This window comes from Streptomyces sp. NPDC096152 (genome assembly GCF_044763235.1).
GTDB lineage: Bacteria > Actinomycetota > Actinomycetes > Streptomycetales > Streptomycetaceae > Streptomyces.
Genome location: NZ_JBIWFW010000001.1, coordinates 1,086,463 through 1,200,864 on the forward strand (window position 1 = coordinate 1,086,463; position 114,402 = coordinate 1,200,864).

Here is a 114,402-nt window from a genome sequence, read left to right on the forward strand (position 1 = left end):
AAACCCCTGACGAACTCGCGTGACACGCCGGCCGTGCCGTCCTCGACGCCGTAGCGGAAGAGGAAGGTGTCGCCGGCCCGCAGCCGGGTGTCGAAGAGCAGCTCGGCCACGAGCACGCCGGTGTCGTGGTGCCACCGCACCCGCCCGGTCCGGCAGTTCTCAAGGGCCTGCACGGCCATCCGTTCCGGCACGCACCCCGGGTCGCCGTGATGGACGGCCACGAAACGGTCCGCGCCGTCCCGGTGGGCGCGCACGACGTGCTGGGACTCGCGCCCCGCGAGTTCGCGCCGGGCACCGATCCGGACGCGCTCGTGGTGCCCGAGGATGTGCAGGCCGCCGTCGGGCGGGCAGTCCAGCTCGGCCAGCAGCCGGTCCAGCACTCCCGACGCCTCGACCAGTGAGCGGTAGGAGCGGGCCGCCGGCTGCCGGGCGGGCGGCTCCTCACTCTCGGCGAGCAGGCGGATCAGCGACTCCTCCGGCAGCTGGAGGATCTCCTCCAGGGCCCTTACGGCGCGCAGGGACTCGGGGCGCTGCGGGCGCCGGGCGCCCTGCTGCCAGTAGCTGAGGCTGGTGACCCCGACCCGCACCCCGTAGCGCGAGAGGTGGTGCTGCACCCGCTGCAACGGCAGTCCCCGGGCGGCGATCGCGGCGCGCAGCGCGACGTGGAAGGGGCCGCCCCGCAGGGCCGTGTCCAGTTCCGCGGGGGCGGGGTCCGCGTGTTGTGGAGCGTGCGGCATGCAGGGGCCTTTCTGTGAAATGTTCACAACGGCTGGTCAGACCGTTCACGCCCTCGGGGCCGCCCGCCGGCGCGGCGGAAGGCTTCTTCACATCCGTACGCCGTCGTTCCCGGCCCCGAGTTCCCCCGCATTGAAGCGTGTTGACCTAGTCCCGACAACACCTGAAGCCGACAGCGGCGCGCTCCTGGCCGAGTCCGCACCCCGCATCCCCGGCGGGGAGGCCCGTACCGGGAGGTGCGCCGCCGGAGCGGAGACGGCCGGTCACGGTGTGTGGCCGTGCCGGGGTGCGGACCAGGCGCGATGTCGTCCACAGGCCCGCCGCCGCGTTGTCCACAGGCCCGCCGCGGTGTCACCCCTCGCCAGTAGGGTGTGAGACATGGCCGACCCCTCCAGCTACCGCCCCAAGCCGGGAGACATCCCGGACACTCCCGGGGTCTACAGGTTCCGTGACGAGCACCGCCGGGTGATCTACGTCGGAAAGGCGAAGAGCCTGCGCCAGCGCCTGGCGAACTACTTCCAGGACCTGGCGAACCTGCACCCGCGCACCCGCAGCATGGTCACCACGGCCGCGTCCGTGGAGTGGACGGTGGTGTCCACGGAGGTCGAGGCGCTGCAGCTGGAGTACTCCTGGATCAAGGAGTTCGACCCCCGGTTCAACGTCAAGTACCGCGACGACAAGAGCTACCCGTACCTCGCGGTGACGATGAACGAGGAGTTCCCGCGCGTGCAGGTGATGCGCGGCCACAAGAAGAAGGGCGTGCGCTACTTCGGGCCGTACGCGCACGCGTGGGCCATCCGGGACACCGTCGACCTGCTGCTGCGCGTCTTCCCCGTGCGCACCTGCTCGGCCGGCGTCTTCAAGAACGCCGCCCGCACCGGCCGCCCCTGCCTGCTCGGCTACATCGACAAGTGCTCGGCGCCCTGCGTCGGCCGCGTCACCGCCGAGGAGCACCGCGAACTGGCCGAGGAGTTCTGCGACTTCATGGCCGGCCGCACGGGCACCTACCTGCGCCGCCTGGAGAAGCGGATGGTGGAGGCGGCCGAGGAGATGGAGTACGAGCGGGCCGCGCGCCTGCGTGACGACATCGAGGCCCTGAAGAAGGCCATGGAGAAGAACGCGGTCGTGCTCGCGGACGCGACCGACGCCGACCTCATCGCGGTCGCCGAGGACGAACTGGAGGCCGCCGTCCAGATCTTCCACGTGCGCGGCGGGCGCGTGCGCGGTCAGCGCGGCTGGGTGACGGACAAGGTGGAGGACGTCACCACGGGCGCGCTCGTGGAGCACGCGCTGCAGCAGCTGTACGGCGAGGAGAGGGGCGACGCGGTCCCCAAGGAGGTCCTCGTCCCGGCGCTCCCCGATCCGGTCGAGCCGGTCCAGCAGTGGCTCACCGACCGGCGCGGCTCCAACGTCTCGCTGCGCATCCCGCAGCGCGGCGACAAGAAGGCCCTCATGGAGACGGTCCAGCGCAACGCCCAGCAGTCGCTCGTCCTGCACAAGACCAGGCGCGCCTCCGACCTGACCACGCGCTCGCGCGCCCTGGAGGAGATCGCCGAGGCCCTCGACCTGGACAGCGCCCCCCTGCGGATCGAGTGCTACGACATCTCCCACCTCCAGGGCGACGACGTGGTCGCCTCCATGGTGGTCTTCGAGGACGGCCTGCAGCGCAAGAGCGAGTACCGGCGCTTCCAGATCAAGGGTTTCGAGGGCCAGGACGACGTCCGGTCCATGCACGAGGTGATCACCCGCCGCTTCCGGCGCTATCTGGCCGAGAAGGAGAGGACCGGCGAGTGGGCCGACGGTGAGGAAACCACCACCGGAGTCCCGGACGCCACCGCCGCCCCGGTGTCCCCCGCCATCGGCACCCCGGCCGACGGCGGCCCCGGCGCCCCGGCCGCCGCCCCCGACGGAGGTCCGGGCGGCGACGCTTCGGTGAACGGCTCCCCGGGCGGCCTCATCGAGGAGGACGGGCGGCCCAAGCGGTTCGCGTACCCGCCGCAGCTCGTCGTCGTCGACGGCGGGCAGCCGCAGGTGGCGGCCGCCCGGCGGGCCCTGGACGAGCTGGGTATCGACGACATCGCCGTGTGCGGCCTGGCCAAGCGCCTGGAGGAGGTCTGGGTGCCGGGCGACGACGACCCGGTCGTCCTGCCCCGATCCAGCGAGGGCCTCTACCTGCTGCAGCGCGTCCGCGACGAGGCCCACCGCTTCGCGATCACCTACCAGCGCACCAAACGGGCCAAGCGGTTCCGGGCCGGACCGCTGGACGACGTGCCGGGCCTCGGCGAGACACGCAAACAGGCGTTGATCAAGCATTTCGGCTCGGTGAAGAAGCTGCGATCCGCAACAATCGACCAGATCTGTGAGGTTCCCGGCATAGGCCGCAAAACGGCCGAGACGATCGCCGTGGCCCTCGCCCAGGCGGCCCCGGCCGCCCCTGCCGTCAACATGGCGACGGGAGAGATCATGGAAGACGTGGAAGACGTGGTACCCGGGAAGACGACGGGTTCCGCAGGGGAGCCCGTGCCCACGGGCAGCCCGGACGAGCGACGGGGGCAGGAGACATGACAGAGCACGAGAAGCAGCCCACGGCTCAGCCGGATCAGGCGCACACGAAAGAGCGCGAGGACCACCCGCAGCAGACGGTCCAGAACGACGGAGCACAGGTGAGTACGGGCATCGACACGGCCGGGGTCCCCGAGGCGGCCATCCCCGAGCTGGTGATCATCTCCGGGATGTCCGGGGCCGGCCGGTCCACGGCGGCCAAGTGTCTGGAGGACCTCGGCTGGTTCGTCGTCGACAACCTGCCGCCCGCGCTGATCCCCACCATGGTGGAGCTCGGCGCCCGCTCGCAGGGCAACGTGGCACGCATCGCGGTCGTCGTCGACGTCCGCGGCCGCCGCTTCTTCGACAACCTCCGGGAGTCCCTGGCGGACCTGGAGGCGAAGCACGTCACCCGGCGCATCGTCTTCCTGGAGTCCTCCGACGAGGCGCTGGTGCGCCGCTTCGAGTCGGTGCGCCGGCCCCACCCCCTCCAGGGCGACGGCCGGATCGTCGACGGCATCGCCGCCGAGCGGGAGCTGCTGCGCGAGCTGCGCGGCGACGCCGACCTGGTGATCGACACCTCCAGCCTCAACGTCCACGAGCTGCGCGCCAAGATGGACGCCCAGTTCGCCGGCGAGGAGGAGCCGGAGCTGCGGGCCACCGTCATGTCCTTCGGCTTCAAGTACGGCCTCCCGGTCGACGCCGACCTGGTCGCGGACATGCGGTTCCTGCCCAACCCGCACTGGGTCCCCGAGCTGCGCCCGTACACCGGCGTCAACGAGGAGGTCGCCGCGTACGTGTTCAACCAGCCCGGCGCCAAGGAGTTCCTCGACCGCTACGCCGAACTGCTGCGGCTGATCGCGGCCGGCTACCGCCGCGAGGGCAAGCGCTACGTCACCATCGCCATCGGCTGCACCGGCGGCAAGCACCGCTCGGTGGCCATGTCGGAGAAGCTCGCCGCGCGGCTCGCGGCCGAGGGCGTGGAGACCGTCGTCGTGCACCGGGACATGGGGCGCGAGTGACCGGACGTACTCCGCGGCTGGGCAGGCTGCGCCGGGTGGTGCCCGAGGCGCGTGCTGACCGCCGGCCGGCCGAGTCGCGCGCCGGCCGCCCGGCCGAGGCCCGCGGGGCCCGGCCGCGCCGCCGTGGTGCCCAGCCCAAGGTGGTCGCCCTCGGCGGCGGCATGGGCCTGTCCGCCTCGCTCGCCGCGCTCCGCCGCATCACCGGCGATCTGACCGCGGTCGTCACCGTGGCCGACGACGGCGGCTCCAGCGGGCGCCTGCGCGACGAGCTGGGGGTGCTGCCGCCCGGTGACCTGCGCAAGGCGCTGGCCGCGCTGTGCGGGGACGACGACTGGGGCCAGACCTGGGCCCGCGTCATCCAGCACCGCTTCACCTCCCAGGGCGACCTGCACGACCATGCTGTGGGCAACCTGCTGATCGTGGCCCTGTGGGAGCAGCTCGGCGACCACGTCCAGGCCCTGGACCTGGTCGGCAAGCTGCTCGGCGCGCACGGCCGGGTGCTGCCCATGTCCGCCGTGCCCCTGGAGCTGCAGGCCCTGGTCAAGGGGCACGACCCGGAGCGGCCCGACGACGTCGACACCGTCCGCGGCCAGGCGACCGTCGCGCTCACCCCGGGCGAGGTGCAGTCCGTGCACCTGGTGCCGCACGACCCGCCCGCCGTCCCGGAGGCCGTCGCGGCGGTCCTGGACGCGGACTGGGTGGTGCTCGGCCCCGGCTCCTGGTTCTCCTCGGTCATCCCGCACCTGCTGGTGCCCGACCTCCTGGACGCGCTGACGCAGACCAGGGCGCGCCGGGTACTCTCACTGAACCTCGCTCCGCAGCCAGGAGAAACCGACGGCTTCTCCCCGCAGCGTCATTTGGAGGTTTTGGGACGACACGCCCCTAAACTCGCCCTGGACGTGGTGCTGGCCGACGAGGCCGCCGTACCCGACCGCGAGGTCCTCACCGAGGCCGCCAAGCGGTTCGGTGCCGCGGTCGAGCTGGCGCCGGTGGCCCGGAGAGACGGAACCCCTCGGCACGACCCGGAGCTGCTGGCCGCCGCGTACGACCGTATTTTTCGGATGCATGGAAGGATCGGCCCATGGCGATGACGGCAGCGGTGAAGGACGAGATCTCCCGGCTCCCCGTCACCCGGACCTGCTGCAGGAAGGCGGAGGTCTCCGCCATCCTGCGGTTCGCCGGCGGCCTCCATCTGGTCAGCGGGCGCATCGTGATCGAGGCGGAGCTGGACACCGCGATGGCGGCCCGGCGCCTCAAGCGGGACATCCTGGAGATCTTCGGCCACAGCTCCGAGCTGATCGTGATGGCACCCGGCGGGCTGCGCCGGGGATCGCGCTACGTCGTGCGCGTCGTCGCGGGCGGCGACCAGCTGGCCCGCCAGACCGGCCTCGTCGACGGCCGGGGGCGCCCGATCCGCGGCCTGCCCCCGCAGGTGGTCTCGGGGGCCACCTGCGACGCCGAGGCGGCCTGGCGCGGTGCCTTCCTGGCCCACGGCTCGCTCACCGAACCCGGCCGTTCCTCCTCGCTCGAGGTGACCTGCCCGGGCCCGGAGGCCGCGCTGGCGCTGGTCGGTGCCGCCCGCCGGCTGTCGATCGCGGCCAAGGCGCGCGAGGTGCGCGGGGTGGACCGGGTCGTCGTCCGCGACGGTGACGCCATCGGCGCCCTGCTGACCCGGCTCGGGGCGCACGAGTCCGTGCTGGCCTGGGAGGAGCGGCGGATGCGCCGGGAGGTCCGCGCCACGGCGAACCGGCTGGCCAACTTCGACGACGCCAACCTGCGCCGCTCGGCCCGCGCCGCGGTGGCGGCCGGAGCCCGGGTGCAGCGCGCCCTGGAGATCCTCGCCGACGACGTGCCCGAGCACCTCGCGGCGGCCGGCCGGCTGCGCATGGAGCACAAGCAGGCCTCCCTGGAGGAGCTGGGCGCGCTCGCCGACCCGCCGCTGACCAAGGACGCCGTCGCCGGCCGTATCCGCCGTCTGCTGGCGATGGCCGACAAGCGCGCCTCCGACCTCGGCATCCCGGGCACGGAGGCCAACCTCAGCGAGGAGCTGGCGGACAACCTCGTGGGCTGACCCGGAGGACGGCGAAGGCTCCGCGCGCCACCGTACGGCCCGCGCGAGCCCGCGTCGTCACCGGTAGCTGGTAGCTGGTAGCCGCTCGCCGCCCGCCCATACCCGTGCCCTTGGGTTCCTCGTCGGCGAGTGACCGCCCCCGCCGACCGCCCACCCACCGCCCCCATCGACCCCGTCCGTCATCCTGCGGACGGCACTCGCCTTCACCCCCGTCCGTCCCCGCCGTCAGCCCCGACACCCCGGCCCCGGTCCGTCCCGCGGCCGGCCCCCACACCCCGACCCCCGCCTGTCCCACGGTCGGCCCCCACATCCCGACCCCCGCCTGTCCTACGGCCGGCCCCCACACCCCGACCCCCGCCTGTCCCACGGTCGGCCCCAAAACCCGGGCGTTCGTGTTGAATTGAAGCCCCGGTACCTGCATTGCCCTGTCTTTGACGCACCCTTGACTCGATCTAGGAGTGACATGAGCCTGGCAACTGTCCGCCGCCGTGGCGGACCACCGCTAGGGGGGTTCATGAGACACAGAGCGAGATCGATCCTCGCTGTCGGCGCGCTCCTGCTCGGCGGAGCGAGCCTCGCGCCCGTCGCCCAGGCGCAGAGCGGAAGTTCACCCCGGCCCGACCCGGACGAGGTGAAGGTCTTCCGCGCCGACGTCACCGCGCGGCAGTTACCCCTGCTGCTGAAGGCCGGTCAGGACGCCCAGGAACTCGGCGAGCGGATGGGCGGCAGGGACCGGGCCGCCGTCGAGCTCTACCTGACCGACCGACAGGCCGAGCGGCTCCGGACGCAGGGCGTCCGCCTCACCGAGCACACGCTCTCGGCCACCGCCGGCAGACGCGTCGCCGCCGCCGGCCAGGGCGTGTTCCGCCCGTACAGCGGCAGGGGAGGCCTGAAGGAGGAGATCGTCCATACAGGTCGGGCCCATCCCGGCCTCACCAAGGTCGTCTCCATCGGCCGGACCGTGGGCGGCCAGGACATCCTCGCGGTCAAGCTCACCAAGGACGCCAGGAAGACCAGGGACGGCTCCCGGCCGGCCGTGCTGTACATGTCCAACCAGCACGCGCGCGAGTGGATCACGCCGGAGATGACCCGCCGGCTGATGCACTACTACCTGGACCACTACCGGACCGACAGGCGCGTGAGGAAGCTCGTCGACACGACCGAGCTGTGGTTCGTCGTCTCCGCCAACCCCGACGGGTACGACTACACCTTCAAGGACCCCGGCACCCGCCTGTGGCGCAAGAACCTGCGCGACGTCAACGGCGACGGCACCATCTCCACCGGTGACGGCGTGGACCTCAACCGCAACTTCCCCTACAAGTGGGGCTACGACGACGAGGGTTCCTCGCCCAACCCCACCAGCGAGACCTACCGGGGCGCGGCCCCCGCCTCCGAGCCCGAGACGCAGGCGCTGGACCGGTTCGAGAAGCGCGTCCACTTCGCCTTCGGCATCAACTACCACTCCGCCGCCCAGCTCCTGCTGTACGGCGTCGGCTGGCAGGTGGCCACCCCGACGCCGGACGACGTCCTCTACAAGGCGCTGGCCGGCACACCGGACAACCCGGCGATCCCCGGCTACCGTTCCCAGGTCTCCTCGGAGCTGTACACCACCAACGGCGAGGCGGACGGCCACGCGGCGAACGTCAACGGCATGGGGATGTTCACCCCCGAGATGTCGACCTGTCAGACCGCGTCGAACATCGACCCGAACGACGCCTGGAACGCGGCCGACTGCCGGTCGGTCTTCACCTTCCCCGACGACGAGAAGCTGATCGAGCAGGAATTCGAGAAGAACGTCCCGTTCGCGCTCTCCGTCGCCGAGACGGCCGCCCACCCCGACCGGCCGGCCTCCTCGGTCGGCCTGAGCGCCGCCGACTTCACCCCGGCGGCCTTCCCGGCGTCGTACGCGCGCGGCGCCGACCAGGAGGTCTCCGCCGTCGTACGCAAGTCCGTGCGGGACAAGAAGCTCAGGTATCGCGTCAACGGCGGCCGGACCCAGGAGCGGGCCCTGCGGCCCTGGAAGGGCGGCCGGACCTACGGCGGCGACGACAACCTCCACTTCGACGAGTACCGGGCCGCGGTCCGGGGCGCCCGGCCGGGCGACCGGGTCGAGGTGTGGTTCACGGGCCGCGGCGGCAGCGGCAAGCGGGTCTCCGGCGGCCGCTTCACCTACACCGTGGCCGAGCGGCCCCGGGCCGACACGCTCGTGGTCGCCGAGGAGGGCGCGGCCGCGACGCAGGCGCGGACGTACGTGGACGCGCTGAAGGCGAACGGCCGCGCGGCGATCGTCTGGGACGTGGCGCGGCAGGGCGTGCCCGACGCGCTCGGCGTTCTGCGGCACTTCCGCACGGTCGTCCACTACTCGGGCGCCAAGGGCCCGGGCAACCCGACCCAGTTGCAGTTGCGCGCCTACCTCAACGAGGGCGGCCGGCTGATCGAGGCGGGGGAGCGGGCCGGCGGCAGCGTCGACCTCGGCGACGGCACGCCCTCGGACGACTTCAGCCAGTACTACCTGGGCGCCTACTCGCGCACGTCCACTTCCGGGGCCACCGGCTTCACCGGGTCCGGCCGGCTCGCCGGGTTCACCGGAGCGCTCGGCGACGCGCCTGGCAACCCGCTGGACCAGGCAGGCACCTACGGGGTGACCTCCGAGGAGCTGCCGGCCGGCAAGTACCCCCAGTTCACCAGTGCGGGTGCCGGGCGGTTCGCCGGGACCGTGAACCCGTACGGGCCGTACACGGGCGCGTACATGGCAGCCGCGGTGCACAGCGACGACGGTTACAAGCGCCTCACCCGCACCATCGACCTCACCCAGGTCGCCGCCGCCGAACGGCCCGCGCTGCGCACCCGGCTGCTGTGGGACACCGAGCCGGGCTACGACCACGCGCTCCTGGAGGTCCGCACCAGCGGGGCGGACGACTGGACGACCCTGCCCGAGGCGGGCGGGCGGACGAGCACCGCCGTGCCCGCGGAGTGCGAGGCCGGGTTCCTGATCAACGAGCACCCCTGGCTCAGGCACTACCTGACCCTGTCCGCCGGCGGCTGCGCCCCCACCGGCACCAGCGGCGCGTGGAACAGCCTCACCGGTTCCTCCGGCGGCTGGCAGCAGGTGAGCTTCGACCTGAGCGCGTACGCCGGCAGGTCGGTCGAGGTCTCCCTCGCCTACGTCACCGACCCGGGCACCGGCGGCCACGGCGTGCTCGCCGACGACGCCTCGCTCGTGGTCGGCGGCACCGCCCGGGAGACCGAGGGCTTCGAGACGTCGCTCGGGCCCTGGAGCGTGCCCGGACCGCCCGCGGGCAGCCCGGCCGCGCTGAAGGACTGGGCCCGCACCGGCACCCTTTTCCAGACGTACGGAGCGGTCACCACGAACCGGACCGTGCTGCTCGGATTCGGGCTCGAACAGGTGCCCGCGGCGGCCGACCGGACGGCCCTGCTGAGGAGGGCGCTGGCGGCACTCGACAAGTGAGCCGACCCCCTCTCGAAGGGGCACCCGACAACTGAGCCGACCCCCTCACGAACGAGTACCGAAGAGGGCCGAAAGGCGCCGACTTTCCCTGACGAAACGGAGCGATCCGGGCGCCTGCTCGGGGTGGTCCGTACCCCTACTGGCGGGTACGGACCACGGTGCCGTGTATGGGGCATGTGGATGCCACCAGACAGGCCGCAGAGAGGTAGGGTCGGGGGTGGTCGGGGACATCCCATACAGCTCGCCGGCGTCGAGCCGGCGTACCAACGAGGAGATCGGTTCGTGACGATCCGCGTAGGCATCAACGGCTTTGGCCGCATCGGTCGTAACTACTTCCGCGCGCTGCTGGAGCAGGGTGCGGACATCGAGATCGTGGCTGTCAACGACCTGGGTGACACCGCGACCACCGCCCACCTGCTCAAGTACGACACGATTCTCGGTCGTCTGAAGGAGGAGGTGTCCCACACCGCGGACACCATCACCGTCGGCGGCAGGACGATCAAGGTCCTCTCCGAGCGCAACCCCGCCGACATTCCGTGGGGCGAGCTGGGCGTGGACATCGTCATCGAGTCCACCGGCATCTTCACCAAGAAGGAAGACGCCGAGAAGCACATCGCGGGCGGCGCCAAGAAGGTCATCATCTCGGCTCCGGCCAAGAACGAAGACGTCACCATCGTGATGGGCGTCAACCACGACCAGTACGACCCGGCGAACCACCACGTCATCTCCAACGCCTCCTGCACCACCAACTGCGTGGCGCCGATGGCGAAGGTCCTCGACGAGAACTTCGGCATCGTCAAGGGCCTGATGACGACGGTGCACGCCTACACGAACGACCAGCGCATCCTGGACTTCCCGCACAAGGACCTGCGCCGCGCCCGTGCCGCCGCCGAGAACATCATCCCGACCACCACCGGTGCCGCCAAGGCCACCGCCCTGGTGCTGCCGCAGCTCAGGGGCAAGCTGGACGGCATGGCCATGCGCGTCCCGGTCCCGACCGGCTCGGTCACCGACCTCGTCATCGAGCTCGGCCGCGAGGTCACCAAGGAAGAGGTCAACGCCGCCTTCCAGAAGGCCGCCGAGGGCGAGCTGAAGGGCATCCTCGAGTACACCGAGGACGCGATCGTCTCCTCCGACATCGTCAACGCACCGGCGTCCTGCACCTTCGACTCCTCCCTGACCATGGTCCAGGAGGGCAAGAACGTGAAGGTCATCGGTTGGTACGACAACGAGTGGGGCTACTCCAACCGCCTCGTCGACCTGACGGTCTTCGTCGGCAACCAGCTCTGATCGCCGCACCAGGCACCGCGAGGTGAGAGCAGGGCTCGGGCAGCGCAGGTCGCGCCGTCCGAGCCCTGACTCACGTACGGCGGGCCGGTCCCCCGGACCGGCCCGCCGGCAGCTCGATCACCCCTCGTACGATCAAGAGCCCTTCCTCAGGAGTACCTATGAAGACGATCGACGAACTGCTCTCCGAAGACGTGTCCGGCAAGCGGGTCTTCGTCCGCGCCGACCTCAACGTCCCGCTCGCCGACGGAGTCATCACCGACGACGGCCGCATCCGCGCCGTACTGCCCACCGTCAAGGCCCTCGCCGAGGCGGGCGCCAAGGTGGTCGTCGCCTCCCACCTGGGCCGCCCCAAGGGCGTCCCGGACCCCGCCTTCTCGCTGCTGCCCGCCGCCGAGCGGCTCGGTGAACTCCTCGGCGCGCCCGTGGCGTTCGCCGAGGACACCGTCGGCCCGGCCGCGCACGACGCCGTGGACGGCCTCCAGCCCGGCCAGGTCGCGGTCATCGAGAACCTGCGCTTCAACCCCGGCGAGACCTCCAAGGACGACACCGAGCGCGGCGAGTTCGCCGACCGGCTGGCCGCCCTCGCGGACGTCTACGTCGGCGACGGCTTCGGTGCCGTGCACCGCAAGCACGCCTCCGTCTACGACCTCCCGGCCCGGCTGCCGCACTACGCCGGCTCCCTCATCGCCACCGAGGTCGGCGTCCTGAGGAAGCTCACCCAGGACGTCAAGCGTCCCTACGTCGTCGCGCTCGGCGGCGCGAAGGTCTCCGACAAGCTCGCCGTCATCGACCAGCTCCTCGGCAAGGCGGACCGGCTGCTCATCGGCGGCGGCATGGCCTACACCTTCCTCAAGGCCAAGGGCTACGAGGTCGGCATCTCCCTCCTGCAGGAGGACCAGGTGCCCGCCGTCGCCGAGTACATGGAGCGCGCCGAGAAGAACGGCGTCGAGCTGGTGCTCCCGGTCGACGTGGTGGCCTCCACCGAGTTCCCGGACCTGAAGACCAAGGCGCCCACGCAGCACGTCGTCGTGGACGCGGACAAGATCCCCGCCGACCACGAGGGCCTGGACATCGGCCCGAAGACCCGCGAGCTGTACGCCACGAAGCTCGCCGACGCCGCCACCGTCTTCTGGAACGGCCCGATGGGCGTCTTCGAGCACCCCGACTACGCCGAGGGCACCAAGGCCGTCGCACAGGCCCTCGTCGACTCGAACGGCTTCACCGTAGTGGGTGGCGGCGACTCCGCCGCCGCGGTCCGTACGCTGGGCTTCGACGAGTCGGCATTCGGCCACATCTCGACCGGCGGCGGCGCCTCCCTCGAGTACCTCGAGGGCAAGACGCTCCCCGGCCTCGCCGCACTGGAGGACTGACCAAGCATGAGTACGCGCACGCCGCTGATGGCGGGCAACTGGAAGATGAACCTCAACCACCTCGAGGCCATCGCCCACGTCCAGAAGCTCGCCTTCGCCCTGGCCGACAAGGACTACGAGGCCGTCGAGGTCGCCGTCCTGCCGCCCTTCACCGACCTGCGCTCCGTGCAGACCCTGGTCGACGGCGACAAGCTGCAGATCAAGTACGGCGCCCAGGACATCTCGCAGCACGACTCCGGGGCCTACACCGGCGAGATCTCGGGCCCGATGCTGGCCAAGCTCAAGTGCACCTACGTGGTGATCGGCCACTCCGAGCGACGCCAGTACCACGCCGAGACCGACGAGCTGGTCAACGCCAAGACGAAGGCCGCCTTCCGGCACGGCCTGACCCCGATCCTGTGCGTCGGCGAGGAGCTGGCGGTCCGCGAGGCGGGCAACCAGGTCTCCCACACGCTCGCCCAGGTCGAGGGCGGTCTGAAGGACCTCCCGGCCGAGCAGGCCGAGTCGATCGTGATCGCCTACGAGCCGGTCTGGGCGATCGGCACCGGCAAGGTCTGCGGGGCCGAGGACGCCCAGGAGGTCTGCGCCGCCGTCCGCGGCAAGATCGCCGAGCTGTACTCGCAGGACGTGGCCGACAAGGTGCGCATCCAGTACGGCGGCTCGGTGAAGGCGGGCAACGTCGCCGAGATCATGGCGCAGGCCGACATCGACGGCGCCCTGGTCGGCGGTGCCTCGCTGGACGCGGACGAGTTCGTCAAGATCGTGCGCTTCCGCGAGCAGTGAGTATGCCGTAGGGACGATCCGTCGTACCCTTGCGGGGGTGTGGTGGGGCTACCACCGCACCCCCGTCGTCCATCCGAATCCGAGGAAGTTGGTCCAGCCGTGGTTCTGGGGTTCTCGATCGCCCTGATCGTCTTCAGCCTGTTGCTGATGCTGCTGGTGCTGATGCACAAGGGGAAGGGCGGCGGCCTCTCCGACATGTTCGGTGGCGGAATGCAGTCCTCCGTCGGCGGCTCCTCGGTCGCCGAGCGCAACCTGGACCGGATCACCCTGGTGATCGGTCTGCTGTGGTTCGCGTGCATCGTGGTGCTCGGCCTTCTCATGAAGACGAACAGCTGACGCTTTCCACCCGCACAATCCGTACGTATGGCCCCATGTACGGTACGCGCTCCTGAGCGCGGCCTATCATGGGGCTTGCGTCTTTGTAGGGGGCTGTAACTCCTATCACTGGACGCGCGTTGGGCCTTACGTAGACTGAGGCGCTCGCAGCGAAGCGAAACGCCGACTCGCTTTGCGGCACCATCACGCAGGGAGTTACGACCGTGGCAAGTGGCAACGCGATCCGAGGAAGCCGGGTCGGGGCTGGGCCGATGGGCGAGGCCGAGCGCGGCGAGTCCGCGCCGCGTCTGCGCATCTCCTTCTGGTGCTCCAACGGGCACGAGACGCAGCCCAGCTTCGCCAGCGACGCGCAGGTGCCCGAAACCTGGGACTGCCCGCGCTGCGGCTTCCCGGCCGGTCAGGACCGGGACAACCCGCCGGACCCGCCGCGCACCGAGCCGTACAAGACGCACCTGGCGTACGTGCGGGAGCGGCGCAGCGACGCGGACGGCGAGGCGATCCTCGCCGAGGCGCTCGCCAAACTGCGCGGCGAGATCTAGACGTTCAGGTCCGGCCGGGCGCCCGAGCGCGCGGGCCGGACCTGTCGCATCGGGCCGCAGGGGCCGCCCGCTCACGGCCCGTTGTCAGTGCCTCCCCCTACGGTGTGTGCATCGGGACTTCGGTGCTTCGTACGGGGGATGTCGTGGCGGCGGTCGAGGCGGTGGACAGTGCCGCGCCCACCTGGCGCGGGGGATTCGGGCGGCTGTGGACGGCCGCCGTGACCTCACGGTTCGGGGACGCCCTGCGGACCGCCGCGCTCCCTCTGCTCGCCGTGCGCCTGACCGACGAGCCCCTCGTCATCGCCTCCGTGACCGCCTGCGGCTATGTGCCCTGGCTGCTGTTCGGGCTGCTCGGCGGCGCCCTGGCGGACCGCGTCGACCAGCGGCGGGCGATGTGGGCGGTGGACACCGTACGCGGGCTGCTCGTCGCCGGTTTCGCGCTCGCCGTCGGCCTCGGGCACGCGTCGATCCCGCTGCTGCTCCTGCTCGCCTTCTCGCTGACCACCCTGCAGACCCTGTTCGACAACGCCTCCACGGCCCTGCTGCCGTCCCTGGTGGACCGCGGCGCCCTGAGCAGCGCGAACGCCCGGCTGATGACCGGCCAGCAGCTCGCCGGCGGGCTGCTGGCCGGCCCGTTCGTGCCGCTGCTGCTGACCGCCGGGGTGTGCGTGCCCTTCGTGGCCGACGCGGGCACCTATCTGGTGGCCGCCGCCCTCGTGGCGTCCCTGCGCGTCCGGCTCCCGCAGCCCGGTCCACGCCCGGCCGGCGGCACCCTGCGCGGGGAGATCGGCGCGGGTCTGCGCGCGCTGTGGGGCGACCGGGCGCTGCGGGCCGTCTGCGTGTCCACGCTGCTGTGCAACATCGGCATGGGTGCGCTGATCGCCACGCTGGTCCTGCAGGTGACGCGGTGGCTGCACGCGGGCGACGCGGGGTACGCGGCCGCGGTGACGGCGTACTCAGCCGGCAGCCTCGCCGGCGGGTTCGCCGCCCGGCGGATCGCGCGCCGCCTCGGGCGGGTGCGCGCCCTGCTGCTCGCCGGAACCGTCCAGACGTCGTCACTCGTCCTCGTCGGGACCGTCCGCCACCTCGGCGCCCTGCTCGCCGGCATGGCGCTGCTCGGTGTGATGGGCATGGTGTGGAACGTCAACCAGGTCACGCTGATGCAGCAGCGCAGCCCCGCGTCGATGGTGGGGCGTGTCGCCTCGGCCTTCCGCACCGCCTCCACCTCCGGCGCCCCGCTGGGCGCCCTCCTCGGCGGGGCCGTGGCCCGGTGGTACGGACTGAACGGGCCCGCGCTGTTCGCGGCCGCCCTCTTCGCGTTCGCCGTCACCTCGTTGATACCTGCGCGCAAGCCGGACGTACCTGTTGTTGCGCCGGACGACGGCGCCGGGGCGGGCCGGGCCGGGTGCTGATCAATTAGGTTGGGACCGGCAGCGGGGCAAGGTACGCAGCAGGACAGGTAGGAAAGAAGGCTGAAGTCCGAAATGAACGCAGACGGCCGTACCAGGCTCAACCACATGCCCGAGTGGACCGCGCTGTCCGAGCACCGCGAGCGGCTCGCCGGCGTCCACCTGCGGGAGCTGTTCGCGGCCGACCCGGGGCGCGCCGAGGGATACACGGTCCGGGTCGGGGACCTGTACATCGACTACTCCAAGCATCTGGTCACCGACGAGACCCTCGCCCTGCTGCGGGAACTCGCGGTCGCCACGGATGTGTTCGGGTTGCGGGATGCGATGTTCCGTGGTGAGCGGATCAACGTCACGGAGGACCGGTCGGTGCTGCACACGGCGCTGCGTGCGCCGCGTGGGGCGGTGGTCGAGGCCGGCGGGGAGAATGTGGTGCCCGCCGTGCACGCGGTCCTGGACAAGATGGCCGGTTTCGCGGAGCGGGTTCGCTCCGGCGAGTGGACCGGGCACACCGGGCGGCGGATCAGGAACGTCGTCAACATCGGCATCGGCGGCTCCGACCTGGGCCCGGCGATGGCCTATGAGGCGCTGCGGGCCTTCACGGCACGTGAGTTGACGGTCCGGTTCGTGTCGAACGTGGACGGCTCGGACCTGCACGAGGCGACCCGTGACCTGGACCCGGCGGAGACGCTGTTCATCGTCGCGTCGAAGACGTTCACCACCATCGAGACCATCAGCAACGCCACGTCGGCGCGTTCCTGGCTGCTGGCCGGTCTGGGAGGTGACGAGAAGGCGGTGGCGCGGCACTTCGTGGCGCTGTCGACGAACGCGGAGAAGGTGGCCGGGTTCGGGATCGACCCGGACAACATGTTCGAGTTCTGGGACTGGGTCGGCGGACGCTACTCCTACGACTCCGCGATCGGCCTGTCGCTGATGATCGCCATCGGCCCGGACCGCTTCCGGGAGATGCTGGACGGCTTCCATCTCGTCGACGAGCATTTCCGCTCCGCCCCCGCCGAGGCCAACGCGCCTTTGCTGATGGGCCTGCTGGGCATCTGGTACGGCAACTTCCACGACGCCCAGTCGCACGCGGTCCTGCCGTACTCGCACTACCTGTCCAAGTTCACCGCCTACCTCCAGCAGCTGGACATGGAGTCCAACGGCAAGTCGGTGCAGCGCGACGGGGAGCCCGTGGAGTGGCAGACCGGCCCGGTCGTGTGGGGCACGCCCGGCACCAACGGGCAGCACGCCTACTACCAGCTCATCCACCAGGGCACCAAGCTCATCCCGGCCGACTTCATCGGCTTCGCCAACCCCGTCGACGAGCTCGGCGGTGAACTCGAGGCGCAGCACGACCTGCTGATGGCCAACTTCTTCGCCCAGACGCAGGCACTCGCCTTCGGCAAGACACCGGAGCAGGTACGCGCGGAGGGGGTGCCGCAGGAGCTGGTCCCGCACAAGACCTTCAAGGGCAACCACCCGACGACCACGATCCTGGCGCGCGAGCTGACCCCGTCCGTGCTCGGCCAGTTGGTCGCGCTGTACGAGCACAAGGTGTTCGTCCAGGGGGCGGTGTGGAACATCGACTCCTTCGACCAGTGGGGCGTCGAGCTCGGCAAGGTCCTCGCCAAGCGGGTCGAGCCCGCCCTGACCGAGGGCGCGGAGGTGGAGGGGCTGGACGAGTCGACGCGGGCCCTGGTCGCGAAGTACCGGGAGCTGCGCGGGCGGCGGTGAGCCCGGTCGGCCGCCCCGGTGGGTCGGCCCCCTGGACCCCCACCCGGACCCCATGCGGGACCGCCGTCCCTCAGGCCACCGCGCTCAGCGTGTCCGCCAGGCGGCGGCGGGCCGCGCGGGCGGCGGGCAGCGCGGCGAGGGCGGCGGCGCCCAGGACGGCGGCCGTGCCGAACAGCAGCAGGAGCAGGGGGGAGGGGGCCTGGGCGATCCCGGCGCCGATGCCGCTGGAGCGGCCCTGGGCGTCGATCAGCCAGTGGGCCAGCGGGAGGCCCAGCGCCGTGGCGACGGCGACCGCGGCCAGCGTGGTGCAGCTGGTGGCCGTGACGGTGATCGCGGTGATCTGGCGCGGTGACAGCCCGATCGCCTTCAGCGCCAGCAGGTCGCGCTCGCCCTCGCGGACGGTGCCGCCGATCGCGGTGAGCAGCTCGATCAGCCCGATGAGGGCGAGCACGCAGACCAGCCCGGCGACGACCGCGCGCAGCGGGGACAGCCCGTCGGCCGGGTTGGTCACGGCGTGCACGTCGAGGTGGCCGCGGCCGGCGGCGGTCAGCCCGTTCGCGACGTCGTGCGGATCGGCTCCGGGGCGCAGCCGCAACTGGTAGAGGGTCGGGGCCAGGTGCGGGTCGTTCGCCCGGAGGGTGTCCAGCGAGGTGGAGATGACCCGGCCGGCGTTCTCCGGTTCGATGCTGCGGCCCACGATGTGCAGGATCTGCGGCTGGTCGCCGACCGTCATCCGCACCCAGTCGCCGACCCGCACGTCCAGCAGGTCGAGCAGGCCCTGCCCGGCGACCGCCTCGTCCGGGCCGGTCGCGGCGCGGCCCTGGGCGAGGGTGTACGGGTAGGGGTCCTGGCGGGTGCCGAGACCGCGCAGGGCGATCGTCGCGGTCTGCCCGGGAACCAGGGCGGCCATCTCCACGCCCGGATAGACGGCGGCGACCCGGCGCTCGTGGTCCAGCAGGGCGCGGACGTCCGTGTCGCCGAGGCCGCGGTCCGCGCGGACGGTGAGTGCCGCGGGCATTCCCATCCGCTCCGGGCTGCTGTGGAAGCGGTCGATGGTGGTCCACGCGCTCATCGCCACCACGATCAGCAGCAGCGGCAGCGCGAGCCGCCCGACGGTGCCGAGGGTGCGCGGACGGCGGGTGAACGCCTTGTGCCAGCCGAGCACCAGCGCGGGAGGCAGCCGCAGGCCGAGGGCGCGCCGCGCCGGTCCCGTCAGCCGGCCGCCCGCCGAGGCCGCCGGGCGGGGCACCGGCACCGGGGGCACCCGTCCCGCCCGCCAGGCCGCGAGCCCGGTGACCGCGCCGATGAACAGCACGGCCCCCACCGGCACGGCGAACAGCGCCACGGTGTGGCCCGGCAGCCCCTGCCACACCCCGACCGCGTCGCCGAACCGCCCCGGCAGCAGGCTGCCCAGCCCCTGCGTGAGCGCGGCCGCCGCGACGGCACCGAGCAGGGCGTAGGCGACGTGCTGGAGCAGGAAGACGCGGACGACCTGGCCGGGCGTGAAGCCGATCGCCTTCAGCACCGAGATGTCCCGCAGATGACCGCGGATGCGGGTGCCGATCGCGCCGTGCACCGCCAGTCCCGCGGCGACCAGCGCACCGAGCCCGAACAGGCCCAGCACCTGGCCGAGCAGCCGGTTGTCGCCCTGGGCCTCGGCCTGCGCCTGCTGCCAGGTGGACACCTCGCCGACCGCGCCGGCGCCGAGCACGGTGACGGCGCGCTGGACGGCGTAGTCCGTGTCGCCGGGGTCGGTCAGGCGCAGTCCGATCACCCGGCCGCCGGGATCGCGCACCGCGGACGGCAGCGCCCACACCAGGCCGGGCTGTTCCCCCGGCCGGAAGCGGGGTTCGGCGCTGTCGGCGACGCCCACGACGGTCAGCGTGCGGGCGGTGCCCGGCAGGCGGAGGACGTCCCCGGGCTCGGCCAGCAGCGCCCGGGCGAGTCGGCTGTCCAGGACGACGCCGCCGGGGTCCCGCGGGTCGAGCCAGTGGCCGGAGGTCAGCAGCGGCCGGCCCACGTCGGGCCGCCGGGGCGTGCCGCGCAGCTCGACCAGGGCCCGGGTGCCGCGGGAGGAGACGGTGGCGGTCTCGGTGGGATAGGGCCCGGCGACGGACTCGACGCCGTCCAGCGCGGCCAGCCGGCCGGTGTCGGCGGACCGGACGGTGTGGATCCACACATGGGCGCCCCGGGACTGGGCGAACACCCGCTGCCAGGGGTTGGTCGCGTAGCCGAACAGCGCGGTGGCCAGCAGCAGCGAGGCGACGATGCCGGCCGTGGCCAGCACGATGAACAGCGCCTCGCCGCGGTGCGTGCGCAGATCGGAGTGCGCCCAGCGCAACGTGGCCCGCACGCGGCTCAGCCCCTCGGCCGGGGCGGGTGCGCCGGCGCGCGCGTCAGGTGGTCGTACACCGCAGTCAGTCCTTCAGCTCCAGCACACCGGAGATCCCCGTGCCCCGCGACGGTGTCGTCCCGTCGAGTTCCGCGTCGTCGGCGATCCGCCCGTCGAAGAAGCTGATCACCCGGTCCGCGGCGCTCGCCAGCCGGGCGTCATGGGTGACCAGCACGATCGTCTGGCCGCGCTGGTGGAAACGGGACAGCAGCCGCATCACCTCGCGGGTGCCCCGGCTGTCCAGGCTGCCCGCGGGCTCGTCGGCCAGCAGCAGCGGCGGGTGGTTCACCAGCGCGCGGGCGAGCGCGACCCGCTGCTGCTCGCCGCCGGAAAGCTCGCCCGGCATACTGCGCTCCTTGCCCTTCAGCCCCAGCTCCGCCAGGAGCTCCTCGCGCTCGGCGCGCGCCTGGCGCGGCGAGCGGCCGGCGAGCAGCGCGGGCAGCTCGACGTTGTCGGCGACGGACAGGTTGGAGACCAGGTTGAAGAACTGGAAGACGATGCCGATGCGCTTCCTGCGCTCCTCGGCCCAGCGCGCCTCGGTGTAGGCGTCGGTGCACCGCCCGTCCAGCCAGATGCTGCCCTCGTCGGGCCGCTGCAGGCCGCCGAGCAGGTGCAGCAGGGTCGACTTGCCGGCCCCGGAGGGACCGGTGACGGCGACGAACTCGCCGCGCCGCACCGATAGATCGACGCCGCGCACGGCACGGGCGGGCGCGCCCTCGCCGTGGTGGGTCTTGACGAGCCGCTCGGCCCGCAGCACGACGTCCTCGGCCCCCGGCCCGGCAGGGTCCCCGGACCGGGGCTCGGGACGGTGTTCCGGGCGCGGCTCAGGAGGGTGGGTGTCGCTCACTCCAGCTCCTCCAGTTCCTCCTGGCACCGCTCCAGCCAGTCCAGGTCGGCCTGCAGGTGCAGCATCGCGCCCTCGATGAGCAGATGGGCGATTCGGTTGTCCCGGTTCTCGGCCGCGGCCAGCTTCGACAGGTTGCGCATGGTGTTGAGGTACTGGCGCCGCTGCCGGTTGATGAGCGCGATCTGGTCGGCGAGCCGGGTCTGCGGCGCGAGCGCGAGCTTCATGAAGAACTCGTCCCGCACCCGAGGCTCGTCCTCGGTCTCCTCGAACCAGGCGCGCAGCGCCTCACGCCCGGCGTCGGTGAGGTGGTAGATCTTCTTGTTGGGCCGGCTGGACTGCTCGACCTCCTCGCCCTCGATCAGTCCCGACTTCTCGAGGCGGCCGAGGGTCACGTATATCTGGCCGACGTTCGGCTGAGGGTACGCGGCGCCCAGCAGTTGCTCAAGGTCCTGCTTCAGCTCGTAGCCGTGGGCCGGGCCGCGAGCGAGGAGTGCCAGGAGGGGCAGGCGCACTCGTGCTCTCCTCCCAGTCCTCGTAATGTGCTCCAGGCCCTAGTATCGCCCATACCTAACAGGTATACATGGCCTCTGACCCCGGGCGAGGGTGCCCGAAGCTGGTGTACGGGAGGAACCTATGCGGTGGATACGCGCCGCCGGTAGGGGCCTTCTCGTCCTGGTCGTGGTCATGACCGGGTACATCGCCTCCGGGGCCCGTGCCGACGAGGGCGCGTCCCACGGGCGCGGCCCGCTCACCCTGGCCACCGCCGGTGACCTCACCGGCTATCTCGGCCCGCTGCTGGAGGGCTGGAACCGCACCCACCCCGGGGAGAGGGTCACCCTCGTCGAGCTCCCGGACTCCGCCGACGAGACCCACGCGCAGATGACGACCGACCTGCGCGGCGGCGACCGCAGCCGGTTCGACGTCCTCAACATCGACGTCAACTGGACCTCGGAGTTCGCCGCGGCCGGCTGGATCCGCCCGCTGCCGCGCGACCGCTTCCCGCTGCGGACCTTCCTGCCGCCGGTCGTCGACACGGCCACCTACGACGGGCAGCTGTACGCGGTCCCGTACGTCACCAACGCCGGTCTGCTGCTGTACCGCAAGGACGTCCTCGCCAAGGAGGGCGTCCCGCCCCCGCGCACCTGGGCCGAGCTGGAGCACGACGCGCGGACGATCGCGCCGAAGTACGGGCTCGACGGCTACGCGGGCCAGTTCCTGCCCTACGAGGGCCTCACCGTCAACGCGGCCGAGGCCGTGTACTCGGCGGGCGGCACGATCCTCGGCGACGAGGGCGCGCGGGTCACCGTCAACTCCGCGGCGGCCCGCGAGGGCATCGGCTTCCTCGCCCGCGGCGTCCGCGAGGGCTGGATCCCGAAACGGGCGCTGACGTACAAGGAGGAGGAGTCCAAGCAGGCCTTCCAGGACGGCCGGCTGCTCTTCCTGCGCAACTGGCCCTACGCCTACGCCGTCGCCTCGGCCAAGGGCTCCCCGGTCGCCGGGAAGATCGGCGCGGTGCCGCTGCCCGGGCCGGACGGACCGGGCACGAGCGTCCTCGGCGGCTCCAATCTGGCCGTCAACACCCATGCGCGGCACCCCGACTCCGCCGCGCGGCTGATCGCGTACCTCACCGGCGAGCGCGTCCAGCGCCTGGTCCTCACCCGGGGCGCGCTGCCGCCGGTGCGGGCCGCACTCTACGAAGACCCCGCGCTGATCCGGCGGTTCCCGTATCTGCCGACGCTGCGCGCCGCCGTGCTCGCGGCCGCGCCGCGCCCCAAGAGCCCGCACTACGACCAGGTCAGTCTGGTGGTCCAGGCGGTCGTGCACGACGCGCTGACCGGTCGGGAGACGCCCGAGGCGGCGGTGCGGCGGCTGGCGCGCGAGCTCGACGCCATCGCCCGCCGGTAGTTACTTGTTAGGTAACGCGGGCATCACGACCCTGTTCATTATGTCCCTTTAAGTCATTGTTCGTGACGGCAACTGACCAGTAGTTTCCGTTCATTTCATTGACACCTCTGTGACGCCGCTACCTAACATGCATGCACAACAGCCGCCTAGCACAGACAGGGCAATGGGTTGAACAGGCATCGTTGGTGGCGCGACGCGGTGATCTACCAGGTGTACGTCCGCAGCTTCCTCGACAGCACCGGCGACGGCATCGGCGATCTGGCCGGGGTCAGGGCCGGGCTGCCGTATCTGAAGAAGCTCGGCGTCGACGGGATCTGGCTGAGCCCCTTCTACCCCTCGCCGCAGCACGACCACGGCTACGACGTCGCCGACTACTGCGGCGTCGACCCGCTCTTCGGCGACCTCGCCGAGTTCGACCTGCTGATGGCGGCCGCCCGGCGGCTCGGCGTCAAGGTCCTGCTCGACGTCGTCCCCAACCACTGCTCCAGCGCCCACCCGTGGTTCGGCGAGGCGCTCGCCGCGCCGCCCGGCAGCCCGGCCCGGGCCCGCTTCCACTTCGCCGACGGCCGCGGCCCCGACGGGTCCGAGCCGCCCAACAACTGGCACGCCATGTTCGGCGGCCCGGCCTGGACCCGGATCACCGAGCCGGACGGCCGCCCCGGCCAGTGGTACCTGCACATGTTCACCCCCGAGCAGCCCGACTGGAACTGGCGCACCCCCGAGGTGGCCGCCGAGTTCGACCGGGTCCTGCGCTTCTGGCTGGACCGGGGCGTCGACGGCTTCCGCATCGACGTCGCCGCCGGGCTCTTCAAGCATCCCGACCTGCCCGACTCGGACGACCCCGAGGCCGACGCCCGCACCCGCGACTCGGTCAACCCGCTCGCCTGGAACCAGCCCGAGGTGCACGACGTGTGGCGGCACTGGCGGGCCGTGTGCGAGGAGTACACCGCGCACGACGGCCGGGAACGGCTGCTGGTCGGCGAGGTCTCGGTGCCCACCGCCCGTGAGCACGCCCGGTACGTCCGCCCCGACGAGCTGCACCAGGCCTTCTTCTTCGACCTGCTCGGCGCCCCCTGGGACGCCGACGCCTTCCGCAAGGTCGTCACCGAGGCCATGCAGGACATAGCCGGCACGGGTTCGACGGTCACCTGGGTCCTCAACAACCACGACCAGGTCCGCACCGTCACCCGCTACGGCGAACCCGCCACCGGGGGCAGCGGCCTCGGCGCCGCCCGTGCCCGCGCCGCCGCGCTGCTGATGCTGGCGCTGCCCGGTGCCGCGTACATCTACCAGGGCGAGGAGCTGGGCCTGCCCGAGGTCGTCGACCTGCCCGACGACGTGCTCACCGACCCGATCTTCCGCCGCACCGGAAGCCGCGCCCGCGTCCGCGACGGCTGCCGGGTGCCGCTGCCGTGGTCCGGGCAGGCCTCCCCGTTCGGCTTCACCTCCGGCGTCGAGGGCGCCAGGCCCTGGCTGCCGCAGCCGGACTGGTTCGCCGAGCACGCCACCGACCGGGCCCTCGCCGACACCAGCTCCTTCTGGCACCTGTACCGCGACGGCCTCCATCTGCGCGCCGCGCTGCCCCAGTTGGGGGAGGGCACACTGCGCTGGCTGGACACCCCGCCCGGCGTCCTCGGCTTCGTCCGCGGCGACGGCCTGGTCTGCGCCGTCAACTTCGGCACCGCCCCGACACCCGCGCCGGTCCCCGGCGCCCCGCTGCTGTCCAGCGGCCCCTGCCCGCCCGGCGTGCTCGCCGGGTCCACGGCCGCCTGGTGGATCGGCGACGACACCGCCGACCTCTGACCCCCTCACTAGCCCGTCCGTTTCCCACCCCTCGAAGGGACATCAACGATGATGCGACGACGTACCACCCTGCTCACCGGCTGCACCGCCCTCGTCCTCGCGCTCGGCGCGACCGCCTGCGGCGGCGGCGACCCCGTCTCCGCCGGCGGCGGCGACAAGGCGCTCAGCGGCCAGACGGTCACCGTGGCCGGCGTCTGGACCGGCAGCGAGCAGAAGAACTTCCAGAAGGTGCTGGACGCCTTCACCGCGAAGACCGGCGCCAAGACGCAGTTCATCTCCACCGGGGACAACGTCTCCACCGTCGTCGGCAGCAAGATCGAGGGCGGCAACGCCCCCGACGTCGTGATGGTCCCGCAGGTCGGCGTGCTCCAGCAGTTCGCGAAGAAGGGCTGGCTCCAGCCGCTGTCCGCCACCACCCAGCAGTCCGTCGACGCCGGCTACGCGCCCGTGTGGAAGAAGTACGGCAGCGTCGACGGCACCCTCTACGGCCTGTACTTCAAGGCCGCCCACAAGTCGACGGTCTGGTACAGCCCCGACGCGCTGACCCAGGCCGGCGTGAAGCCGCCCAAGAGCTACGACGAGATGCTCAAGGCCGGGCACACCGTCGCCGACTCCGGACTCCCCGCCTTCTCGGTCGCCGGGCAGGACGGCTGGACGCTGACCGACTGGTTCGAGAACATCTACCTCTCCCAGGCCGGACCGGAGAAGTACGACGCCCTCGCCGCGCACAAGCTGAAGTGGACCGACGCCAGCGTGGTCGAGGCGCTCGGCACACTCGGCAAGCTCTTCAAGGACAAGCAGCTGATCGCGGGCGGGCAGAAGGAGGCCCTCAACACGGACTTCCCCGGCTCGGTGGAGAAGGTCTTCGGACCCAAGCCCGGCGCGGGCATGGTCTACGAGGGCGACTTCGTCGCCGGCGTCGCCAAGGACCAGTTCGGCCGCACCATCGGCAAGGACGCCAACTTCTTCCCGTTCCCGGCGGTCGGCGGCGGTGCCGCGCCCGTGGTCAGCGGCGGCGACGCGGCGGTCGTGCTGAAGGACGGCAAGAACGCCAAGGCGGGCATGAAGCTCCTGGAGTTCCTCGCCACGCCGGAGGCCGCCTCCGTGTGGGCGAAGGCGGGCGGCTTCCTGTCCCCGAACAAGAAGGTCGCCCTCTCCTCCTACGGCGACGACGTCACCCGGGCGACCGCCAAGTCCCTGATCTCGGCGGGCGACTCGGTCCGCTTCGACATGTCCGACCAGGCGCCCGCCGCCTTCGGCGGCACCAAGGGAGCCGGCGAGTGGAAGCTGCTCCAGGACTTCCTGCGCGACCCCTCCGACCCGAAGGGGACCGCGGCGAAGCTGGAGGCCGCGGCGGCCAAGGCGTACCGGGGCTGAGCCGCGATGACCGCCACCACCCTCGTGAAGGAGAAGGGGGCGAGCCCGCCGCCGCCCGCCGCGCTCGCCGACCGCGCGCGGCGGATGCGGCGGCGGGGCCGGGCCGTCGCCCTGCTGTTCGTCTTCCCCGCACTGCTGCTGCTCGGCGCGCTCGTCGTCTACCCGGTGCTGTTCTCGGTCGGGCGCAGCTTCTTCGACGCCTCCGGCGACCGGTTCGTGGGCGGCGCCAACTACGCCGAGATGTTCCGCGACCCGGCCACCGTCAAGGCCGTCCGCAACACCGCGATCTGGGTGGTCGTGGCCCCGTCGCTGCTGACCGGGCTCGGCCTGATCCTCGCCGTCCTGGTGGAGAAGGTCCGCTGGGCGACCGCCTTCAAGCTGCTGCTGTTCATGCCGATGGCGGTGTCCTTCCTCGCCGCCGGGATCATCTTCCGCCTCGCCTACGACGAGGACCCGGACAAGGGCGTGCTGAACGCCGCCGTCGTCTCGGTCCACGACGCCTTCAAGGGCACCTCTGCCTATCCCACGGCACGCGCCCGCCCGGGCCAGGGGCTCACCCAGGCCCGGGACGGCTCGTACACGACCGGCACGGGCGTCTCGCCCGGGAGTGCGGTGACGCTGCCGATGGTCGGGGTGCTCCCCAAGGACCTGCCCCGCGGCGCCGCCCCCGCCCTCCCGGCGGCCGGGCGGCGGGCCGCGGCCGGCGAACTGCGCGGCGTCGCCTACCTGGACTTCACGCCCGGCGGTTCGGGCCGGCCGGGCAAGGTCGACCGGCGGGAGAGCGGACTGCCCGGCATGAAGGTCGAGGCGGTGCGCGACGGACGGACGGTCGCGAGCACGACCACGGCGTCCGACGGCTCCTTCCGCCTCCCGGGGCTCAGCGCGGGGTCGTACACGCTGAGGCTGCCGGCGTCGAACTTCGCCGCGCCCTACCAGGGCGTGTCCTGGCTCGGGCCGACGCTCGTCACCCCCGCCATCATCGGGGCGTACCTGTGGATCTGGACCGGATTCGCGATGGTGCTGATCGGGGCGGGCCTCGCGACGCTGCCGCGGGACGCGCTGGAGGCGGCGCGGATGGACGGGGCGAACGAGTGGCAGATCTTCCGGCGGATCACCGTTCCGCTGCTCGCACCGGTGCTGACCGTCGTCTTCGTGACCCTCGTGATCAACGTGATGAAGGTCTTCGACCTCGTCTACGTCATCGCGCCCGGGCCGGTGCAGGAGGACGCGACCGTGCTCGCCACCCAGATGTGGCTGGTGTCCTTCGGCGGCGGCAACAACCAGGGGCTCGGCAGCGCCCTCGGCGTGCTGCTCCTGCTCCTCGTCATCCCCGCGATGGTCTTCAACGTGCGTCGTTTCCGAAGGAGTCAGCGATGAACGCGGTCAGGCGGGGCCTGGGCAACGGGCTGGTGCAGGCCTTCCTGGTGGTGATCGGCCTGGTCTGGCTGACTCCGCTGGCGGGACTGTTCCTGTCGTCGCTGCGCTCGGCCGAGGACACCGCCAGGGGCGGCTGGTGGACCTCCCTGGCGAGCCCGGGACAGCTGTCCTTCGACAACTACACGGCGCTGCTGAAGAACGCGGGCATCACCCAGGCGTTCTGGAACACGGTGCTCATCTCGGTGCCGGCGACGGTGCTGGTGGTGGTGATCGCGGCGCTCGCCGGATACGCCTTCGCCTGGCTGGACTTCCCGGCCCGCGAACCGCTGTTCCTGCTGGTGGTGGCCCTCCTGGTGGTGCCCGTGCAGATCGGCCTGCTGCCGGTCGCCAAACTCTTCGGCCAGCTGGGGCTGTTCGGGACGATCCCCGGAGTCGTGCTCTTCCACGTGGCCTACGGGCTGCCGTTCGCGGTGTTCCTGCTGCGGAACTACTTCGCCGAGATGCCGAAGGAGATGCTGGAGGCGGCCCGCATGGACGGCGGCGGCGAGTGGCGCATCTTCACCCAGCTGGTGCTGCCGGTGGGCCGGCCCGCGATCGCGAGCCTCGCCATCTTCCAGTTCCTGTGGGTGTGGAACGACATGCTGGTGGCGCTGCTGTTCGCCGACAGCTCCTCCCAGCCGCTGACCGTGGAACTCCAGTCCCAGATCCGCCAGTTCGGCAGCAACATCGATGTGCTCGCGCCGGGGGCGTTCCTGTCGCTGATCGTGCCGGTGGTGGTCTTCTTCGCCTTCCAGCGGCACTTCGTGCAGGGCGTGATGGCCGGGTCCGTGAAGTAGGACCCGGAGCAGGACCCGGAGCAGGACCCGAAGGAGGATCCGAAGGAGAACCCGGGGGAAACAGCGGGGCGGCGCGGGCGTTCGAACGCCCGCGCCGCCCCGTCGTGTCACGCCGACGCCGGCGGATACAGCGATCTCGGCAGCTGCGCGGCCGCCGCCGTGTCCAGCAGCCACAGGGTGCGGGCCCGGCCGCGGGCGCCCGCCGCCGGGGCCTGGATCTCGCCCGTGCCGGACAGCGCCATCGCCACCGCGTTGGCCTTGTCCGCGCCCGCCGCCAGCAGCCACACCTCGCGGGCCGCGCGGATCGCGGGCAGGGTGAGGGAGACACGGGTGGGCGGGGGCTTGGGGGAGCCGTGGACGCCCACGACCGTGCGTTCCGTCTCCCGCACCGCCGGGTGCTCCGGGAACAGCGACGCCACATGCGCGTCCGGACCGACGCCCAGCATCAGCACGTCGAAGGTGGGCACATCGCCGTGGTTGCCGGGCCCCGCGGCGCGGGCCAGTTCCTCGGCGTACGCCTCCGCCGCCGCCTCGGCGTCCGCGCCGTACGGGCCGTCCGAGGCGGGCATGGCGTGCACGCGCTTCGGATCCAGGGGCACGGAGTCCAGCAGGGCCTCGCGGGCCTGCGTGACATTGCGCTCCGGATCGCCCTCCGGCAGGAACCGCTCGTCGCCCCACCACAGGTCCAGCCTGCTCCAGTCGACGGCGTCGCGGGCGGGCGCGGCCGCCAGGGCGGCCAGCACGCCGTTGCCGTTGCGGCCGCCGGTGAGGACCACGGACGCCGACCCCGTCGAGGTCTGCGCGTCGACGATCCTCGTGATCAGCCGGGCCGCGGCGGCCTGCGCCATCAGCTCCTTGTCCCGGTGGACGACCAGCTGGGGAGCGCTCACTTCGCGGCCGCCTTCCTCGCAGGCGCCTTCTTGGCGGCCTTGCCGGCCGCGCGGGGGGCCGGGGCCTTCGCCGCGCCCTCCTCGGACGCCGCGGCCGGCTCGCCCGTGGCACCGGCGCCGTTCAGCCGGTCCACGCCGAAACGCAGCGCCGAGGCGTACGTGTCGTCCGGGTCCAGCCGCCGCAGCTCCTCCCCGATCAGCTCGGCGGTGTCCCGCCGCTTCAGGGCCACCGCACGGTCCGGCTGCCCCTGGACGGACAGGGAGGCCAGCCTGCCGTCCGCCCGGTCCAGGGTGACCGGGCCGCAGCTGGTCTCCATCCGGACCGCGGTCAGTCCCGGACCGGAGGACAGCGAGCGCTTCACCGGCACGTCCAGCCGGTCCGCGAGCCACATCGCCAGCAGCTCGCAGCTCGGGTTGAACTCCTCGCCCTCGACCTCGACGCCGCTGACCTCGCAGGTGACCTGGTCCAGGGCGGCGGCCAGCATCGAGCGCCACGGCGTGATCCGGGTCCACGCCAGGTCCGTGTCGCCGGGCGTGTACGCCTCGGCCCGCGCCGCCAGGTCCCGTACCGGCTGCTCGGCGGTGTAGGTGTCGGTGACCCGGCGCTGGGCCAGGGCGCCGAGCGGGTCCTTCGCCGGGTCGAGCGGTGCGTTCACCGGCCACCAGACGACGACCGGGGCGTCCGGCAGGAGCAGCGGGAGGACCACCGACTGGGCGTGGTCCACCACCTCGCCGTACAGGCGCAGCACCACCGTCTCGCCGGTGCCCGCGTCCGCGCCGACCCGCACCTCGGCGTCCAGACGCGAGGAGGTGCGGTCCCGGGGCGTGCGCGAGACCCGCCTGATGACGACCAGGGTGCGCGAGGGGTGCTCGTGCGAGGCGTCGTCGGCCGACTTCAGCGCGTCGTAGGCGTTCTCCTCGTCGGTCACGATGACGAGGGTGAGCACCATGCCGACGGCCGGGGTGCCGATCGCCCGGCGGCCCTGCACCAGCGCCTTGTTGATCTTGCTGGACGTGGTGTCGGTCAGGTCTATCTTCATGGCCGGCGCCAGCTCCGTCCGTCTCGTGCGAGCATCTCGTCCGCCTCCGCGGGGCCCCACGTCCCGGACGGGTACTGGGCGGGCCTGCCGTTCTCGTCCCAGTACTCCTCGATCGGGTCGAGGATCTTCCAGGACAGCTCGACCTCCTCCGTGCGCGGGAAGAGGTTGGAGTCGCCGAGCAGGACGTCCAGGATCAGGCGCTCGTACGCCTCCGGACTGGACTCGGTGAACGACTCGCCGTAGGCGAAGTCCATCGACACGTCCCGGATCTCCATCGAGGTGCCCGGCACCTTGGAGCCGAAGCGGACGGTGACGCCCTCGTCCGGCTGGACGCGGACGACGATCGCGTTCTGGCCGAGCTCCTCGGTGGCGGTCGTGTCGAAGGGGGAGTGCGGGGCCCGCTGGAAGACGACCGCGATCTCCGTCACGCGGCGGCCGAGGCGCTTTCCGGTGCGCAGGTAGAAGGGGACACCCGCCCAGCGGCGGTTGTCGATCTCCAGCTTCACCGCGGCGTACGTGTCGGTCTTCGACTTCTTGTCGATGCCCTCTTCCTCGAGGTAGCCGATGACCTTCTCGCCGCCCTGCCAGCCGGCCGCGTACTGCCCGCGCACGGTCGACCTGCCCAGGTCCTTCGGCAGCCGCACCGCGCCGAGCACCTTGGTCTTCTCCGCGGCGAGCGCGTCCGCGTCGAAGGAGGCGGGCTCCTCCATCGCGGTCAGCGCGAGCAGCTGCAGGAGGTGGTTCTGGATGACGTCGCGGGCGGCGCCGATGCCGTCGTAGTAGCCGGCCCGGCCGCCGATGCCGATGTCCTCGGCCATGGTGATCTGCACATGGTCCACGAAGGACCGGTTCCAGATCGGCTCGAACATCGTGTTGGCGAAGCGCAGCGCCAGGATGTTCTGGACGGTCTCCTTGCCCAGGTAGTGGTCGATGCGGAAGACCTGGTCCGGGGCGAAGACCTCGTGCACGATCGCGTTGAGCTCCTCGGCCGACGCGAGGTCGTGGCCGAAGGGCTTCTCGATGACCGCGCGCCGCCAGGAGCCGCTCGTCTGGTCGGCCAGCTGGTGCTTCTTGAGCTGCTGGATGACGACGGGAAAGGACTTCGGCGGAACGGAGAGGTAGAAGGCGAAGTTGCCGCCCGTGCCCTGTGCCTTGTCCAGTTCCTCGATCGTGCCGCGCAGCCGCTCGAAGGCGTCGTCGTCGTCGAAGGTGCCCTGGACGAAGCGCATCCCCTGGATGAGCTGCTGCCAGACCTCCTCGCGGAACTGCGTGCGCGCGTGCTCCTTGACCGCGTCGTGCACGACCTGCGCGAAGTCCTCGTGCTCCCAGTCGCGGCGGGCGAAGCCGACGAGAGAGAAGCCCGGCGGCAGCAGACCCCGGTTCGCGAGGTCGTACACCGCGGGCATGAGCTTCTTGCGGGACAGGTCGCCCGTCACGCCGAAGATGACCAGGCCCGACGGCCCCGCGATGCGCGGGAGCCGTCGGTCGGCGGGGTCACGGAGCGGGTTCGCTCCGGTGGCCGGAAGGGGCGCCAAGGTCTCAGCCCTCCGCGGGGGCGAGGCGCTCCAGCTCCGCCTCGGTCGACTTCAGCAGGTCGTTCCAGGACGCCTCGAACTTGTCGACGCCCTCCTCCTCCAGGACCCGGACCACGTCGTCGTACGCGATGCCGAGCCGCTCGAGCGCGTCGATGTCGGCGCGGGCCTGCTCGTAGGTGCCGGTGACGGTGTCGCCACGGATCTCCCCGTGGTCCTCGCTCGCCTCCAGCGTGGCCTCCGGCATGGTGTTGACCGTGTTCGGCGCGACCAGTTCCTCGACGTACATGGTGTCCTTGTACGCCGGGTCCTTCACGCCGGTGGAGGCCCACAGCGGGCGCTGCCTGTTCGCGCCGGCGTTCTCCAGCGCGCTCCAGCGGTCCGAGGCGAAGACCTCCTCGTAGGCCTGGTAGGCGAGGCGCGCGTTGGCGACGCCCGCCCTGCCGCGCAGGGCCTTGGCCTCGGGGGTGCCCAGCTCGTCGATCCGCCGGTCGATCTCGGTGTCCACACGGGACACGAAGAAGGACGCCACGGAGTGGATCTTCGACAGGTCCAGCCCCCTCTCGCGCGCCTTCTCCAGGCCCGTGAGGTAGGCGTCCATGACCTTGCGGTAGCGCTCCAGCGAGAAGATCAGCGTGACGTTGACGCTGATGCCGTTGCCGATCGTCTCGGTGATCGCCGGCAGGCCCGCCTGGGTCGCCGGGATCTTGATCAGGGTGTTCGGGCGGTCGACCAGCCAGGCGAGCTGGCGGGCCTCGGCCACGGTCGCCTTGGCGTTGTGCGCCAGCCGCGGGTCGACCTCGATGGAGACCCGGCCGTCCGTGCCGCCGGTGGCGTCGAAGACCGGGCGCAGGATGTCGGCGGCGTCCCGGACGTCCGCCGTGGTGATCATGCGGATCGCCTCTTCGACGGTCACCCGGCGGGCGGCGAGGTCGGACAGCTGCTGCTCGTAGCCGTCGCCCTGCGAGATCGCCTTCTGGAAGATCGTCGGGTTGGTGGTGACGCCCACGACGTGCTGCTGGTCGATCAGTTCGGCGAGGTTGCCGGACGTGATCCGCTTGCGCGACAGGTCGTCCAGCCAGATCGCGACGCGCTCCTCGGAGAGGCGCTTCAGTGCGTCTGTCATGGAATGTGTCATCTCCTACGTGTCGTATGTAAGCGTCAGCGCTGGGCGGCGGCGAGAGATTCCCGGGCCTTGGCGGCCACGTTCTCGGCGGTGAAGCCGAACTCGCGGAAGAGGACCTTGGCGTCGGCGGAGGCACCGAAGTGCTCCAGGGAGACGATGCGCCCGGCGTCCCCCACGTACTTGTGCCAGGTGAGACCGACCCCGGCCTCGACCGCGACGCGGGCCCGGACGTTCGCCGGCAGAACGCTCTCCCGGTACCCCGGGTCCTGCTCCTCGAACCACTCCACGGACGGCATGGACACCACACGCGTGGGGACGCCGTCGGCCTGGAGCCGCTCACGCGCCTCGACGGCCACATGCACCTCGGAACCGGTGGCGATGAGGATGACCTGCGGCTCGCCGCCGTCCGCCTCGAACATGACGTAACCGCCGCGCGCGGCCTCGTCGTTGGGCTCGTAGGTCGGCACGCCCTGGCGGGTCAGCGCGAGGCCGTGCGGGGCGCCCTTGCCGAACTCCTTCGTCCAGCGCCGCAGGATCTCGCGCCAGGCGATCGCGGTCTCGTTCGCGTCCGCCGGGCGGACGATGTTGAGGCCCGGGATCGCGCGCAGCGAGGCCAGGTGCTCGACCGGCTGGTGGGTGGGGCCGTCCTCGCCGAGGCCGATGGAGTCGTGCGTCCACACGTACGTCACCGGCAGGTGCATCAGGGACGACAGGCGCACCGCGTTGCGCATGTAGTCGGAGAAGACGAGGAACGTACCGCCGTAGACACGGGTGTTGCCGTGCAGCGTGATGCCGTTCATCACCGCGGCCATCGCGTGCTCGCGGATGCCGAAGTGGACGGTGCGGCCGTACGGGTCCGCCTCCGGCAGCGGGTTGCCCGCCGGGAGGAACGACGACGTCTTGTCGATGGTGGTGTTGTTCGAGCCGGCCAGGTCGGCGGAGCCGCCCCACAACTCGGGCATGACCTCGCCCAGGGCCTGGAGCACCTTGCCGGACGCGGCGCGCGTGGCGACGCCCTTGCCCGCCTCGAAGACCGGGATCTTCTCGTCCCAGCCGGCGGGCAGCTCGGCACCGGCGATCCGGTCGAACTCCGCGGCGCGCTCGGCGTTGCCGTCGCGCCACTCCTGCAGGGACTTCTCCCAGGCGTCCCGGGCCTGACGGCCGCGATCGAGGGCCTCGCGGGTGTGCGCGAGCACCTCGTCGGAGACCTCGAAGTGCTTCTCCGGGTCGAAGCCGAGGACCCGCTTGGTGGCCGCGACCTCGTCCTCGCCGAGCGCCGAGCCGTGCGCGGCCTCGGTGTTCTGCGCGTGCGGGGCCGGCCAGGCGATGATCGAGCGCATCGCGATGAAGGACGGCCGGTCGGTGACCGCCTTGGCCTCCTGGATCGCGGCGAAGAGCGCCTGCGGGTCGAGGTCGCCGTTCTCCTTCGGCGCCACGCGCTGCACGTGCCAGCCGTAGGCCTCGTACCGCAGAGCGGTGTCCTCGGAGACGGCCGTCTCCGTGTCGCCCTCGATCGAGATGTGGTTGTCGTCCCAGAACAGGACCAGGTTGCCGAGCTTCTGGTGGCCGGCCAGCGAGGACGCCTCGGCGGAGATGCCCTCCTGGAGGCAGCCGTCACCGGCGATGCAGTAGACGAAGTGGTCGAACGGGGACTCGCCCTGCGGAGCCTCCGGGTCGAACAGACCGCGCTCGTAGCGGGCGGCCATCGCCATGCCCACCGCGTTGGCCACGCCCTGGCCAAGCGGGCCCGTGGTGGTCTCGACGCCCTTGGTGTGCCCGTACTCCGGGTGACCGGGGGTCTTCGAGCCCCAGGTGCGGAAGGACTTCAGGTCGTCCAGCTCCAGGCCGAAACCGGCCAGGTAGAGCTGGGTGTAGAGGGTCAGGGAGGAGTGGCCGGCGGACAGCACGAAGCGGTCGCGCCCCACCCACTGCGGGTCGGCCGGGTCGTGCCGCATCACCTTCTGGAAGAGGGTGTAGGCGGCGGGAGCCAGGCTCATCGCCGTACCGGGATGGCCGTTGCCGACCTTCTGTACGGCGTCGGCGGCCAGGACGCGCGCCGTGTCGACCGCGCGGTCGTCCAGCTCGGTCCACTGGAGGTCTGTGGTGGTCGGCTTGGTGCTCACCCTGAGTCAGGGCTCCTCTCCACATGTCGGTTGCCGGTGCACTGGACGTACACCGGCTGCCGGCGTTCTCGGCGTCGGCCGGCCGCTGTCGAGCCTACCCCCGGAGGGACGTGCGTTTTTTCGAGTCATTACAGACTGCCGGGCCTGTCGGGCATCCGCCCGGCGACCGGCCGGGACCGCGTTCGGCAACTGAATACGCAGCCGCTCATCCGATCGCTCAATCGAGCTCGCGCACGCCCGTCGGACGACCGCCCGACCAGCAGGGACACCCACGTCCGGGCAGCGTGGCCAACACGACCCCACCCCCGCGAATGTCCGGGTCTGGGCAACGTCTACAGTGGCGTGGTACGCGCGAGCCTTCACCGTCGGTTCACAGGGTGGGGGCTCGCTGGGATGTCTCTGTCAGGGGTGTGCGTGACGGCCGTCGAATCCCGTCCAGCGGGGGTACTCGGTGCGAGCCAGAGCCCGAGTCACCGGCCGTTCGGGGCCCGTGTCAAGGCGTTCGTGGCGCTGACCAAGCCGCGGATCATCGAGCTGCTGCTGATCACCACCGTTCCGGTGATGTTCCTGGCCCAGCGGGGCGTGCCCGACCTGACGCTGGTGCTCCTCACCTGTGTCGGCGGCTATCTGTCCGCGGGCGGCGCCAACGCGCTGAACATGTACATCGACCGTGACATCGACGCCCTGATGGACCGCACCTCGCAGCGGCCGCTGGTGACCGGCATGGTCAGCCCGCGCGAGTGCCTCGCCTTCGGCATCACGCTGGCCGTCGTCTCGACGCTGCTGTTCGGTCTCACCGTCAACTGGCTGTCGGCGTGGCTGTCGCTCGGAGCGCTCCTCTTCTACGTCGTCGTCTACACGATGATCCTCAAGCGGCGTACCTCGCAGAACATCGTCTGGGGCGGCATCGCCGGCTGCATGCCGGTGCTGATCGGCTGGTCCTCGGTCACGGACTCCATGTCCTGGGCGCCCGTCATCCTCTTCCTCGTCATGTTCTTCTGGACCCCGCCGCACTACTGGCCGCTGTCCATGAAGGTCAAGGACGACTACGCGCGCGTGGGCGTGCCGATGCTGCCGGTCATCGCCTCCAACAAGGTCGTCGCGCGGCAGATCGTGATCTACAGCTGGGTGATGGTCGGCGTCTCCCTGCTGCTGACGCCGCTCGGCTACACCGGCTGGTTCTACACCGCGGTCGCCCTTGCGGCGGGCGGCTGGTGGCTGTGGGAGGCGCACGCCCTGCAGAACCGGGCCAAGGCCGAGACGACGGGCGGCAAGCTCAAGGAGATGCGCCTGTTCCACTGGTCCATCACCTATGTGTCGCTGCTGTTCGTGGCGGTGGCGGTGGATCCCTTCCTGCGCTGAGCGCCCCGCCGTGAGCGGCGCGGGCGGCCGCGGACGACCCGCGGACGGCCGGACGTGCGGCGGCGCCTCCCGGGTGGTCAAGGCCACTCGCCCCTCCTGTCGCAGCGTCGCCTACCCGTCGGTAGCATCCTGACCATGGCAGACACCAAGCAGGTTGACGAGGGCACCGACCCCAAGCAGCTCGCCAAGGCCGAGCGCCGGGCGACCAGGCTCGCCCGGCAGATCAGCGCCTTCTCCAAGGCGCACGGCGGCGCCGAGGGCCAGGTGGCCTACATCGGCGAGCGCGGCGCCCGGATCGTGCTCGTCGGCGCGGACGGCGGCTGGGGCGACCTGGTGGCGCCCAGCCGCGCGATCGCCGAGCAGGCGGTGGAGAAGGCCGGGATCACCGTCCACGAGGCGTTCGACGGCGAGTTCGCCGCCAAGGTGAGGACGGGCCCGTACGAGTGGACGCGCATGGCGGGTATCCAGGTCGGCGGTCCGAGCAACGGCTGACAGTCGTCGGATCTTCCTACGGATCGCGGCGGAGCAACACCTGACACCCGGTTCACCCGTTAGGACCTGAGAGAGGACCAGGCCCAGTCGCGGGAGAGCCCGGATGATCGAAACGCCGTCCCTGGTGGACCAGTACTGCCACGGCGTACTGAGGACGGAGCTGGGCCTCGGCACCTTCGAGGCCCGGCTCGCCCGGACCGAGGGCCCGCCCGCGCCGGGCACCACCCTCTTCGACACCCAGACCGGCTTCGCCGTGCGCCGCTGGTGCCCCCCCGCTGCTCGGCCTCGAACCGCACTGCCCGCCCGCCCGCTATCTGGCCCGGCGCCGCGAGCTGGGCGTCCTGGAGACCGGCCGCAGACTCCTGCGCGGCAGCGGCATCACCACCTACCTCGTCGACACCGGCCTCCCCGGCGACCTCACCGGCCCCGCCGAGATGGCCTCCGCGGGAGCCGCCGAGGCCCGCGAGATCGTGCGCCTGGAACTCCTCGCCGAGCAGGTCGCCGACACCTCCGGCACCGTCGAGTCCTTTCTCGCCAACCTCGCCGAGTCCGTGCACGGCGCCGCCGCGCACGCCGTCGCCTTCACCTCCGTCGCGGGCGCACGGCACGGCCTGGCCCTCGCGCCCGAGCCGCCGGGGCCGGGGGAGGTGCGGGGAGCGGCGAGCCGCTGGCTGGCCGGACGCCGGGCCGGCGAAGAGCTCGGCGACCCGGTGCTGCTGAGGCACCTGCTGTGGATCGCCGTCGCCTCGGGCATCCCGTTGCAACTGCACGCGGGGGTCGGCGAGCCCGGTCGCATCGACAGCCAGGGTCCGGCCCTGCTCACCGACTTCGTACGGGCGACCGCGGGCCTGGGCACGGACATCGTGCTGCTGCACGGCTGTCCGCACCACCGGCACGCCGCCCACCTCGCGGGCGTCTTCCCGCACGTGTACGCCGACTCGGGCGCCGCGCTGGTGCGCACCGGGGCCCGGGCGGCGACGGTCCTCGCCGAGATCCTGGAGCTGGCCCCCTTCGGCAAGATCCTCTTCTCCAGTGGGGCGCACGGCCTGCCCGAGCTGCACGTCGTGGGGGCGCGGGTGTTCCGCGAGGCGCTCGGCGGTGTGCTGGGCGCCTGGGTCGCCGAGGGCGCCTGGTCACAGGCCGACGCCCGGCGGGTGGCGGGCCTGATCGCCGCGGGGAACGCGCGGCGGGTGTACGGACTGGAATGACCTGCCCGCCGGTCTCCCGGGCGGTGTGAACCGAGCCGGCGGACCGGCCGTGCCGGGCGTGTCCCGCCGCGGCCCGGTGCGGGTCGCCGCGATCGGCCGTGGGTGGGTGCCGCGGCGATCTGCCGCCTGAGGGTGCGGGTCGCCGCGGTCTGTGCCGCCTGCGGGTGCGCGCCCCCCCTCGCGATCCGGCCGCGGGCGGACGCCCGCCTCCGGTGCTACGACGCCTTCGTCAGCGTGGCCCCGGCCGACGGGCCCGGCACGTCCGCCGTCGCCCCGGGCCGCTCGCGCAGCGCCAGCAGCACGCGCAGCACCCCGATCCACACCAGGCACGAACCCAGCATGTGCAGGCCGACCAGCACCTCGGGCAGATGCGTGAAGTACTGCACGTAGCCGATGACGCCCTGCCCGAGCAGGACCAGGAACAGGTCACGGGTGCGGTGCAGCGGGCCGGTGGGCGCCTCGACCGCCTTCAGGACGAACCACAGGGCGAACGTCAGTGTCACCACGATCCAGGCCAGCACGGCGTGCAGCTTGGTGACCGTCTCCCAGTCCAGCGGGATGCGCGCGACCTCCTTGGAGTCGCCCGCGTGCGGCCCCGCCCCGGTCACCACCGTGCCGACCGCGATCAGCAGCGCGCTCGCGGCCACCAGGAACCACACCAGCTGCCGCACCGCCGCGCCGACCAGCGGGCGCGGCGCCGCGTCACCCTCGCGGGTGCGCTGCCACATCACCGTGGCGACAGTGATGAGCGCAGTGGAGAGCAGGAAGTGCGCCGCGACCGTGTACGGGTTCAGGCCGACGAGCACCACGATGCCGCCGAGCACCGCGTTGCCCATGACGACCCAGAACTGCGCCCACCCCAGCCGGGTGAGACCCCGCCGCCAGGGCTTCTGCGCGCGCGCCGCGACGATCGCCCAGCCGACGGCCGCGCACAGCACGTACGTCAGCATGCGGTTGCCGAACTCGATCACGCCGTGCAGACCCATCGCCCGGGTCGTGGTCAGCGAGTCATCGGTGCAGGTGGGCCAGGTCGGGCAGCCCAGACCGGAGCCGGTCAGGCGCACCGCGCCGCCGGTGACGACGATGACGACCGCCATGACGAGCGCGGCGAGGGCCGCGCGCTGGACGGTCCTCGGACGCGGGGTCCAGCGGGCGGCGACGAGGGCGAGCGGGTTGCGCACGGCCGCTACGGCGTCGGCGCGGGTCAGCTTTGGCACGCGTCCCATCGTAGGCGGCTGCTTGTGCACGCTTTCACGAGGGTCCGTCGGAAGACGTGCGTCCCCTACTCCCAGCGGAAGAACTTCCCGGCGGCCGCCAGCCCCACGACCGCCCACACCGCGAGGACGCCGAGGTCGCCCCAGGGCGTCGCGGCGCCGTGCTGCAGCACCGCCCGCAGCCCGTCCGACAGCGCGGAGATGGGCAGCAGGCCCAGTACCTCCTGGACGCCGGAAGGGAACTTGTCCAGCGGGACGATCACCCCGCCGCCGACGAGCAGCAGCAGGAAGACCAGGTTGGCGGCGGCCAGGGTGGCCTCGGCCTTGAGGGTGCCGGCCATCAGCAGGCCGAGGCCCGAGAAAGCCGCCGTGCCGAGGACCAGCAGCAGCAGAACGGCGAGCGGGTCGCCGTGCGGGGACCAGCCCAGGGCGAAGGCGACGACCGTCAGCAGGACGATCTGAAGGACCTCGGTGACCAGCACCGACGCCGTCTTGGCCGTCATCAGGCCCCAACGGGGCAACGGCGAGGAGGCCAGCCGCTTCAGCACCCCGTACCGGCGCTCGAAGCCGGTGGCGATGGCCTGGCCGGTGAACGCCGTCGACATCACCGCCAGCGCGAGGACGCCCGGGGTGAGGAAGTCGACGGCCCTGCCCGCGCCGGTGTCCACGATGTCCACCGAGCCGAAGAGCGCCAGGAGCAGTGTCGGGATCACCACGGTCAGCAGCAGCTGCTCGCCGTTGCGCAGCAGCATCCGGGTCTCCAGCACCGCCTGCGCCGCGATCATGCGGGGGAGCGGGGCCGGCCCGGGCTTGGGGGTGTAGGTGCCGGTTGCGGTGGTCATGAGCGCAGCTCCTTGCCGGTGAGCTCCAAGAAGACGTCCTCCAGGGTGTGCCGCTCGACCGAGATGCGGTCCGGCATCACCCCGTGCTGCGCGCACCACGACGTGACCGTGGCCAGCAGCTGCGGGTCCACCTTGCCCGCGACGACCCGGTAGCCCCCCGGCGTCAGCTCGGCCGCGGTGCAGTCGGCGGGCAGCGCCTTGAGCAGCGAGCCCACGTCGAGGCCCGGCCGGCCGCTGAAGCGCAGGGTGTTCTCGGCGCCGCCGCGGCACAGCTCCTCGGGGGTGCCCTGGGCTATGACCCGGCCCGCGTCGATGATCGCGACGTCGTCGGCGAGCTGCTCGGCCTCGTCCATGTGGTGCGTGGTGAGGATGACCGACACCCCGTCGGCGCGCAGGTCGCGCACGAGGTCCCAGGTGGCCCGGCGGGCCTGCGGGTCCAGGCCGGCGGTCGGCTCGTCCAGGAACACCAGCTCCGGGCGGCCCACCACGGCCATCGCCAGCGCGAGCCGCTGCTGCTGGCCGCCGGAGAGGCGGCGGTACGCCGTCCGCCCGCAGCCACCGAGCCCGAGCCGCTCGATCAGGGCGTCCACGTCCAGGGGGTGCGCGTGCAGCCGGGCCACGTGGCGCAGCATCTCGTCCGCGCGGGCGCCCGAGTAGACACCCCCCGACTGGAGCATCACACCGATGCGGGGGCGCAGCCGCGCGGACTGCGTCACCGGGTCGAGGCCCAGGACCCGCACCGTGCCGGAGTCCGGCTTCCGGTACCCCTCGCAGGACTCGACCGTCGTCGTCTTGCCCGCACCGTTGGGGCCGAGTACGGCGGTCACACCGGGCCGGGCCACCAGGTCGAGGCCGTCCACGGCGGTCTTCGTGCCGTACCGCTTCACCAGGCCCTGTACCTGGACCACGGGCTCACTTCGCATGGGTCCAGAGTCTAGGTAGGCGCCCGGCGCTCCGGGCGGGCGGGTGCGGAAACCCTTCTTACGGGGCGTCCGCCGGGTGATCAAAGATCGTTTCCGCAGGTGGGATTAGGTTCACCTAAGTGACGCAGGGCACCGCCGGGCCGTTCGGACGCCGCTTGTCAGTCTCCGAGGAATTACGCAACAATGGCGTTGTGAAAAACGTCGGCGAGGCTCGGGAGACCCCCACGGGGGCCCCTCACGAGGAGCTCGCGACCGGTGAGCGCTCGACGCGCAACCGCGTCGCGCGGTCGATCCTGGACCACGGCCCGTCGACCGTCACCGAGCTCGCCGGACGCCTGGGGCTCACCCCCGCGGCCGTACGGCGGCACCTGGACGCGCTCGTCGCCGACGACGTCGTGGAGGCGCGCGAGCAGCGCGTGTACGGCGCGCGCACGCGCGGCCGCCCCGCCAAGGTGTTCGCGCTCACCGACTGCGGCCGGGACGCCTTCGACCAGTCGTACGACAAGCTGGCCGCGGACGCGCTGCGCTGGATAGCCGAGCGCGAGGGCGGGCAGGAGGCGGTCGCCGCCTTCGCCCGGGCCCGGATCGCCGCCCAGGCCGGCGCCTACCGCAGGGCGATCGAGAGCGTCGCCCCCGACCAGCGCGCCGAGGCGCTGGCGAAGGCGCTGAGCGCGGACGGCTACGCTGCTACGGCGCGCAGCGCACCGGTCGGCGAGCAGCTCTGCCAGCACCACTGCCCGGTGGCCCACGTCGCGGAGCAGTTCCCCCAGCTGTGCGAGGCGGAGACGGAGATCTTCGCCGAGCTGCTCGGAACGCACGTCCAGCGACTGGCCACCATCGCCCACGGCGACGGCGTCTGCACGACGTTCATCCCCAAGATTTCCGACGACGCATCACACGACGCATCTGCAAGCACAGCCGGGAGGAACCCCGCATGACTCTCCCCACGGAGACTGCTCACCCCGAACTCGAGGGCCTGGGCAAGTACGAATACGGCTGGGCCGACTCCGACACGGCCGGCGCCTCCGCCAGGCGCGGCCTGAACGAGGAGGTCGTCCGCGACATCTCGGGCAAGAAGTCCGAGCCGGAGTGGATGACCAAGCTGCGTCTGAAGGGCCTGAAGCTCTTCGAGAAGAAGCCCATGCCGAACTGGGGCTCGGACCTGTCGGGGATCGACTTCGACAACATCAAGTACTTCGTGCGCTCCACGGAGAAGCAGGCGGAGTCCTGGGAGGACCTGCCCGAGGACATCAAGAACACGTACGACAAGCTCGGCATCCCCGAGGCGGAGAAGCAGCGCCTCGTCGCCGGTGTCGCGGCCCAGTACGAGTCGGAGGTCGTCTACCACCAGATCCGCGAGGACCTGGAGGAGCAGGGCGTCATCTTCCTGGACACCGACACCGCGCTGAAGGAGCACCCGGAGCTCTTCAAGGAGTACTTCGGCACCGTCATCCCGGCCGGCGACAACAAGTTCGCCGCGCTGAACACCGCCGTGTGGTCCGGCGGCTCCTTCATCTACGTGCCGAAGGGCGTGCACGTCGAGATCCCGCTCCAGGCCTACTTCCGCATCAACACGGAGAACATGGGCCAGTTCGAGCGGACCCTGATCATCGTCGACGAGGGTGCCTACGTGCACTACGTCGAGGGCTGCACCGCCCCGATCTACAAGTCGGACTCGCTGCACTCCGCGGTCGTCGAGATCATCGTCAAGAAGAACGCCCGCTGCCGCTACACGACCATCCAGAACTGGTCGAACAACGTCTACAACCTGGTCACCAAGCGCGCCGTGGCCTACGAGGGCGCGACCATGGAGTGGGTCGACGGCAACATCGGCTCCAAGGTGACGATGAAGTACCCCGCCGTCTACCTGATGGGCGAGCACGCCAAGGGCGAGACCCTGTCCATCGCCTTCGCGGGCGAGGGGCAGCACCAGGACGCGGGCGCCAAGATGGTCCACATGGCCCCGAACACCTCGTCCAACATCGTCTCCAAGTCGGTGGCGCGCGGTGGCGGCCGTACCTCCTACCGCGGTCTGATCGAGATCGGCGAGGGCGCCCCGGGCTCCAAGTCGAACGTGCTGTGCGACGCGCTGCTGGTCGACACCATCTCCCGCTCGGACACGTACCCGTACGTGGACGTCCGCGAGGACGACGTGTCCATGGGCCACGAGGCCACCGTCTCCAAGGTCTCCGAGGACCAGCTCTTCTACCTGATGAGCCGCGGTCTGTCCGAGGACGAGGCGATGGCGATGATCGTGCGCGGCTTCGTCGAGCCGATCGCCAAGGAGCTGCCCATGGAGTACGCGCTGGAGCTCAACCGGCTGATCGAGCTGCAGATGGAGGGCGCGGTCGGTTAGTCACCGGCCCGGGCCGGCACCCGCCGGCCCGCCGTCCCCGTCAAGCCACTTACCGCAAGAAAGCGAGCATTACGACAGCCATGGCTGAGGCCCAGAACATCCCGGTGGGTTCGACCACCGCCGGCTCGATCGCGGTCGCCGCCGAGTCGACCGTCGCCACGCGCATGAGTGCCCCGCCCTCCTTCGACGTGGCGGACTTCCCGGTCCCGCACGGCCGTGAGGAGGAGTGGCGCTTCACCCCGCTGGAGCGGCTGCGCGGCCTGCACGACGGCACCGCCGCCGCCACCGGCGAGGGCGTGAAGGTCGAGGTGCAGGCCCCCGAGGGCGTCACCGTCGAGTCCGTCGGCCGCGACGACGCCCGGCTCGGCAGGGCGGGCACCCCGGTGGACCGCGTCGCCGCGCAGGCGTACTCCGCCTTCGAGAAGGCCTCGGTCGTGACCGTGCCGAAGGAGACCGTCCTCACCGAGCCGATCCGCATCGCGGTGCACGGCCAGGGCGGCACGGCCTTCGGCCACCAGATCATCGAGCTCGGCGCCTTCGCCGAGGCCGTCGTCGTCATCGACCACACCGGTGACGCGGTGCTCGCCGCCAACGTCGACTACCTCCTCGGCGACGGCGCCAAGCTGACCGTCGTCTCGGTGCAGGACTGGGACGACAAGGCCGTGCACGTGGCCCAGCACAACGCCCTCGTCGGCCGGGACGCCTCCTTCAAGTCCGTGGTCGTCACCTTCGGCGGCGACGTGGTCCGGCTGCACCCGCGCGTGACGTACGCCGGCAGCGGCGGCGAGGCCGAGCTGTTCGGCCTGTACTTCACCGACCAGGGCCAGCACCAGGAGCACCGCCTCCTGGTCGACCACAACACCCCGCACTGCAAGTCCAACGTCGTCTACAAGGGCGCGCTCCAGGGCGACAGCGCCCACGCGGTGTGGATCGGCGACGTGCTCATCGAGGCGAAGGCCGAGGGCACCGACACCTACGAGATGAACCGCAACCTCGTCCTCACGGACGGCGCGCGGGTCGACTCGGTGCCGAACCTGGAGATCGAGACCGGCGAGATCGTCGGCGCCGGTCACGCCTCGGCCACCGGCCGCTTCGACGACGAGCAGCTCTTCTACCTGATGGCCCGCGGCATCCCGGAGCACGAGGCCCGCCGCCTGGTGGTCCGCGGCTTCTTCGCCGAGCTGGTCCAGCAGATCGGCCTCGAGGACATCGAGGAGCGCCTGCTCGCCAAGATCGAGGAAGAGCTGGAGGCATCGGTCGCATGAGCGCCGCCTTCGTCCGCGCCTGTGCGCTGAGCGAGCTTGAGGACGGCACCCCGAAGCGGGTGGAACTCGACGGCACCCCCATCTCGGTCGTCAAGACCGAGGGCGAGGTGTTCGCGATCCACGACGTCTGCTCGCACGCGAACGTCTCGCTCTCCGAGGGCGAGGTGGAGGACTGCCAGATCGAGTGCTGGCTGCACGGCTCCAGCTTCGACCTCCGCACCGGCAAGCCGTCCGGCCTTCCCGCGACGCGCCCCGTCCCCGTATACCCCGTAAAGATCGAAGGGGACGACGTGCTCGTCTCCCTCACCCAGGAGTCCTGAGGCACCCATGGCAACGCTTGAAATCCGAGACCTGCACGTCACCGTCGAGGCGGACAACGCCACGAAGGAGATCCTCAAGGGCGTCGATCTCACCGTGAAGCAGGGCGAGACGCACGCCATCATGGGCCCCAACGGCTCCGGCAAGTCGACCCTCGCCTACTCCCTCGCGGGCCACCCGAAGTACACGATCACCAGCGGCACCGTCACCCTCGACGGCGAGGACGTCCTGGAGATGTCCGTCGACGAGCGCGCCCGCGCCGGCCTGTTCCTGGCCATGCAGTACCCGGTCGAGGTCCCCGGCGTCTCGGTCTCCAACTTCCTGCGCACCTCCGCCACCGCCGTCCGCGGCGAGGCCCCCAAGCTGCGCACCTGGGTGAAGGAGGTCAAGGAGACCATGGAGCGTCTCCACATGGACCCCTCCTTCGCCGAGCGCAACGTCAACGAGGGCTTCTCCGGCGGTGAGAAGAAGCGCCACGAGATCCTCCAGCTGGAACTGCTCAAGCCGAAGGTCGCGATCCTCGACGAGACCGACTCCGGCCTGGACGTCGACGCGCTGCGCGTGGTGTCCGAGGGCGTCAACCGCGTCCGCGAGTCCGGCGAGGTCGGCACCCTCCTGATCACGCACTACACGCGCATCCTGCGCTACATCAAGCCCGACTACGTCCACGTCTTCTCCGGCGGCCGCATCGTCGAGTCCGGCGGCGCCGAGCTCGCCGACAAGCTGGAGAACGAGGGCTACGAGGCCTACGTGAAGGGTGGCGCATCCGAGTGACACAGCTGCCGGGCCTTCTCGACACCGAGGCGATCCGCAAGGACTTCCCCATCCTGGACCGCGTGGTCCACGACGGGCGGAAGCTCGTGTACCTGGACAACGCGGCGACCTCGCAGAAGCCGCGCCAGGTGCTGGACGCCGTGAGCGAGTACTACGAGCGCTACAACGCCAACGTCCACCGCGGTGTGCATGTGCTCGCCGAGGAGGCCACGGCGCTGTACGAGGGAGCGCGCGACAAGGCCGCCGCGTTCATCAACGCGCCGAGCCGCGACGAGGTGATCTTCACCAAGAACGCCTCCGAGTCGCTCAACCTCGTGGCGAACATGCTCGGCTGGGCCGACGAGCCCTACCGGGTGGACCACGAGACCGAGATCGTCATCACGGAGATGGAGCACCACTCCAACATCGTCCCGTGGCAGCTGCTCGCGCAGCGCACGGGCGCGAAGCTGAAGTGGTTCGGGCTGACCGACGACGGCCGCCTCGACCTCTCCAACATCGACGAGGTCATCACGGAGAAGACGAAGATCGTCTCCTTCGTGCTGGTGTCCAACATCCTCGGCACCCTGAACCCGGTCGAGGCGATAGTCCGCCGGGCGCAGGAGGTCGGCGCCCTGGTCTGCGTCGATGCCTCGCAGGCCGCCCCGCACATGCCGCTGGACGTGCAGGCCCTGCAGGCCGACTTCGTGGCCTTCACCGGCCACAAGATGTGCGGCCCGACCGGCATCGGCGTGCTCTGGGGCCGCCAGGAGCTCCTCGAGGACCTGCCTCCGTTCCTCGGCGGCGGCGAGATGATCGAGACGGTGTCGATGCACTCGTCGACGTACGCTCCCGCCCCGCACAAGTTCGAGGCGGGCACGCCCCCGATCGCCCAGGCGGTCGGCCTCGGCGCGGCGATCGACTACCTGAACTCGATCGGGATGGACAAGATCCTCGCCCACGAGCACGCGCTCACCGAGTACGCGGTGCAGCGGCTGGCCGAGGTGCCCGGCCTGAGGATCATCGGCCCGACCACGGCCGAGGACCGGGGCGCCGCGATCTCCTTCACGCTCGGTGACATCCACCCCCACGACGTGGGCCAGGTCCTCGACGAGCAGGGCATCGCGGTGCGCGTGGGCCACCACTGCGCGCGGCCCGTCTGCCTGCGGTACGGAATTCCTGCGACCACGCGAGCGTCCTTCTATCTGTACTCCACGCCGGCCGAGATCGACGCACTGGTCGACGGCCTGGAGCACGTACGGAACTTCTTCGGCTGAGGGGCGTGAGCTGAGACCGTGAAGCTGGACTCGATGTACCAGGAAGTCATCCTGGACCACTACAAGAACCCGCACGGGCGGGGCTTGCGGGATGGCGACGCCGAGGTGCACCACGTCAACCCGACCTGCGGCGACGAGATCACGCTCCGCGTGAAGTACGACGGCACCACCATCGCGGACGTCTCGTACGAGGGCCAGGGCTGCTCCATCAGCCAGGCCTCGGCCTCCGTGCTGAACGAGCTGCTCGTCGGCAAAGAGCTGGGCCAGGCGCAGAAGATCCAGGAGACCTTCCTGGAGCTGATGCAGTCCAAGGGCCGGCTCGAGCCGGACGACGCGATGGAGGAGGTCCTGGAGGACGCCGTCGCGTTCGCCGGTGTCTCCAAGTACCCCGCACGAGTGAAGTGCGCCCTCCTGAGCTGGATGGCGTGGAAGGACGCGACGGCCCAGGCGCTGGACGGAGCCGACGCCGAAAGGAAGACGGCATGAGCGAGACCGCGGAGATGAAGCCGGCCTCGGAGGAGGAGCTCCGTGAGGCCCTGATGGACGTCGTCGACCCCGAACTGGGCATCGACGTCGTCAACCTCGGCCTGATCTACGGCATCCACGTCGACGAGGCCAACATCGCCACCGTCGACATGACCCTGACGTCGGCGGCGTGCCCGCTGACGGACGTCATCGAGGACCAGGCCAAGTCCGCCACGGACGGCCTCGTGAACGAGCTGCGCATCAACTGGGTCTGGATGCCGCCGTGGGGTCCCGACAAGATCACGGACGACGGGCGCGATCAGCTGCGCGCGCTCGGCTTCAACGTCTGAGTTCCCCTGGCCCGTTCGCGGCCGGCAAAGCGGCGACGCCGAAGGGCGTCGCCGCTTTCGTCTTTTCCTGCCCCGCACCTCTTCCTGCCCGTCACCGCCGTGCGCCCTCGATGTGTACGGCCGTACACATCGAGCGTTACGCTTCCCCTATGGGATACGTGATGCTCGCCGGCGCCATCGCCGCCGAAGTCGCCGCCACCACCGCGATGAAGTACAGCGACGGCTTCAGCAGGCTCGGGCCCTCGCTGGTGACCGTCCTCGGGTACGTGGTGTCCTTCCTGCTGCTCGCCCGGACCCTCGAGTCCCTGTCCATCGGCACGGCCTACGCCATCTGGTCGGGGGTCGGCACCGCGACCGTCGCGACGCTCGGGCTGGTGCTGTTCGGCGAGGGGCTGAGCACGGCCAAGGTCGCCGGGATCGTGCTGATCATCGGCGGAGTGGTGGTGCTGAACCTGGGCGGGGCCCACTGATGGCCCGGCGACACGACCCCGAGCGGCGGCAGCGGATCATCGACGCGGCGATCCGGGTGGTCGGCGCCAAGGGCATCGCCGGCCTGAGTCACCGCTCCGCCGCCGCCGAGGCCGATGTGCCGCTCGGCTCCACGACGTACCACTTCCGCACCCTCGACGAGCTGCTGGTCGCCGCGCTGCGGCAGGCCAACGAGGGCTTCGCCAAGGCGATCGCCGCACGCGGCGGCCTGGAGGACCCGCGGAACGATCTGGCCGGGGAACTGGCGGCCCTGATGGGGGAGTGGCTCGCGGGCGACCGGACCGGTGTCGAGCTGGAGTACGAGCTCTACCTCGCCGCCCTGCGCCGCCCCGCACTGCGTCCCGTGGCCGCCGAGTGGGCCGACGGCCTGGCGTCCCTCCTCGCCCGCCGCACCGACCCGGTGACGGCGAGGGCGCTGGTGGCGCTGATGGACGGCATCTGTCTGCAGGTGCTGCTGACCGGCGCGGCGTACGACGAACGGTACGCGCGCGAGGCGCTCGCCCGGATCGTCCCGCCCGGTCCCCGTGACCGGCCGGAGGCCGGCCCGCCCGTCACCTGAGACGGTGCCGGGCGGGTTCGCCTCCACGGCCCCCGGCCGGTTAGGTTGCCCTCATGACCGACACGACTGCTCCTCGCACCACTGGCGCCGTGGCCGCCGGCCTCGCCACGATCGCCTCCGACGGCACCGTTCTCGACACCTGGTTCCCCGCGCCCGAACTGGTCGAGCAGCCGGGCCCCGCCGGCACCGAGCGCCTGACCGCCGAGCAGACGGCGGAGTTGCTGGGCGGCGGCGCGACCGCGGCGATCGGCCCGGACGCCCGCAGGGGCGTAGAGGTGGTCGCGGTCCGCACGGTCATCGCCTCCCTGGACGAGAAGCCGACCGACGCGCACGACGTCTACCTGCGCCTGCACCTGCTCTCCCACCGCCTGGTCAAGCCGCACGGCCAGAGCCTGGACGGCATCTTCGGCCACCTCGCCAACGTCGCCTGGACCTCGCTCGGCCCGGTCGCCGTCGACGACCTGGAGAAGGTGCGGCTCAACGCCCGCGCCGAGGGCCTGCACCTCCAGGTGACGTCCGTCGACAAGTTCCCGCGCATGACGGACTACGTCGCCCCCAAGGGCGTCCGCATCGCCGACGCCGACCGCGTCCGCCTCGGCGCGCACCTCGCCGAGGGCACCACGGTCATGCACGAGGGCTTCGTGAACTTCAACGCGGGCACGCTCGGCACGTCCATGGTCGAGGGCCGCATCTCCGCCGGTGTCGTCATCGGCGACGGCTCGGACATCGGCGGCGGCGCCTCCACCATGGGCACCCTGTCCGGCGGCGGCAACGTCATCATCTCCATCGGCGAGCGCTGCCTGATCGGCGCCGAGGCCGGCGTCGGCATCGCGCTCGGCGACGAGTGCGTCGTCGAGGCCGGCCTCTACATCACCGCGGGCACCCGCGTCACCATGCCCGACGGTCAGATCGTCAAGGCCCGCGAGCTCTCCGGCGCCTCCAACATCCTCTTCCGCCGCAACTCGGTCACCGGCACGGTCGAGGCCCGCCCGAACAACGCGGTCTGGGGCGGCCTGAACGAGATCCTGCACAGCCACAACTGACCGTCGGCGGCCGTGACCTGCGGCCGCCTGATCGATCAACGCTCTGACCTGCTGCTGAGCTGTCGGCAGCTGTTGACGGTGGTCACCACTGAGCGCCCTTTCGCGGCCGAGGACGGCCCGGGAGGGCGCTCATGTGTGTGACGGCCCGCGGCCAGTTGCCGCAGCCACCGTCATTCGTGGAGCTGAGCTGCCCCGGGTCGCGCCGCAGGCATACCCGAGGCGGGCTCCTGTGCGCCGTCGAGCGGCAGGGCCTCGTCCTGCCCGAAGTCAGGGGTCTGGAAGGGGTTCGCCGTCGGTCGCGGCGATGCCGCGGCGGAGCAGCGGGGCTGCCCGTTCGGGGCGGAGAACAGCGGCTTCAGATCGATGAGAGTTCTCTCTTTCGGTGCGGGTCCCCTGAAGGGACCCGGTGTGCCGGTGACCGGGCACAGCGGTCCTACAGCTTGGTCATCTTGGCGTACGGGCTCAAGATCCGCATCTGCGCCGAGCCGAAATCCACGAGCGCCGCGATTCCGTCCTCGATGCCGATCACCCGGCCGAGGCCGTACACGTCATGTGTGACCTGGTCGCCCATGGCGAAGTGCTTGGGAGTCGGCGTGACCGGGGCCTTGAAGGGGCTGGTGGGCAAGTGACGCTTCGGTGCAGCAGACTTTGTCATGGCTCAGTATGAACCTAAACGTAGCCCGTTCGCTGTGGCCGTCGGCACAGATCCGGATGGGAACTGCCGCCGCCCTCGTGGCGCGTCCGCCGGGCGGGCCGCCTCAGGGGGTCGCGAGGTGTTCGTACTCCGCCAGGAGACCGTCGGTCGTTTCCCGGTCGGCGGGCCGCAGGGGGGCGCGGACGGGGCCCGCGGGCAGGGCGAGGGCGCCGAGGAGGGCCTTGGCGGTGACCGCGCCGGGCAGGCCGGCGGACATCATCCGCGCGATGAGCCCGGTGGCCTGCCGCTGGAGCCGGGCAGCCCCTGCCGTGTCGCCCGCGTCGAACGCGTCCAGCACGGCGCGGAGCCGGTGCGGGACGGCGTTCGCGACCGTGCTGACGTATCCCGCGCCGCCGACCGCGTAGAGGGCGAGGTTGTGCTCGTCGCAGCCCGCGTAGTACGCCAGATCGGTCCGGGCCAGGACCCGCTGGGCGCCGAGGAAGTCGTAGGAGCAGTCCTTGACCGCCACGATCCTGGGGTGGCCGGCCAGGCGGAGCAGGGTGTCGGGCTCCACGCGGGTGCCGGTGCGGCCGGGGATGTCGTAGAGCATCACCGGCAGCCCGCTCGCGTCGGCGACCTCGCGGAAGTGCGCCTCCACCGCGTCCTGCGGGGGTCTGCTGTAGTACGGCGTGACCACCAGCACCCCGTCGGCGCCCGCCTTCTCGGCCTGGCGCGCCAGTTCCACGGTGTGCCGGGTGTCGGAGGTGCCGACGCCCGCGACGATCGAGGCCCGGTTCCCGACCGCCTCGCGCACGGCCCGGACCAGTGCGGCCTTCTCGGCGTCCGTGGTGGTCGGCGACTCGCCCGTGGTGCCGCTGAGGACGAGGCCGTCGCAGCCCTCGGACACCAGACGGTCGGCCAGCTGGCCGGCGCCGGCGGTGTCGAGCGCGCCCGCCGGGGTGAACGGCGTGATCATCGCGCAGAGGGCGCGGCCGAAGGGCGGGGCCCCGGACGCCGGGGCCGGCTTCGTCCTCGTCGTCGCGCTCGTCGTGGCAGTCGTCGTCATGGGAGTAGTGTCGGCGGGATCATTGTGAAGCTCCACTTAAATCTTCTGTCGGATACAGGTAAGCCTTGCTGCATGGACGGGCACAAGCGGATTCGGTGGTCCCGGGGAGGCCGCCGGAGCGTGTGGTCCCGGTGGTGCCGGGTGGGGCGAGGGGGTCGGGGTCCCCGAACTCGTCGCGGAGGCCGCCCTGTTGCGGCCCCGGCCGGACTGGTTCCAGGCCCGGCTCGCCCGCCTGGGCGGGCGCGGCTCCGGCGGTGCGGGCCAGGGGTAGCGGGGGCTACCCGGGGTACCCGGGTGTTCCGGACCGAGAGGAGGCGGAACACCGTGACCGGGACCACCAACGCCAGGCCCGCGCTCTCCGAGCGCCGCCCGGTGGACGACCGCGCCACGGGCGGGCACGCCGTGGGTGCCCACCCCGGCGGTGAACGCGCGGCACGCGGAGAACCGGTGGGCGAGCACTCGGTGGGCGAACTCGTCCAGCAGGCCACCGAACAGGTCTCCCGCCTCGTGCGGCAGGAACTGGCCCTCGCCAAGGAGGAGCTGACCGAGAAGGGACGGCGCGCCGGGCGCGGCGGCGGGCTGATCGGCGCCGCGGGCGCGGTCGGCTACGTCGGCCTGATCGCGCTCGCCGGGACGGGCACCGCCGCGCTCTCGCTGGTGCTGCCCGTGTGGGCCGCGGCGCTCATCGTGACCGCCGTGCTGTTCACGGTGGCCGGCGTGCTGGCCGCGACGGGCCGCGCCCAGTTGCGCCGGGCCACGCCGCCCACGCCCGAGGAGGCGCTCGGCAGTGTCAAGGCGGATGTCGAGGAGATAAAGGAAAGGGCGCACCACCGATGACGGACAGGACGCAGGGGGCGGGCGGCGGATCCACTCCGGCCGCCGGCGCGAAGGGCCCCGACGAACTGCGGCAGCAGATCGAGGAGACGAGGAGTCAGCTCGGCGACACCGTGGAGGAGTTGGCCGCCAAGGCCGACGTGAAGGGCCGTGCCAAGGCCCGTGCCGCCGATCTGCGGGACAAGGCCGGCGCGATGACGGTGCATCTGCGCAGCACCGCCTCGCGGGCCGGGCACCGGGTGCAGGAGAAGGCGAGCCATGCCGGGCACCGGATGCAGGAGAGGGCGAGCCACGCCGGGCACGCGGCACACGAGAGGGCGGCTGAGACCGGGCACGCGGCCGGGCAGACCGTGCCGCGCCGGATGCGCGCCGCCGTCGAGGCCTGCCGCCGCAACCCGCGCCCGATGATGATCGCCGGTGCGGTCGGCGCGGCCGTCGTCACGGCGGGAGTGCTGGCCCGGCGGCACGGCGGACGCCACTGACGCCGACCGGTCGAGGGCGCGGGGCGGACGCCGTACGCGCCCGGCGGGAGAGGCGTCAGCGGCAGCGGCGACAGTGGTTCGAGACAGTTGCGGCCAGTCGCAGTGGCGGCAGGAGTGGCAGCAGTGGCCGGAGGGGCCCCGCGCTCGGGCGCGGGGCCCCTCCGGCCGTTCCGCGAGATCGCGGGAACCCCGGAGGGGCCGCGGGACCGCGGGACCGCGACTACGGGTGGAACCGCAGCACCTGCGGGTCGTGGTCGCTGATCTGGTCGTGGAACTCCGAGTTGATGTGCACGCTGTCGTACTCGAAGTCGCAGCCGCGCCGGATCGACGGGCTGACCAGGATCTGGTCCAGGACCTGCTCGTTGCCCTGGTAGTCGTAGGTGTACCGCTCGCTCTTCGGCAGCGACTTGATCGCCGACCACAGCTCGCCGTCACCCTCGAGGATGCCGGCGGTGTCGGAGAACTCGAAGTCGTTCATGTCGCCGAGCGCGATGACGTCCGCGTTCCGCTGCACCTTCAGGATGTCCTTGACGAAGGCGTTCACCTCGGCGGCCTGCAGGTGCCGCTGGACCTCCGACTTGCGCACCGGCGGCTGGTACTGCGCGGCCAGCCCCTGGTCGCCGCCCTTGGAGGCGAAGTGGTTGGCGATCACGAAGACGGTGCGGCCACGGAAGACGAACTCGCCGGCCAGCGGCTTGCGGCTGTCCTCCCAGGCGTCGCTCGCCGGGTCGATCCGGCCCGGGGAGGCCGTCAGGGCCGCCCGTCCGTGCTCACCGGTGACGCCGACGGCGGTGGTGGAGTCGCCGCCCGGACGGTCGGTGAAGGACACCCGCTCGGGGTTGAACAGGAAGACCTGGCGGATGTTGCCGCCCGGCTGACCGCCGTCCTGGTCGTTGACCGGGTTGATCGAGCGCCAGTCGTACTTCGGGCCGCCCGCCGCGACGATCGCGTCGATCAGCTTGGTGACCGTCTGCGCGGCGTCGACCGTGCCGTCGTCGGTGGCGCCGTTGTCGTCCTGGATCTCCTCCAGGGACACGATGTCCGGCGACTGGAGGTTGTTCACGATCGCGGAGGCGTGGGCGGCGAAGGTGCCGTCGGACGGGTCGAGGTTCTCCACGTTGTACGTGGCCACCGCCAGCTCGCCGCGCGACTGCCTGCGGGTCGTCTCCCGCTCCAGGCCGCCCTGCTCGAGCGTGCCGAGGCTGCTCGCGACCAGGGTGTAGCCGCCGTACTGGTTGAAGTCCAGCGGGCCGGTGGTGGTGCCGGCGAGGGTGTCGCCGACGTTCGCGACGGGGAAGCCGGCGGTCGGGCCGAGGGACTGGATCTGGATCCGGCCGGTGTTCTGGGAGTCGTAGGAGCCGTACACCGTGCCGCCGCGGCGGTTGCGGTGCTCGTGCGGCTTCACCGTGACCCACAGCTCGCTGTACGGGTCGGTCGCGGTGACCACGCGGGCGTCGGCGACCTGGACGTTCATGCCCTCCAGGGACTCGTAGTAGTCCAGGGCGTACGTCGAGGGCCGCAGCGGCAGGCCGTTGATCGAGCCGTTCGCGGCGGGGTCCCCGGCCGGGGTGTACGCGTCCGGCACGGAGTCGGCGCCGACGACGACCGGGGCCGGAACCGCGTTGCCGCCGGAGACGACGGTGACGGTGGGCTTGGTTATCTCGGTGACCGACTGGTTGCCGGAGGAGGTGCCGCCGGGCACGTACTCCGAGACCGTGCCGGTGACCGTGACGGAGTCGCCGACGGCGACCTTCGGGGCGGAACCGGTGAAGACGAAGACGCCCTCGCTGGTGGCCGGGTCGTCGTCGGCGGCCGGGTCCTGCATCCAGAAGCCCTTGGACGAGCCGTAGGTGCGCACGCCGGTGACGATTCCGGCCACGTCGGTGACCTTCTGGCCGGCGTACGGCGAGGTCCGGGTGGTGCCCTGGATGTCGTGGATGCGCACGGAGTCGGCGTGCGCCGCCACGGGCAGGACGATCATTTGAACAGCGGCCGCCGCGGAACAGACGGCGGCGACGGTCAGCGCGCCGAGGCGCGCGGAAGACTTGCTCGGCAACGGAATCCCTCCGGGGAGTTTCGTGAGCGCCGGGACGTGGGTGGAGCGTGGGACCGCGGGCCGCGACCGGTGGGGCGGAGGCGGCGCGCGCAGAGATCAGTGAACAGATGTCCCCCGAATTTCTACGCGCGTCAATCTCCAGTGTGGTCACGGTAGTTGTCAAGGTTTCGGCCATGTATGACGGCTGTCGGGGAGATGAACCGGGCGGCATGGGTGGAAATCCGTCTAGGCTGAGCGGTTGAGCCGTAGGCCGTCCCCGCGGGTGGTCGTACGGTGTTCCGACGGTCGTACGGCCCTCAAGGCGCCCTAGGAGAACCAGCCGATGTCAGACAGGTCCCCGTTGCCGCCGGTGCGGCTGAGTTCCGAACCGGAGCTGGCCCGGGACGCGCTCGCCACTCCACTGCTGTCGCGGGCCGCGAAGCTCGCCCGCTGGGCCGGGCCGGCCACCCGCGTCGACGCCGGCGGCGGACTCGTGGACGAGCAGCTGCCCGCCGCGGCCGAGGCGCTCGGGCTGAGCGGGGACGACGCGGCGGCCTCGGCGAGCGAGGCGTGGCGGGTCGCCCTCGACACCGGCCTCGTCGAGATCACCGACGAGGAGGCGGGCACCGTCGCCGCCGGGGACGGCCTGGGCCTGCTCGCCGGTTCGCCGCACGACGTGCTCACCGTCTGGCGCGGGGCGCTGGAGACGGTGCTGGCCGACGCGAGCGTGCCGGACCTGGAGGACCTCGTCGACGCGATGGAGGGGGGCGGCACGGTCGACCTCTCGTCGCTGGACTGGGACCCCGAGGGCGAGGCGGAGTTCCTCGACGGGGTGCTCGGCAACCTGTACCTGCTGACGGTCGGCGAGGACGGGCCCGGCGAGGGCCCGGTGCCGCTTCCGGCGCTGGCCGCCTCCATGATCGTGCCCAGTGACATGGGTGAGCCCACGAACGACGTACTGGAGCAGGTGTCCGACGCCATGATGCGGCTGGACGACCAGTTCCGGCTGCTGGAGCCGGTCGGCCTGGTGGAGTACCGGCCGGTGGACGAGGAGCTCATGGCGGACGCCGAGGAGGAGCCGTCGGCGCCGGACGACGAGATGGACGTCGCCCGCTACGGCATGGTGCGGCTGACGCCCCTCGGGCGGTACGGACTGCGGTCCCGGCTCCTGGAGGCCGGGTTCGAGGCCCCGGCGGTCGGGGACCTCGCGGACAAGGGAGCCGACGCGCTGCTCGACGGCACGGCCCACTTCCCGCCCGCGGCCGCGCAGGCGGAGACCGAGCACTGGCTCGCGCGCCGCGAAGCCCTTGGCGCGGCACGGGAGTTGCTCGCGGCGGCGCGCGGTGGCGACGCCGGGGCGCCGCTGCGGCGGCTGCGCTGCCAGCAGGCCCTGTCCCTGGTGGGGGCGCAGGCCGAGCCGGCGCTGCGGGAGGTGCTCGGCGACGCGGAGCTGGGCGGGCTGGCGCGGGTCTGGCTGACCGAACAGGGCGCCGCCGACGTGCCGGCGCCGCCCGAGGAGATGGTGTTCTGGCTGACCGTCGACACGCTCGCCGCGCAGCTCGCGGCCGAGGGGAACTCGGCCGAGCTCCAGGCGTTGGTGGAGGGGCTGGCCCGGCAGCACAGCGGCTTCTTCGCGGCGGCCTGGCGGGTGAACCATCCCGCCACGGCGGACGTGCTGGAGGCGATGGGGCGGCTGCACCCGGACAAGAAGGTGGCCAAGGAGGCCCGCAAGGCCGCCTTCAAGGCGCGCTCCGCGCACGGGGGCTGAGGCCTCTCCGGCGAGAAGGCGCGGCGACGGCCCGGCGCAGGTGCGGCGTCGGCCCTGAGGGGACGCGACGTGGGCCCGGCGCGGGTGCAGCGCGGGCGCGGCGTCGGCCCGGCGGGGACGCGAGGCGGGTCCGGCGCGGGCGGGTGTGGGCCCGGCGGGGAGGTGGGTCCGGCGATGGCGCGTCGCAGGGTTGGCGGAGACGCGGCGCGGGCCCGGCGTGCGCGCGGCGCGGGCTCGCGCGGGCTCGGTGCAGGCGCGCGCCGGCACGGCGAGGACGCGAGGCAGGCCCGGCGTGGGCGGGGTGTGGGCCCGGCGAGGACGGGGGTCCGGCGATGGCGCGGGCGCAGGGCCGGCGAAGGCCCGGCGCGGGCCTGACGCAGGCGAGACGTCGGCCCGGCGGGGACGCGACGTGGGCCCGGCGCGGGCGCGGCGTCGGCACGGCGAGGACGCGAGGCGGGGCCGGCGCGGGCGGGTGTGGGCCCGGCGGGGAGGTGGGTCCGGCGATGGCGCGTCGCAGGGTTGGCGGAGACGCGGCGCGGGCCCGGCGTAGGCGCGGCGCAGGTCGGGCGCAGGCGCGCGTATCTCCGTGCGCCTGCGGTCCAGTTCCCGTCCCGACGGGTCCGGCTCCCGCGCCGGTGATCGTGTCGGCGCGGGACCCGGGCCAGGGTCCGGGCTTTTGCCTCTCGTGGGTTCTTGTATACGGATTCATGGAACGGAGCCCGGTGAAGTCGGGTGGCGTTCAACTCCTGTTCAGCGGCGGGCGGGACGGTTGCGCCGGGACGAGGCCGTCGCCCCTCCACGGCTCTGACACCGTCACAGGAGACACCATGTCGCTCACCCGCAGGGACTTCGCGAGGAACTCCGCCCTCACCGGCGCCGGAGTCGCCCTGGCCGGCAGCGTCGGCGCCCTCGCCACCGCGCCGAACGCCCTCGCCTCCGCCGAGACCGGCAGCGCCGGTGAGGAGACGGCGGCAGCGCACGGCGGCGTCGGCTACGGGCCGCTGCTCCCCGACCCGAAGGGCATCCTGGCCCTGCCCGCCGGCTTCTCGTACCGGATCATCACCCGGACCGGGGAGACCAGGCTGGAGTCCGGCGAGTCCACGCCCTCCAACCACGACGGCACCGCCACCTTCGAGGGCCCGCGCGGCGCGACCCTCCTGGTCAACAACCACGAGCTCAAGGGCCCGCGCGCGAACTGGAAGTACCCCGTGCCGCTGACCGAGGGCCTGGTCTACGACCCGGCCGCCTCCGGCGGCTGCACCGTCGTCGAGGTCCGCCGCGACCAGGTCGCCGAGTGGGTCGGCATCGCCGGCACCTCCACCAACTGCGCGGGCGGCAGCACGCCTTGGGGCACCTGGCTGACCTGCGAGGAGACCGAGGACAAGGCCGGCCAGAACGGCATGACCAAGGACCACGGGTACGTCTTCGAGGTCGACCCCCAGGACCGGCGCGCCAACCGCGACCCCCGGCCCGTCAAGGCCCTGGGACGGTACGCGCACGAGGCCGTGGTGGTGGACCCCAAGCGGGGCCACCTCTACCTCACCGAGGACGCCTCCGGCCCCAACGGCCTGCTCTACCGCTGGACCCCGCCGGAGGGCTTCCGGCACGGCCGCGGCATGCTGCGCACCCTCGCCGACGACGCGGGCCGCCTGCAGGCCTTCAAGTGCTTCGACTCCGGCGGCAAGTTCGTCGACGACCTCTCCCGCGCCACGAAGACCGGCACCGTGTACGGCGTCGACTGGGTCGACGTCCCCGACCGCGACGCGAAGACGGTCCCCACGCGCAAGCAGTTCACCGACGGCCAGATCACCCGCGCCCGCAAGCTGGAGGGCATGTGGTGGGGCGACGGCGGCGCCTACATCGTCTCCTCCTTCGCCCGTGCGGAGAGCCCGGTCCAGCACGACGGCCAGGTCTGGTTCTACGACCCCAAGCGCCGCACGCTCACCCTCAAGGTCCTCTTCGGCGTCAACCCGGACCCGGCCGAGGACGGCGCCTTCGACGGCCCGGACAACATCACCGTCTCCCCGTACGGCGGTCTCGTCATCGCCGAGGACGGCGAGGGCGTGCAGCACCTGTTCGGCGCCACCGACAGCGGCCGTACCTACCCGATCGCCCGCAACGACCTGAACATCGGCACCGAACAGGAGCCCGAGTACAGCGAGTTCACCGGCGTCACCTTCTCGCCCGACGGGCGCACCCTGTTCGCCAACATCCAGGAGCCGGGCATCATGGTCGCCGTCACGGGCCCCTGGAAGCGCCAGCAGCGCGGCTGAATTCCCCCCGAGAACCGATTCGCCCGCCCGGCCCGCGGCGTCCGGAGCGCGCCCGCCCGGTAAGGGGGCGGGCGCCCTCCGGTCGAGGGCGCCCGCCCCGGGGAGTCCCCCTACAGCGCCTGCGCCGCCGGCTTCACCATGTTGCGTACGGTGCGGGCCTTGACGAAGTCGCCCATGGCGGTCATCTCCCACTCGCCGGAGAACTGCCGGACGAGCTTGGCCATCATCACCCCGGTCTGCGCCTCGGCGTGGGTGAGGTCGAAGCGGACGAGCTCCTCGCCGGTGGCCGCGTCCATCAGACGGCAGTACGCCTTGGCGACCTCGGTGAACTTCTGCCCGGAGAAGGAGTTCACCGTGAAGACCAGGCCGGTCACCTCCTGCGGGATGCGCCCGAGGTCGACCACGATCACCTCGTCGTCGCCCGCGCCCTCACCGGTGAGGTTGTCGCCGGAGTGCTTGACCGCGCCGTTCAGGATGGTCAGCTTGCCGAAGTAGCAGCTGTCGAGGTGGTTGCGCTGCGGGCCGTAGGCGATGACGGAGGCGTCCAGGTCGATGTCCGCGCCGCGGAACGCGGGCTCCCAGCCGAGGCCCATCTTGACCTGGGACAGCAGCGGGCGACCGCCCTTGACCAGGGACACCGTCTGGTTCTTCTGCAGGCTGACCCGGCCCTTGTCGAGGTTGACCTTCCCGGCGCCGGGAGCGGGGGCGGCGGCGGGCGGTGCGGCCGGTGCCGGGGGAGCGGTGACCGGCGCGGCCGGCTGCGGCGGCGCGGTGGGCGGCGCCGGCGCCTGGACGGCGGGGGCGGGCGGCGCGGCCGGTTCCTCCACCGTGACGCCGAAGTCGGTCGCGATGCCCGCGAGCCCGTCGGCGTACCCCTGGCCGACGGCGCGGGCCTTCCACTGGCCGCCCCGCAGATAGATCTCCACGACCACCAGGGCGGTCTCGGTGCCGAGCCGCGGGGGCGTGAAGGTGGCCAGGACGGCGCCGCCGTCCGCGTCGCGCAGGGTGGCCGTCGGCTCGATGCCCTGGAAGGTCTGGCCCGCCGCGTCCGGGCTGGCGGTGACGACGATCTTCTCGATGCCCGGCGGGACGGCGGTGGTGTCCACGGTGATCGCGTCGGGCGCCGTGCCGCCGCCCGAGCGGTAGGTCACACCGGGTCCGGTGGGCTGGTTGTAGAAGATGAAGTCGTCGTCGGAGCGCACCTTGCCGTCGGCGGTGAGCAGCAGGCCCGATACGTCGAGCCGCACCGGGGCGGCGACGTCCACCGTCACGCGGGCGGCGGAGAGAGGGATGTTCGAGCCGGGGGTCATAGCTGTCATGCCGGGAGAACGAACAAACCCCCTTTACCGTTCCCTTACCCTGCGCGCGTCCGGCGCGGCTCGCCACGCCCCCCCCGGCCCGCGTCCCCCGCCTCGCCTACGGCACGACCACGATCTTCCGGCCCACCCCCGCCGCGAACTGCTCCAGCGCCTGCGGGTACCGCTCCAGCGGAACGCGGTCGCTGATGAAGACCTCCGGGTCCAGCACCCCGTTCGCGAACAGCTCGGCCGCCCGCTCGAAGCTGTGCAGCACCGCCATCGACCCGGTGATCGTGATCTCGTGGTTGTAGATCCGGTACGGGTCGATCGTCACCCGGGTCGCGTAGTCGGCCACGCCGAACTGGAGGAACGTGCCCGCCTTGGCGACCCGGTCCAGTCCGTCCTGGATCGCCGCCGCGTTGCCGGTCGCGTCCACCACCACGTCCCAGCCCCGCGGCCGGTCCAGCTCGTCCGCGTTCGCCGCGGACGCCGAGAGGCCGAGCCGGCGCGCCGTCTCCAGCCGCGCCGGGTTCACGTCGACGACGTCCACGCTCGCCGCGCCCGTCCGCTTGGCCAGCTCCAGCATCATCAGCCCCATGGTCCCGGAGCCGTAGATCAGGACGTGCGCGCCGAGGCGCGCGCGGAGCACGTCGTAGCCGCGCACCGCGCACGACAGCGGTTCCACCAGCGCCGCGTCCTGGGTGCGGACGTGCTCGGGCAGCCGCACGCAGTTCGCCACGGGGGCCACCGCGTACTGGGCGGCGCCGCCCGCGGTGGTCACACCGATCGCGGCCCAGCGCTCGCACAGGTTGTTGTGGCCGGTGCGGCAGTACCGGCACTCGTGGCAGTACAGCGAGGGATCCACCGCCACCCGGTCGCCGACCGACACCTCCGTGACCCGCCTGCCGACGCCGACCACCTCGCCGGCGAACTCGTGACCGGGCACGATCGGCAGCTCGGGCGCGAACTCGCCCTGCAGGATGTGCAGGTCCGTGCCGCACAGTCCGCAGGCCGCCACCTCCACGACCACCTCGCGGGGCCCCGGCGCCGGGTCCGGGACCTCGGTCACGACGGCGCGGCCCACGGACTCGATGACGGCGGCCTTCATTTCACGGCTCCCAACGACAGGCCCTGGACCAGTTTGTCCTGGGCGGCGAACCCCGCGGCGAGCACCGGCAGGGAGATGACCAGCGACGCGGCGCACACCTTGGCCAGGAACAGGCCCTGGCTGGTGATGAAGCCGGTCAGGAAGACGGGTGCGGTCTCGGCGACCACGCCGGTGAGCACCCGGGCGAAGAGCAGTTCGTTCCAGCTGAAGATGAAGCAGATCAGGGCGGTCGCGGCGATGCCCGGCAGGGCGATGGGCGCGACCACCCGGGCCAGGACGGTCGGCAGACGCGCTCCGTCCACCCGCGCGGCCTCGATCACCGCCACCGGCACCTCGGCGAGGAAGGACTGCATCATCCACACCGCGATCGGCAGGTTCATCGCGGTGTAGAGCACGACCAGCAGCCAGATGTTGTCCAGCATCCCGGCGTTCCGGGCGAAGAGGTAGATCGGCAGCAGGCCCGCCACGGCCGGCAGCATCTTGGTGGACAGGAAGAAGAACAGCACGTCGGTCCACTTGCGCACCGGCCGGATCGACAGCGCGTACGCCGCCGGGAGGGCGAGCAGCAGGACGCAGCCGGTGGACACCACGGACGCCACCGTGGAGTTGACGAGTGCGGGCCACGGGCTCGCCCCGCCGCCGGTGCCGAAGAACTCCCGGTAGCCGTCCAGGGTCAGCGCGGCCGCGAAGGACGGCGGGTCGGCAGCCGCGTCGGTCTCCGAGTGGAAGGACGTCAGGGCCATCCAGGCGATGGGCAGGAAGAAGACGACGCCGGCCAGCCAGGCCGCCAGGCCGAGGACCGGGCCACGGCGGCTCCGGGGGCGCGGGGCGAGGGTACTCATGCGCGGGACACCTCCTCGCGGAACAGGGACGACACCACGCGCAGGGCGAAGGTCGCGATGACGATCGAGCCGATGACCACCAGGACGCCCGCGGCGGACGCGAGGCCGTTCTCGTGGGCCTGGTAGAAGCTCTGGTAGACGGTGTAGGGCAGGTTGGCGGTGCCCAGGCCGCCGGAGGTGAGGGTGAAGACGGCGTCGAAGTTCTGCACGATGTAGATCGAGCCGAGCAGGGCACCGAGTTCGAGGTAGCGGCGCAGGTGCGGCAGTGTCAGATGGCGGAAGATCTGCCAGTCGCTCGCGCCGTCCACCCGCGCGGCCTCGATCTGCTGCTGGTCCCGGCTCTGCAGCCCGGCCAGCAGGATCAGCATCATGAACGGTGTCCACTGCCACACCAGCGAGGCCTCGACGGCGAGCAGCGGGGTGGTCGAGATCCAGTCGGGCTGCGGCCCGCCGACGTAGTGCAACAGGCCGTTGAACAGGCCGTATTCGGGGTTGTAGAGCACGTGCTTCCACAGCAGTGCCGCGGCCACCGGCACCACCAGGAACGGCGCGACGAGCAGGGTGCGGACCGCCCCGCGGCCGGGGAACCTCCGGTCCAGGAGCAGGGCGAGCAGCAGCCCCAGCACCAGGCTCGCCAGCACCACCGCCACCGTCAGCAGCACGGTCGTCCACACCGAGTGGCGCAGACCGGGGTCGGTGAGCACCTGACGGTAGTTGCCGACGCCGGTGAAGTGGCGGGCCTTGGGATAGAGGGCGTTCCAGTCGAAGAAGGAGATCACCAGCGTGGCCACGAAGGGGAGTTGGGTCACGGCGATCATGAAAACGAGCGCGGGCAGCAGCGGGGCCCGGGTGGCCCAGGCGCGCAGCCGTGGCGAGGGCGGGCGCGGCGCGCGGGCGGCAGCGGCGGAAACCGGTGCGGTGGTCGTGGCCGTCATCGTCCCTCGTACTCCTCGGAGATCTTCGCGGCGAGCTTCTGGGACTTCCTCAGGGCCGCCTCGACGGACTGGCGTCCGGCGACGGCCGCGCTGATCTCCTGGGAGACCTTGGTGCCGAGATCGGTGAACTCGGGGATGCCGACGAACTGGATGCCGGGCGCGGGCCGCGGCTGCACGCCCGGGTCGCCGGGCCGCGCGCTCTCGATGGCGTCCTTCGTCCGCTCCTGGAAGGCGGCGGCCTCCTTGCGGTAGGCGGGGTTCGCGTACGTCGACGCGCGCTTGCCGGCCGGGACGTCGGACCAGCCGGCATGGTCGCCGACGAGCTGCTCGTAGCCCTTGCCGGAGGCCCAGGAGACGAACTTCCAGGCCTTGCCGGGGTTGCGGGACGCCTTCTGGATGCCCCAGGCCCAGGTGTAGAGCCAGCCCGAGGACGACGTCCGCTCGACCGGTGCGGGGGCGTAGCCGATCCTGCCCTCGACGGGGGAGCCCGCCGCCTCCAGGGAGCCGGCCGCCGAGGTGGCGTCGTACCACATGGCGACCTTGCCCTGGGTCATGTTGTTGAGGCACTCGGCGAACCCGGACTGGGCGGCGCCGGACTCGCCGTGCGCCCGCACCAGGCCGACGTAGAACTTCGTCGCCTTCTCGAACTCGGGGGAGTCCAGGCGCGCCTTCCAGTCCTTGTCGAACCAGGTGCCGCCGAAGGTGTTCACCACGGTCGTCAGCGGGGCCGCCAGCTCGCCCCAGCCGGGCAGTCCGCGCAGGCAGATGCCCCGCATCCCGGGCCGGGCGCCGTCCGCCTTCGCGGCGAGGTCGGCCACCTGGCGCCAGGTGGGGCGGGCGGGCATCCGCAGGCCCTTCGCCGCGAACACGTCCTTGCGGTACATGAGGAACGACGACTCGCCGTAGAACGGCTCGCCGTAGAGCCTGCCGTCGCCGGCGGTGAGCGACTCGCGCATCGGCTTCAGGATGTCCCGCTGGTCGAAGGCCGGGTCCCGGGCCACGTACGGGTCCAGCTCGTGCAGCCAGCCGTTGCGGGCGTAGATCGGTATCTCGTAGTTGGACAGGGTGGCGACGTCGTACTGGCCGGCCTGGTTGGCGAAGTCCTGGCTGATCTTGTCGCGGACGTCGTTCTCCGGCAGCACGGTGAAGTTCACCCTGATGCCGGTCTCCTTGGTGAAGTGCGCGGCGGTGAGCTTCTGCAGCTCCAGCATCTGCGGGTTGTTGACCATCAGGACGTTGATCGAGTCGCCGCCGGACCCGGCCCCGCCCGCTCCGACCCAGCAGCCGGAGAGCAGCGGGGCGAGCAGCGTCCCTGCGGCGGCCAGGGCGAGCGTCGCTCGCGGCCGCCGTCGGCTCTGGGTTCGCATGGATCACTCCTGGACGAATAGGTGGATAAGGGGTGCTCCTCGGCGCGGAAAACCCCTGCGTGGCAGGTGAGTTCGAGAAATCAGACCCGGATGACCTGCGGGCCCAGCAGGGCGTGGCGATGGGCCTCGGCCGCCGGGAGCAGGGTGCTCGTCACGATCGCCTCCAGCGCGCCGACCTCCGCGAACCGGCAGAAGCTGACCGCGCCGAACTTGGTGTGCACCCCCGCGAAGACGGTTCGCCGCGCCGCGCGCATCGCCTGTGCCTTGACCTCGCTGACGGCGGGGTCGGGCGTGGTCAGGCCGTGCTCGCGGGAGATGCCGTTGGCGCCGATGTAGGCGAGGTCGAGGACGAAGCCGGCGAGCATCTTCGTCGTCCAGTGGTCGACGGTCGCCAGCGTGCCCGCGCGGACCCGGCCGCCGAGCAGCAGCACCGAGACGTTCTCGGTCTCGGCGAGGGCCGCCGCGACGGGCAGGGACGCGGTGACCACGGTCAGCGGCCGGTCCGTCGGCAGCGCCTCGGCGATGAGCCGCGGGGTGAAGCCCTCGTCGACGAAGACGGTCTCCGCGTCACCGAGCAGCTCGGCCGCCGCGGCGGCGATCCGGCGCTTCTCGGGGACGTGGCTGGTGGCGCGGAAGGCGAGCGTCGTCTCGAAGCCGGCGCTCTCCACCGGGTAGGCGCCGCCGTGGGTGCGGCGGACCAGTCCGTGGTCCTCCAGGGCGCGCAGGTCGCGCCGTACGGTCTCCTTGGCCACGCCCAGCGCGGCGGCGAGCGCGGTGACGTCGACCGCGCCGGTGGCGCGGGCCACCCGCACGATCTCCCGCTGACGCTCCTCCGCCGTCCTCGCGCTCACGGCCGACACCCGCTCTCCCTGCTGCGCTGCCCGTTCGGGCCCGGTGGGGCCCTCGGGGGAAAGTTCTACAGCGGGTGTGCGGCACGGACCAGGCCTGTTGCGGAACCGATGCTGCCCGTATGTGCCCGATCGCGGGGCGGCGCGCCCGTCCCGGACCTGCGCGGCGGTGTGCCCGCGGGTGGGATCGGGCCGGGGCGGTGCCCGAACGCGGCGGCGGGCGGGCCCGTTCGGTGCCCGCCCGCCGCCGCGAACGACAGTTTCACGCCGCGCCCGGCCGCCCCGCGAGCCGCCCTCCGCCTCGTCGCGAGCCGCCCCGGGCCTCGTGCGCGCTTGCCCCCGCGCCACCCCCCGGCGCCGCCCCGGGCCTCCAGTGCGCCGCCCCGGGCTTCCCGTGCGCCGCCCCGCGCCGTCAGTACGGCCAGATCGGCGGGTCGGTCACGAATTCGCCGCCGAGGCGGGCGTGTGCCGGGTTCCCGGAGTCCAGCTCGCCCTGCTCGGCGATCAGCTTCCCGGCGTACGGTTCGGAGTCGTCCCGGGGCTCGTAGCCCAGCGCCCGCGCGGTCGACAGGTCCCACCACAGGCGGGTGTTGGCGGAGGAGCCGTAGACGACGGTGTGGCCGACGTGCTCGGCGGTCAGGGCCGCGTGGAAGAGGCGGGCGCAGTCGCCGGGGCTCAGCCAGATCGAGAGCATCCGCACGTCGGTCGGCTCCGCGATGCAGGAGCCGATCCGCACCGAGACCGTCTCCAGGCCGTGCTTGTCCCAGTAGAGCTGGGCGAGATCCTCGCCGAAGGACTTCGACAGGCCGTAGAAGGTGTCCGGGCGGTGCGGGGTGCCCACCGGGATCAGCGGGTCGTCGTCCCCCGGGCGCGGGGTGCAGCCCACCGCGTGGTTGGAGGAGGCGAACACGATGCGTCGGACGCCCTCCTCGCGGGCCGCCTCGTACAGGTTGTAGGTGCCCTCGACGTTGACCCTGAGGATCTTCCCGAACGGGGCTTCCACGGGGATGCCCGCCAGATGGATGATCGCGTCCACGCCCCGGACCGCCTCGCGCAGGGCGTCCCGGTCGGCGAGGTCCGCGGTGATCGCGTCCGGCTCCTCCTCGATCGGCCGGACGTCGAGCAGGCGCAGCGCGTGGCCGTGGTCCGGAAGCAAGTCCCGCATCAAAGTGCCGATCCCGCCGGCGGCTCCGGTGAGCAGAACGGTGCGGGGAGCGGGCATCCTCGGTCTCCTTGCGTCATCGGCGGCCTTTGAACCGTATGCATGGACGAGATTCATCTGCGTGGACACGCTGTGAGCGGGGCCCCGCACCGCGTCAAGTGTCGCGCGCAGTCGTGAGATCCGCTGCCCCTTTACGCAGCGCCGCCGCCGTCACCAGCAGCGTCAGACCCGTCAGAAGCAACAGCGTCCCGCGGCCGACGTGTTCGACCAGCGCGGCCCCCACCGCCAGCCCGGCCACGGTCGGCGCCAGGACGATCGTGCGGGCCGTGGCGGCCACACGGCCCAGCAGCTCGCCGGGCGTCTCCCGCTGCACGGCGGTGAAGGCGGCGATCAGCGCGCAGGGCAGACCCGCGCCGATCGCCGCGCTGCCCGCCAGGGCCACCGCGTCGTACGGGACCGCCCGCGCGGCCACCCCGGCACCGGTGAGGGCGATGCCGTACACCGCGAACCCCGCCTCGCCCAGACGGCGCAGCGCGGCCCCGGAGACGAGCCCGACCGCGACCGACCCGGCCCCCTGCACGGCGTACAGCACACCGGCGTATCCCGCGGGCCGGCCGAGGCCGTCCACGACGGCCTGGAGCAGCGCGCCGTTCAGGCCGGCGCAGAACATGGTGGCGCCCCCGGCCAGGACGAGCCGCCGCAGCCGCGGGGCGGCCCACAGCCGGCGGGCGCCCTCGGCGGTCCGCTCGCGCCAGGAACGCGCGGGTCCGCCCGATGGCTCCTCGTGGACGCGCAGCAGCGCGTACAGGCCCGCGGCGAGCACGAACGTGGCCGCGTCCACCAGGGCGACGGCCGGACCGCCGTACGCCGCGTACAGGCCCGCGCCGACCAGGGGGGCCAGCAGTTTCATGCCCTCGGTGGCGGTCGTCCGCAGCCCGTTGAAGTCGCCGAGCAGCGCGGGGCCCACCGCGGCGCCGACCAGTGCCGACTCCGCCGCGTCGTGCACGGTGCCGGCGGCGCCGTAGCCGAACAGGACGGCGAGGAGCAGCCAGGTGCGGCCCGGGGAGCCGGCGGCGCACAGCAGGAGCAGGAGCGCCGCCGGCAGCAGGTTCACGGCGATCAGCAGGGGCCTGCGGCGGGTGCGGTCGGCGAGCGTGCCGAGCGGCGGGCCGGCCAGGGTGGGGGCCCACAGGGCGAGCGGGCACAGCGCGGCGAGCGCGTTGGAGCCGGTGAGGTCCTTGACCCACACGGCCGACGCCAGCGAGAGCGCCGACGTGCCGAAGCCGGAGACCACCACCGCCGCCAGGCACAGCCCCGCCTCGCGATCGCGCAGCACCCGCACCAGGGACCGGGAATACGTCGTCATACCCGACGACCGTGGTGCTGAGTCCCGCCCGGGCGGATCGGTCGGACGCCCTATTTCCGCGCACCGCCGCCGCGCCGGCCGGCCGTCTCCGATCGGCAATGCGCCGGAGGTGTGCCCCCGCGGCCCCGTCACCGATGAGTTCCGCGGCGGCCGCGGGTCTACTTCAGGAAGGCAGTCACCCGAGAGGCAAGGAGCAGCCCATGACCGACACCGTCCTCGACCTCGGACCGCAGACACGGGTCGTGGCCCGACTGGCGGAGGGGGTGCGTGAGGAGCAGCTCGCCGCCGTGACGCCGTGCCCGGACTACGCGGTGCGCCATCTGCTGGGGCATCTGCTCGGACTGGCGGTGGCCTTACGGGACGCGGCCCGCAAGGACCTGGGCGGGACGACGGACACCAGGCCGGACGCCGCCGTGCCGGACATCGGGCCCGGCTGGCGCGAGGAACTGCCCGAGGTGCTCGACGCGCTCGCCGAGGCGTGGCGCGACCCGGCCGCCTGGACCGGTGCGACCCGCGCGGGCGGCATCGGCCTCCCCGGCGCGGTCGCCGGTGCCGTCGCCGCCGACGAACTGGTGGTCCACGGCTGGGACCTGGCCCGCGCCACCGGCCAGGAGTACGTGCCCGACCCGGCCGCGGTGGAGGCGTCGTACGGATTCCTGCGTGCCGCGGCCGACGGCCTGGACCGTGGCGACGGCCCGTTCGGTCCCGTCGTGGCCGTCCCCGAGGACGCCCCGCTGCTGGACCGGACCGTGGGGCTCAGCGGGCGGGACCCTGGCTGGAAGCCGTGAACCGGGTGCCGGACCCCGGCGCGGGCCGACCGCACCCGTCCGGCCGGCCCGACGGGTGCGGTCGGCCGGGGGTGTGAACGCCCGGTCCTGGGCAGGGGCACGGCAGTTGAACGCCGGACGGATTTGCGTATCGATCGGATAAAGGTCCTCGCATTGGGTTTGTGATGCGCGTAGACAGTGCGTGAGCTGGTGCATCACTCACCATCCAGATCCGGAGATTCCATGCGGAAGTCCCTCAGAGCGGCGGCGATCGCCGCCAGTTGTGCCATAGCCGGTGCCGCCCTCTACGGCGCCGGTGCGGCCACGGCCGGTCAGTCGACGGCCAACTCCACCCACGAGCCCTACAACATAGGGCTCCTGGTCAAGGACATCGACACCTACTACGGCACGGCGGCCGACAGCAACGGCGTTTACCAGGCGTCCCCGGACAGCCCGTACGCCCAGGACCTCGCGCACATCGACGCCGACGCCAGGAGCTACATCGACAAGGCCGCCCGCAAGGCCCACCACCGGGGCGAGAAGCCGGCCGTCGTGTTCGACATCGACGACACGCTGCTCCTCAGCCTCGACTACGAGAAGCGGTACAACTACACGTACAACCCCACCACGTGGGCCGACTACGTGAACAGGGCCGACCGCCCGGCGGTGTTCGGCAGCCCCGAGCTCGTGCAGTACGCCGAGAAGAAGGGCGTCGAGGTCTTCTACAACTCGGGCCTGAGCGAGGCGCAGCGCTCCGCCGCGGTGGAGAACCTGAAGAAGATCGGCGCCGACGTGAACCTCGACGCCGACCACATGTTCCTCAAGGACAAGGCCAACCCGCCCGCCTACCTGAGCGGTTGCGCCACGCCGGGCACCTGGACCTGCACCACCGTCCAGTACAAGTCCGGCACCCGCAAGCACATCGAGGACCTCGGTTACGAGATCGTCGCCAACTTCGGCGACCAGTACTCGGACCTCGACGGCGGGTACGCCGACCGGACGTACAAGCTGCCCAACCCGACGTACTTCGTCAGCTAGCCGGCCGGTTCCCACCGAGTCCGCCGACTCCGCCATCGCCCCCGCCGGTCGTCACCGGCGGGGGCGATCGCGCGCGCGGACCCGCGGGCCCCGGGAGCCCGGCGGGGTGTGCCGGATTCCGTAACACACGGAGAACCCGAAAACAGGTTTGGCGGGTGCACAATCCAGCCATCATCCGCACACCTACCGTTCAGGCACCGAGGAGCACCAGCCATGTCCGAAACACAGAAGGTGACCGACCGGCCAAGTGCCGCGCCCCCCGCGGCAGGCGGTCTCGACCGGTATTTCAGAATCTCCGAACGGGGGTCCAGTTTCGGCCGGGAGATACGCGGCGGCCTCGCCACGTTCTTCACCATGGCCTACATCCTCGTCCTGAACCCGATCATCCTGGGCAGCGCCAAGGACAAGTTCGGCCACCAACTGGACACCGGCCAACTCGTCACCGCCACCGCGCTGGTGGCCTGCGTGATGACCGTCATCATGGGCGTCGGCGGCAATCTGCCGCTCGCCATCGCCGCCGGCCTCGGCCTGAACGCGGTCGTCGCCTTCCAGCTCGCCCCGCTGATGAGCTGGGCCGACGCGATGGGCCTCGTCGTCATCGAGGGCGTCGTCATCTGCGTCCTGGTGCTCACCGGACTGCGCGAGGCGATCATGAACGCCATCCCGCAACAGCTCAAGCAGGCCATCGGCGTCGGCATCGGCCTGTTCATCGCGTTCATCGGCTTCGTCGACGCCGGGTTCGTCAGCCGCATCCCCGACGCCGCGAACACCACCGTCCCGGTGCAGCTCGGCGCCGTCGGCCGGCTCACCGGCTGGCCCGTGCTGGTCTTCTGCCTCGGCGTGCTGCTGACCATCGCGCTGGTCGCCCGCAGGGTCAAGGGCGCCATCCTGATCAGCATCGTGACGATGACGGTGGTGGCGATCGTCATCAACGCCCTCGCGGACGTCAAGAGCTGGGGCCTGACCACCCCGAAGGTGCCCGACACGATCGTCGCCAGCCCCGACTTCGGGCTCGTCGGTCACTTCAGCCTGTTCGGCGCCTTCGGCGAGACCGGCGCGCTCACCGTCGTCCTGCTGGTCTTCACCCTGATCCTCTCGGACTTCTTCGACGCGATGGGCACCATCGTCGGCATCAGCGCGGAGGCGGGCCTGCTAGACGAGCAGGGGCAGGTGCCGGGCATCGGCCGTGTGCTGTTCATCGACGGCGCGGCCGCGATCGCCGGCGGTGTCGGCTCCGCCTCCTCGAACACCGCTTACATCGAGTCCGCGGCCGGCGTCGGCGAGGGCGCCCGCACCGGCCTCGCCAACCTGGTCACCGGCGGTCTGTTCGGCCTCGCGCTCTTCCTCGCCCCGCTGCTGACCATCGTCCCGCTCCAGGCCGCCGCACCCGCCCTGATCGCGGTCGGCTTCCTGATGATGACCCACGTCAAGCACATCGAGTGGGACCGCTACGAGATCGCCATCCCGGCGTTCCTCACCATCGCCGCCATGCCGTTCACGTACTCCATCACCGACGGCATCGGCGCCGGCTTCCTGTCCTACGTCGTCATCAAGACCGTCCTCGGCAAGGCCAAGGAGGTCAACTGGCTGCTGTGGGGCGTCTCGGCGCTGTTCCTGCTGTACTTCGCGATCGACCCGGTGGAGCAGTTGCTGGGCGTGAAGTGAGCTGTGGGGGCCGCCCCTTCGAGCCGTGGGGGCGGCCCCCTTCGAGCCGTGGGGGGCGGCCCCTTCGGACCGCCCTCCACACGCACCTACTTCAGGACCAGCACGACCTCGTCGATCTCCTCGCCGCGGGCCTGGGCGAACCCCCTGGCCCGCGCGGTCCGGCGGAACCCGCACTTCTCCAGGACCCGCAGCGAGCCGGCGTTGTCCGCGGCCGCCCGTGCGTACAGCGGGCGTTCGGGGACCTGTGCCAGCAGGGCGCGCAGCGCGGCCGTGGCGATGCCCCGGCCCCAGTACGCGCGGTCCACCCAGTAGGTGACCTCGCGCTCGCCCGGCTCGCCGTACACCGCCGTACTGCCGACCACGTCCCCGTCGGCCAGGATCGTGCGCGGCACGTCGGCGGAGGCGCGGATCTTCCTCCAGTGGGCGTCGAAGGCGTCCCGGTCGGCCGGGTCCTTCGGGCCGAAGGCGGCCATCCGGGCGGACTCCGGGTCGTTCATCTGCCGGAAGAACACGGCCAGGTCGCTGTCGTGGACCTCGCGGAGCACGATCTGCATCTCTCAGAGCCTCCGGGTGGCGAGCGTCAGGCGGTCACGGGCGTCGAAGAGGGCATCCTTCACCATCTGCTCGTGCGCGGGGGTCAGACGCGCCACCGGGACCGAGCAGCTGATCGCGTCCCGGGCCGGGGTGCGGTAGGGGACCGCCACGCCGAAGCAGCGCAGCCCGAGCGTGTTCTCCTCGCGGTCGACGGCGAAGCCCTGCTCGCGGATCCGGTGCAGCTCCTCGATGAGCTTCTCGCGGTCCGTGATCGTGTTCTCGGTCAGCGCGGCCAGCGTCTCCGGCAGCATCTCGCGGACCTGCTCGTCGGTGTACGTGCTCAGCAGCGCCTTGCCCAGGGAGGTGGAGTGCGCGGGCAGCCGCCGTCCGACCCGGGTGAAGGGGCGCAGGTAGTGCTGCGACTGGCGGGTGGCGAGGTAGACGACGTTGGTGCCGTCCAGGCGGGCCAGGTGGATCGTCTCGGTGGTGTCGTCCGACAGCCGGTCCAGCGTCGGACGGGCCGCCGCGACCACCTCGTCCCCGTCGATGTAGGAGGTGCCGACCAGCAGCGCCCGGACGCCGATGCCGTAGCGCGTGCCCGTCGCGTCGGTCTCCACCCAGCCCAGTTCGACCAGGGTGCGAAGGAGCATGTAGAGGCTGGACTTGGGATAGCCGACGGCCTCCTGGACCGCCGCCAGGGAGTGCATTCCGGGCCGGCCGGCGAAGTACTCGAGCAGTTCCACGGTCCGCACCGCGGACTTGACCTGCGCCCCGCCGCCTGTCTCGGCTGCCGACATCGCCCTTGACCCCTTCGTTCGACGGGAAATAGTCTCCGAGGCGTATTCATCATCAGAGACGGCGTTCAGTATATCGAACGCCCCTGGTGGGTGACCCGAATACCGCCGACGCGGCCGGAAGTTGCGGCCGAGTGCCGCGGCACGACTTGTGGAGGGACTCGCGGTGGCAGCAGCCCCAGTCTGGAGTGTCGACCCCCGTACCGGGAAGCAGCGTGAACAGGTTGCGGTGGAGGCCACGGCCCAGGAGGTGGACGCCGCCGTCCGTGTCGCGCACGAGGCGCGTGCCGCGCTCGCCGACCGGGCCGTCCGCTCGGCGTTCCTGCGCACCGCCGCGGACCGTCTCGAGGCCGCGAAGGACCGCCTCGTCGAGGCCGCCGACGCCGAGACCGCGCTCGGACCGGTCCGGCTCACCGGTGAACTCGCCCGGACCTGCCACCAGTTGCGCTCCTTCGCGGACATCGTCGAGGAGGGCGCCTTCCTCGACGTGATCATCGACCACCCCGACGACACCGCGACCCCGCCGGTCCCGGACCTGCGCCGCTACAAGGTGCCGCTGGGCGTCGTCGCCGTCTACTCGGCTTCCAACTTCCCCTTCGCCTTCTCGGTCGCCGGCGGCGACACCGCGAGCGCGCTCGCCGCCGGCTGCCCGGTCGTCGTCAAGGCGCACCCCGACCACCCGGCGCTGTCCGAGCTGGTCGCCCGGGTGCTGCGGGACGCGGCGGCACGGCACGGCGTCCCGGCGGGCGTCCTCGGTCTCGTGCACGGCTTCGAGGCGGGCCTCGAGCTGATCCGGCATCCGCTGGTCGCCGCCGCGGGCTTCACCGGGTCGGTCCGGGGCGGGCGGGCGCTCTTCGACGCGGCCGCCGCACGCCCGGTGCCGATCCCGTTCCACGGTGAACTGGGGTCGCTGAACCCGGTCCTGGTCACCGAGGCCGCCGCCGCCGAGCGGGCGGAGGCCATCGGCGCCGGGCTGGCCGGGTCGATGACACTGGGCGTCGGGCAGTTCTGCGTGAAGCCGGGGCTCGTGCTGGCCCCGTCGGGCGCGGCGGGCGACCGGCTGCTGAAGTCCCTGACGGACGCCGTCAGCGACACCGAGGCCGGGGTCCTGCTCGACCACCGGATGCGCGACAACTTCCTCGCCGGGATCGCCGAGCGGGCCGGGCTGCCCGAGGTGGAGTCGCCGGTTACCCCCGGCGCGGGCGGGGAGCACTCGGTCAGCGCGGGCTTCCTGACGGTCCCGGCGAGCAGGCTGGCCGCCGAGGGCGCCCACGACCTGCTCCTGGAGGAGTGCTTCGGACCGGTGACCGTCCTCGCCCGGTACGAGGACGAGAGCGAGGCGGCGGCCGTGCTGTCCCGGCTGCCCGGCAACCTCACCGCGACGGTGCAGCTTTCGGCCGAGGAGGCGGCGGGCGAAGGGCGGGGTCCCGCACTGCTCGCCGAGCTGACGCCGCTCGCCGGACGCGTGGTGGTGAACGGCTGGCCGACGGGCGTCGCCGTCGCCCCGGCCCAGCACCACGGCGGCCCGTACCCGGCGACGACGTCCACCTCCACCTCCGTGGGCGGCACGGCCGTCGAGCGCTGGCTGCGTCCCGTCGCCTACCAGGACGCCCCCGAGGCGCTGCTGCCGGCGGAGCTGCGGGACGACAACCCGCTGGGTCTGCCGCGCCGGTTCAACGGCCGCCGCGAGCACTGAACACCCCGGGGCCGCGGGGCGCGGGGGAGGCTGGGAAACTCTGCGCATGGACGTAGAACTGCCCGTACTTCCCTTCCCCCTGCGCACCTACGGCCCCGACGGCCACTGGTCCTTCGAGGACGGGATCCTCAGCGGGTGGGCCGGGCCCCGGCAGGACCGGTTCGTGCCGCCCACCGGAGACGCGCTGGACCCCGCCGCCGACGCGCCCCGGCTGCTCGGGGCGCCGGAGGGCGACTTCCAGCTGATCGCCCGGGTCACCGTCGGCTTCAACGCGTCCTTCGACGCCGGTGTCCTCTACGTCCACGTGGGCGAGCGGGCCTGGGCCAAGCTGTGCCTGGAGTACTCCCCGGACGTGCCCGCCGTCTGCACCGTGGTCACCCGGGGGCACTCCGACGACGCCAACGCCTTCACGGTCGAGGGCAGTTCGGTCTGGCTGCGGGTGAGCCGCACCGGCCGCGCCTTCGCCTTCCACGCCTCCCGCGACGGCGCGCGCTGGACCTTCGTCCGCCTGTTCACCCTGGGCGGGGAGGAGGAGTCGGGCGCGGCCCTGGTCGGCTTCATGACCCAGTCGCCGCTGGGGGAGGGCTGCGTGGTCACCTACGACCACATCGAGTTCCGCCCGGCCTGGCCCTCCGACCTGCGGGACGGCAGCTGAGCCCTCCCGGCACGGCAGGACACGGCAGGGCGCCCGGGGAATGAACCCGGCTGCTTGAACGTTCATGCACCCGGCGGAGGGAGCCTCCGTGCCCGTACGAACCGTGGGGAAGCCGAGAAGCATGCGCGTCGAGATCTGGTCGGACATCGCCTGTCCCTGGTGCTATGTGGGCAAGGCCCGCTTCGAGAAGGCACTCGCGGCCTTCCCGCACCGTGACCGGGTCGAGGTGGTGCACCGCTCCTTCGAGCTGGACCCGCACCGCGCCAAGGACGACATCCAGCCGGTGATCGCCATGCTCACCGCGAAGTACGGCATGAGCGAGGCGCAGGCGCGGGCCGGCGAGGAGAACCTGGGCCGGCAGGCCGCCGCCGAGGGCCTGGCGTACCGCACCCGCGACCGCGACCACGGCAGCACCTTCGACATGCACCGGCTGCTGCACCTCGCCAAGGAGCACGGCCGGCAGAGCGAGCTGCTGGACGCGCTGTACCGGGCGAACTTCGCCGAGGAGCGGTCCGTCTTCGGCGACGACGAGCGGCTGGTGGAACTGGCCGTCGCCGCCGGTCTCGACGCGGGCGCCGCCCGCGAGGTGCTCGCCGACCCCGCCGCCTACGCCGACGAGGTCCGCGCCGACGAGCAGGAGGCGGCGCGACTGGGGGCCACCGGCGTGCCGTTCTTCGTCCTCGACCGCGCCTACGGCGTGTCCGGGGCCCAGCCCGCCGAGGTCTTCGCCCGGGCACTGGACCAGGCCTGGGGCGAGCGCTCCCCGCTGACGCCGGTCCAGGACGGCGACGCGGACGCCTGCGGCCCGGACGGCTGCGCGGTGCCGCGCCCCTGAGCCCGTCCGCGGACGACGGCGAGCCGCAGGTCAGGGCCTACGCATAAGCGCTGCTTGGGGAAACCACGTACACCTCGGCAATGGACTGCGGCTTCCCGGGACCCCACAGTGGTCCCATGGAGACCTTCGAGAGCCTCGTCCGTGCCGAGTTCGCCCCGAAGAACACCTACCTGAACACCGCGAGCACCGGGCTGCCGCCGCGGCGGACCGTCGCCGCCCTGCGCACCGCCGTGGAGGCGGCGGCCGCCGGGCAGCCGACCGACATGTTCGCCGACGTCGAGGCGGCCCGCGCCTCCTTCGCCCGGCTGACCGGGGTCCCCGCCCGCCGGGTGGCGGCCGGCGCCTCGGTCGCCGTCTACAGCGGGCTGATCGCCGCCTCGCTGCCCGCGGGCGCCGAAGTCGTCACCGCCGAGGGCGACTTCAGCTCGGTGGTGAACCCCTTCCACGTCCGCGGCGACCTCAAGGTGCGCGGTGTGCCCCTGGAGCGGGTCGCCGAGGCGGTGCGGCCCGGCACGGCGCTGGTCGCGGTGAGCGCCGCGCAGTCCGCGGACGGCCGCGTCGCCGACCTGCCCGCGATCACCGCCGCCGCGCGCGAGCACGGGGCGCGCACGTACGTCGACGCCTCCCAGGCCGCGGGCTGGCTGGACCTCGACGCGGACGCGTACGACTACGTCTCCGCCGTCGGCTTCAAGTGGCTCCTCTGTCCGCGGGGCGTGGCCTTCCTGACCGTCCCGGACGACCTCGGCGATCTCCGCCCGCTGTTCGCCGGCTGGGTCGCGGGCGAACGCCCCTGGGACAGCTGCTACGGGCCGGTGGAGGAACTCGCCCACTCGGCACGGCGGTTCGACGAGAGCCCCGCCCTCTTCTCCTACGCCGGCGCCCGCCGCTCCCTGGAACTCCTGGAGGAACTGGGCCCGGACGCCGTACGCGCCCACGACCTGGCCCTCGCCGACCGGTTCCGTGCCGGTCTCACGGCGCTCGGCCACCAGTCGGTGCCCGCGCCGGGCTCGCCGATCGTCTCCGTGCCCGGACTCGGCCACCGGCAGGGCGGGTTGAGTGAGGCGGGCATCGAGGTGTCCGACCGCGCGGGCTGTCTGCGGGCCGCCTTCCACCTGTACAACACGTCCGCCGACGTGGACCGGCTGCTGGACGTACTGGCCGGGTGAACACAGACCGGCCGGGGCCTCCCGTCCCACACGAGGAGGCCCCGGCCGGTCTGTCGGCCCGCGGTCGCTTCACCGGAGTGAGGTCCCGGGCCGTCTCATCTCACCGGATCGGCGAGAAGTCCCGCGCCCCGATGCCGTGTCTCCCGGGGGGCGACCCCCGCACCCCGGCCGACTCGTCTCACCGGATCGGCGTGAAGTCCCGCGCCCCGATGAACTCCGGCCGCCGGATCGGCGCCGCGAACGGCTCCACCGCCGTGTTCTCCACACTGTTGAACACGATGAAGACGTTGCTGCGCGGGAACGGCGTGATGTTGTCGCCGGAGCCGTGCATGGCGTTGCAGTCGAACCAGGTCGCGGAACCGGCCTTGCCGGTGAACAGCCGGATGCCGTGCTCGCCGGCCAGCTCGGTCAGCGCCTCGTCGGACGGCGTGCCCGCGTCCTGCATCTGCAGCGACTTCTTGTAGTTGTCCTTCGGCGTCTCACCCGCGCAGCCGAGGAACGTCTTGTGCGACCCCGGCATGATCATCAGGCCGCCGTTGGTGTCGAGGTTCTCGGTCAGCGCGATCGAGACGGACACCGTCCGCATGTTCGGCAGACCGTCCTCCGCGTGCCAGGTCTCGAAGTCCGAGTGCCAGTAGAAGCCACTGGCCCCGAAGCCCGGCTTGACGTTGATCCGGGACTGGTGGACGTAGACGTCCGAGCCGAGGATCTGCCGGGCCCGGCCCACGACCCGCTCGTCGCGCACCAGGGCCTCGAACAGCTCGCTGAGCCGGTGCACCTCGAAGACCGAGCGGATCTCCTGGGACTTCGGCTCGACGATCGAGCGCTCGTCGGCGCGGACCGCCGGGTCGGCGACCAGCCGCTCCAGCTCACGCCGGTAGACGTCCACCTCGTCGGCGGTGATCAGCTGATCGACGGCGAGGAAGCCGTCGCGCTCGAACCCCTGGAGGTCGGCGGCCGAGATCGGGCCGGGCGTGTCGGGCGCGCCCCACAGGACCGGGTCCTGGCGGGGGACGGCCACCTCCTTTGCGCCCCGGGTGGGGTAGAGGTCGGTGACGGCGGTCGGGTTCGTCTGTGTCGTCGCGGTGGTCACGGTGAACTCACACCTCCTCGGTCAGCAGCGGGTAGACGCCGTTCTCGTCGTGGTCCTCCCGTCCGGTGACAGGCGGGTTGAACACGCAGATGCAGCGGAAGTCCTCCTTGACACGCAGCGTGTGCCGCTCGTGCCCGTTCAGGAGGTACATGGTTCCGGGAGTGATCGTGTACGTCTTCCCGGTCTCGCGGTCGGTCAGTTCGGCCTCGCCCTCGACGCAGACCACGGCCTCGATGTGGTTGGCGTACCACATCGACGTCTCCGTACCCGCGTACAGGATCGTCTCGTGGACGGAGAAGCCGACCTTCTCCTTGGCCAGGACGATGCGCTTGCTCTCCCAGGTGCCGGACGCTGCCTTCACGTGCCGGTCGGTGCCTTCGATGTCCTTGAACGAACGGACGATCACGGTGTTGCGTGCCTCCTTGATCGGGGTGTGTGTGCGTGGACCCGCGTGGGCCTGCTCAGCGGCTCACGCGGTCTCGCGGACGGCGCGGGCGAGGATCTTCAGACCCTCGTCCAGCTCCTCGGGGGTGATGGTGAGGGCGGGGAGCATCTTGAGGACCTCGCTCTCCGGGCCGGAGGTCTCGACCAGCAGCCCGAGGTCGAAGGCGCGCCGCGCGACCCGCTCCGCGCGGTCCTTGTCGTGGAACTCCAGGCCCCACACCAGGCCGCGGCCGCGGTACTCCTTGACGTCGGCGAGGTTCTCCTCGGTGATCGCTATGAGCCACTGCTCGACCTGCTCGCCCCGGGCGCGGGTCTGCTTCTCCATCGCGGCCCCGTCGGTCCAGTACGCCTCCAGGGTGGCCGCGGCGGTGACGAACGCCGGGTTGTTGCCGCGGAAGGTGCCGTTGTGCTCGCCCGGCTCCCAGACGTCCAGCTCGGGCTTGAACAGGCACAGCGACATCGGCAGGCCGTAGCCGCTGATCGACTTCGAGACCGTGACGATGTCGGGGACGATCCCGGACTCCTCGAAGGAGAAGAAGGCCCCGGTGCGGCCGCACCCCATCTGGATGTCGTCGACGATCAGCAGCATGTCCTGCCGCTCGCAGAGGTCCTTGAGGGCGCGCAGCCACTCGGGCCGGGCGACGTTGATGCCGCCCTCTCCCTGCACGGTCTCCACGATCACCGCGGCGGGCTTGTTGAGACCGGAGCCCTGGTCCTCGAGCAGCCGCTCGAACCACAGGAAGTCCGGCACCTGGCCGTCGAAGTAGTTGTCGAACGGCATCGGCGTGCCGTGCACCAGCGGTATGCCGGCGCCGGCCCGCTTGAAGGCGTTGCCGGTGACGGCGAGGGAGCCCAGGGACATGCCGTGGAACGCGTTGGTGAACGACACGATCGCCTCGCGCCCCTTCACCTTCCGCGCCAGCTTCAGCGCGGACTCCACCGCGTTGGTGCCGGTCGGGCCGGGGAACATCACCTTGTACGGCAGGTCGCGCGGCCGCAGCACCAGGTCCTGGAAGGTCTGCAGGAACGTGCGCTTGGCGGTGGTCGACATGTCGAGCCCGTGGGTGACGCCGTCGCGCTCCAGGTAGTCGATCAGCGCGCGTTTCAGGACGGGGTTGTTGTGGCCGTAGTTCAGGGAGCCGGCGCCCGCGAAGAAGTCGAGATACTCGTGGCCGTCCTCGTCGTACATGCGGCTGCCGCGCGCGCGGTCGAAGACGGTGGGCCAGCCGCGGCAGTAGCTGCGCACCTCGGACTCCACGGTCTCGAAGACGCTCAGGTCGGGCTGGGTGATGGTCACGGCGAATCGCTCCTCGGTGCGTGAGGGGGGTGGGGTGGGGAGATGCTGGGGGCCGGCCAGGTCAGAAGGAGAGCGGGCCGATGCGGTAGAGGACCTCGGGGTCGTGCGGGCCGTCCGGGAACCGCTCGGTCGCGAACAGGACCTCGCGCTCGACGGTGGCGCCGTGGCGGGCGGCGTACGAGGTGAACAGCCGCTCGGAGGCGGTGTTGCCCGGGGTGATCGTGGTCTCGACGGACGTCAGCCCGCGCTCGGCGGCGACCCGGGCGGTGAGCGCGTCCAGCAGCTTGGCGGCCAGGCCCTGGCCGCGGTACGCGGAGTCGACGGCCACCTGCCACACGAGCAGGGTGTCCGGGCGGTCCGGCCGCACGTACCCGGTGACGAAGCCGACGGGCTCGCCGTCGGCCCCGCGCGCCACCGCCGATGTGGCGGCGAAGTCCCGGCACCACAGCAGATAGCTGTACGAGGAGTTCAGGTCCAGCGTCCCGGAGTCCTTCGCGAGCCGCCACAGCGCGGCGCCGTCGGCGACGGCGGGACGCTCGATGCGGGGGGTCTCCGGCAATTCGGCGTGGGGGGCGTGCAGGTCTGCTTGTGCGGCAGTCATGCAAATTGAACTTACCGAGGGCAATTGAAAAATGCATCGCCTTTCGGGGTTACATAACTCCGGTGCCTGTGTTATCGCGCGAGCGCCCGTCCGCGCGTCGGGCCGCCTTATGTGGCGGTTTGCCTGGGGATTCCCGGACAAAAGTGCGCTCCTGTGGAGTGTGTCACAGTGACGCAATCCGCACGAGATCTCACCGAATTACATGTGTCGACGTTCGCAGAATCTTTGCGTTTGAGGAGCGGAGAACGGGGCAGAAGCAGAATGGCTCATCAGCTGAATTCTAATTCTGGAATATAGGGGTTCCGCGGGATCTAACGCCAGGCCTCGGCCGCCGCGAGGCGCGCCGCCCCGACGTCGACCGACGCGCCCTTCCGGGCCAGCGCCCCGCCCAGCGCCGCGAGGCAGGCCTCGACCGACGCGCGGGTGGCGTCGGCGCCGTAGTGGTTGACGCGGATCATCTCCTTGGCCAGGGCGCCCCCGCCCGCCGCCAGAGGGAGCGCGGGGTCCGCCGCCAGGGCGTCCGCGACCAGCTCGGACGCCGTCACGCCGGAGGGCGCCCGCAGCGTCGTGGCGACCGGGGCCGCCTCCGCCGCCTCGTACACGTACGGCTCCAGACCCCCGCCCAGCGCGAGCGCGCCCGCCCGGGTTGCCGCGGCGGCGCACCGGTGGCGGGCCATCACGGTGTCCAGGCCGGCCGTCTCGATGCGCTCCACGCACGCCTCCAGGGCGAGCATCTCCAGTTGCGCGGGCGCGTGCAGCAGCGCGGTGCGGCCGCCGTCGACCCAGCGCTCCTTCCAGTCGAGCAGCGACAGGTACGAGCGGCGCGGCGCCCGCGGGTTCGCCGCCATCCGCGCCCACGCCCGCTCGCTCACCGACACCGCCGACACCCCGGCCGGCCCGCCCATCGCCTTCTGCGCCCCGATCACGCACAGGTCCACGCCCCAGGCGTCCGGCAGCACCGGCTCCGCGCCGACCGAGGCGACGGCGTCCAGATAGAACAGCGCCCCCTGCTCCCGCACCGCCGCGCCGATCTCCGCGACCGGGTTGGTGTTGCCGGTCGCCGCCTCCGCGTGCACCAGCGACACGAAGTCGATCTCCGGGTGCTCGGCGAAGGCCTGCCGGACCTGTGCCGCCGTGACCGCCGTGTGGAACGGCACCGCCAGGTCGATCACCGTCGCCCCGCAGTCCCGCAGCCAGTCGCCGAAGGTCTGTCCGTACGGGCCGGTCACGATGTTCAGCGCCGTCGTCCCGGGGCCGGCCGCGGCGCGGATCGCGCCCTCCAGCGGCAGCAGCGCCTCGCCCTGCATGATCACGACGTCCTGCTCGGTGGAGAGCAGCCGGGCCACCCGGTCCTCGATCGAGGCGAAGCGGGCGGCGCTCAGCGGGGCGAGGTCCAGGAAGGGGTGGGTCACGGCGGTGCTCTCTTCTCGGTCGCGAGGTCGGCGAGATCGAGCGTAACCGGCGGCCGTCACACGGCTTCCATCGGTGACTTCTCAGGTCACGGGGCCCTGTAACCATGGGATTGGTTTGAGAAACCCCAAGATCTCCTTATCATTGGAACCCGCAGTCTCCCTGCGGCACACCTTCCCCCCTCCATCCCCCCACAGAGAGGTCGCTCCCGTGATCACGCTCTCCGGGCGCCGGGCCCGCATCCTGGCCGCCACCACCGCTACGGCCGGGCTGGTGCTCGTGGCCGGCTGCACGTCGAGCGGCAGCGGCGGCAAGACGGCCGCCGGCGGGGTCGACGTCGTCAAGGCGGGGCAGCTGACCACCTGCACCCACCTGCCCTACCCGCCCTTCCAGTCGGAGATCGACGGCAGGGTCCAGGGCTTCGACGTCGCGCTCGTCGACCTGGTCGCCAAGGACCTCGGGGTGAAGCAGCAGATCCTCGACACCCCCTTCGAGAACTTCAAGACCGGCGCCTTCCTCAACTCCGGCCGGTGCGACCTCGCCGCGGCCGGCATGACGATCACCCCCGAGCGCAAGAAGAACGTCGACTTCTCCGACCCGTACTTCAACGCCACCCAGGCCGTCCTCGTCGACCGCAAGAGCGGCGTCACCTCCTTCGCCGGCCTCAAGGCCAAGGGCAGGAAGCTCGGCACGCAGGCGCAGACCACCGGCGAGGACTACGCCAAGAAGCGGGGCTTCGACCCGATCTCCTTCGAGTCCTCCGACGCCCTCCTCAACGGTCTGCGCACCGGCCAGGTCCAGGGCGTCGTCATCGACTACCCGGTCGTCCAGGGCTGGCTCAAGGACAAGGCCAACGCGGGCGCCTTCAAGGTCGTCGACAACCTCGAAACCGGCGAGCAGTACGGCTTCACGGTGAAGAAGGGCAACACCAAGCTCCGCGCCGCGATCAACAAGGCGATCGCGGACGCGAAGGCCGACGGCACCTACAAGAAGCTGTACGAGCGGTGGATCGGTCCGTACGACGCCGCCGCGGCCTCGCCCTCCGCCTCATGACGGACGCCACCGGCACCCCCACGGCCCCGGTCCGGCCGCGCGGGAAGGGCCTCACCCGGCGCCAGAGGCGCAGGCTGTCCCGCGGCGTCCAGTACGCCGTCTTCGTCGCCGCCGTGCTCGCCCTCGCGGTCACGGCGGACTGGGGACGGCTGCAGAACCAGTTCGCGCAGCCCGGCATCGCCGAGCAGATGTTCCCGGACGTCATCACCCTGGCGCTGAAGAACACCGTGCTCTACACCCTGTCCGGCTTCGCCGTCGGCCTGGTGCTCGGCATGGTGATCGCGCTGATGCGGCTGTCGTCCGTCGGCCCCTACCGCTGGCTCGCGGGCCTCTACATCGAGGTCTTCCGCGGCCTTCCCGCCCTGCTGATCTTCATCTTCGTCGGCGTGGCCGTGCCGCTGGCCTTCCCCGGCACGGAGATCGTCGGCGGGACGTACGGCAAGGTCGCCCTCGCGCTCGGCCTGGTCTCCGCCGCGTACATGGCGGAGACGATCCGGGCCGGACTCCAGGCCGTCCCCAAGGGGCAGACGGAAGCGGCGCGCTCGCTGGGCTTCTCGCCCGCGCGGGCCATGGTCTCCATCGTCGTCCCGCAGGCCTTCCGGATCATCCTCCCGCCGCTCACCAACGAACTCGTCCAGCTCTTCAAGGACTCCTCGCTGGTGCTGTTCCTCGGTGTCACCCTGGAGGAGCGCGAGCTGTCGAAGTTCGGGCGCGACCTGGCCAGCACGACCGCCAACTCCACGCCGATCCTGGTCGCCGGCCTGTGCTACCTGCTGGTCACGATCCCGCTCGGCTTCGTCGCCCGCCGTATGGAGGCCAAGGCCCAGGAGGCCGTCAAGTGAGCACCCCCGAGATCCTGATCCGCGACCTGCACAAGTCCTTCGGCGACAACGAGGTGCTGCGCGGCATCGACCTGGAGATCGGCCGGGGCGAGGTCGTCTGCGTCATCGGCCCCTCCGGCTCCGGCAAGTCGACCCTGCTGCGCTGCGTGAACCTGCTGGAGGAGCCCACCCGGGGCCAGGTCGTCGTCGGCGGCACCGAACTGACCGACCCCGACGTGGACATCGACGCGGCCCGCCGCCGGATCGGCATGGTCTTCCAGCAGTTCAACCTCTTCCCGCACCTGTCGGTGACCGACAACCTCACGCTCCCGCAGCGCCGGGTGCTGCGGCGGGACCGGGCGACGGCGGCCCGGGTGGCCGCCGAGAACCTGGAGCGCGTCGGGCTGTCGGAGAAGGCCGGCGCCTACCCGTCCTCCCTCTCCGGCGGCCAGCAGCAGCGCGTCGCCATCGCCCGCGCGCTCGCCATGGGCCCGGAGGTGATGCTCTTCGACGAGCCGACCTCGGCGCTCGACCCCGAACTGGTCGGGGACGTCCTCGCCGTGATGCGGATGCTCGCCGACGAGGGCATGACGATGATGGTGGTCACCCACGAGATGACCTTCGCCCGCGAGGTCGCGGACCGGGTCGTCTTCATGGACGGCGGAGTGGTCGTCGAGGACGGCGCCCCGGACCAGGTGATCCAGAACCCCGCCCACGAGCGCACCCGCCACTTCCTCTCCCGCCTGCTCGACCCCGCGATGGCCGAGGTGGAGGAGGAGACCTCCGACCGGGTGGGCGGGAAGCGACCGTGACTGACTAGGGTGCGGGCATGAGCGATGACGCCGTGCTGCAGGTGAGGGGACGGGTCCTGGTCGGCCCGGACGAGGTCCGCGACGAGGTGTGGGTCGTCGGCGGCCGGATCTCGTACGAGCGGCCCGCCGCTGCCCGTGACGTCCGTACCGTCGAGGGCTGGGCGCTGCCCGGTCTCGTCGACGCGCACTGCCACGTCGGCCTCGACGCGCACGGCCCGGTCGCCGACGACGTCTCCGAGAAGCAGGCGCTGACCGACCGGGAGGCCGGCACCCTGCTGATCCGGGACGCCGGTTCGCCCTCGGACACCCGCTGGATCGACGACCGCGAGGACCTGCCGAAGATCATCCGGGCGGGCCGCCACATCGCCCGCACCCGCCGCTACATCCGCAACTACGCCCACGAGGTGGAGCCCGAGGACCTCGTCGCGTACGTCGCCCGGGAGGCCCGGCGCGGTGACGGCTGGGTCAAGCTGGTCGGCGACTGGATCGACCGGGACCTCGGCGACCTGTCGGCCTGCTGGCCGCGCGAGGCGGCCGAGGCGGCGATCGCCGAGGCCCACCGCCTGGGCGCGCGCGTCACCGCGCACTGCTTCGCCGAGGACTCGCTGCGGGACCTGGTGGAGGCCGGGATCGACTGCGTCGAGCACGCCACGGGCCTGACCGAGGACCTGATCCCGCTGTTCGCCGAGCGCGGCGTCGCCATCGTGCCGACCCTGGTGAACATCGCCCTCTTCCCCAAGCTCGCCGAAGGCGGCGAGTCCAGGTTCCCGCGCTGGTCGGCGCACATGCGCCGGCTGTACGACCGCCGCTACGACACCGTCCGCGCCGCCCACGACGCCGGCATCCCGGTGTACGTCGGCACGGACGCCGGGGGCACGCTGCCGCACGGCCTGGTGGCGGGCGAGGTCGCGGAGCTGGCGACGGCAGGCATACCGCCCGTCGAGGCACTGTCGGCGACGACGTGGGGCGCCCGCCGCTGGCTCGGCCGGCCCGGCCTGGACGAGGGCGCGCCCGCGGACCTGGTGGTGTACCCCGAGGACCCGCGCGCGGACGTACGGGTCCTGGCGGCACCCCGCCGCGTGGTGCTGAACGGCCGGGTCGTCGGCTAGGACGCCGGTCCGGTCCCGGGGCCGCCCGGCCGTGTCGGTTGACGGGGCGTGACCGGGGCCCTGCCGGAGGCGTTGTGCACTCCGTCGTGTGCGCCGGTCGTCGACCCGCTCGTCCACTTCGAGAGGGGTGTGGGGGTGATGCCGGCGAACACGGGTGCCCAGAGATTCGAAAAGACTCCCGAAACTGCCACGATGGGGTGAAGTCACGCTGGATCTCTGACTGTTCACTCTCAGTGCGTAATTCTTGCCGGGTCCCAAGCATGTCTCACTGGGGGTCCCACACCTTGAACGGCACCACCTTCCGCCTGCCCGCACGCCGTTGCGCCACCGTCGCCGCGGTCACCGCCCTGGCCGCGGGCCCGCTGACGCTGACCGGCGCGGGCACCGCGCACGCGACCACCGACCATGGCCGCGCGACCGCCGTCGTCCTGCGCACCGGACTCGACGTCTCCCTGCTCGACAGGACGTTGGACGTTCCGCTCTCCGTCTCGCTCAACGACGTCCAGGCGCCGCGGAGCGCCGAGAAGACCGCGCTGACCGCCCGGCTGGACGGCGTCGACGGCGGAAGGCCGTTCAGCGTGCTCCGCGCGGACGTGGCCTCGGCCAGGGCGACCGCGGACGGGAGCGGGGCCGAGGGCTCGGTCCGCCTCACCCACGCCCGCCTCCACCTCCCCGGACTGCCCCTGCTGCCCCTCGTCGAGGTCGAGGACGTCACCGCCAGGGCGACCTGCGCGCCCGGGAAGGCGCCGGTCGCCACGGCGAACGCGCTGGGCTCGGTCACGGTGCTCGGCAAGAAGGTGACGCTCACGGCTGGCGGCACGACGGACGTACGGGTGCCGGGCGTCGGCGAGGTGCGCCTGGACCTGTCGAAGCGGCAGACCACGTCCCGTACCGCCGCGGCCACGGCCCTGCGACTCCGCGTCTCGGTCGACCCGTTGAAGCTGAACGTCGCCGAGGTCGAGGGGACCGTGACCCTCGCCGAGGCCACCTGCCGCGCCCCGTCGGCACCGGCCGGATCCACCCCGACCGAGCCGGCCGCGCAGTCCGCGCCCCCCGCCCCCGGCACCGGGGCCCAGGCCGCGCCCGCGTCCCCGGCGCCCGACATCAGGCCCCAGGGAACACCCGCGAAATCGGACCTTGCGGAGACCGGCGGCAGCACCCTGACTCCCTACCTCGCGGCCGGCTCCGTCGCCCTGCTCGCAGCGGGCGGAGGAGCGTTCGCCCTGGCACGCCGCCGACGGGGGTGACGCGCGGGGACCGGGGGCCGGGGTGACCGGTGCGCCTGTGCGCCAGGGTGGCGTGGCCGACGGGCACGGCTGACGCGCCGGGGCGCCGGGGGCCGTCGGACGGCGCCGGCCGGCGGGGCCCGCGCGTCGGGGTGCAGGGTTCCGGCGGGCCGGGCGGACCGGCTGGGGCGCCGACGGGCGCGGGTCCCGGGCGATGGCGCCGCCCGGGACCCGCCCTACGTCCCCGTCGTGGCCCCGAGCGCCCGCTCCAGTGCGTCCAGGAAGCCGTCCACCGTGGCCCGGTCCCGTACCGCCAGACGGAGCCAGTCCTCGCCCAGGCCCGGGAAGGTGCCCCCGCGGCGCACCGCGTACCCGAGGGCGCGCAGCCGCCGCCGTACGGTCGCCGCGTCCGGGACGCGGACCAGGACGAAGGGGCCCTCGGCCGGTTCCGCCACCCGCACCCCGCGGGACGCGAACGCGCCCAGGCCCGCCACCAGGTGGGCCCGGTCGGCGGCGGCGCGGTCGGCCGCCCGGGCCGCCTCCGCGAGGGCGCGCGGCTCCACGCACGCCTGTGCCGCCGTGAGCGCCGGCGTGGACACCGGCCACAGCGGCTGCGCCCGCTCCAGCTCCGCGATGGTCTCCGGGGCCGCCAGCACGTACCCGATCCGCAGGCCGGCCAGGCCCCACGTCTTGGTCAGGCTGCGCAGCACCACCAGGCCGGGCACGTCCGTCCGCCCCGCCAGCGCCTCCCGCTCACCCGGCACCGCGTCCATGAAGGCCTCGTCCACCACGAGCGTCCGCCCCGGGCGGGCCAGTGCGGCGACGGCGGCCGCCGGGTGCAGCACCGACGTGGGGTTGGTCGGGTTGCCGACCACCACCAGATCCGCGCCCTCGGGCACCGCGGCCGGGTCGAGCCGGAAGCCGTCCTCCGCCCGCAGCAGCACCCGCCCGACGCTGTGCCCCGCGTCCCGCAGCGCCGCCTCCGGCTCCGTGAACTGCGGGTGCACCACCACCGGCTGACGCACCTTCAGGGCACGGGCCAGCAGCACGAAGGCCTCCGCGGCCCCCGCCGTCAGCAGCACCCGCTCCGCGGGCAGCCCGTGCCGCGCCGCCACCGCGGCCCGCGCGGCCCGCCCGTCCGGATAGGCGGCGAGGCCGTCCAGACAGGCGGCGATCCGCTCCCGCAGCCACCCCGGCGGGGTGCCCGCGCGGACGTTCACGGCGAGATCGACCAGCGCCGAGCCGTCGTCGCGCACCTCGGCGTCCCCGTGGTGCCGCAGGTCGGGTCCGTCCCCGGCGGCCGTCCCGGCGACGTCCTCAGTGCGCATGGGAGGGGGAGTGCCCGCCGTGGTGGTGCCCGTGGCCGTGCCCGTGGCCGTGTCCGTGGTGGTGGCCGTCGTCGTCCGGGTGGAAGTGCGGCTGCTGCGGCATGCCCACCTTGTCCTCGAAGCCCGGCAGCGCGATCCGGTACACGCAAGAGTCGCAGTTCATCCGCAGATCGCCCCCGACGGCCTCCCGGTAGCGCTCCATCACCAGGTCCAGCAGCTCCGGCTCCGGTCCGATGACGTCCGCCGACCGCACCTCCACCTCCGGGTGCGCCGCCGCCCACTCCTCGGTCTGCCTGCGCACCCGGTCGGGAAGGATGCCGGTGAACAGGAAGTACGGCAGCACGACGATCCGCCGGGCACCGAGCCGGGCGCACCGGTCCAGCCCGCTCGGCACGTCCGGCGCCGCCAGCGACACGAACGCCGTCTCCACGCCCGCGTACCCGCGGCCCTCCCACAGCAGCCGCGCCGCCTTGGACACCTCGGCGTTGGCGTCCGGGTCCGTCGAGCCGCGGCCGACCAGCAGCACCGTCACCTCCGCCCGTTCCTCGGGCGCGGCGCCGCCGAGCGCCTCGTCCAGCCGCCGCTCCAGCACGCTCAGCAGCGCGGGGTGCGGGCCCAGCGGACGGCCGTAGGTGTACGAGATCCCGGGGTGCCGCTCCTTCTCCCGGGCCAGCGCCGCGGGGATGTCTCCCTTGGCGTGCCCGGCGGCCACCAGCATCAGCGGCACGGCGGCGAACCGGCGTACGCCCCGCTCCACCAGTTCGGTGACCGCCTCGCCCAGCGGCGGCGGGGACAGCTCGATGAAGCCGCCCGCGACGGGCAGTTCGGGGTGGCGGCGGCCCAGCTCCCGCACGAAGGCGCGGAACGCCTCGGCTCCGGCTTCGTCCCGGGTGCCGTGACCGGCGATGAGCAGGGCGGGCGGCGGGGTGGTCACGGGGTCTCCTTCGCGATGGGGTGGTACAGCAGGGCGTTGAGCGCGGCGGCGGCGACCGCCGAACCGCCCTTCTCGGACACGTTGCTCACGCCGGGCAGTCCGCTCTCCCGCAGCGCGGCCTTGGACTCGGCCGCCCCGACGAAACCGACGGGCAGCCCGACGACGAGCGCCGGCGCGGCGTCCAGCGTGAGCAGCTCCTCCAGGGCGGTCGGCGCGCAGCCGATCACCCACAGCGCTCCGGGGCCGACGTCCTCGTAGGCGAGCCGGATCGCGTGCGCCGAGCGGGTCAGTCCGGGGCCGGAGCGCGCGTCCTTCAGCCGGCAGACGGTGTCGCGCCGGGTGATCCCGGCGGCCACCATCTCCACGTCCACGACCACGGGCGCCCCGGCGTGCAGCGCGGCGTGCGCCGTGAGCAGCTCCTCCTCGTCGAGGACGAGGTCGTCGGCGTAGGCGAGGTCGGCGCTGGAGTGGATCACCCGCTCCACCACCGCCCGCGTCAGGGGCGCGAAGTGCGAGGTGTCCAGGCGGGTGCGCAGCCGCCGGAACGACTCCTGCTCGATCGGATGGACCACACGGTTCACCGGGCCTCCTCCTGCCGGTCGCCGGGCCGGGTGTCCTGCCAGCGGTAGCCGCGCGGGGTGACCATGCGGCCGGCGATCTCACGGGTCGCGGTGTTGCCCACCGTCACGACCGTCATCATGTCGACCCACGCCGGGTCCAGTTCGGCCAGGCTGGTCAGCCGGGTGGACTCGTCCGGCCGTGAGGCGTTGCGGACGATGCCGACGGGGGTCCCCGGCTCCCGGTGGGCGGCGAGGATCGCGAGCGCCTTCGGCAACTGCCAGTCGCGGCCCCGGGAGCGCGGGTTGTAGAAGGTCACGACGAGGTCCGCCCCGGCCGCCGCCCGCACCCGCCGCTCGATGACCTCCCACGGCGTGTGCAGGTCGGACAGGCTGATCGAGACGTGGTCGTGGCCGAGCGGCGCGCCGAGCAGCGCCCCGGCCGCGAGGGCCGCCGTCACGCCCGGCACACCGATCACGTCGATGTCGTCGGACGCCTCCGCGAGGGCGGGGGAGGCCATGGCGTAGACGCCGGCGTCCCCGCTGCCGATGAGGGCGACCGCGTGCCCGGCACGGGCCTCGGCGACCGCGGTGCGGGCCCGCTCCTCCTCCGCGCCGAGACCCGACTCCAGGATCCGGGTGCCGGGAAGCAGCAGGTCGCGGATCTGGTCGACGTACTGGTCGAGCCCGACCAGCACCCGGGCGCGCCGGAGTTCGGCCCTGGCCCGCGGGGTGAGCAGGTCCCGTGCGCCGGGCCCCAGCCCGACGACGGCGAGCCGGCCGCGTCCGGGCCGCCGCACGACGGCGCAGGTGGCCCGCGCCGGTTGCCCGTCGGCGCGCTCCGACTTCCGCTTGGGAACCAGGAGTTCACCGCCGCGGGCGAGGGCGGCGGCCTCCGCGACCGACGGGGTGCCGACCGCGGCGAGCGGCGCGTCGGACGGGTTGGGCACCTCGACCGCCGCCAGCTCCTCGGCGGTGTACGTCACCAGGGGCACCCCGAGCCGTTCGGCCGCCGCGACGATGCCGGGCTCGCCGGCCTTGGCGTCGACGGTGGCGAGTTCGGCGAGGGAGCGGAGGCAGAGCCCGGCGTCCCGCAGGGCGTCCTCGACCAGCCCGAGCACCTCCTCGACGGGGGCGCCCCGGGAGGCGCCGACGCCGACGACGAGGGACGGCGGGCGCAGCAGCACCTCCCGCTCGCCGGGCGCGACGGCCCGGTCGGTCAGCCGGACCGTGTACGAACCCTCCCGGGCCAGCGGCAGCGGGGGCAGCGGCCAGGCCACCTCGGCCGCCAGCGCCACCGGCTCGCCGTCCAGCAGCGCCCGAGACACCGCCGCGACGTCGCCCTCCACCGGCAGCCCCAGGGTGTCGAGGCCGGGCAGTCCGACGGAGTCCGTCGCCGTCGTCACCACCGGCGCCGCGCCCAGCAACTCGCCCACCTCCTGGGCGAGTTCGTTGGCCCCGCCGGCGTGCCCGCCGATCAGCGACACGGCGAACCGCCCGCCCTCGTCGACGCACACCACACCCGGGTCGGACGTCTTGCCGTCCAGCAGCGGTGCTACCAGCCGGACCACCGCACCCGTCGCCAGGAAGCACACGAGCCGCTCGCACTCGGCGAAGGCGGCCCGTACGGCGTCCCCGACGGGCCCGTCGTACACCCGGGTACGGTCCGGCCAGGCGGCCGCCAGCCGGTCACGGGCGGCCGTGCCCGCCGCGGTGGCGGAAATGAGGCCGATCACTGGGCAACTCCTTCGATGTCGATGCCGGCGCCGGTACCGAGGTCGGTACGGCTGCCGGTACGCGCCGGGGGCCGCACGCCCCACAGCAGGAACACGGGATTGGTCGCCGCCAGCCGGGTCACGTCGCCCGGCAGGGGCGCGAGCCGGGACGACTGCAGCAGCACCCCGTCGCAGGCGAACCCGGCGGCGGTGAGCGCCTCGCGGGCCGCGGGCACCCGGTCGAGCGCGGCCATCGCGACCACGACGGTGCGCCGGGCCCGGCGGGCGCACGCGGTGACAACGGCGGGCAGTTCGCGCCCGCCACCGCCGACGAACACCGCGTCGGGATCGTCGCCCAGCCCGGACAGCGCGTCCGGCGCCGCGCCGTGCACCACGGCCACACCGACGCCGTGCGCGGCGGCGTTGGCACGGATCCGCTCCACCCCGTCCGCCGTCCTCTCGACGGCGACCACGGCGGCGCCGAGCCGCGCGCACTCCACGGCGACGGAGCCCGACCCGGCGCCGACGTCCCACACCAGGTCGCCCAGCCGCGGCCCGAGCCGGGCCAGGGCCAGCGCGCGCACCTCGAACTTGGTGATCATCGAGTCGCGGTGCACGAACGCGTCCTCCGCCAGCGCCCAGCCGGCCGGTGCCGCGGGCGGCCCGGCGACCGTCCGCGCGGCCCCGAGCACGCGCGCCTCGTCCAGGCACAGCACCACGCTCACCGCCGGACCCCAGTCGCGGGCCGCGGCCCCGGCGGGCGTGACCCGCCGCACCCGCTCGCCGTCCGGGTCGCCGAGCGCGGCGGCGACGACGAGCACACGGTCGCCGTGGTCCGGGGCCAGCGCGGCGCCCAGCTCGGCCGGCCCGGCGCCGGGCCCCGTCAGCACGGCCACCTTCGGGTGCGCCCGGCACGCGTTGACGGCCGTCCGCAGGTCCCGCCCGTGCGCGCTCACCACCACCGCGTCGTCCCAGGGCAGCCCGAGCCGGGCGAAGGCGGTGGCGACGGAGGAGACGCCGGGCCGCACGTCGAGCCGCCCGGCGCCGAACCGCTCCGCCAGCGCCCGCACGATCCCGAAGAACCCGGGATCGCCGGAGGCCAGCACCACCACGGGCCGGTCCTTCGCTACGTACTCCCCGATCGTGTCCAGGGCGGGGGCCAGCGGCCCCAGCACGATCCGCTCGGCCGTCTCCGGCAGCGGTACGGCGTCCAGGTGCCGCCGGCCGCCCACCACGAGCTCCGCCCCGGCCAGCGCCCCGCCGTCCGGGGGCGCGCCGGTGCCCGCGCCGACGACCGTGATCACGTGCTCGCACCCCGCGCGCGCAGGGCCCTGCGGGCCTCCGGGTCGGCCTTGCGGAAGCCGTGGAAGTGGCCCGGGTGGTACAGGTGCGAGCGCGTGCCGTGGGCGTCGAGCGCCGGACCGACCAGGAACAGGGTGTGCTTCCAGAGCCGGTGCTCCTTGACGGTCTCCTCCAGCGTGCCGACCGTGCACCGCACGACCAGCTCCTCCGGCCAGGTCGCCTGGTACGCGACGACGACCGGGGTGGACGTGGGATACCCGCCCTCCAGCAGCTCCCGCACGAGCTGGCCGCTGCGGGCCGCCGACAGGAAGATCGCCATGGTGGTGCCGTGCCGGGCGAACTCGCGCACCTCCTCGCCGGGCGGCATCGGCGTCTTGCCGCCGCCCAGCCGGGTGAGGACGACCGACTGCGCGACCTCGGGGATGGTCAGCTCCCGCTGCGCGAGGGCGGCGACGGCCGAGAAGGCGGAGACCCCCGGCACCACCTCGGTGGCCAGGCCGATCGCCGCGCACCGGTCGAGCTGCTCCTGGGTGCCGCCCCACAGCGCCGGGTCGCCGGAGTGGATACGGGCGACCCGCAGCCCCTCCGTGTGCGCCCGCTCGTACACCGCGACCACGTCCTCCAGCGACAGGGCCGCCGAGTCCAGCACCTCCGCGTCCGCGCGCGCGTGGTCGAGCACCTCCGCCTGCACCAGGCTGGCCGCCCAGATCACGATGTCGGCCTCGGCGATCGCGCGGGCGGCGCGGAACGTCAGCAGGTCGGCGGCGCCGGGGCCGGCACCGACGAAGGTCACCTTGCCGGTGGGGGCATCGGCCATGGGATCGGGTCCTCTCGTGCGGAATGTCATGGTGTGTACGGGGTCGGGCGGGGCCGGATGTGCGCAACCGGGGCCTGATCCGATAGCAAGGGCACATGGCGGTCTTCGTCGCGCTGGGCGCGTTCCTGATGACGCTGGCCGGAGGCTGGACGGCGCAGCGGGTGACCGACCGCCGCCATCTGGTCCTGGGGCTGGCCGGCGGACTGATGCTGGGCGTGGTCGGCCTGGACCTGCTGCCGGAGGCCCTGCGCGCCGCGGACGCCGAGGTGTTCGGCGTGCCGGCGGCGCTGCTGCTGTTCGTGGCGGGCTTCCTCGTCGCCCACCTGGTGGAGCGCCTGCTGGCCGGCCGCCGGGCGGCGCACGGCGCCGAGGAGCACGTCCACCGCGCGCCCGAGGTGGGCCTGACGGCGGCGGCCGCGATGGTCGGGCACAGCGCCATGGACGGCCTGGCGATCGGCGCGGCCTTCCACGTGGGCGGCGGCATGGGCCTCGCCGTCGCGGTGGCCGTCATCGCCCACGACTTCGCGGACGGCTTCAACACCTTCACCCTCACCACCGTGTACGGCAACGAGCGCCGCAAGGCGATCGGGATGCTCGTCGCGGACGCGGTGGCACCCGTGGTCGGCGCGGCCCTGGCCGTCTTCCTCACCATTCCCGAGAAGGTGCTCGGCGGGTATCTCGGACTGTTCGGCGGGGCCCTGCTCTACCTCGCCGCGGCCGAGATCCTGCCCGAGGCGCACCACGAACACCCGGCCCGCTCGACCCTGCTGTGCACGATCGCGGGCGCGGCCTTCATCTGGCTGGTGGTGGGCCTGGCGGGCTGAGCCGGCCCGGACACGGCTCACAGCTTGCCGCCCCGCCCGCCGTCGCGGCGAGCGGGCGCGATCAGCGTCGACAGATACGGCAGCGTCTCCCCGTCGAGGTCCGCGGCCGGCCGGATCGACTCCTCCGGCAGCCCGAGCGCCGACCCCCACACCGCGTCGCCGATCCGCCCCGTCTCCCGCAGCGCCTCGGCGACCTCGCCCGCCTGCCGCCCGAACTTGTAGGCGACCACCGTGCCCGGACCCGCGAGGGCGTCCTTCAGCACGGCGGACCCGGCGGTGACGGGCACGAGCGTGAGCGGCTCCGTGCCCTCGGTCAGCACGGCCCCCGAACGCGCCGCAAGATCCTGCATCGCGGTGATACCGGGCACGGTCTCCACCACGGTCCCCGGCACCAGCGCGGCGACGGTGTGCGCGAGATACGTGAAGGTGGAGTACACGTTCGGATCGCCGATGGTGGCGAAGGCGACGCTGCCGCGGTCCCTCAGCAGCCCGGCGACCCGCTCGCCCGCGGCGTCCCAGGCGGCCTCCCGCCGCGTCCGGTCGGTCCGCTCGTTCAGCGCGAACACCACCCGCAGCACCTTCTCCGCGGGCACGTAGTGCAGCACGGTCGCCTCGGCCCGCCCCCGCTCCAGGGTGTCCATCACGGGGACGACGACGACCTCGGCCGCGCGCAGCGCGTTCACGCCCTTGACGGTCACCAGCTCCGGGTCGCCGGGCCCGACCCCCACCCCGATCAGCCTGCTGCTCATGACGTCCGGCACCTCTCGACGAACCGACGGGCGACACCGGGCGCGGACGCCCAGTGCGTGTGCAGATAACTCGCGTGCACACCGCGCTGTACGAAACCTTCGACCCGCCGTCGAGGAGCGCGCACGCCCCAGGCGGGGGCCGCCCCCGAGCCGGGCTCGACGACGGTCCGGTGGAACTCGTGGCCCCGCATCCGCTCCCCGGCGGCGGCGAGCACGCTGTCGCCGAGGGCCACGGCGTCCCGGTAGCCGAGCGTGAGCCGCTCGCTCATCCGGGCGGACGCGTCGAGCACCCCGCACATCGCAAGCCCGTCCAGCTCCCGGCACAGGTAGAGCAGCCCGGCGCACTCGGCGGCCACGGGAGCCCCGGACTCCGCGAGGGCAGCGACCGCCTTGCGCAGCGGCTCGTTGGCGGACAGCTCGGCCGCGTACACCTCGGGAAAGCCACCGCCGATGACCAACCCGCTTGTCCCGTCCGGCAGTCGCTCGTCACGCAGGGGGTCGAAGGGCACGACCTCGGCGCCCGCGGCGGTCAGGAGTTCCGTGTGCTCGGCGTAGGAGAAGGTGAACGCGGCCCCACCGGCCACGGCGACCTTCAGCCTGTCCCGGGGGCACCCCCTGCTCGAAGGGCTCGGGGGAGTTTGCGCACGAGGCCGTTCAGGCCGAAGCGGGGGTCCGGGGGCGGCAGCCCCCGGGGACGGGACGGGAAGAGGCGTAGGGGGCGAAGCGGCCAGGGCCCCGGCCGCGTCCCACGCCGCACACGACAACGCCCCCGCCCCCCGCGCCAGCGCCATCAGCGCGTCCAGGTCGCACCCGTCGGACACCTGCGCCGCCATCGCCGCCACCGCGGTCACCGCGTCCGCCCGCCGCTCGGCGACCGGCACCAGCCCCAGATGCCGCGACGGCGTGTTCACCTGCGGCGCCCGCCGCAGCACCCCGAACACCGGCACCCCGACGGAGTCCAGCGCCTCCCGCAGCAGCTCCTCGTGCCGGTCCGAGGCGACCTTGTTCAGGATCACGCCCGCGACCCGCACCTCCGGATCCCAGGAGGCGAACCCGTGCACCAGCGCCGCCACGGACCGCGACTGCGACGACGCGTCCACGACGAGCACCACCGGCGCCCGCAGCAGCTTCGCCACCTGGGCGGTGGACGCCAGTTCACCCTCCCCGGCGGCCCCGTCGTACAGCCCCATCACACCCTCGACGACGGCCACGTCGCACCCGTGCGCGCCGTGCGCGAACAGCGGGCCGACGAGCTCCGGCCCGCACAGGTACGCGTCGAGGTTGCGCCCCACCCGCCCGGTGGCGAGCGCGTGGTACCCGGGGTCGATGTAGTCCGGCCCGACCTTGTGCGGGGACACGGCGAGCCCCCGCGCGGTCAGCGCGGCCATCAGCCCCGTGGCGACGGTGGTCTTGCCGCTGCCGGAGGCGGGCGCGGCGACGACCAGCCGGGGCACGGACGAGGAGGACGAGGTCAGCACGGCCTCACCACTCGATGCCTCTCTGGCCCTTCTGGCCCGCGTCCATCGGGTGCTTGACCTTGGACATGTCCGTGACGAGGTCCGCGAAGCCGACCAGCTTCTCCGGCGCGTTCCGCCCGGTGATCACCACGTGCTGGGTGCCCGGCCGGTCGCGCAGCACCTCGACCACCTCGTCGGTGTCGACCCAGCCCCAGTGCATCGGGTACGCGAACTCGTCGAGCACGTACAGCCGGTACGTCTCGGCGGCCAGGTCCCGCTTGACCTGCTCCCAGCCCTCGCGGGCCTTCTGCTCGTTGTCCATCTGGGCGTCCCGCTGGACCCACGACCAGCCCTCGCCCATCTTGTGCCAGTCGACCGTGCCGCCCTCGCCGGAGGCGCCCAGCACCCGCAGCGCGTTCTCCTCACCGACCTTCCACTTGGCCGACTTGACGAACTGGAACACCCCGATGGGCCAGCCCTGGTTCCAGGCGCGCAGCGCCAGCCCGAAGGCGGCCGTCGACTTGCCCTTGCCGATCCCGGTGTGCACGACGACCAGCGGCCGGTTGCGGCGCTGACGGGTCGTCAGGCCGTCGTCCGGCACGCTACTCGGCTGTCCCTGTGGCATTACGCGGCCCTCCTGGTCCCCTGCACGTCCCTCACCAAGCCGGCGATGCTGTCCGCCCGCAGCTCGTCCAGCGTCACCGCCGTACCGCCCAGCTCGCCCGCGAGCTGTCCGGCCAGGCCCAGCCGCACCGGGCCCGACTCGCAGTCGACGACCACCGACGCGACCCGCTCGGCCGCGAACAGCCGGGCCGCGCGCCCCGCGAGGGCGACCGGCTCCGGGCCGCCGGTGGCCCGCCCGTCGGTCACCACCACCACGAGCGCCCGCCGCGCCGGGTCCCGCAGCCGCTCCACCCGCAGCACCTCGTGCGCCTTGAGCAGCCCGGCGGCCAGCGGCGTACGGCCCCCGGTCGGCAGCTTCTCCAGCCGCGCCGCCGCCGCGTCCACGGACGACGTGGGCGGCAGGGCGACCTGCGCGTCCGTGCCGCGGAAGGTCACCAGGCCCACCTTGTCCCGCCGCTGGTAGGCGTCCAGCAGCAGCGACAGCACGGCTCCCTTGACGGCCCCCATCCGCTGCCGGGCCGCCATCGACCCGGAGGCGTCCACCACGAACAGCACGAGGTTGCCCTCGCGGCCCTCCCGGGTCGCCTGCCGCAGATCGTCCCGGCGCACGACCAGCCCCGGCCCGGAGCGGCCCCGCGCCCGCTGATGCGGGGCCGCCGCCAGGACGGTGGCCGCCAGGTGCAGCTTGGAGAGCGTCCCCCGGGGCCGCCGGGCCCCGGTCGTCCTCCCGTGCTCGGTCCGCGCCCGCGAACGCCGCCCGGTGGCGCCCTCGCCGATCCCGGGCACGCTCAGCACCTTCGCGCGGAAGGGCTCGGCGGCGCGTGCCGGGGCCTGCTCGCCGGAACCCGCGCCGGAGGCCTGCGGTTCCGCGTCCTCCGCGGACCCCGGCCGCGCGGACGTGTCACCGCCGTCCGGGCCGCTGTCCGGCGCCGGCCGGCCGCCGCCCCCGCCCGGCCCGTCCGGACCGGGATCGTCGTCGCCCTCGCCCTCGCCGCCTTCGCGCCCGCCCCCGTCCTCGCCGGAGAACTCCTCCAGCGTCTCGTCCAGCTTGTCCTCGTCCAGCCCCGGCGCGTCGAACGGGTTCCGGCGCCTGCGGTGCGGCAGCGCGAGCAGCGCGGCCTGCCGTACGTCCTCGGCGAGCACGTCGGTGCGGCCCGCCCAGGCCGCCAGCGCCGTCGCCGTACGCGCCATCACGATGTCGGCGCGCATCCCGTCCACCTCGAAGGCGGCACAGGTCGCCGCGATCTGCCGCAGCGCCCCGTCGCCGAGGCGCACCGACGGCAGCAACTCCCTTGCCGCCACGATCCGTTGCCGTACGGCGGCTTCCTCGTCCGCCCACCGCGCGGCGAAGGCGATCGGGTCGTCGTCGTACGCGAGGCGCCGGCGCACCACCTCCACCCGCTGGTCGGGCTCGCGTGAGGCCGCGACCTCCACGGTCAGCCCGAACCGGTCGAGCAGCTGCGGCCGCAGCTCGCCCTCCTCGGGGTTCATGGTGCCGACCAGCAGGAAGCGTGCGGCGTGCCGCACGGAGACGCCCTCGCGCTCGACGTACGAGGCGCCCATCGCGGCCGCGTCCAGCAGCAGGTCCACGAGATGGTCGTGGAGCAGGTTGACCTCGTCGACGTAGAGGATGCCGCGGTGCGCGTCGGCGAGCAGGCCCGGCTCGAAGGCCTTCACGCCCTCGGCGAGCGCCCGCTCGATGTCGAGGGCGCCCACCAGCCGGTCCTCGGAGGCGCCGACCGGCAGCTCCACCATGCGCGCCGGGCGGGACGCGAACGCCCCCGGCGCGTGCGGCCCGTCGGGGCACGCCGGATCGGGCGCCGCGGGGTCGCAGGAGAACCGGCAGCCGGAGACGACGTCCACCTCCGGCAGCAGCGCCGAAAGCGCGCGCACGGCCGTGGACTTGGCGGTGCCCTTCTCGCCGCGCACCAGCACACCGCCGACCGCCGGGGACACGGCGTTCAGCAGCAGCGCGAGCCGCAGGTCGTCCTGGCCGACGACGGCCGTGAACGGGAACGGGGTACTCACTTCTCGTCGCCCTCCAAGTCGCCTTCGAGCTCCAGATAGGTGGCGCGCAGCCGCTCCAGCGTGTCCGCGTCCGGCTCGGCCCACAGGCCGCGGTCGGCGGCCTCCAGCAGCCGTTCCGTGATGCCGCGCAGCGCCCACGGGTTGGACTTCTTCATGAAGTCCCGGTTCTCCGCGTCGAAGACGTACTCCGCGCTGAGCTTCTCGTACATCCAGTCGTCGACCACCCCGGCCGTGGCGTCGTACCCGAAGAGGTAGTCGACGGTCGCCGCCATCTCGAATGCGCCCTTGTAGCCGTGCCGCCGCATCGCCGCCATCCAGCGCGGATTGACCACCCGGGCCCGGAAAACCCTGTGCGTCTCCTCGCCGAGCGTCCGCGTCTTCACCTGGTCGGGCACGGCGGAGTCGCCGACGTACGCCTCGGGGCTCGCGCCGGTCAGATGGCGCACCATGGCGACCATGCCGCCGTGGTACTGGAAGTAGTCGTCGGCGTCGACGAGGTCGTGCTCGCGGGTGTCGACGTTCTTCGCCGCCACGGCGATCCGCCGGAACGCCGTCTCCATGTCCCCGCGCGCCGCCCGCCCGCCGAGCCCCCGCCCGTACGCGTAGCCGCCCCACACCGCGTAGACCTCGGCGAGGTCGGCGTCCGAGCGCCAGTTGCGGGCGTCAATCAGCGGCAGCAGCCCGGCGCCGTACGCCCCCGGCTTGGAGCCGAAGATCCGGGCCGTGGCCCGCCGCCGGTCGCCGTGCCGCGCCGCGTCCTCGTCCACGTGGGCCCGTACGAAGTTGGACTCGGCGGGCTCGTCCAGCTCCGCCACGGCCCGCACCGCGTCGTCGATCAGCCCGACCACGTGCGGGAAGGCGTCCCGGAAGAAGCCGGAGATACGGACCGTCACGTCGATGCGCGGCCGGCCGAGCTCCGCGAGCGGGACCACCTCGAAGCCGGTCACCCGGCGCGACGCGTCGTCCCACACCGGGCGGCAGCCCAGCAGGGCGAGGACCTCGGCGATGTCGTCGCCCTGGGTGCGCATCGCGGACGTGCCCCAGACCGTGAGGCCGACCGACTTCGGGTACGCGCCGGTATCGGCCAGGTACCGCTGCACCAGCGAGTCGGCGAGCGACTGCCCGACCTCCCAACTCAGCCTGGACGGAATGGCCTTGGGGTCGACCGAGTAGAAGTTGCGGCCGGTCGGCAGGACGTTGACCAGACCGCGCGTGGGGGAGCCCGACGGGCCCGCCGGGACGTAACCGCCGTTCAGCGCTCGGAGGATGTGGCCGATCTCGTCGGTGGTCCGCGCCAGCCGTGGCACGACCTCGGTGCAGGCGAACTCCAGCACGGCCACGGCGTCCGGGAGTTCGGTGCCGAGGGCGTCGCGGACCAGGGCGGGTGCCGCAGCGACGTCCCACGCCCGGGCCTCCATCCCCTCCGCGACCCGCCGGCACAGCTGCTCCAGCAGGTCGATCGCGTCGGCGGCCGTGCGCGCGGGACCTTCGACCAGGTCCGTCAGCTCCACCGGCACCTTCACCGGGGCGCCGGGCTCGGCCAGCAGCTCCTTCTCCACCAGCCCGAAGTGGGCCGCGATCGAGGCCCGCAGGCCCGGCAGCGCGTTCGCCCGCCCGCCCCACACCTGGGAGGCGCGCAGCACGGCGAGCACGAGGTTCACCCGCGGCTCGCCCACCGGGCCGCCCCCCAGGACGTGCAGTCCGTCGCGGATCTGCACGTCCTTGATCTCGCACAGGTAGCCGTCGATGTGCATCACGAACTCGTCGAACGTGTCGTCGTCCGGCTGCTCGTCGACGTGCAGGTCGTGGTGCAGCTCGGCGGCCTTCACCAGGGTCCAGATCTGGGCCCGCACGGCCGGGGCCTTCGCCGGGTCCAGATCGGACACGAGCGCGTACTCGTCGAGCAGTTGCTCCAGCTTGGCGAGGTCGCCGTAGGTGTCGGCGCGGGCCATCGGCGGCACCAGGTGGTCGACGACCGTGGCGTGGCCGCGCCGCTTGGCCTGGGTGCCCTCGCCGGGGTCGTTGACGATGAAGGGGTAGACGAGGGGCAGGTCACCGAGGACGGCGTCCGGCGCGCAGCTCCCGCTCAGCCCCAGCCCCTTGCCGGGCAGCCACTCCATCGTGCCGTGCTTGCCCATGTGGACGATCGCGTCGGCGCCGAAGGAGTTCTCCAGCCAGCGGTAGGCCGCCATGTAGTGGTGCGACGGCGGCATGTCGGGGTCGTGGTAGATCGCGATCGGGTTCTCCCCGAAGCCGCGCGGCGGCTGGATCATCACGACGACGTTCCCGAACCGCAGGGAGGCGAGCACGATGTCGTCGCCGTCGACGTACAGCGAGCCCGGCGGCTCGCCCCACGCGTCGAGCATCGCGGTCCGCAGTTCCGGGTCGAGCTCGTCGAACCAGGAGCGGTAGTCGGCCAGTGGCACGCGCGCGGGCGCGGCGGCGAGCTGCTCCTCCGTCAGCCACTCGACGTCGTGGCCGCCCGCCTCGATGAGCCGGTGGATCAGCTCGTCGCCGTTGTCGGGGTAGTCGGTGAGCGCGTACCCGGCGTCCCGCAGGGCGTCGAGGACCCGTACCGCCGAGGCGGGGGTGTCGAGGCCGACCGCGTTGCCGACGCGCGAGTGCTTGGTCGGGTAGGCGGTGAAGACCAGCGCGAGCCTCTTCTCCGCGTTCGGCTTGTGCCGCAGCCGCGCGTGCCGTACGGCGATCCCGGCCACGCGCGCGGCCCGCTCCGGGTCGGCGACGTACACGGGCACGTCGTCGGGGCCCTGCTCCTTGAAGGAGAACGGCACGGTGATCAGGCGGCCGTCGAACTCGGGGATCGCGACCTGCATCGCCGCGTCCATGGGGGACAGGGCGGCGTCGGACTCCTCCCAGGCGGCATGGGAGGAGGTGAGGCAGAGCCCCTGCAGCACGGGGATGTCCAGCTCGGCCAGTGCCCCGACGTCCCAGGACTCCTCGTCCCCGCCCGCGGAGGCCTGCGAGGCGTGGGTGCCGCCGGCGGCGAGCACGGTGGCGACCAGGGCGTCGGCACGGCCGAGGATTTCGTACAGCCCGGCGTCCGCGCCGCGCAGCGAACCGCAGTACACCGGCAGGGCGTTGGCGCCGTGCGCCTCGATCGCGTCGCACAGGGTGTCCACGAAGGCGGTGTTGCCGCTCAGTTCGTGGGCCCGGTAGAACAGCACGCCCACGGTCGGGCGGTCCGCGGCGGACGGGCGGTCGCCGTGGACGCCGTACTCCGGCATCCGCTCCGGCTCGTCGAAGCCCTCCCCGGTGAGCAGCACCGTGTCGGACAGGAAGCGGGCGAGTTCGGCGAGGTTGCCCGGGCCGCCCTCGACGAGGTAGCGCAGCGCTTCCGCGACCACGCCGGCCGGCACCGACGACTCGGCCATCAGCTCCGCGTCCGGCACGCTCTCCCCGCCGAGCAGCACGGTCGGGACGCCGGACGCCCGCAGCGCGTCGAGCCCGTCCTCCCAGGCCCTTCTGCCGCCGAGCAGGCGTACGACGGCGAGGTCCGCGCCGTCGAGCAGGGCGGGCAGTTCGGTGTCGACGTCGACCCGGGTCGGGTTGCCGATCCGGTACGCGGCGCCGGAGGCCCGCGCCGCCAGCAGATCGGTGTCGGCGGTCGACAACAACAACACTGTGCTCATGCGGGCGCTCCCGGTGGGATGAAGGGCAGTCCTTGCGGCGCGCCGGACTCGATGAGCCGCCACAGCGCGTCCGTGTCCGCGTGCTGTTCGATCAGGTCGCCGAGCTTGTCGAGCTGCTCCTCGCGCAGCGCGGCGAAGGAGGTGCCGGGGGCGGGGACGAAGCGGCGGCCCGCGGCGGCCGCCACCTCGCGCAGGAAGGCCCGCCGGAAGGCGTCCGACTCCAGCGAGCCGTGCCAGTGGGTGCCCCAGACGCCGCCCACCCGGCAGCCGTCCAGGAAGGGTTCGCCGCCGGTGACCTCGGCGACCCCGTGGTGGATCTCGTATCCCTCGACCCGCTCGCCGAGCGCCTCGCCGACGGGCCGGGCGAGGGTCTTCTCGTGGGCGAACCGTACCCGCACGGGCAGCAGTCCGAGCCCCTCGACGTGCCCGCGGCGGCTCTCGACCTCGTCCTCGATGTGCTCGCCGAGGAGCTGGAAGCCGCCGCAGACGCCGAGCACCGGCCGGCCCTCGGCCGCGCGCCGGGCGAGCGCGTCCGCCAGGCCCCGCTCGCGCAGCCACTCCAGGGCGCGGACCGTGCCGCGGGTGCCCGGGACCACGACGAGGTCCGCGTCGGACAGTTCCTCGGGCCGGTCCACGAACCGCACCACGACGCCCGGTTCGGCGGCCAGCGCGTCCACGTCGGTGAAGTTGGACATCAGCGGTACGGCGCAGACGGCGACCCGCAGGACGTCCTCGCCGAGCGGAGGGGCCACCACGGACTCCCGGACCGCGCCCCGCAGGGAGACGCGCAGTCCGTCCTCCTCGTCGATGCCGAGCCCGTGCCGGAACGGCAGCACCCCGTAGGCGTGCCGCCCGGTCAGCCCGTGCAGCATGTCCAGGCCCGGCTCCAGCAGCGAGACGTCCCCGCGGAACTTGTTGACCAGGAACCCGGCGACGAGCTCCTGGTCCTCGGGCGACAGCAGGGCGACGGTGCCGAAGAAGGAGGCGAAGACGCCGCCGCGGTCGATGTCGCCGACCACGAGCACGGGCAGCCGCGCGTTGCGGGCGATGCCCATGTTCACGATGTCGGTGCGGCGCAGGTTGATCTCGGCCGGGCTGCCGGCGCCCTCGCAGATCACCGCGTCGTACGTGCCGCGCAGTTCGGCGAGGCAGTCGAGCACCGTGCCCAGCAGGCGCTGTTGCCGCCCGCCGTGGTACCCGCGCGCGCTCAGCTCGCCGACCGGCCTGCCGAGCAGCACGACCTGGCTGCTCTGCTCGCCGCCCGGCTTGAGCAGCACGGGGTTCATCAGCGCGGTGGGCTCCACCCGGCACGCCTGGGCCTGCATGGCCTGCGCCCGCCCGATCTCGGCGCCCTCGCGCGTCACGAACGAGTTGAGGGACATGTTCTGCGCCTTGAACGGCGCGACCTTGACCCCCTGCCGCACCAGCCACCGGCAGATCCCGGCGGTGACGACGCTCTTCCCGGCGTCGGAGGTCGTACCGGCGACGAGCAGCCCGCCGTTCATCGCTTACGTCCCTTCGCGAGGACGGCGCGCATCGCGAACCGTCCGGCCACACCGGCGCCCAGGGCGAGCAGGCCCACCCGGCGGGAGAGCCGTACCGCCCGTTCGATGTCACCCACCCGGACGGCGCGCCCCGGTCCGTTGAGCACCGGCCGGTGCTCCACGCGCCCCCCGTACGCGAGGGTGCCGCCGAGCCGCACCCCGAGCGCCCCGGCGAACGAGGCCTCGACCGGACCGGCGTTGGGGCTCGGGTGCCGCCCGGCGTCGGCCCGCCAGACACGGACGGCCCCGCGCGGATCTGGCCCGGCCGCGGCCGCCAGTACGGCGGTGAGCCGCGCCCCCGGCCACCCGGCGAGGTCGTCCAGGCGCGCGGAGGCCCAGCCGTAGCGCCGGTGGCGCGGCGACCTGTGCCCGACCATGGCGTCCAGGGTGTTGACGGCCCGGAACCCGAGGAGCCCCGGCACCCCGGCGAGGGCCCCCCAGGTGAGGGCGCCCACCACGGCGTCGGAGGTGTTCTCGGCGACGGACTCCACGACGGCGCGGGCGATCCCGTCGGCGTCCAGGGCCTCGGGGTCCCGCCCGCACAGATGGGGCAGCCGCGCCCGGGCGGCCTCGACGTCCCCGGCCGCCAGCGCCCGCCCGACCGCCCGCGCCTCCCGCGCGAGCGAGGTCCCGCCCAGCACGGACCAGGTGGCGGCGGCGGTCAGGGCGACGGAGGCGGCGGGGGAGCGGCGTACGGCGGACGCGGCGAGCCCGGCGCAGGCCACGGTGCCGCCCACGCACATCGCGGTGTGCAGCGCCCCCCAGCCCCGGTGGTCACGCCACAGCACGGCTTCCAAGCCGGCCGCGGCGCGGCCGAACGCGGCGACGGGATGCCCGCGGCGCGGATCGCCGAGGAGCAGGTCGCCGAGGAGGCCGGCGGCGGCGCCGTACGCGAAGACGCGATCGGCACCCATCGCCTCAGCCGACCGGGGGGGCGGGCGGGACGTCGCTGGTGAACCTCGGATGGCAGCCGCGCATGGCGATATGTCCTCACTCAGGGTGTCCACGCCCTGGTTCGACGAGACCGGCGGCGAGAGTTCCTGGCTTCCGGGAAGTTCATTCCCCGGTGACAGTGGCGGGACCGCGCCGGATTCGCACCGGCTTCCTCTCCTGCTGCCGTACTTGGCGTGGGCAGTCCACCACGCCCCGCGAACACCCGTCAACTCGCCTTTGACCTGCACCGGGGGACTGAGATGAGGCCCACATCGGCCCGCCGGGGCACGAAAAACGCCCGCCCGATCCGCGCCGCCGAGGAGGGCGGTGCGGACCGGGCGGGCGACGAACTGCCCCAAGGCCGGGCGGTGGCCGCGCCGAGGGTCAGGACTTGGCCATGATCAGGTAGATGCCGTAGGCCACGGCGGCGGCGCACGCCGCGAAGCAGACGTACGCGCCGGTGGCGGCGATCGCCCCGCCGCCGTTGCCCTCGGCGGCGGCCCGCTCGCGGCGGGACAGGCCCGTGATGCCGAGGGTGAACAGGGCCACCAGGCCCACCGTGACCGAGAGGCTGACGCCGATGACGGAGCCGATGGCTGCCCAGTCGATCTTCATGGTGATGTTCCTTCTGTAACCGGGTGCTCGGGGCTCAGACGGCGGCGGGCGGATGCGCCCGGTCGGCGGAGGCGGAGGCGGAGGCCTGCGCCGGGACGGAGGCCGCGAGGGCCCCGGTCTCGGTCGCCACCTGGCCCACCGGAGGCGGGGTCACGGCGGCCATGGCCTGGGTCACCACGCCGGCCGGCTCGCCGGTGTGGTTGACGTTGGTGTGGTCGACGACCTCACGGCGCGACAGCTTCCAGATCACGCCGCTGGAGACCACCAGGAAGACGGCCACCACGGCGGTGCCCCAGCCGCCGAGGCCGGTGACGGCCTCCGCGCCGGCGCCCACGAGGGCCGCGGCCGGCAGGGTCAGCACCCAGGCCACGAGCATCCGGGTCGCGGTCGACCAGCGGACGACACCGCCCTTGCGGCCGAGGCCCGCACCCATCACCGAGCCGGAGACGACGTGGGTGGTGGAGAGGGAGAAGCCGAGGTGGGAGGAGGCCAGGATGGCGGTGGCCGCGCTGGTCTGGGCGGCGAAGCCCTGCTGCGGCTCCAGCTCGGTCAGGCCCTTGCCCATGGTGCGGATGATGCGCCAGCCGCCGATGTAGGTGCCCAGCGCGATGGCGAGGCCCGCGGACAGGATGACCCAGGTGGGAGGGTTGGAGCCCGGGGCGATGGCGCCGCCGGCGATCAGGGCGAGGGTGATGACACCCATCGTCTTCTGCGCGTCGTTGGTGCCGTGGGCCAGCGAGACCAGGCCCGCGGAGGCGATCTGGCCCGCGCGGTGGCCCTTGTCGGCGGCCTTGCCGTTCGACTTCCTGCCCAGCGCGTAGCTCAGCCGGGTCGAGAGCATCGCCGCGAGGCCGGCGACGACCGGGGCGGCGACGGCGGGCAGCAGCACCTTGGTGACGAGCACGTCGCCGTGGACCGCGCCGAAGCCGGCCGAGGCGATGGCGGCGCCGATCAGGCCGCCCATCAGGGCGTGCGAGGAACTGGACGGGAGACCGATGAGCCAGGTCACCAGGTTCCAGAGGATCGCGCCGACCAGGGCGGCGAAGATGACCTCGGGACGGATGCCGGTCTCGTCGACGAGACCCTTGGAGATCGTGTTCGCGACCTCCACGGAGAGGAAGGCGCCCACCAGGTTGAGCACGGCGGACAGAGCCACCGCGACCTTGGGCTTGAGTGCACCGGTGGAGATGGTCGTGGCCATCGCGTTGGCGGTGTCGTGGAAACCGTTCGTGAAATCGAACGCGAGTGCGGTTACTACCACAATCGCGAGGATCAGCGAGAAGCTTTCCATTTACCCAGGCAATCGTTCGAGGTCATTGGCTGGTCGAACGTACGTAACCAGGGTGAACGGAAGATGAACTGGGGCGGTCCTCGGGGTGTCCGTAAAAGAGGGTCCGCGCTCCACCGTAAGCCGCGCGCCGGGGGGAGATTCCGGTCACCCCGGCCGGGTGGTCCGCCGCCTGGCAGGATCGCGTCATGGCTGAGCAGAAGAGGGGCAAGGGGAAGGGGAGGGGCGTGCGCGCCGAGGAGGCCCGCGCCTGGGAGGCGCTGGTCGCCACCGCCCGCCGCACGGCGGCCGAGGGCCTCGTCGTCGGCACCTCCGGAAACGTGTCGGTGCGCGTGGGGGACACCGTGCTGGTCACCCCGTCGGGCGTGCCCTACGACCGGCTCACGCCGGACGACGTGACCGGCGTCGGCCCCGACGGCCGGCAGGTGCTCGGCGCCCTGGTGCCGACCAGCGAACTGCCCCTGCACCTCGCGATCCACCGCACCACCGACGCGGGCGCGGTCGTCCACACCCACGCCGTACACGCGACCGCCGTCTCGACGCTCGTGACCGAGCTGCCGCCGATCCACTACATGGCCGGCGCGCTCGGCGGCCCCGTCCGGGTCGCCCCCTACGCGACCTACGGCACCGAGGAACTGGCCGAAAACATGCTCCGCGCCCTCGACGGCCGCTCCGGCTGCCTGCTGCAGAACCACGGCACCGTCACCCACGGCGCCACCCTCGACCAGGCATACGACCGCACGGCCCAGCTGGAATGGATGTGCCGTCTGTGGCTGACGGCGTCCTCCGTGCCGGGACTGGCCCCCTCCCTGCTGTCACCGGAGCAACTGGCACAGGCGCAGGAGCGGCTGCGGGGGTACGGACAGCGAAGGTAGGGCCTCCGCAGGGATGAAAGCCGCTGTTTCCTGGAACCCGCAGGACATGTCACCCCGACCCTTCCTCCCGCTGGCCGGTGGCCCGGCGCGCCAGGACACTGGACCCGTGCGCTCAGTCAAAGCGACGGCCGCGGCCGTCACCGTGGCCCTGGCGGCCGGCGCGGCCGGCATCGCCGCCGGCCGGCTCGCCAGCGACGCCGCGCTGAAGGCCCCCCCGGGCCGGCCCCTGCCCACCGAGCCGCGGCTCACCGTGCACGGCACGGCACCGGGCCGGATCACGCTCACCCGCGACCTGGCCTCCCTGCGCCCCGGCATCTACGGCCTGTCCGGCGACGGCTCGCACGCCGTCGTCGGCCCCGTGCTGCCGACCGCCCCGCACCGCGCCGACGCCGTCGTGCGCCGCCTGGAACGCGTCACCCACGGCACCCTGCGCACCCACGACAAGGTCTGGCTCACCCCGAACGTGCACGTCGGCAACCCGGACTCCGCCCTCGGCCTCGATCACGCCGACATCGACGTCCCCGGCGAACTCGGCCCCCTCCCCGCGTGGTTCGTGCCCGGCGTCCGCGACACCTGGGTCATCACGGTGCACGGCCTGGGCGCCACCCGCGAACTGCCCATGAACCTCATGGGCTTCCTGCACCGCCGCCGCTTCCCGGTGCTGGACCTCGCCTACCGCGGCGACCTCGGCGCGCCCCGCTCCCCGGACGGCCTCAACCACCTCGGCGAGACCGAGTGGCGCGACCTGGACGCGGCGATCCGCTACGCCGTCCGGTACGGCGCCGAGCGGGTCATCCTGTACGGCTGGTCCACCGGCGCCTCCATGGCCCTGCGTGCCGCCGCCCACTCGGGCCTGCGCGACCGCGTCTCCGGCCTGGTGCTGGACTCGCCGGTGCTCGACTGGGAGGCGACGCTGCGGGCCCTGGCCACCGCGAGGCACACCCCCGCCGCGCTGCTGCCGCTCGCGGTGCGCGCCGCCCAGGGGCGCACCGGGCTCTCCGGCGACCGCCTCGCCGACGTCACCGACCCGGCCCGGCTCAAGGTGCCGACGATGATCTTCCACGGCCCGGACGACGCCGTGGCCCCCTGGCAGCCCTCCCGCCGCCTCGCCGCCCGCCGTCCCGACCTCGTCACCCTGCAGACGGTCGCCCAGGCCCCGCACGGAGCCATGTGGAACGCCGACCCGGAGGGCTACGAGGAGGCGCTGCGGCGCTTCCTGACGCCCCTCATGTGACAGGTCCTGACCTCTTCTCATGTGACATGGGCCACCAACTCCCGCACGGTCGTTCCCGGTCCGGCGGAGCGGCGGACGCGTCCGGCGCAGGGGGCCGACGAGCGGGAGCGGGCCGTCGGCGGGCGGGTCCGCCCACAGGGCCGCACAACCCGTGCACGGCGGGCGCGCGGGCGGGTGGACGAGGGGTGAGTGCGGTGTGCGGGAGGTGTGGACGCGGGACGTTCGGGGGAGTCCCGTCGGCTGTCCGTGCGGCGGTCCCGGCCGTTCCGTTCCCGGGCGTACCGCTGGCTTGATCCTGTCTCGTCGGCCCCGGTGAAACCCGGTGCGTTGGCCATCCCCGTCGCCCCCGGTGACATTCCGTTTGGGTTTTCGGACCGTCAACCGGAAGACTGCACCCGTGACGTCCCGTATCCCGCGCGACTCAAGGCTTCGACTCGTCCGCCCGCGGCCCCTGGCCGCCGCCCCCCGAGCCGTGAACCAGCGGCGCACGCGCCGCCCCGCACCGCGCCCCCCGGAGGGCACCCCGGCACCCGCCGAGCTGGCCAGAATGGCACGCTCCCGCCTGGCCGGAGCGGCCCGCGTCGCCCGCTGGGCCGACGCCGCCCTCGGCCCCGGCCGGGACGGCGCCACCACGGACGGCAGGGCCGCCCTCTCCGACGCGACCGCCGAACGTGCGGCCGGCGAACTGGGGCTGACCGCGGTTCAGGTCCGCGCGGAGTGGGACACCGCCCGCCTGGCCGGCCTGGTCGAGGTGCACGGCGACAGCGCCCGCCCCGGCTGGCGGCTGCGCGCCTGGGACCGGGACGACAGCGCCGTGCTGCGCGGCTGGGTGGCCTTCTTCGACGCCTGGTCGCTGGCCTGCCCGGAGCCCGGGGACCACCAGGCCGCCGCCGTCGCCGAGGTCGTCTCGGCCATGCCGCAGGTGCTCTCCCTCCTCCAGCTCTCCGCCGGGCCCGTCCCGGTCGAGCAGCTTCTGGACCTGCTCCGGCAGCGGGTCACCGAACTGCGCACCGAGCGCTGCGAGATCCCCTTCGGACCGCAGCCGGTGCCCGCCGGAACCGTGGGCACCGCGGCCGCGGCGCCGGACGCCCCGGCCGCCGCGGAGCCGGCCGAGGACGCCCTCCTCGCCCCGCTCCTGGACTGGGCCCTGCGCGCCCTCGCCGCCGTGGGCGCCCTCACCTACGGCGACGGACAGGCCACGCTCACCCCGCTCGGCAGCTGGGCCGTCTGGGTCAAGCTGGAACAGATCTGCGTCGCCGCCCAGAGCCCCGCCGGGAACATCGAGCAGTCCGCCGAGAACATGCTGCGCGGCTGCGCCCAGCTGCGGCCGAACGCGGCCCGTGCCGAGTACCGCGCCTGGCTGGCCGCGCGCCCCGTCGGCAGCGCCGTCACCGACCTGCTCGACGCCGCCCGCGGCGAGGACGCCCTGCTGCGCGGCCTCGCCTTCGAGGCCCTGCGGGTCGTCGGCGCCCCGGCCGAGCCCGACGTCCGGGCCGTGCTCGACGAGCCGGCGCTGCGGCCGTACGCCCTGCTGTGGCTGGCGGAGCACGACGGGGTCGACCCGGAGGACGCCCACGAGGTGCTCACCCGGGAGGAGGCCACCTGGCTGTGGGTGGACACCGCCGCCGCCGTCGCCGACCACGGCGAGGCCCCGATGCTGGTCCGCCACCTGGAGTCCGCGCTCCAGCCCACGGTGCCCGCGCTGCTCGACGAGGTGCGCGCCGTCGGCCATCCGCGCACCGTGCAGGTGCTGGTCGCCCTCGCCGCCGCCCACCCCGACCCGGCCCTGGCGAAGGCCGTACGCCGGGCCGCCTTCCAGGTGCACACCTGGGGCAGCTAGGGGGCTTCCGTCCCGGGACCGAACAGCTGGGTCCAGCTGTGGGAGGCGGGCCCTGGGGCGGGGGCGCTCGCGGGCCCGCGGCCCGGCCGGACTCGGTCCCTCAGGCGCGGGGCGTACGTGCCGAAGCTCCAGATGCTGCCCTCGGTGTCCCGGGCCATGTGGTCCCGCGATCCGTGGTCCCGGTCCGTCGGGGGCCCACGACGCACTCTCGCAGCCGGCACCGACACTGCCCCGTCTGGCGGCACCTGGGCGGGGGACGGGGCACGCGCGCACCCGATGACCCCGAAAAAGCCCTTGCGCCGCCCCGTTAGACTGGTCCCCATGGCCATTCTCCTCGCGCATTAGACGGCGGGAACGTCCTCAGCCGTCCACCCGCCAATCCCAGTCCGCCCTGGAGTATGTCCGTGATCTCCGCCTCCGGTATCGAGCTGCGCGCCGGTGCCCGCATCCTCATCGAGAACGCCACCTTCCGCGTCGCCAAGGGCGACCGCATCGGCCTGGTCGGCCGCAACGGCGCCGGCAAGACCACCCTCACCAAGTGCCTGGCCGGCGAGGGCCTCCCGGCCGGCGGCACGATCACCCGCTCCGGCGAGGTCGGCTACCTCCCGCAGGACCCGCGCACCGGCGACCTCGACATGCTCGCCCGCGACCGCATCCTCTCCGCGCGCGGCCTCGACGTGCTGATCCGCAAGATGCGCGACAACGAGCAGCGCATCGCCAACGGCAAGGGCGCCACGCGCGACAAGGCGATGAAGCAGTACGAGCGCCAGGAGACCGAGTTCCTCACCAAGGGCGGATACGCCGCCGAGGCCGAGGCCGCCACCATCGCCGCCGCGCTCAACCTGCCCGACCGGGTGCTCGGCCAGCCCCTGCACACCCTCTCCGGCGGTCAGCGCCGCCGTATCGAGCTGGCCCGGATCCTGTTCTCCGACGCGGACACCCTGCTTCTCGACGAGCCGACCAACCACCTCGACGCGGACTCGATCGTCTGGCTGCGCGACTACCTGAGGACCTACCGCGGCGGCTTCATCGTCATCTCCCACGACGTCGACCTGGTCGAGACGGTCGTCAACAAGGTGTTCTACCTGGACGCCAACCGCTCCCAGATCGACTTCTACAACATGGGCTGGAAGCTCTACCAGCAGCAGCGCGAGGCGGACGAGAAGCGCCGCAAGCGGGAGCGGGCCAACGCCGAGAAGAAGGCCTCCGCACTCAACGCTCAGGCCGACAAGATGCGCGCCAAGGCCACCAAGACGGTCGCCGCGCAGAACATGGCCCGCCGCGCGGACAAGCTGCTCGCCGGTCTGGAGGCCGTGCGCCAGAGCGACAAGGTCGCCAAGCTCCGCTTCCCCGAGCCCGCGCCCTGCGGCCGGACCCCGCTGATGGCCGAGGGCCTGTCGAAGTCGTACGGCTCCCTGGAGATCTTCACCGACGTCGACCTGGCCGTCGACAAGGGCTCCCGGGTCGTCATCCTCGGCCTGAACGGCGCCGGCAAGACCACCCTGCTGCGTCTGCTCGGCGGCGTGGAGCAGCCCGACACCGGCGCGGTCGTCCCCGGCCACGGCCTCAAGCTCGGCTACTACGCGCAGGAGCACGAGACCCTCGACCCGGACCGCACGGTCCTGGAGAACATGCGCTCGGCCGCCCCCGACATGGACCTCGTCGAGGTCCGCAAGGTGCTGGGCTCCTTCCTCTTCTCCGGCGACGACGTCGACAAGCCGGCCGGCGTCCTCTCCGGCGGCGAGAAGACCCGTCTCGCCCTCGCCACCCTCGTCGTCTCCTCGGCGAACGTGCTGCTGCTCGACGAGCCCACCAACAACCTCGACCCCGCCAGCCGCGAGGAGATCCTCGGCGCGCTGCGCACCTACAAGGGCGCGGTCGTCCTCGTCACGCACGACGAGGGCGCGGTGGAGGCGCTTCAGCCGGAGCGGATCATCCTGCTCCCCGACGGCGTCGAGGACCTGTGGGGCGCGGGCTACGCGGACCTCGTGGCCCTCGCCTGAGCCCCGCCCGCGGGGGTGATCCACTGCCGGTGGATCATTCGGCCCATCGGTGATCCATCATCTGTGTGAGATCTCCTCGTACCGCGGTGTGTCCTGCATCGATTTCCCGGCCGAGCCCTTATCTCCCAAGGGTTCGGCCGCCGCGCGCCGCTGACCTGGCACTTCGCGGAACAACCCGTTCGGCGGTACGCGCGGCCGCGTGCGGAATGGGCAATTCCGTATGTGGGGACGCACTCCCGTCGTCACAAGCCTGTCTCACGGACCTTGCCGAATGGGTGGCCATCACGCCCCGGAGGGGTGATCATGAGGAGACCAGAGCGCACTTCCCATGAGGAGGCACGGGTGGCCGAGACTCTGAAGAAGGGCAGCCGGGTGACCGGCGCCGCGCGCGACAAGCTCGCGGCAGACCTGAAGAAGAAGTACGACGCCGGTGCGAGCATTCGGGCGTTGGCCGAGGAGACCGGCCGCTCGTATGGCTTCGTCCACCGGATGCTCAGCGAATCGGGCGTCACGCTCCGTGGGCGTGGCGGGGCGACGCGGGGCAAGAAGGCCACGTCGGCCTGACCTCGGGCGGCCCATCGGCTTCGATGGTGGCCACCCGGTCGGTCACGTGATCGGCCGGGTGGTTACTGTGCAGTCACTTAGGATGCCTCGCACGGCATCCCGGCTGACCGCACCCATCGGAGGCGCCCCATGGCTTCGCCCGAGCACGACCTCGATCCGGTACTCGACAAGGACGGCGTACGGCTCACCGTCGACGACGCGATCGCCACGGTGACGCTGACCAACCCGGCCAAGCGCAACGCGCAGAGCCCCGCTCTGTGGCGGGCGCTCACCGAGGCCGGGCGGCTGCTGCCGGGCTCCGTCCGCGTCGTGCTGCTGCGCGCCGAGGGCAAGTCGTTCTCGGCGGGGCTGGACCGGCAGGCGTTCACGCCGGAGGGCTTCGACGGCGAGCCGTCGTTCATCGACCTCGCCCGCGGCAGCGACGCGGAGCTCGACGCGACCATCGCCGAGTACCAGGAGGCGTTCACCTGGTGGCGGCGCAACGACATCGTGTCCGTCGCCGCGGTCCAGGGGCACGCCATCGGCGCGGGCTTCCAGCTGGCGCTGGCCTGCGACCTGCGCGTGGTCGCCGACGACGTGCAGTTCGCCATGCGCGAGACCAGCCTCGGGCTGGTGCCGGACCTCACCGGCACGCATCCGCTGGTGGGTCTGGTCGGGTACGCCCGTGCCCTGGAGATCTGCGTGACCGGCCGGTTCGTGACCGCCGAGGAGGCGGTGCACACCGGGCTGGCGAACCTCGCCGTGCCCGTCGACCAGCTCGACGGCACGGTACGGGACCTGGCCGCGGCACTCCTCGCCGCGCCCCGGGACGCGGTGATCGAGACCAAGACGCTGCTGCGCGGCGCCCAGGAGCGTACGTACGAGGAACAGCGCACCGCCGAGCGTGCCGCCCAGGCCCGCAGGCTGCGGGACCTGGCCGGCGTCGGCGAATGACCGCGCACTGACCGCCGCCGCGCGAGGCGACGGTCCCCGCGGGCGTGCTGCCGGCCGGCCGCGGAGGCGGGCATGTCTCCTGTGTCCCTCGCGCGGG

The 114,402-nt window shown here is 72.7% G+C and carries 98 protein-coding genes, 2 pseudogenes and 1 riboswitch (1 of these 101 only partly in view); of the genes and pseudogenes, 54 read left to right on the top strand and 46 right to left on the bottom strand.

Features of this window, described 5'->3' with window-relative positions:
* A protein-coding gene (locus ACIQ9G_RS04750) for a hypothetical protein (protein WP_403606262.1) crosses the window boundary here: on the bottom strand, nt 1-737 show its 5' portion. 208 nt of this gene lie to the left of the window's left edge; only the first 737 of its 945 coding nucleotides appear in the window; the start codon lies at nt 735-737; the stop codon falls past the left edge of the window.
* A gap of 376 nt (nt 738-1,113) precedes the next feature.
* On the opposite strand from ACIQ9G_RS04750, the gene uvrC reads away from it, so the two are divergent.
* From uvrC to pgi, 12 genes are all read left to right on the top strand, one after another.
* Nucleotides 1,114-3,300, top strand: a complete 2,187-nt coding sequence (uvrC, locus tag ACIQ9G_RS04755) for an excinuclease ABC subunit UvrC (RefSeq protein ID WP_403606265.1) — start codon at nt 1,114-1,116, stop codon at nt 3,298-3,300.
* On the top strand, nt 3,297-4,298 hold the full coding sequence (rapZ, locus tag ACIQ9G_RS04760) for an RNase adapter RapZ (protein ID WP_403606268.1): 1,002 nt from the start codon (nt 3,297-3,299) through the stop codon (nt 4,296-4,298). The genes uvrC and rapZ overlap by 4 nt, the downstream gene beginning before the upstream one ends.
* Nucleotides 4,295-5,389, top strand: a complete 1,095-nt coding sequence (gene yvcK, locus ACIQ9G_RS04765; protein WP_403606271.1) for a uridine diphosphate-N-acetylglucosamine-binding protein YvcK — start codon at nt 4,295-4,297, stop codon at nt 5,387-5,389. The genes rapZ and yvcK overlap by 4 nt, the downstream gene beginning before the upstream one ends.
* Nucleotides 5,380-6,369, top strand: a complete 990-nt coding sequence (gene whiA / locus ACIQ9G_RS04770; protein WP_062926196.1) for a DNA-binding protein WhiA — start codon at nt 5,380-5,382, stop codon at nt 6,367-6,369. The genes yvcK and whiA overlap by 10 nt, the downstream gene beginning before the upstream one ends.
* A 514-nt stretch (nt 6,370-6,883) precedes the next feature.
* Entirely contained in the window at nt 6,884-9,838 is a 2,955-nt protein-coding gene (locus ACIQ9G_RS04775; RefSeq protein ID WP_403606274.1) for a M14 family zinc carboxypeptidase, read from the top strand.
* Between the two features lie 282 nt (nt 9,839-10,120).
* Entirely contained in the window at nt 10,121-11,128 is a 1,008-nt protein-coding gene (gene gap, locus ACIQ9G_RS04780; protein WP_403606277.1) for a type I glyceraldehyde-3-phosphate dehydrogenase, read from the top strand.
* Nucleotides 11,129-11,286: 158 nt separating this feature from the next.
* A complete protein-coding gene (locus ACIQ9G_RS04785) occupies nt 11,287-12,498 on the top strand; it encodes a phosphoglycerate kinase (protein WP_403606280.1) in 1,212 nt (403 codons plus the stop codon).
* A 6-nt stretch (nt 12,499-12,504) separates the two neighbouring features.
* Nucleotides 12,505-13,281, top strand: coding sequence for a triose-phosphate isomerase (gene tpiA, locus ACIQ9G_RS04790; RefSeq protein ID WP_403606283.1), 777 nt, complete (start codon nt 12,505-12,507; stop codon nt 13,279-13,281).
* A gap of 99 nt (nt 13,282-13,380) precedes the next feature.
* Nucleotides 13,381-13,617: a preprotein translocase subunit SecG gene (gene secG, locus ACIQ9G_RS04795; RefSeq protein ID WP_361284041.1), complete on the top strand. Its 237-nt coding sequence runs from the start codon at nt 13,381-13,383 to the stop codon at nt 13,615-13,617.
* Between the two features lie 203 nt (nt 13,618-13,820).
* A complete protein-coding gene (locus ACIQ9G_RS04800; RefSeq protein ID WP_003976875.1) occupies nt 13,821-14,156 on the top strand; it encodes an RNA polymerase-binding protein RbpA in 336 nt (111 codons plus the stop codon).
* 143 nt (nt 14,157-14,299) lie between these two features.
* Entirely contained in the window at nt 14,300-15,568 is a 1,269-nt protein-coding gene (locus ACIQ9G_RS04805) for an MFS transporter (protein WP_403606286.1), read from the top strand.
* 72 nt (nt 15,569-15,640) lie between these two features.
* Nucleotides 15,641-17,296 carry a glucose-6-phosphate isomerase gene (gene pgi, locus ACIQ9G_RS04810; protein ID WP_403606289.1) on the top strand — a complete coding sequence of 552 codons (1,656 nt, stop codon included), beginning with the start codon at nt 15,641-15,643 and terminating at the stop codon, nt 17,294-17,296.
* Nucleotides 17,297-17,366: 70 nt separating this feature from the next.
* On the opposite strand, the gene ACIQ9G_RS04815 is transcribed toward pgi, so the two are convergent.
* The 3 genes from ACIQ9G_RS04815 to ACIQ9G_RS04825 all read right to left on the bottom strand — a co-directional run bounded on the left by ACIQ9G_RS04815 (nt 17,367) and on the right by ACIQ9G_RS04825 (nt 21,047).
* Nucleotides 17,367-19,649: an FtsX-like permease family protein gene (locus tag ACIQ9G_RS04815; protein WP_403606292.1), complete on the bottom strand. Its 2,283-nt coding sequence runs from the start codon at nt 19,647-19,649 to the stop codon at nt 17,367-17,369.
* A gap of 64 nt (nt 19,650-19,713) precedes the next feature.
* Nucleotides 19,714-20,445, bottom strand: a complete 732-nt coding sequence (locus tag ACIQ9G_RS04820) for an ABC transporter ATP-binding protein (RefSeq protein WP_403606785.1) — start codon at nt 20,443-20,445, stop codon at nt 19,714-19,716.
* Between the two features lie 86 nt (nt 20,446-20,531).
* Complete coding sequence (locus ACIQ9G_RS04825) at nt 20,532-21,047, bottom strand: PadR family transcriptional regulator (protein WP_403606295.1); 516 nt, start codon at nt 21,045-21,047, stop codon at nt 20,532-20,534.
* Between the two features lie 121 nt (nt 21,048-21,168).
* On the opposite strand from ACIQ9G_RS04825, the gene ACIQ9G_RS04830 reads away from it, so the two are divergent.
* From ACIQ9G_RS04830 to ACIQ9G_RS04850, 5 genes are all read left to right on the top strand, one after another.
* Nucleotides 21,169-22,440, top strand: coding sequence for an ABC transporter substrate-binding protein (locus tag ACIQ9G_RS04830; RefSeq protein ID WP_403606298.1), 1,272 nt, complete (start codon nt 21,169-21,171; stop codon nt 22,438-22,440).
* A 168-nt stretch (nt 22,441-22,608) separates the two neighbouring features.
* Complete coding sequence (locus tag ACIQ9G_RS04835; RefSeq protein WP_403606301.1) at nt 22,609-24,243, top strand: glycoside hydrolase family 13 protein; 1,635 nt, start codon at nt 22,609-22,611, stop codon at nt 24,241-24,243.
* 48 nt (nt 24,244-24,291) lie between these two features.
* Nucleotides 24,292-25,620 (top strand): ABC transporter substrate-binding protein, encoded by a 1,329-nt coding sequence (locus ACIQ9G_RS04840; protein ID WP_403606304.1) that lies wholly within the window; start codon nt 24,292-24,294, stop codon nt 25,618-25,620.
* A gap of 6 nt (nt 25,621-25,626) precedes the next feature.
* Nucleotides 25,627-26,997 carry an ABC transporter permease subunit gene (locus ACIQ9G_RS04845; protein ID WP_403606307.1) on the top strand — a complete coding sequence of 457 codons (1,371 nt, stop codon included), beginning with the start codon at nt 25,627-25,629 and terminating at the stop codon, nt 26,995-26,997.
* Nucleotides 26,994-27,833, top strand: coding sequence for a carbohydrate ABC transporter permease (locus ACIQ9G_RS04850; protein WP_356195431.1), 840 nt, complete (start codon nt 26,994-26,996; stop codon nt 27,831-27,833). Before ACIQ9G_RS04845 ends, ACIQ9G_RS04850 begins: the two co-directional genes overlap by 4 nt.
* A 107-nt stretch (nt 27,834-27,940) precedes the next feature.
* Here the strand turns inward: ACIQ9G_RS04850 and pgl are convergent, their stop codons facing one another.
* From pgl to tkt, 5 genes are read right to left on the bottom strand one after another with little or no spacing between them, the layout of a single operon-like run.
* The gene (gene pgl, locus ACIQ9G_RS04855; protein WP_403606312.1) at nt 27,941-28,723 is read right to left on the bottom strand and encodes a 6-phosphogluconolactonase; all 783 of its coding nucleotides are present in this window, start codon (nt 28,721-28,723) and stop codon (nt 27,941-27,943) included.
* Entirely contained in the window at nt 28,720-29,763 is a 1,044-nt protein-coding gene (gene opcA / locus ACIQ9G_RS04860) for a glucose-6-phosphate dehydrogenase assembly protein OpcA (RefSeq protein ID WP_403606315.1), read from the bottom strand. Before opcA ends, pgl begins: the two co-directional genes overlap by 4 nt.
* The gene (gene zwf, locus ACIQ9G_RS04865) at nt 29,760-31,298 is read right to left on the bottom strand and encodes a glucose-6-phosphate dehydrogenase (RefSeq protein ID WP_403606318.1); all 1,539 of its coding nucleotides are present in this window, start codon (nt 31,296-31,298) and stop codon (nt 29,760-29,762) included. The genes opcA and zwf overlap by 4 nt, the downstream gene beginning before the upstream one ends.
* Nucleotides 31,299-31,302: 4 nt before the next feature.
* Nucleotides 31,303-32,421 (bottom strand): transaldolase, encoded by a 1,119-nt coding sequence (gene tal / locus ACIQ9G_RS04870; protein WP_403606321.1) that lies wholly within the window; start codon nt 32,419-32,421, stop codon nt 31,303-31,305.
* A gap of 35 nt (nt 32,422-32,456) precedes the next feature.
* Nucleotides 32,457-34,544 carry a transketolase gene (gene tkt / locus ACIQ9G_RS04875; RefSeq protein WP_403606323.1) on the bottom strand — a complete coding sequence of 696 codons (2,088 nt, stop codon included), beginning with the start codon at nt 34,542-34,544 and terminating at the stop codon, nt 32,457-32,459.
* A 393-nt stretch (nt 34,545-34,937) separates the two neighbouring features.
* Here tkt and ACIQ9G_RS04880 point away from each other — a divergent pair, with 393 nt between their 5' ends.
* From ACIQ9G_RS04880 to ACIQ9G_RS04890, 3 genes and pseudogenes are all read left to right on the top strand, one after another.
* The gene (locus tag ACIQ9G_RS04880; RefSeq protein ID WP_403606326.1) at nt 34,938-35,906 is read left to right on the top strand and encodes a heme o synthase; all 969 of its coding nucleotides are present in this window, start codon (nt 34,938-34,940) and stop codon (nt 35,904-35,906) included.
* 135 nt (nt 35,907-36,041) lie between these two features.
* The gene (locus tag ACIQ9G_RS04885; protein WP_403606329.1) at nt 36,042-36,398 is read left to right on the top strand and encodes a hypothetical protein; all 357 of its coding nucleotides are present in this window, start codon (nt 36,042-36,044) and stop codon (nt 36,396-36,398) included.
* A 103-nt stretch (nt 36,399-36,501) separates the two neighbouring features.
* A pseudogene (locus ACIQ9G_RS04890) lies at nt 36,502-37,606 on the top strand (amidohydrolase family protein).
* 215 nt (nt 37,607-37,821) lie between these two features.
* On the opposite strand, the gene ACIQ9G_RS04895 reads toward ACIQ9G_RS04890, so the two are convergent.
* The 3 genes from ACIQ9G_RS04895 to ACIQ9G_RS04905 are packed head-to-tail and all read right to left on the bottom strand — an operon-like array spanning nt 37,822 to nt 40,585.
* Complete coding sequence (locus ACIQ9G_RS04895; protein ID WP_403606332.1) at nt 37,822-38,832, bottom strand: heme A synthase; 1,011 nt, start codon at nt 38,830-38,832, stop codon at nt 37,822-37,824.
* 56 nt (nt 38,833-38,888) lie between these two features.
* A complete protein-coding gene (locus ACIQ9G_RS04900) occupies nt 38,889-39,662 on the bottom strand; it encodes an ABC transporter permease (RefSeq protein WP_403606335.1) in 774 nt (257 codons plus the stop codon).
* A complete protein-coding gene (locus ACIQ9G_RS04905) occupies nt 39,659-40,585 on the bottom strand; it encodes an ABC transporter ATP-binding protein (RefSeq protein ID WP_403606339.1) in 927 nt (308 codons plus the stop codon). The genes ACIQ9G_RS04900 and ACIQ9G_RS04905 overlap by 4 nt, the downstream gene beginning before the upstream one ends.
* A 191-nt stretch (nt 40,586-40,776) precedes the next feature.
* Between ACIQ9G_RS04905 and ACIQ9G_RS04910 the strand changes: the two genes are divergently transcribed.
* The 11 genes from ACIQ9G_RS04910 to dapD all read left to right on the top strand — a co-directional run bounded on the left by ACIQ9G_RS04910 (nt 40,777) and on the right by dapD (nt 49,457).
* Nucleotides 40,777-41,523 (top strand): helix-turn-helix transcriptional regulator, encoded by a 747-nt coding sequence (locus ACIQ9G_RS04910; protein WP_403606342.1) that lies wholly within the window; start codon nt 40,777-40,779, stop codon nt 41,521-41,523.
* Nucleotides 41,520-42,941: a Fe-S cluster assembly protein SufB gene (gene sufB, locus ACIQ9G_RS04915; RefSeq protein WP_403606345.1), complete on the top strand. Its 1,422-nt coding sequence runs from the start codon at nt 41,520-41,522 to the stop codon at nt 42,939-42,941. The genes ACIQ9G_RS04910 and sufB overlap by 4 nt, the downstream gene beginning before the upstream one ends.
* Nucleotides 42,942-43,021: 80 nt before the next feature.
* Entirely contained in the window at nt 43,022-44,206 is a 1,185-nt protein-coding gene (gene sufD, locus ACIQ9G_RS04920; protein WP_403606348.1) for a Fe-S cluster assembly protein SufD, read from the top strand.
* Nucleotides 44,203-44,526 (top strand): bifunctional 3-phenylpropionate/cinnamic acid dioxygenase ferredoxin subunit, encoded by a 324-nt coding sequence (locus ACIQ9G_RS04925; RefSeq protein ID WP_403606351.1) that lies wholly within the window; start codon nt 44,203-44,205, stop codon nt 44,524-44,526. Before sufD ends, ACIQ9G_RS04925 begins: the two co-directional genes overlap by 4 nt.
* Nucleotides 44,527-44,533: 7 nt before the next feature.
* Nucleotides 44,534-45,298 (top strand): Fe-S cluster assembly ATPase SufC, encoded by a 765-nt coding sequence (gene sufC / locus ACIQ9G_RS04930; protein WP_403606354.1) that lies wholly within the window; start codon nt 44,534-44,536, stop codon nt 45,296-45,298.
* Nucleotides 45,295-46,551 carry a cysteine desulfurase gene (locus ACIQ9G_RS04935; RefSeq protein ID WP_403606357.1) on the top strand — a complete coding sequence of 419 codons (1,257 nt, stop codon included), beginning with the start codon at nt 45,295-45,297 and terminating at the stop codon, nt 46,549-46,551. The genes sufC and ACIQ9G_RS04935 overlap by 4 nt, the downstream gene beginning before the upstream one ends.
* Before the next feature lie 18 nt (nt 46,552-46,569).
* Nucleotides 46,570-47,037, top strand: coding sequence for a Fe-S cluster assembly sulfur transfer protein SufU (sufU, locus tag ACIQ9G_RS04940; protein ID WP_403606360.1), 468 nt, complete (start codon nt 46,570-46,572; stop codon nt 47,035-47,037).
* Nucleotides 47,034-47,366 (top strand): metal-sulfur cluster assembly factor, encoded by a 333-nt coding sequence (locus tag ACIQ9G_RS04945; protein WP_403606363.1) that lies wholly within the window; start codon nt 47,034-47,036, stop codon nt 47,364-47,366. The genes sufU and ACIQ9G_RS04945 overlap by 4 nt, the downstream gene beginning before the upstream one ends.
* 149 nt (nt 47,367-47,515) lie before the next feature.
* Complete coding sequence (locus ACIQ9G_RS04950) at nt 47,516-47,836, top strand: DMT family transporter (protein ID WP_403606366.1); 321 nt, start codon at nt 47,516-47,518, stop codon at nt 47,834-47,836.
* On the top strand, nt 47,836-48,414 hold the full coding sequence (locus ACIQ9G_RS04955) for a TetR/AcrR family transcriptional regulator (RefSeq protein WP_403606369.1): 579 nt from the start codon (nt 47,836-47,838) through the stop codon (nt 48,412-48,414). The genes ACIQ9G_RS04950 and ACIQ9G_RS04955 overlap by 1 nt, the downstream gene beginning before the upstream one ends.
* Nucleotides 48,415-48,467: 53 nt before the next feature.
* On the top strand, nt 48,468-49,457 hold the full coding sequence (dapD, locus tag ACIQ9G_RS04960; protein ID WP_403606372.1) for a 2,3,4,5-tetrahydropyridine-2,6-dicarboxylate N-succinyltransferase: 990 nt from the start codon (nt 48,468-48,470) through the stop codon (nt 49,455-49,457).
* Between the two features lie 433 nt (nt 49,458-49,890).
* On the opposite strand, the gene ACIQ9G_RS04965 is transcribed toward dapD, so the two are convergent.
* Nucleotides 49,891-50,112, bottom strand: a complete 222-nt coding sequence (locus ACIQ9G_RS04965; RefSeq protein ID WP_403606375.1) for a hypothetical protein — start codon at nt 50,110-50,112, stop codon at nt 49,891-49,893.
* 103 nt (nt 50,113-50,215) lie between these two features.
* Nucleotides 50,216-51,157: a 4-hydroxy-tetrahydrodipicolinate synthase gene (dapA, locus tag ACIQ9G_RS04970; protein WP_403606378.1), complete on the bottom strand. Its 942-nt coding sequence runs from the start codon at nt 51,155-51,157 to the stop codon at nt 50,216-50,218.
* 324 nt (nt 51,158-51,481) lie between these two features.
* Here dapA and ACIQ9G_RS04975 point away from each other — a divergent pair, with 324 nt between their 5' ends.
* Together ACIQ9G_RS04975 and ACIQ9G_RS04980 are read left to right on the top strand one after the other, a co-directional pair.
* Nucleotides 51,482-51,994, top strand: a complete 513-nt coding sequence (locus ACIQ9G_RS04975) for a phage holin family protein (protein WP_403606381.1) — start codon at nt 51,482-51,484, stop codon at nt 51,992-51,994.
* Nucleotides 51,991-52,473 (top strand): DUF3618 domain-containing protein, encoded by a 483-nt coding sequence (locus ACIQ9G_RS04980; RefSeq protein WP_403606384.1) that lies wholly within the window; start codon nt 51,991-51,993, stop codon nt 52,471-52,473. Before ACIQ9G_RS04975 ends, ACIQ9G_RS04980 begins: the two co-directional genes overlap by 4 nt.
* A gap of 220 nt (nt 52,474-52,693) precedes the next feature.
* Here ACIQ9G_RS04980 and ACIQ9G_RS04985 read toward each other — a convergent pair whose 3' ends face one another.
* A complete protein-coding gene (locus ACIQ9G_RS04985; protein ID WP_403606387.1) occupies nt 52,694-54,529 on the bottom strand; it encodes an endonuclease/exonuclease/phosphatase family protein in 1,836 nt (611 codons plus the stop codon).
* A gap of 322 nt (nt 54,530-54,851) precedes the next feature.
* On the opposite strand from ACIQ9G_RS04985, the gene ACIQ9G_RS04990 reads away from it, so the two are divergent.
* A complete protein-coding gene (locus tag ACIQ9G_RS04990; protein ID WP_403606390.1) occupies nt 54,852-56,276 on the top strand; it encodes a hypothetical protein in 1,425 nt (474 codons plus the stop codon).
* A gap of 827 nt (nt 56,277-57,103) precedes the next feature.
* Nucleotides 57,104-58,549 (top strand): alkaline phosphatase PhoX, encoded by a 1,446-nt coding sequence (locus ACIQ9G_RS04995; RefSeq protein ID WP_403606393.1) that lies wholly within the window; start codon nt 57,104-57,106, stop codon nt 58,547-58,549.
* Nucleotides 58,550-58,659: 110 nt separating this feature from the next.
* Here ACIQ9G_RS04995 and ACIQ9G_RS05000 read toward each other — a convergent pair whose 3' ends face one another.
* The 8 genes from ACIQ9G_RS05000 to ACIQ9G_RS05035 all read right to left on the bottom strand — a co-directional run bounded on the left by ACIQ9G_RS05000 (nt 58,660) and on the right by ACIQ9G_RS05035 (nt 67,475).
* On the bottom strand, nt 58,660-59,859 hold the full coding sequence (locus ACIQ9G_RS05000; RefSeq protein WP_403606787.1) for a TerD family protein: 1,200 nt from the start codon (nt 59,857-59,859) through the stop codon (nt 58,660-58,662).
* A gap of 106 nt (nt 59,860-59,965) precedes the next feature.
* Nucleotides 59,966-60,955, bottom strand: coding sequence for a zinc-dependent alcohol dehydrogenase family protein (locus ACIQ9G_RS05005; RefSeq protein ID WP_403606396.1), 990 nt, complete (start codon nt 60,953-60,955; stop codon nt 59,966-59,968).
* Nucleotides 60,952-61,797 carry a carbohydrate ABC transporter permease gene (locus tag ACIQ9G_RS05010; RefSeq protein ID WP_403606399.1) on the bottom strand — a complete coding sequence of 282 codons (846 nt, stop codon included), beginning with the start codon at nt 61,795-61,797 and terminating at the stop codon, nt 60,952-60,954. The genes ACIQ9G_RS05005 and ACIQ9G_RS05010 overlap by 4 nt, the downstream gene beginning before the upstream one ends.
* A complete protein-coding gene (locus tag ACIQ9G_RS05015) occupies nt 61,794-62,732 on the bottom strand; it encodes a carbohydrate ABC transporter permease (protein ID WP_403606402.1) in 939 nt (312 codons plus the stop codon). The genes ACIQ9G_RS05010 and ACIQ9G_RS05015 overlap by 4 nt, the downstream gene beginning before the upstream one ends.
* Nucleotides 62,729-64,099, bottom strand: coding sequence for an ABC transporter substrate-binding protein (locus ACIQ9G_RS05020; protein WP_403606405.1), 1,371 nt, complete (start codon nt 64,097-64,099; stop codon nt 62,729-62,731). The genes ACIQ9G_RS05015 and ACIQ9G_RS05020 overlap by 4 nt, the downstream gene beginning before the upstream one ends.
* A gap of 80 nt (nt 64,100-64,179) precedes the next feature.
* Nucleotides 64,180-64,950 carry a DeoR/GlpR family DNA-binding transcription regulator gene (locus ACIQ9G_RS05025; RefSeq protein ID WP_403606408.1) on the bottom strand — a complete coding sequence of 257 codons (771 nt, stop codon included), beginning with the start codon at nt 64,948-64,950 and terminating at the stop codon, nt 64,180-64,182.
* Nucleotides 64,951-65,359: 409 nt separating this feature from the next.
* Complete coding sequence (locus ACIQ9G_RS05030) at nt 65,360-66,169, bottom strand: NAD-dependent epimerase/dehydratase family protein (RefSeq protein ID WP_403606411.1); 810 nt, start codon at nt 66,167-66,169, stop codon at nt 65,360-65,362.
* Nucleotides 66,170-66,263: 94 nt separating this feature from the next.
* The gene (locus ACIQ9G_RS05035; RefSeq protein ID WP_403606414.1) at nt 66,264-67,475 is read right to left on the bottom strand and encodes an MFS transporter; all 1,212 of its coding nucleotides are present in this window, start codon (nt 67,473-67,475) and stop codon (nt 66,264-66,266) included.
* 200 nt (nt 67,476-67,675) lie between these two features.
* On the opposite strand from ACIQ9G_RS05035, the gene ACIQ9G_RS05040 reads away from it, so the two are divergent.
* The 3 genes from ACIQ9G_RS05040 (at nt 67,676) to ACIQ9G_RS05050 (ending at nt 70,945) form a co-directional block, all read left to right on the top strand.
* Nucleotides 67,676-68,263 carry a TIGR03086 family metal-binding protein gene (locus tag ACIQ9G_RS05040; protein ID WP_403606417.1) on the top strand — a complete coding sequence of 196 codons (588 nt, stop codon included), beginning with the start codon at nt 67,676-67,678 and terminating at the stop codon, nt 68,261-68,263.
* A gap of 222 nt (nt 68,264-68,485) precedes the next feature.
* Nucleotides 68,486-69,280 (top strand): HAD family acid phosphatase, encoded by a 795-nt coding sequence (locus ACIQ9G_RS05045; protein WP_403606420.1) that lies wholly within the window; start codon nt 68,486-68,488, stop codon nt 69,278-69,280.
* 213 nt (nt 69,281-69,493) lie between these two features.
* Nucleotides 69,494-70,945, top strand: coding sequence for an NCS2 family permease (locus ACIQ9G_RS05050; protein WP_403606423.1), 1,452 nt, complete (start codon nt 69,494-69,496; stop codon nt 70,943-70,945).
* Between the two features lie 86 nt (nt 70,946-71,031).
* On the opposite strand, the gene ACIQ9G_RS05055 is transcribed toward ACIQ9G_RS05050, so the two are convergent.
* Complete coding sequence (locus tag ACIQ9G_RS05055; RefSeq protein WP_403606426.1) at nt 71,032-71,499, bottom strand: GNAT family N-acetyltransferase; 468 nt, start codon at nt 71,497-71,499, stop codon at nt 71,032-71,034.
* A gap of 3 nt (nt 71,500-71,502) precedes the next feature.
* Nucleotides 71,503-72,276, bottom strand: coding sequence for an IclR family transcriptional regulator (locus tag ACIQ9G_RS05060; protein ID WP_403606429.1), 774 nt, complete (start codon nt 72,274-72,276; stop codon nt 71,503-71,505).
* A gap of 163 nt (nt 72,277-72,439) precedes the next feature.
* Here ACIQ9G_RS05060 and ACIQ9G_RS05065 point away from each other — a divergent pair, with 163 nt between their 5' ends.
* The 4 genes from ACIQ9G_RS05065 to ACIQ9G_RS05080 all read left to right on the top strand — a co-directional run bounded on the left by ACIQ9G_RS05065 (nt 72,440) and on the right by ACIQ9G_RS05080 (nt 76,625).
* The gene (locus tag ACIQ9G_RS05065; RefSeq protein WP_403606432.1) at nt 72,440-73,969 is read left to right on the top strand and encodes an aldehyde dehydrogenase (NADP(+)); all 1,530 of its coding nucleotides are present in this window, start codon (nt 72,440-72,442) and stop codon (nt 73,967-73,969) included.
* A gap of 46 nt (nt 73,970-74,015) precedes the next feature.
* Nucleotides 74,016-74,624 (top strand): DUF1349 domain-containing protein, encoded by a 609-nt coding sequence (locus tag ACIQ9G_RS05070; protein WP_403606435.1) that lies wholly within the window; start codon nt 74,016-74,018, stop codon nt 74,622-74,624.
* 121 nt (nt 74,625-74,745) lie between these two features.
* Nucleotides 74,746-75,459, top strand: a complete 714-nt coding sequence (locus ACIQ9G_RS05075; RefSeq protein WP_403606438.1) for a DsbA family oxidoreductase — start codon at nt 74,746-74,748, stop codon at nt 75,457-75,459.
* Between the two features lie 80 nt (nt 75,460-75,539).
* Entirely contained in the window at nt 75,540-76,625 is a 1,086-nt protein-coding gene (locus ACIQ9G_RS05080) for an aminotransferase class V-fold PLP-dependent enzyme (protein WP_403606441.1), read from the top strand.
* A gap of 178 nt (nt 76,626-76,803) precedes the next feature.
* On the opposite strand, the gene thpD is transcribed toward ACIQ9G_RS05080, so the two are convergent.
* The 5 genes from thpD to ACIQ9G_RS05105 all read right to left on the bottom strand — a co-directional run bounded on the left by thpD (nt 76,804) and on the right by ACIQ9G_RS05105 (nt 81,472).
* Nucleotides 76,804-77,718: an ectoine hydroxylase gene (gene thpD / locus ACIQ9G_RS05085; protein WP_403606444.1), complete on the bottom strand. Its 915-nt coding sequence runs from the start codon at nt 77,716-77,718 to the stop codon at nt 76,804-76,806.
* 7 nt (nt 77,719-77,725) lie between these two features.
* Complete coding sequence (locus tag ACIQ9G_RS05090; protein WP_356186756.1) at nt 77,726-78,124, bottom strand: ectoine synthase; 399 nt, start codon at nt 78,122-78,124, stop codon at nt 77,726-77,728.
* A 63-nt stretch (nt 78,125-78,187) separates the two neighbouring features.
* Nucleotides 78,188-79,459, bottom strand: a complete 1,272-nt coding sequence (gene ectB, locus ACIQ9G_RS05095) for a diaminobutyrate--2-oxoglutarate transaminase (RefSeq protein WP_403606448.1) — start codon at nt 79,457-79,459, stop codon at nt 78,188-78,190.
* A 61-nt stretch (nt 79,460-79,520) separates the two neighbouring features.
* Nucleotides 79,521-80,060, bottom strand: a complete 540-nt coding sequence (gene ectA, locus ACIQ9G_RS05100; RefSeq protein ID WP_403606451.1) for a diaminobutyrate acetyltransferase — start codon at nt 80,058-80,060, stop codon at nt 79,521-79,523.
* A gap of 311 nt (nt 80,061-80,371) precedes the next feature.
* On the bottom strand, nt 80,372-81,472 hold the full coding sequence (locus tag ACIQ9G_RS05105; protein WP_403606455.1) for a pyridoxal-phosphate-dependent aminotransferase family protein: 1,101 nt from the start codon (nt 81,470-81,472) through the stop codon (nt 80,372-80,374).
* 208 nt (nt 81,473-81,680) lie between these two features.
* On the opposite strand from ACIQ9G_RS05105, the gene ACIQ9G_RS05110 reads away from it, so the two are divergent.
* From ACIQ9G_RS05110 to ACIQ9G_RS05130, 5 genes are all read left to right on the top strand, one after another.
* Nucleotides 81,681-82,523 (top strand): ABC transporter substrate-binding protein, encoded by an 843-nt coding sequence (locus ACIQ9G_RS05110; RefSeq protein ID WP_403606458.1) that lies wholly within the window; start codon nt 81,681-81,683, stop codon nt 82,521-82,523.
* Nucleotides 82,520-83,365 carry an amino acid ABC transporter permease gene (locus ACIQ9G_RS05115; RefSeq protein ID WP_403606461.1) on the top strand — a complete coding sequence of 282 codons (846 nt, stop codon included), beginning with the start codon at nt 82,520-82,522 and terminating at the stop codon, nt 83,363-83,365. The genes ACIQ9G_RS05110 and ACIQ9G_RS05115 overlap by 4 nt, the downstream gene beginning before the upstream one ends.
* Nucleotides 83,362-84,156: an amino acid ABC transporter ATP-binding protein gene (locus ACIQ9G_RS05120; RefSeq protein ID WP_403606464.1), complete on the top strand. Its 795-nt coding sequence runs from the start codon at nt 83,362-83,364 to the stop codon at nt 84,154-84,156. The genes ACIQ9G_RS05115 and ACIQ9G_RS05120 overlap by 4 nt, the downstream gene beginning before the upstream one ends.
* A gap of 17 nt (nt 84,157-84,173) precedes the next feature.
* On the top strand, nt 84,174-85,265 hold the full coding sequence (locus tag ACIQ9G_RS05125) for an amidohydrolase family protein (RefSeq protein WP_403606467.1): 1,092 nt from the start codon (nt 84,174-84,176) through the stop codon (nt 85,263-85,265).
* Between the two features lie 284 nt (nt 85,266-85,549).
* A complete protein-coding gene (locus ACIQ9G_RS05130) occupies nt 85,550-86,512 on the top strand; it encodes an SCO1860 family LAETG-anchored protein (protein ID WP_403606470.1) in 963 nt (320 codons plus the stop codon).
* A 215-nt stretch (nt 86,513-86,727) separates the two neighbouring features.
* On the opposite strand, the gene cobC is transcribed toward ACIQ9G_RS05130, so the two are convergent.
* Genes cobC through cobM form a run of 6 tightly spaced genes read right to left on the bottom strand, consistent with a single transcriptional unit; the run spans nt 86,728 to nt 93,144 of the window.
* A complete protein-coding gene (gene cobC, locus ACIQ9G_RS05135) occupies nt 86,728-87,819 on the bottom strand; it encodes an Rv2231c family pyridoxal phosphate-dependent protein CobC (protein ID WP_403606473.1) in 1,092 nt (363 codons plus the stop codon).
* Nucleotides 87,809-88,753: a sirohydrochlorin chelatase gene (locus ACIQ9G_RS05140; RefSeq protein ID WP_403606476.1), complete on the bottom strand. Its 945-nt coding sequence runs from the start codon at nt 88,751-88,753 to the stop codon at nt 87,809-87,811. The genes cobC and ACIQ9G_RS05140 overlap by 11 nt, the downstream gene beginning before the upstream one ends.
* Entirely contained in the window at nt 88,750-89,334 is a 585-nt protein-coding gene (locus tag ACIQ9G_RS05145; protein ID WP_403606479.1) for a precorrin-8X methylmutase, read from the bottom strand. Before ACIQ9G_RS05145 ends, ACIQ9G_RS05140 begins: the two co-directional genes overlap by 4 nt.
* Complete coding sequence (gene cobJ, locus ACIQ9G_RS05150; RefSeq protein WP_403606482.1) at nt 89,331-91,046, bottom strand: precorrin-3B C(17)-methyltransferase; 1,716 nt, start codon at nt 91,044-91,046, stop codon at nt 89,331-89,333. Before cobJ ends, ACIQ9G_RS05145 begins: the two co-directional genes overlap by 4 nt.
* The gene (gene cbiE, locus ACIQ9G_RS05155; RefSeq protein WP_403606484.1) at nt 91,043-92,329 is read right to left on the bottom strand and encodes a precorrin-6y C5,15-methyltransferase (decarboxylating) subunit CbiE; all 1,287 of its coding nucleotides are present in this window, start codon (nt 92,327-92,329) and stop codon (nt 91,043-91,045) included. The genes cobJ and cbiE overlap by 4 nt, the downstream gene beginning before the upstream one ends.
* The gene (cobM, locus tag ACIQ9G_RS05160; RefSeq protein WP_392195853.1) at nt 92,326-93,144 is read right to left on the bottom strand and encodes a precorrin-4 C(11)-methyltransferase; all 819 of its coding nucleotides are present in this window, start codon (nt 93,142-93,144) and stop codon (nt 92,326-92,328) included. Before cobM ends, cbiE begins: the two co-directional genes overlap by 4 nt.
* 95 nt (nt 93,145-93,239) lie before the next feature.
* Between cobM and ACIQ9G_RS05165 the strand changes: the two genes are divergently transcribed.
* On the top strand, nt 93,240-93,968 hold the full coding sequence (locus ACIQ9G_RS05165; RefSeq protein ID WP_402439004.1) for a ZIP family metal transporter: 729 nt from the start codon (nt 93,240-93,242) through the stop codon (nt 93,966-93,968).
* A 17-nt stretch (nt 93,969-93,985) separates the two neighbouring features.
* On the opposite strand, the gene cobI is transcribed toward ACIQ9G_RS05165, so the two are convergent.
* The 9 genes from cobI to ACIQ9G_RS05210 all read right to left on the bottom strand — a co-directional run bounded on the left by cobI (nt 93,986) and on the right by ACIQ9G_RS05210 (nt 106,859).
* On the bottom strand, nt 93,986-94,717 hold the full coding sequence (gene cobI, locus ACIQ9G_RS05170; RefSeq protein ID WP_403606488.1) for a precorrin-2 C(20)-methyltransferase: 732 nt from the start codon (nt 94,715-94,717) through the stop codon (nt 93,986-93,988).
* Entirely contained in the window at nt 94,714-96,195 is a 1,482-nt protein-coding gene (locus ACIQ9G_RS05175; protein WP_403606491.1) for a cobyrinate a,c-diamide synthase, read from the bottom strand. The genes cobI and ACIQ9G_RS05175 overlap by 4 nt, the downstream gene beginning before the upstream one ends.
* Before the next feature lie 4 nt (nt 96,196-96,199).
* The gene (cobO, locus tag ACIQ9G_RS05180; RefSeq protein WP_403606494.1) at nt 96,200-96,799 is read right to left on the bottom strand and encodes a cob(I)yrinic acid a,c-diamide adenosyltransferase; all 600 of its coding nucleotides are present in this window, start codon (nt 96,797-96,799) and stop codon (nt 96,200-96,202) included.
* Nucleotides 96,799-98,826: a putative cobaltochelatase gene (locus tag ACIQ9G_RS05185; RefSeq protein WP_403606497.1), complete on the bottom strand. Its 2,028-nt coding sequence runs from the start codon at nt 98,824-98,826 to the stop codon at nt 96,799-96,801. Before ACIQ9G_RS05185 ends, cobO begins: the two co-directional genes overlap by 1 nt.
* Nucleotides 98,823-102,476: a cobaltochelatase subunit CobN gene (gene cobN, locus ACIQ9G_RS05190; protein WP_403606500.1), complete on the bottom strand. Its 3,654-nt coding sequence runs from the start codon at nt 102,474-102,476 to the stop codon at nt 98,823-98,825. The genes ACIQ9G_RS05185 and cobN overlap by 4 nt, the downstream gene beginning before the upstream one ends.
* Nucleotides 102,473-103,981 (bottom strand): cobyric acid synthase, encoded by a 1,509-nt coding sequence (locus ACIQ9G_RS05195; RefSeq protein ID WP_403606503.1) that lies wholly within the window; start codon nt 103,979-103,981, stop codon nt 102,473-102,475. Before ACIQ9G_RS05195 ends, cobN begins: the two co-directional genes overlap by 4 nt.
* Nucleotides 103,978-104,934, bottom strand: coding sequence for a cobalamin biosynthesis protein (locus ACIQ9G_RS05200; protein WP_403606506.1), 957 nt, complete (start codon nt 104,932-104,934; stop codon nt 103,978-103,980). Before ACIQ9G_RS05200 ends, ACIQ9G_RS05195 begins: the two co-directional genes overlap by 4 nt.
* A gap of 99 nt (nt 104,935-105,033) precedes the next feature.
* Nucleotides 105,034-105,177: riboswitch (cobalamin riboswitch) on the bottom strand.
* 160 nt (nt 105,178-105,337) lie between these two features.
* Nucleotides 105,338-105,568, bottom strand: coding sequence for a hypothetical protein (locus ACIQ9G_RS05205; protein WP_403606510.1), 231 nt, complete (start codon nt 105,566-105,568; stop codon nt 105,338-105,340).
* A gap of 34 nt (nt 105,569-105,602) precedes the next feature.
* Nucleotides 105,603-106,859, bottom strand: coding sequence for an anion permease (locus ACIQ9G_RS05210; RefSeq protein ID WP_403606513.1), 1,257 nt, complete (start codon nt 106,857-106,859; stop codon nt 105,603-105,605).
* 185 nt (nt 106,860-107,044) lie between these two features.
* Between ACIQ9G_RS05210 and ACIQ9G_RS05215 the strand changes: the two genes are divergently transcribed.
* The 3 genes from ACIQ9G_RS05215 to ACIQ9G_RS05225 all read left to right on the top strand — a co-directional run bounded on the left by ACIQ9G_RS05215 (nt 107,045) and on the right by ACIQ9G_RS05225 (nt 110,805).
* The gene (locus ACIQ9G_RS05215; protein WP_403606516.1) at nt 107,045-107,731 is read left to right on the top strand and encodes a class II aldolase/adducin family protein; all 687 of its coding nucleotides are present in this window, start codon (nt 107,045-107,047) and stop codon (nt 107,729-107,731) included.
* 106 nt (nt 107,732-107,837) lie between these two features.
* A complete protein-coding gene (locus tag ACIQ9G_RS05220; protein ID WP_403606519.1) occupies nt 107,838-108,965 on the top strand; it encodes an alpha/beta hydrolase family protein in 1,128 nt (375 codons plus the stop codon).
* 397 nt (nt 108,966-109,362) lie between these two features.
* Nucleotides 109,363-110,805, top strand: coding sequence for a hypothetical protein (locus tag ACIQ9G_RS05225; protein WP_403606522.1), 1,443 nt, complete (start codon nt 109,363-109,365; stop codon nt 110,803-110,805).
* A gap of 107 nt (nt 110,806-110,912) precedes the next feature.
* Here the strand turns inward: ACIQ9G_RS05225 and ACIQ9G_RS05230 are convergent.
* A pseudogene (locus ACIQ9G_RS05230) lies at nt 110,913-110,999 on the bottom strand (glyoxalase); the annotation flags it as partial.
* Nucleotides 111,000-111,209: 210 nt separating this feature from the next.
* Here ACIQ9G_RS05230 and ACIQ9G_RS05235 point away from each other — a divergent pair.
* The 3 genes from ACIQ9G_RS05235 to ACIQ9G_RS05245 all read left to right on the top strand — a co-directional run bounded on the left by ACIQ9G_RS05235 (nt 111,210) and on the right by ACIQ9G_RS05245 (nt 114,305).
* Complete coding sequence (locus ACIQ9G_RS05235) at nt 111,210-112,808, top strand: ABC-F family ATP-binding cassette domain-containing protein (protein ID WP_403606789.1); 1,599 nt, start codon at nt 111,210-111,212, stop codon at nt 112,806-112,808.
* 342 nt (nt 112,809-113,150) lie between these two features.
* A complete protein-coding gene (locus ACIQ9G_RS05240) occupies nt 113,151-113,372 on the top strand; it encodes a helix-turn-helix domain-containing protein (RefSeq protein ID WP_003976983.1) in 222 nt (73 codons plus the stop codon).
* Between the two features lie 129 nt (nt 113,373-113,501).
* Nucleotides 113,502-114,305: an enoyl-CoA hydratase/isomerase family protein gene (locus ACIQ9G_RS05245; protein WP_403606525.1), complete on the top strand. Its 804-nt coding sequence runs from the start codon at nt 113,502-113,504 to the stop codon at nt 114,303-114,305.
* The last annotated feature ends 97 nt before the right edge of the window (nt 114,306-114,402 follow it).

Coding starts and splice junctions, on each gene's coding strand:
- ACIQ9G_RS04990 (WP_403606390.1), top strand. CDS start 54,852: ATGTCAGACAGGTCCCCGTTGCCGCCGGTGCGGCTGAGTTCCGAACCG.
- sufC (WP_403606354.1), top strand. CDS start 44,534: ATGGCAACGCTTGAAATCCGAGACCTGCACGTCACCGTCGAGGCGGAC.
- ACIQ9G_RS05060 (WP_403606429.1), bottom strand. CDS start 72,276: ATGTCGGCAGCCGAGACAGGCGGCGGGGCGCAGGTCAAGTCCGCGGTG.
- ACIQ9G_RS04885 (WP_403606329.1), top strand. CDS start 36,042: ATGGCAGACACCAAGCAGGTTGACGAGGGCACCGACCCCAAGCAGCTC.
- ACIQ9G_RS05055 (WP_403606426.1), bottom strand. CDS start 71,499: ATGCAGATCGTGCTCCGCGAGGTCCACGACAGCGACCTGGCCGTGTTC.
- ACIQ9G_RS05035 (WP_403606414.1), bottom strand. CDS start 67,475: ATGACGACGTATTCCCGGTCCCTGGTGCGGGTGCTGCGCGATCGCGAG.
- ACIQ9G_RS04925 (WP_403606351.1), top strand. CDS start 44,203: ATGAGCGCCGCCTTCGTCCGCGCCTGTGCGCTGAGCGAGCTTGAGGAC.
- ACIQ9G_RS04980 (WP_403606384.1), top strand. CDS start 51,991: ATGACGGACAGGACGCAGGGGGCGGGCGGCGGATCCACTCCGGCCGCC.
- ACIQ9G_RS04945 (WP_403606363.1), top strand. CDS start 47,034: ATGAGCGAGACCGCGGAGATGAAGCCGGCCTCGGAGGAGGAGCTCCGT.
- ACIQ9G_RS05050 (WP_403606423.1), top strand. CDS start 69,494: ATGTCCGAAACACAGAAGGTGACCGACCGGCCAAGTGCCGCGCCCCCC.
- ACIQ9G_RS05080 (WP_403606441.1), top strand. CDS start 75,540: ATGGACTGCGGCTTCCCGGGACCCCACAGTGGTCCCATGGAGACCTTC.
- ACIQ9G_RS04840 (WP_403606304.1), top strand. CDS start 24,292: ATGATGCGACGACGTACCACCCTGCTCACCGGCTGCACCGCCCTCGTC.
- ACIQ9G_RS05015 (WP_403606402.1), bottom strand. CDS start 62,732: ATGACGGCCACGACCACCGCACCGGTTTCCGCCGCTGCCGCCCGCGCG.
- ACIQ9G_RS04905 (WP_403606339.1), bottom strand. CDS start 40,585: ATGCGAAGTGAGCCCGTGGTCCAGGTACAGGGCCTGGTGAAGCGGTAC.
- cobN (WP_403606500.1), bottom strand. CDS start 102,476: ATGAGCACAGTGTTGTTGTTGTCGACCGCCGACACCGATCTGCTGGCG.
- ACIQ9G_RS05245 (WP_403606525.1), top strand. CDS start 113,502: ATGGCTTCGCCCGAGCACGACCTCGATCCGGTACTCGACAAGGACGGC.
- ACIQ9G_RS04995 (WP_403606393.1), top strand. CDS start 57,104: ATGTCGCTCACCCGCAGGGACTTCGCGAGGAACTCCGCCCTCACCGGC.
- ACIQ9G_RS05045 (WP_403606420.1), top strand. CDS start 68,486: ATGCGGAAGTCCCTCAGAGCGGCGGCGATCGCCGCCAGTTGTGCCATA.
- ACIQ9G_RS05210 (WP_403606513.1), bottom strand. CDS start 106,859: ATGGAAAGCTTCTCGCTGATCCTCGCGATTGTGGTAGTAACCGCACTC.
- ACIQ9G_RS04895 (WP_403606332.1), bottom strand. CDS start 38,832: ATGGGACGCGTGCCAAAGCTGACCCGCGCCGACGCCGTAGCGGCCGTG.
- ACIQ9G_RS04950 (WP_403606366.1), top strand. CDS start 47,516: ATGGGATACGTGATGCTCGCCGGCGCCATCGCCGCCGAAGTCGCCGCC.
- ACIQ9G_RS05200 (WP_403606506.1), bottom strand. CDS start 104,934: ATGGGTGCCGATCGCGTCTTCGCGTACGGCGCCGCCGCCGGCCTCCTC.
- ACIQ9G_RS05195 (WP_403606503.1), bottom strand. CDS start 103,981: ATGAACGGCGGGCTGCTCGTCGCCGGTACGACCTCCGACGCCGGGAAG.
- ACIQ9G_RS05070 (WP_403606435.1), top strand. CDS start 74,016: ATGGACGTAGAACTGCCCGTACTTCCCTTCCCCCTGCGCACCTACGGC.
- cobC (WP_403606473.1), bottom strand. CDS start 87,819: ATGCGCACTGAGGACGTCGCCGGGACGGCCGCCGGGGACGGACCCGAC.
- tal (WP_403606321.1), bottom strand. CDS start 32,421: ATGACAGACGCACTGAAGCGCCTCTCCGAGGAGCGCGTCGCGATCTGG.
- ACIQ9G_RS04785 (WP_403606280.1), top strand. CDS start 11,287: ATGAAGACGATCGACGAACTGCTCTCCGAAGACGTGTCCGGCAAGCGG.
- cobO (WP_403606494.1), bottom strand. CDS start 96,799: ATGCCACAGGGACAGCCGAGTAGCGTGCCGGACGACGGCCTGACGACC.
- uvrC (WP_403606265.1), top strand. CDS start 1,114: ATGGCCGACCCCTCCAGCTACCGCCCCAAGCCGGGAGACATCCCGGAC.
- dapD (WP_403606372.1), top strand. CDS start 48,468: ATGACCGACACGACTGCTCCTCGCACCACTGGCGCCGTGGCCGCCGGC.
- ACIQ9G_RS05040 (WP_403606417.1), top strand. CDS start 67,676: ATGACCGACACCGTCCTCGACCTCGGACCGCAGACACGGGTCGTGGCC.
- ACIQ9G_RS04850 (WP_356195431.1), top strand. CDS start 26,994: ATGAACGCGGTCAGGCGGGGCCTGGGCAACGGGCTGGTGCAGGCCTTC.
- ACIQ9G_RS04845 (WP_403606307.1), top strand. CDS start 25,627: ATGACCGCCACCACCCTCGTGAAGGAGAAGGGGGCGAGCCCGCCGCCG.
- ACIQ9G_RS04830 (WP_403606298.1), top strand. CDS start 21,169: ATGCGGTGGATACGCGCCGCCGGTAGGGGCCTTCTCGTCCTGGTCGTG.
- sufD (WP_403606348.1), top strand. CDS start 43,022: ATGGCTGAGGCCCAGAACATCCCGGTGGGTTCGACCACCGCCGGCTCG.
- cobI (WP_403606488.1), bottom strand. CDS start 94,717: ATGAGCAGCAGGCTGATCGGGGTGGGGGTCGGGCCCGGCGACCCGGAG.
- sufB (WP_403606345.1), top strand. CDS start 41,520: ATGACTCTCCCCACGGAGACTGCTCACCCCGAACTCGAGGGCCTGGGC.
- ACIQ9G_RS05165 (WP_402439004.1), top strand. CDS start 93,240: ATGGCGGTCTTCGTCGCGCTGGGCGCGTTCCTGATGACGCTGGCCGGA.
- tpiA (WP_403606283.1), top strand. CDS start 12,505: ATGAGTACGCGCACGCCGCTGATGGCGGGCAACTGGAAGATGAACCTC.
- ectA (WP_403606451.1), bottom strand. CDS start 80,060: ATGACTGCCGCACAAGCAGACCTGCACGCCCCCCACGCCGAATTGCCG.
- ACIQ9G_RS05030 (WP_403606411.1), bottom strand. CDS start 66,169: ATGCCCGCTCCCCGCACCGTTCTGCTCACCGGAGCCGCCGGCGGGATC.
- pgi (WP_403606289.1), top strand. CDS start 15,641: ATGAACGCAGACGGCCGTACCAGGCTCAACCACATGCCCGAGTGGACC.
- ACIQ9G_RS05000 (WP_403606787.1), bottom strand. CDS start 59,859: ATGACCCCCGGCTCGAACATCCCTCTCTCCGCCGCCCGCGTGACGGTG.
- ACIQ9G_RS04900 (WP_403606335.1), bottom strand. CDS start 39,662: ATGACCACCGCAACCGGCACCTACACCCCCAAGCCCGGGCCGGCCCCG.
- rapZ (WP_403606268.1), top strand. CDS start 3,297: ATGACAGAGCACGAGAAGCAGCCCACGGCTCAGCCGGATCAGGCGCAC.
- whiA (WP_062926196.1), top strand. CDS start 5,380: ATGGCGATGACGGCAGCGGTGAAGGACGAGATCTCCCGGCTCCCCGTC.
- ACIQ9G_RS05125 (WP_403606467.1), top strand. CDS start 84,174: ATGAGCGATGACGCCGTGCTGCAGGTGAGGGGACGGGTCCTGGTCGGC.
- dapA (WP_403606378.1), bottom strand. CDS start 51,157: ATGACGACGACTGCCACGACGAGCGCGACGACGAGGACGAAGCCGGCC.
- ACIQ9G_RS04775 (WP_403606274.1), top strand. CDS start 6,884: ATGAGACACAGAGCGAGATCGATCCTCGCTGTCGGCGCGCTCCTGCTC.
- ACIQ9G_RS05075 (WP_403606438.1), top strand. CDS start 74,746: ATGCGCGTCGAGATCTGGTCGGACATCGCCTGTCCCTGGTGCTATGTG.
- ACIQ9G_RS04965 (WP_403606375.1), bottom strand. CDS start 50,112: ATGACAAAGTCTGCTGCACCGAAGCGTCACTTGCCCACCAGCCCCTTC.
- ACIQ9G_RS05020 (WP_403606405.1), bottom strand. CDS start 64,099: ATGCGAACCCAGAGCCGACGGCGGCCGCGAGCGACGCTCGCCCTGGCC.
- cobM (WP_392195853.1), bottom strand. CDS start 93,144: ATGGCCGATGCCCCCACCGGCAAGGTGACCTTCGTCGGTGCCGGCCCC.
- ACIQ9G_RS04880 (WP_403606326.1), top strand. CDS start 34,938: ATGTCTCTGTCAGGGGTGTGCGTGACGGCCGTCGAATCCCGTCCAGCG.
- ACIQ9G_RS05005 (WP_403606396.1), bottom strand. CDS start 60,955: ATGAAGGCCGCCGTCATCGAGTCCGTGGGCCGCGCCGTCGTGACCGAG.
- ACIQ9G_RS05115 (WP_403606461.1), top strand. CDS start 82,520: ATGACGGACGCCACCGGCACCCCCACGGCCCCGGTCCGGCCGCGCGGG.
- ACIQ9G_RS05215 (WP_403606516.1), top strand. CDS start 107,045: ATGGCTGAGCAGAAGAGGGGCAAGGGGAAGGGGAGGGGCGTGCGCGCC.
- ACIQ9G_RS04955 (WP_403606369.1), top strand. CDS start 47,836: ATGGCCCGGCGACACGACCCCGAGCGGCGGCAGCGGATCATCGACGCG.
- ACIQ9G_RS05205 (WP_403606510.1), bottom strand. CDS start 105,568: ATGAAGATCGACTGGGCAGCCATCGGCTCCGTCATCGGCGTCAGCCTC.
- ACIQ9G_RS05010 (WP_403606399.1), bottom strand. CDS start 61,797: ATGAGTACCCTCGCCCCGCGCCCCCGGAGCCGCCGTGGCCCGGTCCTC.
- opcA (WP_403606315.1), bottom strand. CDS start 29,763: ATGAAGATAGACCTGACCGACACCACGTCCAGCAAGATCAACAAGGCG.